68 protein-coding genes, 2 pseudogenes and 1 riboswitch (1 of these 71 cut by a window edge) are annotated in these 83,376 nt (G+C 72.3%); of the genes and pseudogenes, 28 read left to right on the top strand and 42 right to left on the bottom strand.

Features of this window, described 5'->3' with window-relative positions; translation table 11 throughout:
* Positions 1 to 57: 57 nt before the first annotated feature.
* The 22 genes and pseudogenes from ACFVYI_RS07440 to ACFVYI_RS07335 all read right to left on the bottom strand — a co-directional run bounded on the left by ACFVYI_RS07440 (position 58) and on the right by ACFVYI_RS07335 (position 30,866).
* A complete protein-coding gene (locus ACFVYI_RS07440) occupies positions 58 to 3,423 on the bottom strand; it encodes a S8 family serine peptidase (protein ID WP_387882182.1) in 3,366 nt (1,121 codons plus the stop codon).
* 257 nt (positions 3,424 to 3,680) lie between these two features.
* Entirely contained in the window at positions 3,681 to 3,842 is a 162-nt protein-coding gene (locus ACFVYI_RS07435) for a hypothetical protein (protein ID WP_387882181.1), read from the bottom strand.
* A gap of 382 nt (positions 3,843 to 4,224) precedes the next feature.
* On the bottom strand, positions 4,225 to 5,811 hold the full coding sequence (gene serA / locus ACFVYI_RS07430) for a phosphoglycerate dehydrogenase (protein WP_387882192.1): 1,587 nt from the start codon (positions 5,809 to 5,811) through the stop codon (positions 4,225 to 4,227).
* Positions 5,812 to 6,061: 250 nt separating this feature from the next.
* Positions 6,062 to 7,060, bottom strand: coding sequence for a ketol-acid reductoisomerase (gene ilvC / locus ACFVYI_RS07425; RefSeq protein ID WP_387882180.1), 999 nt, complete (start codon positions 7,058 to 7,060; stop codon positions 6,062 to 6,064).
* Positions 7,061 to 7,162: 102 nt separating this feature from the next.
* Complete coding sequence (ilvN, locus tag ACFVYI_RS07420; RefSeq protein ID WP_360642284.1) at positions 7,163 to 7,687, bottom strand: acetolactate synthase small subunit; 525 nt, start codon at positions 7,685 to 7,687, stop codon at positions 7,163 to 7,165.
* 39 nt (positions 7,688 to 7,726) lie between these two features.
* Complete coding sequence (locus ACFVYI_RS07415) at positions 7,727 to 9,580, bottom strand: acetolactate synthase large subunit (RefSeq protein ID WP_387882179.1); 1,854 nt, start codon at positions 9,578 to 9,580, stop codon at positions 7,727 to 7,729.
* A gap of 330 nt (positions 9,581 to 9,910) precedes the next feature.
* Positions 9,911 to 12,838: a putative bifunctional diguanylate cyclase/phosphodiesterase gene (locus tag ACFVYI_RS07410; RefSeq protein ID WP_387882191.1), complete on the bottom strand. Its 2,928-nt coding sequence runs from the start codon at positions 12,836 to 12,838 to the stop codon at positions 9,911 to 9,913.
* A 471-nt stretch (positions 12,839 to 13,309) separates the two neighbouring features.
* A complete protein-coding gene (locus tag ACFVYI_RS07405; RefSeq protein WP_387882178.1) occupies positions 13,310 to 16,348 on the bottom strand; it encodes an AAA family ATPase in 3,039 nt (1,012 codons plus the stop codon).
* 131 nt (positions 16,349 to 16,479) lie between these two features.
* A complete protein-coding gene (locus tag ACFVYI_RS07400; protein ID WP_387882177.1) occupies positions 16,480 to 16,638 on the bottom strand; it encodes a hypothetical protein in 159 nt (52 codons plus the stop codon).
* Between the two features lie 256 nt (positions 16,639 to 16,894).
* A complete protein-coding gene (gene gatB / locus ACFVYI_RS07395; RefSeq protein ID WP_387882176.1) occupies positions 16,895 to 18,406 on the bottom strand; it encodes an Asp-tRNA(Asn)/Glu-tRNA(Gln) amidotransferase subunit GatB in 1,512 nt (503 codons plus the stop codon).
* Between the two features lie 78 nt (positions 18,407 to 18,484).
* The gene (locus tag ACFVYI_RS07390; protein ID WP_387882175.1) at positions 18,485 to 18,724 is read right to left on the bottom strand and encodes a hypothetical protein; all 240 of its coding nucleotides are present in this window, start codon (positions 18,722 to 18,724) and stop codon (positions 18,485 to 18,487) included.
* A complete protein-coding gene (gene gatA, locus ACFVYI_RS07385) occupies positions 18,721 to 20,214 on the bottom strand; it encodes an Asp-tRNA(Asn)/Glu-tRNA(Gln) amidotransferase subunit GatA (RefSeq protein ID WP_387882174.1) in 1,494 nt (497 codons plus the stop codon). Before gatA ends, ACFVYI_RS07390 begins: the two co-directional genes overlap by 4 nt.
* A 4-nt stretch (positions 20,215 to 20,218) precedes the next feature.
* A complete protein-coding gene (gene gatC, locus ACFVYI_RS07380; protein WP_035797834.1) occupies positions 20,219 to 20,515 on the bottom strand; it encodes an Asp-tRNA(Asn)/Glu-tRNA(Gln) amidotransferase subunit GatC in 297 nt (98 codons plus the stop codon).
* A gap of 434 nt (positions 20,516 to 20,949) precedes the next feature.
* Positions 20,950 to 22,434, bottom strand: a pseudogene (locus tag ACFVYI_RS07375) (putative bifunctional diguanylate cyclase/phosphodiesterase); the annotation flags it as partial.
* 372 nt (positions 22,435 to 22,806) lie between these two features.
* Positions 22,807 to 25,092 (bottom strand): NAD-dependent DNA ligase LigA, encoded by a 2,286-nt coding sequence (ligA, locus tag ACFVYI_RS07370; protein ID WP_387882190.1) that lies wholly within the window; start codon positions 25,090 to 25,092, stop codon positions 22,807 to 22,809.
* Positions 25,093 to 25,116: 24 nt separating this feature from the next.
* Complete coding sequence (locus ACFVYI_RS07365; protein WP_387882173.1) at positions 25,117 to 26,145, bottom strand: methionine synthase; 1,029 nt, start codon at positions 26,143 to 26,145, stop codon at positions 25,117 to 25,119.
* A 60-nt stretch (positions 26,146 to 26,205) separates the two neighbouring features.
* Complete coding sequence (locus ACFVYI_RS07360) at positions 26,206 to 26,895, bottom strand: SDR family oxidoreductase (protein WP_387882172.1); 690 nt, start codon at positions 26,893 to 26,895, stop codon at positions 26,206 to 26,208.
* 13 nt (positions 26,896 to 26,908) lie between these two features.
* A complete protein-coding gene (locus ACFVYI_RS07355) occupies positions 26,909 to 27,433 on the bottom strand; it encodes a TIGR00730 family Rossman fold protein (protein ID WP_387882171.1) in 525 nt (174 codons plus the stop codon).
* A gap of 16 nt (positions 27,434 to 27,449) precedes the next feature.
* Positions 27,450 to 27,956, bottom strand: a complete 507-nt coding sequence (locus ACFVYI_RS07350; protein WP_387882189.1) for an NUDIX hydrolase — start codon at positions 27,954 to 27,956, stop codon at positions 27,450 to 27,452.
* The gene (locus ACFVYI_RS07345; RefSeq protein ID WP_387882170.1) at positions 27,871 to 28,896 is read right to left on the bottom strand and encodes a hypothetical protein; all 1,026 of its coding nucleotides are present in this window, start codon (positions 28,894 to 28,896) and stop codon (positions 27,871 to 27,873) included. The genes ACFVYI_RS07350 and ACFVYI_RS07345 overlap by 86 nt, the downstream gene beginning before the upstream one ends.
* 243 nt (positions 28,897 to 29,139) lie before the next feature.
* Positions 29,140 to 29,679 (bottom strand): GNAT family N-acetyltransferase, encoded by a 540-nt coding sequence (locus tag ACFVYI_RS07340; RefSeq protein WP_387882169.1) that lies wholly within the window; start codon positions 29,677 to 29,679, stop codon positions 29,140 to 29,142.
* A complete protein-coding gene (locus tag ACFVYI_RS07335; RefSeq protein WP_387882168.1) occupies positions 29,676 to 30,866 on the bottom strand; it encodes a hypothetical protein in 1,191 nt (396 codons plus the stop codon). Before ACFVYI_RS07335 ends, ACFVYI_RS07340 begins: the two co-directional genes overlap by 4 nt.
* Before the next feature lie 266 nt (positions 30,867 to 31,132).
* Between ACFVYI_RS07335 and ACFVYI_RS07330 the strand changes: the two genes are divergently transcribed.
* The 4 genes from ACFVYI_RS07330 (at position 31,133) to ACFVYI_RS07315 (ending at position 33,421) form a co-directional block, all read left to right on the top strand.
* Positions 31,133 to 31,624, top strand: coding sequence for an ATP-binding protein (locus tag ACFVYI_RS07330; protein ID WP_387882167.1), 492 nt, complete (start codon positions 31,133 to 31,135; stop codon positions 31,622 to 31,624).
* Positions 31,621 to 31,755, top strand: coding sequence for a hypothetical protein (locus tag ACFVYI_RS07325; protein ID WP_387882166.1), 135 nt, complete (start codon positions 31,621 to 31,623; stop codon positions 31,753 to 31,755). Before ACFVYI_RS07330 ends, ACFVYI_RS07325 begins: the two co-directional genes overlap by 4 nt.
* 341 nt (positions 31,756 to 32,096) lie before the next feature.
* Positions 32,097 to 32,246, top strand: coding sequence for a hypothetical protein (locus ACFVYI_RS07320; protein ID WP_387882165.1), 150 nt, complete (start codon positions 32,097 to 32,099; stop codon positions 32,244 to 32,246).
* Entirely contained in the window at positions 32,243 to 33,421 is a 1,179-nt protein-coding gene (locus tag ACFVYI_RS07315) for a methyltransferase domain-containing protein (RefSeq protein WP_387882164.1), read from the top strand. Before ACFVYI_RS07320 ends, ACFVYI_RS07315 begins: the two co-directional genes overlap by 4 nt.
* A gap of 56 nt (positions 33,422 to 33,477) precedes the next feature.
* On the opposite strand, the gene mnmA is transcribed toward ACFVYI_RS07315, so the two are convergent.
* Together mnmA and ACFVYI_RS07305 are read right to left on the bottom strand one after the other, a co-directional pair.
* Entirely contained in the window at positions 33,478 to 34,614 is a 1,137-nt protein-coding gene (mnmA, locus tag ACFVYI_RS07310) for a tRNA 2-thiouridine(34) synthase MnmA (protein WP_387882163.1), read from the bottom strand.
* A 47-nt stretch (positions 34,615 to 34,661) separates the two neighbouring features.
* Complete coding sequence (locus ACFVYI_RS07305; RefSeq protein WP_387882162.1) at positions 34,662 to 35,846, bottom strand: cysteine desulfurase family protein; 1,185 nt, start codon at positions 35,844 to 35,846, stop codon at positions 34,662 to 34,664.
* A 271-nt stretch (positions 35,847 to 36,117) separates the two neighbouring features.
* Between ACFVYI_RS07305 and ACFVYI_RS07300 the strand changes: the two genes are divergently transcribed.
* Complete coding sequence (locus tag ACFVYI_RS07300) at positions 36,118 to 36,876, top strand: IclR family transcriptional regulator (RefSeq protein ID WP_387882161.1); 759 nt, start codon at positions 36,118 to 36,120, stop codon at positions 36,874 to 36,876.
* Here ACFVYI_RS07300 and ACFVYI_RS07295 read toward each other — a convergent pair.
* The 8 genes from ACFVYI_RS07295 to ACFVYI_RS07260 all read right to left on the bottom strand — a co-directional run bounded on the left by ACFVYI_RS07295 (position 36,812) and on the right by ACFVYI_RS07260 (position 46,285).
* Positions 36,812 to 37,471 (bottom strand): trimeric intracellular cation channel family protein, encoded by a 660-nt coding sequence (locus tag ACFVYI_RS07295; RefSeq protein WP_387882160.1) that lies wholly within the window; start codon positions 37,469 to 37,471, stop codon positions 36,812 to 36,814. The genes ACFVYI_RS07300 and ACFVYI_RS07295 overlap by 65 nt on opposite strands.
* Before the next feature lie 142 nt (positions 37,472 to 37,613).
* Positions 37,614 to 38,699: an ABC transporter ATP-binding protein gene (locus ACFVYI_RS07290; protein WP_387882159.1), complete on the bottom strand. Its 1,086-nt coding sequence runs from the start codon at positions 38,697 to 38,699 to the stop codon at positions 37,614 to 37,616.
* A 34-nt stretch (positions 38,700 to 38,733) separates the two neighbouring features.
* A complete protein-coding gene (locus ACFVYI_RS07285) occupies positions 38,734 to 39,801 on the bottom strand; it encodes an ABC transporter ATP-binding protein (RefSeq protein ID WP_387882158.1) in 1,068 nt (355 codons plus the stop codon).
* Positions 39,798 to 40,808: an ABC transporter permease gene (locus ACFVYI_RS07280; protein WP_387882157.1), complete on the bottom strand. Its 1,011-nt coding sequence runs from the start codon at positions 40,806 to 40,808 to the stop codon at positions 39,798 to 39,800. Before ACFVYI_RS07280 ends, ACFVYI_RS07285 begins: the two co-directional genes overlap by 4 nt.
* 98 nt (positions 40,809 to 40,906) lie before the next feature.
* Entirely contained in the window at positions 40,907 to 42,673 is a 1,767-nt protein-coding gene (locus tag ACFVYI_RS07275; protein ID WP_387882156.1) for an ABC transporter substrate-binding protein, read from the bottom strand.
* 55 nt (positions 42,674 to 42,728) lie between these two features.
* Positions 42,729 to 43,718, bottom strand: a complete 990-nt coding sequence (locus ACFVYI_RS07270) for an ABC transporter permease (protein WP_387882155.1) — start codon at positions 43,716 to 43,718, stop codon at positions 42,729 to 42,731.
* Between the two features lie 683 nt (positions 43,719 to 44,401).
* Complete coding sequence (locus ACFVYI_RS07265) at positions 44,402 to 45,343, bottom strand: enhanced serine sensitivity protein SseB C-terminal domain-containing protein (protein ID WP_360638299.1); 942 nt, start codon at positions 45,341 to 45,343, stop codon at positions 44,402 to 44,404.
* 147 nt (positions 45,344 to 45,490) lie between these two features.
* Entirely contained in the window at positions 45,491 to 46,285 is a 795-nt protein-coding gene (locus ACFVYI_RS07260; RefSeq protein WP_387882154.1) for an enhanced serine sensitivity protein SseB, read from the bottom strand.
* A gap of 285 nt (positions 46,286 to 46,570) precedes the next feature.
* Positions 46,571 to 46,677: riboswitch (glycine riboswitch) on the top strand.
* A 229-nt stretch (positions 46,678 to 46,906) separates the two neighbouring features.
* Between ACFVYI_RS07260 and gcvT the strand changes: the two genes are divergently transcribed.
* The 4 genes from gcvT to ACFVYI_RS07240 all read left to right on the top strand — a co-directional run bounded on the left by gcvT (position 46,907) and on the right by ACFVYI_RS07240 (position 51,416).
* The gene (gene gcvT, locus ACFVYI_RS07255; protein WP_387882153.1) at positions 46,907 to 48,028 is read left to right on the top strand and encodes a glycine cleavage system aminomethyltransferase GcvT; all 1,122 of its coding nucleotides are present in this window, start codon (positions 46,907 to 46,909) and stop codon (positions 48,026 to 48,028) included.
* A gap of 89 nt (positions 48,029 to 48,117) precedes the next feature.
* Positions 48,118 to 48,495, top strand: a complete 378-nt coding sequence (gcvH, locus tag ACFVYI_RS07250; protein WP_387882152.1) for a glycine cleavage system protein GcvH — start codon at positions 48,118 to 48,120, stop codon at positions 48,493 to 48,495.
* Between the two features lie 139 nt (positions 48,496 to 48,634).
* Positions 48,635 to 49,903, top strand: a complete 1,269-nt coding sequence (gene glyA / locus ACFVYI_RS07245; protein ID WP_387882151.1) for a serine hydroxymethyltransferase — start codon at positions 48,635 to 48,637, stop codon at positions 49,901 to 49,903.
* 145 nt (positions 49,904 to 50,048) lie between these two features.
* Positions 50,049 to 51,416 carry an L-serine ammonia-lyase gene (locus tag ACFVYI_RS07240; protein ID WP_387882150.1) on the top strand — a complete coding sequence of 456 codons (1,368 nt, stop codon included), beginning with the start codon at positions 50,049 to 50,051 and terminating at the stop codon, positions 51,414 to 51,416.
* Between the two features lie 66 nt (positions 51,417 to 51,482).
* Here the strand turns inward: ACFVYI_RS07240 and ACFVYI_RS07235 are convergent, their stop codons facing one another.
* The gene (locus tag ACFVYI_RS07235; protein WP_387882149.1) at positions 51,483 to 52,103 is read right to left on the bottom strand and encodes a MerR family transcriptional regulator; all 621 of its coding nucleotides are present in this window, start codon (positions 52,101 to 52,103) and stop codon (positions 51,483 to 51,485) included.
* Between the two features lie 85 nt (positions 52,104 to 52,188).
* Here ACFVYI_RS07235 and ACFVYI_RS07230 point away from each other — a divergent pair, with 85 nt between their 5' ends.
* Positions 52,189 to 52,611: a DUF3291 domain-containing protein gene (locus tag ACFVYI_RS07230; protein ID WP_387882148.1), complete on the top strand. Its 423-nt coding sequence runs from the start codon at positions 52,189 to 52,191 to the stop codon at positions 52,609 to 52,611.
* On the opposite strand, the gene ACFVYI_RS07225 is transcribed toward ACFVYI_RS07230, so the two are convergent.
* Positions 52,608 to 53,363: a S1 family peptidase gene (locus ACFVYI_RS07225; protein WP_387882147.1), complete on the bottom strand. Its 756-nt coding sequence runs from the start codon at positions 53,361 to 53,363 to the stop codon at positions 52,608 to 52,610. The genes ACFVYI_RS07230 and ACFVYI_RS07225 overlap by 4 nt on opposite strands.
* Positions 53,364 to 53,651: 288 nt before the next feature.
* On the opposite strand from ACFVYI_RS07225, the gene ACFVYI_RS07220 reads away from it, so the two are divergent.
* A complete protein-coding gene (locus tag ACFVYI_RS07220; RefSeq protein WP_387882146.1) occupies positions 53,652 to 53,924 on the top strand; it encodes a hypothetical protein in 273 nt (90 codons plus the stop codon).
* Positions 53,925 to 54,098: 174 nt separating this feature from the next.
* Positions 54,099 to 55,391, top strand: a complete 1,293-nt coding sequence (locus tag ACFVYI_RS07215; RefSeq protein ID WP_387882145.1) for a helix-turn-helix domain-containing protein — start codon at positions 54,099 to 54,101, stop codon at positions 55,389 to 55,391.
* 83 nt (positions 55,392 to 55,474) lie between these two features.
* Here ACFVYI_RS07215 and ACFVYI_RS07210 read toward each other — a convergent pair whose 3' ends face one another.
* Positions 55,475 to 56,974 (bottom strand): MFS transporter, encoded by a 1,500-nt coding sequence (locus tag ACFVYI_RS07210; protein WP_387882144.1) that lies wholly within the window; start codon positions 56,972 to 56,974, stop codon positions 55,475 to 55,477.
* A 138-nt stretch (positions 56,975 to 57,112) separates the two neighbouring features.
* On the opposite strand from ACFVYI_RS07210, the gene ACFVYI_RS07205 reads away from it, so the two are divergent.
* A complete protein-coding gene (locus tag ACFVYI_RS07205) occupies positions 57,113 to 57,847 on the top strand; it encodes a TetR/AcrR family transcriptional regulator (RefSeq protein ID WP_387882143.1) in 735 nt (244 codons plus the stop codon).
* Positions 57,848 to 57,893: 46 nt separating this feature from the next.
* Here the strand turns inward: ACFVYI_RS07205 and ACFVYI_RS07200 are convergent, their stop codons facing one another.
* Positions 57,894 to 58,127 (bottom strand): hypothetical protein, encoded by a 234-nt coding sequence (locus tag ACFVYI_RS07200; protein WP_387882142.1) that lies wholly within the window; start codon positions 58,125 to 58,127, stop codon positions 57,894 to 57,896.
* Positions 58,128 to 58,467: 340 nt separating this feature from the next.
* Between ACFVYI_RS07200 and rplL the strand changes: the two genes are divergently transcribed.
* The 3 genes from rplL (at position 58,468) to ACFVYI_RS07185 (ending at position 60,562) form a co-directional block, all read left to right on the top strand.
* A complete protein-coding gene (rplL, locus tag ACFVYI_RS07195; protein ID WP_387882141.1) occupies positions 58,468 to 59,592 on the top strand; it encodes a 50S ribosomal protein L7/L12 in 1,125 nt (374 codons plus the stop codon).
* Positions 59,593 to 59,844: 252 nt separating this feature from the next.
* Positions 59,845 to 60,114: a type II toxin-antitoxin system Phd/YefM family antitoxin gene (locus ACFVYI_RS07190; protein ID WP_387882140.1), complete on the top strand. Its 270-nt coding sequence runs from the start codon at positions 59,845 to 59,847 to the stop codon at positions 60,112 to 60,114.
* Positions 60,104 to 60,562, top strand: coding sequence for a type II toxin-antitoxin system VapC family toxin (locus ACFVYI_RS07185; RefSeq protein WP_387882139.1), 459 nt, complete (start codon positions 60,104 to 60,106; stop codon positions 60,560 to 60,562). Before ACFVYI_RS07190 ends, ACFVYI_RS07185 begins: the two co-directional genes overlap by 11 nt.
* A gap of 33 nt (positions 60,563 to 60,595) precedes the next feature.
* Here ACFVYI_RS07185 and ACFVYI_RS07180 read toward each other — a convergent pair whose 3' ends face one another.
* Positions 60,596 to 61,006 carry an ATP-binding protein gene (locus ACFVYI_RS07180; protein WP_387882138.1) on the bottom strand — a complete coding sequence of 137 codons (411 nt, stop codon included), beginning with the start codon at positions 61,004 to 61,006 and terminating at the stop codon, positions 60,596 to 60,598.
* A 162-nt stretch (positions 61,007 to 61,168) separates the two neighbouring features.
* Between ACFVYI_RS07180 and ACFVYI_RS07175 the strand changes: the two genes are divergently transcribed.
* The 6 genes from ACFVYI_RS07175 (at position 61,169) to ACFVYI_RS07150 (ending at position 64,610) form a co-directional block, all read left to right on the top strand.
* Positions 61,169 to 61,981 (top strand): Scr1 family TA system antitoxin-like transcriptional regulator, encoded by an 813-nt coding sequence (locus ACFVYI_RS07175; RefSeq protein WP_387882137.1) that lies wholly within the window; start codon positions 61,169 to 61,171, stop codon positions 61,979 to 61,981.
* Positions 61,978 to 62,178, top strand: a complete 201-nt coding sequence (locus tag ACFVYI_RS07170) for a DUF397 domain-containing protein (protein WP_387882136.1) — start codon at positions 61,978 to 61,980, stop codon at positions 62,176 to 62,178. Before ACFVYI_RS07175 ends, ACFVYI_RS07170 begins: the two co-directional genes overlap by 4 nt.
* 232 nt (positions 62,179 to 62,410) lie before the next feature.
* Positions 62,411 to 63,271, top strand: coding sequence for a hypothetical protein (locus tag ACFVYI_RS07165; protein WP_387882135.1), 861 nt, complete (start codon positions 62,411 to 62,413; stop codon positions 63,269 to 63,271).
* A 66-nt stretch (positions 63,272 to 63,337) separates the two neighbouring features.
* Positions 63,338 to 63,697, top strand: coding sequence for a type II toxin-antitoxin system RelE/ParE family toxin (locus tag ACFVYI_RS07160; protein WP_387882134.1), 360 nt, complete (start codon positions 63,338 to 63,340; stop codon positions 63,695 to 63,697).
* 62 nt (positions 63,698 to 63,759) lie between these two features.
* Positions 63,760 to 64,170, top strand: coding sequence for a helix-turn-helix domain-containing protein (locus ACFVYI_RS07155; RefSeq protein WP_387882133.1), 411 nt, complete (start codon positions 63,760 to 63,762; stop codon positions 64,168 to 64,170).
* The gene (locus ACFVYI_RS07150; RefSeq protein ID WP_387882132.1) at positions 64,170 to 64,610 is read left to right on the top strand and encodes a hypothetical protein; all 441 of its coding nucleotides are present in this window, start codon (positions 64,170 to 64,172) and stop codon (positions 64,608 to 64,610) included. Before ACFVYI_RS07155 ends, ACFVYI_RS07150 begins: the two co-directional genes overlap by 1 nt.
* 404 nt (positions 64,611 to 65,014) lie before the next feature.
* Here ACFVYI_RS07150 and ACFVYI_RS07145 read toward each other — a convergent pair whose 3' ends face one another.
* From ACFVYI_RS07145 to ACFVYI_RS07130, 4 genes are all read right to left on the bottom strand, one after another.
* Entirely contained in the window at positions 65,015 to 65,491 is a 477-nt protein-coding gene (locus ACFVYI_RS07145) for an ATP-binding protein (RefSeq protein WP_387882131.1), read from the bottom strand.
* A 198-nt stretch (positions 65,492 to 65,689) separates the two neighbouring features.
* Entirely contained in the window at positions 65,690 to 66,940 is a 1,251-nt protein-coding gene (locus tag ACFVYI_RS07140) for an Ig-like domain-containing protein (protein WP_387882130.1), read from the bottom strand.
* A 189-nt stretch (positions 66,941 to 67,129) separates the two neighbouring features.
* Positions 67,130 to 68,356, bottom strand: coding sequence for an Ig-like domain-containing protein (locus ACFVYI_RS07135; RefSeq protein WP_387882129.1), 1,227 nt, complete (start codon positions 68,354 to 68,356; stop codon positions 67,130 to 67,132).
* A 253-nt stretch (positions 68,357 to 68,609) separates the two neighbouring features.
* Complete coding sequence (locus ACFVYI_RS07130) at positions 68,610 to 69,842, bottom strand: Ig-like domain-containing protein (protein ID WP_387882128.1); 1,233 nt, start codon at positions 69,840 to 69,842, stop codon at positions 68,610 to 68,612.
* Positions 69,843 to 70,095: 253 nt separating this feature from the next.
* On the opposite strand from ACFVYI_RS07130, the pseudogene glgX reads away from it, so the two are divergent.
* The 4 genes and pseudogenes from glgX (at position 70,096) to ACFVYI_RS07110 (ending at position 76,927) form a co-directional block, all read left to right on the top strand.
* Positions 70,096 to 72,301: pseudogene (gene glgX / locus ACFVYI_RS07125) on the top strand (glycogen debranching protein GlgX).
* A gap of 100 nt (positions 72,302 to 72,401) precedes the next feature.
* A complete protein-coding gene (locus ACFVYI_RS07120) occupies positions 72,402 to 74,210 on the top strand; it encodes an ABC transporter ATP-binding protein (RefSeq protein WP_387882127.1) in 1,809 nt (602 codons plus the stop codon).
* Positions 74,207 to 76,066 (top strand): ABC transporter ATP-binding protein, encoded by a 1,860-nt coding sequence (locus ACFVYI_RS07115; RefSeq protein WP_387882126.1) that lies wholly within the window; start codon positions 74,207 to 74,209, stop codon positions 76,064 to 76,066. The genes ACFVYI_RS07120 and ACFVYI_RS07115 overlap by 4 nt, the downstream gene beginning before the upstream one ends.
* Positions 76,067 to 76,174: 108 nt before the next feature.
* The gene (locus ACFVYI_RS07110; RefSeq protein WP_387882125.1) at positions 76,175 to 76,927 is read left to right on the top strand and encodes a class I SAM-dependent methyltransferase; all 753 of its coding nucleotides are present in this window, start codon (positions 76,175 to 76,177) and stop codon (positions 76,925 to 76,927) included.
* Between the two features lie 81 nt (positions 76,928 to 77,008).
* Here the strand turns inward: ACFVYI_RS07110 and glgP are convergent, their stop codons facing one another.
* Entirely contained in the window at positions 77,009 to 79,765 is a 2,757-nt protein-coding gene (gene glgP / locus ACFVYI_RS07105) for an alpha-glucan family phosphorylase (RefSeq protein ID WP_387882124.1), read from the bottom strand.
* A 1,047-nt stretch (positions 79,766 to 80,812) separates the two neighbouring features.
* On the opposite strand from glgP, the gene ACFVYI_RS07100 reads away from it, so the two are divergent.
* Positions 80,813 to 82,768 carry an alpha-1,4-glucan--maltose-1-phosphate maltosyltransferase gene (locus tag ACFVYI_RS07100; protein WP_387882188.1) on the top strand — a complete coding sequence of 652 codons (1,956 nt, stop codon included), beginning with the start codon at positions 80,813 to 80,815 and terminating at the stop codon, positions 82,766 to 82,768.
* Positions 82,765 to 83,376, top strand: partial view of a maltose alpha-D-glucosyltransferase gene (treS, locus tag ACFVYI_RS07095; RefSeq protein ID WP_387882123.1) — the start only. The gene runs 1,113 nt beyond the window's last position; only the first 612 of its 1,725 coding nucleotides appear in the window; it begins with the start codon at positions 82,765 to 82,767; its stop codon lies off the right edge, out of view. Before ACFVYI_RS07100 ends, treS begins: the two co-directional genes overlap by 4 nt.

Raw genomic sequence — 83,376 nt, 5'->3', positions numbered from 1 at the left:
GTGAACGCCGCTGGGCCGTCGTCCCGCGCGGGACGACGGCCCTGCGGCGTTCACCGGTCAGGGGAGGGTGAGGACCTGCCCCCGGTGGCCGTCCCGGTTGAAGTGGTGGAGCAGGAGCAGCCCGGACGTGTCGCCGTCGGCGCGGCGGACGTCGAGGACGGTGCCCGGCGGGAGCGCGGCGGCCACCGCGGTGGGACCGCCGGGGCCGGTGCGGACGTCCACGGCCGGGTGCAGCACGTCGACGGCGAGGGTGGGCCGGGTGCCGCGCAGACCGACGGCGGAGAAGGCCTCGGCCGGGTCCGGCTTCCCGGTGGTGGCGACGCCGGTCCAGAGCCCGTAGCGGACGGTGCTGTGCCCGGCCCTCACCCCGGGCAGGGCGCTCAGCCGCACCGGCAGCACCAGGACGTCGCTGTCCAGCAGCGCGGTGTCGGTGTCGCCCCAGCGGGCGTTCAGCGGCTGGACGTCCAGCTCGGCGCCGCTGCGGGCGTCCACCGCCCGGGCCACCAGGACGTCGCTGCCGCGCTGGCGGTCCGCCTTGACGAACACGTCGGTGGCGCCGTCCCCGTCGGTGTCCAGCGAGGCCCGGACGGCGAACACGCCGACCGGGGTGGGGGCGGGCGCCCAGAGCTGGGCGGCGAGGTAGAGCACGCCCTCCCCGTCGCCGACGGCGGGCGCGTCGGAGGCCGCGCCGACCGCGCGCAGATTGGCCGCCCGATCGCCGGGGCGCTCCACGCAGACGTCCTGCGGGGCCTGCGGTTCGGTGCTCTCCTCCGGGACGATGCCCGACCCCGGTCCGACGGCCGCACCGCTGTCGGGCGGGCAGTCGGGCCAGCGGGCGCCCTCGCCGCCCAGGGCGAAGGCGCTGAGCAGTCCGGGCTGCTCGGCCGGCGCCCGGGTGCCGCCGAGGACGACCAGCGCACCGGCCCTGGTGCTGCGCACCGGCGCCGCCGCGCTCAGGTCCGAGGCCGGCCGGGGGGCGGCGAACAGCGGGACCCGCAGCTCGGGCAGGGCGGTGTCCGCGACGGGCGTCAGCAGCAGCCGGCCGGAGAGCTCGCCCCGGTAGGTGCGGGCCCGGCCGCCCTGCTCGGTGTCGATGGTCGGATCGGGCGTGCGCCCGAGCTGTCCCGGCACGGCCAGGGTGATCCTGACCCGGGCGGTGCCGCCGGCCGGCACCTCGACCCGTTCGGGGGTGATCTCGAAGCGGGCGCCGGGCAGTTCGGTGGCGGCCGCGTATCCGGTGCGGTACACCGCCGCCTCGTCGGAGAGGTTGCGGACCTCGACCTCGCGGACGGCGGCGAGCGGGCCGGCGACGGCCACCGGGCCGAAGGAGACGCCGACGCTGCCCTCCGCCGCGCCCTCGCCCGCCGCGTAGGCGACGACGGGGGTGCGGACGGCGCGGTCCACCCGGGCCCGCCCGGCACCGGTGCGCTCGGGGCCGTAGACCGGGCCGGTGCCCCCGTCGCCGAGCCAGGTGTCCCCGGCGGTGTTCATCAGCGCGGCCTTGAGCTGCTCGACCGTCCAGTCCGGGTGGGCGGCGCGGACCAGCGCGGCCAGGCCGGCGGCGTGCGGGGTGGCCATCGAGGTGCCGTCCTCGCGCTGGCCTCCGCCGCCGCTGCCGGCCTTGGCGGACCAGATGGTCTCCCCGGGGGCGGCCAGGTCGGGCTTGACCACGCCGGGTACGCCGATCCCGCGCGAGGTGAAGTCGGTGAGGGTGTCGGTGCGCTGCGGCTGGTCCTGGGAGACGACGCCGTGCAGCGGGTTGCCGGGGGCGGCCAGCCGGACCACGACCGGGCCGGCCGCCGCGCCCTCGCGCAGCCGTGCCCCGTCGGCCCGGGCGAGCAGCGCGAGCGGGACGCGGTCGTTGCCGGAGACCTCGGCGAGGTGGTCGTCGTCGGCGGCGAGCAGGGCGCCGATCGCGCCCGCGTCGGCGGCGTGGTCGGCCCGCGGGGCGGAGCCGCAGGCCCGCTCGGACTCCCGGGTGCGCCAGGCGAGGACGGCGATCTTCCCGGCCAGCCGCTGCCGATCGGCCTCGCCGAAGGCCGTGCAGCCGTCCGACTGGTCGACGGGCAGCGCGAGTTCACCGCTGACGTCGGAGCTGGACCAACCCTGGTAGCGGGCGCTCCAGTGGCCCGGGACGACCCCGGCGAGCGGCTCGGGGGCGAGCACGGTGAGGCCGTCTGCGTCGCTGTGCGGGTCGACCGAGGCGGCGACGGCGATGGCCCGGGCGGCGGTGCCGGGACTGCCGCCGATGCCGTTGACGTCGCCCTCGTTGCCGGCCGCCGCGACCACCGCGGCGCCCAGCTCGGAGAGGTGGTCGACGGCGATCGCGTCGGCGTCGTCGGTGGAGCCGAAGCGGCTGCCGAGGGAGAGGTTGACGACGTCGAGCCGGTCGCCGAGGTCGCCGTCACCGTCCGGGTCGGCGGCCAGGTCGAGCGCCTGGGCGAGCTGGTCGGTGGAGCCGTCGCAGCCGAACACCCGGATCGCGTACAGCTGGGCGCCGGGCGCGACGCCGGGGCCGACCGCGAAGCCGGCCGGGTCGAGGCCGGGCCGGTAGGGGCCGGTGTAGGTGTGGCCGTCGGTGGTGACACCGAGCCCGGCGGCAGTGCCGGCGACGTGCGTGCCGTGGCCGTTGAGCGCGCAGTCGATCGGGTTGTCGTCCGGGTGCGGGTCGGGCTGGTGGTGCGGGGAGGACGGGTCCGGGTTGTAGTCGTCGCCGACCAGGTCGCGGCCGCCGACCACCTTGGCGTTGGGGAAGAGCCCGGCGGGCGCCGGCCGGGCGCCGTCCACGGCCTTGAACGCCTCTTCGGTGCCGGGGCCGCCGAAGTCCGCGTGGGTGTAGTCGATGCCGCTGTCGATGATGCCGATCCGCACGCCCTGGCCGGTGTTGCCGGTCGCGGCGTCACCGGCCGCCGCGGCCCAGACCTGCGGTGCACCGGTCAGCGGCACGGAGTGCGCGTTGTCCCGCTGCTTGCGCACGATCGGGTGGACGGCCCGCACGCCCGGCAGCACGCGCAGGGCGGGCAGCCGGTCGGCGGGCACGGTGACGGCGAGGCCGGTGAGCAGGGTGCGGGTGCGGTAGAGCTCCCTGGCGGTGGGAGCGGCTTCGTGGACGGCCTCGGCCAGCCGGTCGAGGGCGCCGGACGCCCGGGCCCGCTGGCCGGCTCCGGCCCGCGCGGCCTCGCGGCGGACGGCCTCCGGGGAGCGCCGGGCCCGTCGGGCCTCGGCGGCCGCCTGCCGCCAGGCGGGGCCGGCGGCCTCGGTACCGAGTTCCAGCAGGACGGAGGCCGGGCGGGCGGCGCCGGGCGGCGCGGCCGTCGGTGGGCTGCCGGCCGCCGGGGCGGCGGTGAGCAGCACCGGCCCCGCCAACAGGGCCAGGGTAAGGCCGATCCGGGCGATCGGACGACGGACGGGTGGCTGACGCACTGGGCCCTCTCCCCCGGCAAGGGGAACTGATCCGCACGCCGTGCCGCTGACGCCCGCCCGCGCGGACGCCGATCACCCTTCCGGGGCCCCAAATTAGGATGATCGCGCCGGGCAGTGCGAGCAACTTCCCTCCAACGGGCGCCACGTGCACTCGCCGGAGTGACACGGCGTCAGGCCGTGTGGCCCATTCGGCGGATGAACGCCGGTACCCGACGGGGGGCCGGTCGGCTCAGTGACAGCCGGCCCGGCGGTGGCGCTCAGAGGTGGCCGGTCACGCCGCCGTTGTCACGGCGGTCCAGTGCGCGCTGCAGGGCGGCGGCGGCGAACGGGGGCCGCTCGGCCGCACGGCGGCGGCGCGGCGTGCGGGCGGTGGTGGCCGCGGGGGCGGGAGTGGCGTGGCGGTCTGCGGTGGGGGGCATACCGGGCTCCTTGTGTCGAATGCGCCGGGGAGGGCACAGAGGGTGGGGAGAGGGGGGTGCCGCGCGAAGCGGGTCGCCAGAAGGGTCACGGCGGAGCGGGGAGCACGCCGGGCGGGGATCGCCTGCCCTCGGCGTACGGGCGCACACGGGCCGAACTCCCTGGCTACAGGGGCGGCGCACCGTATGGCTCTTCCACGGTACGACCCGGGCCCAGCCCTGTCTGCACGAATACTTGGATTTCCTAGTATCTGAGACGGGAGTCACCCGGAGCGCCGATCCGGCCCCGGACGCGACAGGGCCCGGACCACCGCCGTGCGGTGGTCCGGGCCCTGTCGGAACGGCTGTCGGGGTCAGTGACTCCGGCGCTCGGGGAGGGAGGCTCCTAGGCGCCCAGGTCGACCGAGCGGGCGAAGCGGGCGCCGATCTCGGCCGCGATCGCCGAGAGCACCTCCTGCGGGATCTGGGTGTCCACGGTGAGGGAGGCGAGCGCGCCGCTGCCGTCGCGGGCCACCTGCATGCCGGCGATGTTGATGCCGGCGTCGCCGAGGTGGCGGCCGAGGACGCCGACCACGCCCGGGCGGTCCTCGTACTTGAAGAACGCCATGTGGTCGGTGAGCGCCACGTCCACGTCGAAGGCGTCCACGCCGACGATCTTCTGGGTCTGCTTCGGGCCGGCCAGGGTGCCGGAGATGGCGATCTCGCCGCCGTCCGCCAGGGTGCCGCGAACGGTGATCACGTTGCGGTGCTCGGGGCTCTCGCTGGAGGTGGTCAGGCGTACCTCGACACCGCGCTCCTGGGCGAACAGCGGGGCGTTGACGTAGGACACCGTCTCCGCCACCACGTCCTCGAACACGCCCTTGAGGGCGGACAGTTCGAGCACCTTCACGTCGTGCTGGGTGATCTCGCCGCGGACCTCGACGTCGAGCCGGACGGCCACCTCGCCGGCCAGCGCGGTGAAGATCCGGCCGAGCCGCTCGGCCAGCGGCAGGCCCGGGCGAACGTCCTCGGCGATCACGCCGCCCTGGACGTTGACGGCGTCCGGGACGAGCTCGCCGGCCAGCGCCAGGCGCACGGACTTGGCGACCGCGATGCCGGCCTTCTCCTGCGCCTCGTCGGTGGAGGCGCCCAGGTGCGGGGTGGCGACCACGTTGTCGAAGCCGAACAGCGGGGAGTCGGTGCACGGCTCCTTGGCGTAGACGTCCAGGCCGGCGCCGGCCACCCGGCCGTCGCGCAGGGCGCTCGCCAGCGCGGCCTCGTCCACGATGCCGCCGCGGGCGGCGTTGACGATGCGCACGGTCGGCTTGACCTTGTGCAGGGCCTCGTCGCCGATCAGGCCGATGGTCTCCGGGGTCTTCGGGAGGTGGACGGTGATGAAGTCCGAGATCTCCAGCAGCTCTTCCAGCGAGACCAGCTTGACGCCCATCTGCGCGGCGCGGGCGGCCTGGATGTAGGGGTCGTACGCGACGATCTGCATGCCGAACGCGGACATCCGCTGGGCGACCAGCACACCGATCCGGCCGAGGCCGACGACGCCGAGGACCTTCTCGCTCAGCTCGACACCGGTGTACTTGTTGCGCTTCCACTCGCCCTGCTTCAGCGCGGCGTTGGCCGGCGCGATGTTGCGGGCGACCGAGATCAGCAGGCCGCAGGCCAGCTCGGCGGCGGTGACGATGTTGGAGGTCGGCGCGTTGACGACCATCACGCCGGCCTTGGTGGCCGCCGAGACGTCCACGTTGTCCAGGCCGACACCGGCCCGGGCGACCACCTTGAGCTTGCGGGCGGCGGCCAGCGCCTCGGCGTCCACCTTGGTGGCGGAGCGGATCAGGATGGCGTCCACGTCGGCGATCGCGGTCAGCAGCTCGGTGCGGTCCGCGCCGTTGCAGTGGCGGATCTCGAAGTCGGGGCCGAGGGCGTCGACGGTGGCGGGGGACAGCTCTTCGGCGATCAGTACAACGGCGCTCTTGGTCACAGTGCTCACGACAGTGGTCCTTAACTGTCCGGTTCTCCCCGGCACGTAGGTGGCGTGGAAGGCGGGGGGAAGGTGGCATGCCGCGTAGGTAGACGCACGACGCTGTGGGCCTGACGCGCACTCGGAAGTGTATCGACGGGCTGGGTGCCAGGCTGCTCCCGTCCGGCGAAATCACCCGGACGGGAGCAGCCTAGTTGTACAAGGGCCCTTCAGAATTGGACGGCGCCAAAACGGGGGCGGGCCCGGAGGATCAGGCCTCTTCCTTGACCCAGCTCATCAGCTTGCGGAGCTTCTTGCCGGTGGTCTCCAGCAGGTGGTCCTCGTCGGCCTTCTTGTACTCGTTGTACTTGGGCAGACCGGCCTTGTACTCGGCGATCCAGGTGTTGGCGAAGGTGCCGTCCTGGATCTCGGCGAGGACCTTCTTCATCTCGGCCTTGGTGGCGTCGGTGATGATGCGGGGGCCGGTGACGTAGTCGCCCCACTCGGCGGTCTCGGAGACCGACCAGCGCATCTTCTCCAGGCCGCCCTCGTACATCAGGTCGACGATGAGCTTCAGCTCGTGCAGGCACTCGAAGTAGGCGATCTCCGGCTGGTAGCCGGCCTCGACCAGGGTCTCGAACCCGGCCTTCACCAGGGCGGCGGTGCCACCGCAGAGGACGGCCTGCTCACCGAACAGGTCGGTCTCGGTCTCCTCGGTGAAGGTGGTCTTGATGACGCCGGCCTTGGTGGCGCCGATGCCCTTGGCGTAGGACAGCGCCAGTTCGAGGGCCTTGCCGGAGGCGTCCTGCTCGACGGCGACGATCGCGGGGACGCCGCGACCCTCCTCGTACTGGCGGCGGACCAGGTGGCCCGGGCCCTTCGGGGCGACCATGCAGACGTCGACGTCGGTCGGCGGCTTGATGAAGCCGAAGCGGATGTTCAGGCCGTGGCCGAAGAACAGGGCGTCGCCCGCCTTCAGGTGCGGCGCGATGGACTCCTCGTAGACGTCGGCCTGGATCGGGTCCGGCACCAGGATCATGATGACGTCGGCCTCGGCCGCCGCCTCGGCCGGGGTGACGACGCGCAGGCCGGCCTCCTCCGCCTTGGCGCGGGACTTCGAGTCGGCCTTCAGGCCGACCCGGACGTCGGCACCCGAGTCGCGCAGGGACAGCGCGTGGGCGTGGCCCTGGCTGCCGTAGCCGATGACCGCGACCTTGCGGCCCTGGATGATGGACAGGTCGGCGTCGTCTTCGTAGAACAGCTCGGCCACGGGGGCACATCTCCTTGCGTGATGGTCTTGCCGGGTACGTTCCCACGGTACGTGGACCCGGCCGGGGTGTGGGGCAGTGCTTCAGGGGGTGAGACGACCGCGCTACGCGCTGCGGTCGAGGGCGCGCAGCGAGCGGTCGGTGATCGAACGGGCGCCGCGCCCGATGGCGACCAGGCCGGACTGGACCAGCTCCTTGACGCCGTACGGCTCCAGCATCCGGAGCATGGCCTCCAGCTTGTCCGAGCTGCCGGTGGCCTCGATGGTCACCGCGTCGGGGGACACGTCGACCGTCTTGGCGCGGAACAGCTGGACGATCTCGACGATCTGCGACCGCGTCTCGTTGTCGGCGCGGACCTTCACCAGAACCAGTTCCCGCTGGATCGCAGCGGCCTGGTCGAGTTCGACGATCTTTATCACGTTCACGAGCTTGTTGAGCTGCTTGGTGACCTGTTCCAGCGGGAGGTCCTCGACGTTGACCACGATCGTCATCCGGGAGATGTCCGGGTGCTCCGTCGGGCCGACGGCGAGGGAGTCGATGTTGAAGCCCCGACGGGAGAACAGCGAGGCGATGCGGGCGAGCACGCCGGGCTTGTTCTCGACCAGGACGGAGAGGGTGTGCTTGGACATGGGGTCTCTGTTCCCTTGGTCGTTCTGGAGTGTGGGGCTTCAGTCGAGGTCGTCGCCGAAGTCGGGCCGGACGCCCTTGGCGAACTGGATCTCGTCGTTGCTGGTCCCGGCCGCGACCATCGGCCAGACCATGGCGTCCTGGTGGACGATGAAGTCGATGACGACCGGACGGTCGTTGATCTCCATCGCCTGCTTGATCACCGCGTCCAGGTCCTCCGGGCGCTCGCAGCGCAGGCCGACGCAGCCCATCGCCTCGGCGAGCAGCACGAAGTCGGGGATCCGGGTGCCCTGGGCCGGCGGCTCGATGCCGTCGTGGCCCGGGCCGGCGTGCAGCACGGTGTTCGAGTAGCGCTGGTTGTAGAAGAGGGTCTGCCACTGGCGGACCATGCCCAGCGAACCGTTGTTGATGACCGCGACCTTGATCGGGATGTCGTTCAGCGCGCAGGTGACCAGTTCCTGGTTGGTCATCTGGAAGCAGCCGTCGCCGTCGATCGCCCAGACCGCGGTCTCCGGGCGGCCCGCCTTGGCCCCCATCGCGGCCGGCACGGCGTAGCCCATGGTGCCCGCGCCGCCCGAGTTGAGCCAGGTGGCCGGCTTCTCGAACTGGATGAACTGCGAGCTCCACATCTGGTGCTGGCCGACGCCCGCGGCGTAGATCGCCTCCGGGCCGACCAGCCGGCCGATCCGCTCGATGACCTGCTGCGGGGAGAGCTGACCGGCGGGGGCCGGCTCGTAGCCCAGCGGGTAGGTCTTCTTCCACTCGTCGAGCTTGACCCACCAGTCCGCGTAGTCGCCGCGGTGGCCGGCGTCGAACTCGGCCTGGACGGCGACGATCAGGTCGGCGAGCACCTCGCGGGCGTCACCGACGATCGGCACGTCGGCCGGGCGGTTCTTGCCGATCTCGGCCGGGTCGATGTCGGCGTGGACGACCTTGGCGTAGGGGGCGAAGCTGTCCAGCTTGCCGGTGACGCGGTCGTCGAAGCGGGCGCCCAGGGTGAACAGCAGGTCCGACTTCTGCAGCGCGGTGACGGCCGGGACGGTGCCGTGCATGCCGGGCATGCCCAGGTGCTGCGGGTGGCTGTCGGGGAAGGCCCCGAGCGCCATCAGCGTGGTGACCACGGGGGCGCCGGTCAGCTCGGCGAGGATCCGCAGTTCGGCCGTGGCGTGCGCCTTGAGCACCCCGCCGCCGACGTACAGCACCGGGCGCTTGGCGCTCACCAGCAGCTTCGCGGCCTCGCGGATCTGCTTGGCGTGCGGCTTGGTGACCGGGCGGTAGCCGGGCAGCGAGGTCTCGGCCGGCCAGCGGAAGGTGGTGGTGGCCTGCAGCGCGTCCTTGGCGATGTCGACCAGCACCGGGCCGGGGCGGCCGGTGGCGGCGATGTGGAACGCCTCGGAGATCACCCGGGGGATCTCGGCCGGGTCGGTGACCAGGAAGTTGTGCTTGGTGATCGGCATCGTGATGCCGCAGATGTCCGCCTCCTGGAAGGCGTCGGTGCCGATCGCCTTGGAAGCGACCTGCCCGGTGATCGCCACCATCGGGACCGAGTCCATGTAGGCGTCGGCGATCGGGGTCACCAGGTTGGTCGCGCCCGGGCCCGAGGTGGCCATGCAGACCCCGACCTTGCCGGTGGCCTGGGCGTAACCGGTGGCGGCGTGACCGGCGCCCTGCTCGTGACGGACCAGGATGTGGCGCACCTTGGTCGAGTCCATCAGCGGGTCGTACGCGGGAAGGATGGCCCCGCCCGGGATACCGAAGACGGTGTCCGCGCCCACGGCCTCCAGCGAGCGGATGAGCGACTGGGCGCCGGTCATGGTCTCGACGACGTGCTGGGGAGCGGGAGCGTGGGCGGCCGGGGTGTCCCCACGGCGGGGGGATGCGGCGTGCTCAGTCATCTGCCTGTCTCTTCTCGGGTTTTGCCGACCCGGGTGGTTGCGGGCCCGGGTGCCAGAGGGTGGGGTCCCACGTGTCGGGCCGATCGCCGGCTCTGCCCCAATCGTCCCTCTTCTCCCTCCGGAATCGGGGGGAATCGGGCGGCCGGGGCCAGTGGTCTTGCGGAGTGGAACAGCGTCAGTGCAACAAAAAACCCCTCGTGCCAAGGGCATGCGAGGGGTGGCGCGTCGGTCTGTCACAAGCGGGGCATGGCCCGCTCAGCCGACGCGCCCGCCAAGTACGAGAATTCGGGTGCGCATGGCAACGACCTTCCTCCCGTGCGGGGTCGACTGTCAAGCAGGTGGGACGACAGTCTCGCCATGCGGACCGTGCCCCGGACCGGCCACCGCCCGGTGTTCGGGCAGGTCGGAGGGGCTGTGGTGCGGTCCGACACGCCCTCCCCCGGGCTCGCCGCGGCCACCCGTCCGGGTGTCCGCGGCCAGATACGCGCGCCGCGCGGAGAGCGAGCCGAGCGGCCGCGGCAGCGGGTACGCCCGGCGGGCCAGCGCCCGCCGCAACCGGGTCTCGTCCAGCGGCGGGGCGAAGGCCGAACCCTGGCCCTGACGGCAGCCCAGCTCCTGCAGGACGGCGACCTGGCGCGGCAGGTCCACCCCCTCGGCGGCGGTGACCAGACCGAGGTCCCGACCGAGCCGCAGCGCGTGCCCGGCCAGCGTCCGGCCGAGCGCCGACTCGCCGAGGTCCTGGACCAGCGTGCGGTCCAGTTTGAGGCTGTCGAACGGCATCCGGGCCAGCGCGCCCAGCGAGCCGCTGCCGGCCCCGAACCCGGCCAGCGCGGTCGAGACGCCGAGCCGGCGCAGCGCGGCCAGCCGGCGGCCGAGCTCGTCGGCCAGCGCGTCCGGGCCCATCCGGGCCACCTCGACCACCAGGTGGCCGGCCGGCAGCCCGGTGTCGCGCAGCGCCGCGACCACCGCCTCGTACATGCCCGGCGAGCAGAGGCGCTGCGCCGAGAGCCGCACCGACACCGGGACGGGGGCCGGCGCCGACCGGGTTCTGGCCGGCAGCCCGCGCCGCAGCGCGGCGGCCGTCACCGCCTCGTGGATCAGCCAGCGGGTGAAGCGGGTGGCCGCGTCGCCGTGCTCGGCCGAGCGCAGGAACTCCGCGGGGGTGAGCAGCAGACCCTGCGCCGAGCGCCAGCGGGCCTGGGCCTCGACGCAGGTGACGGTGCCGGTGCCGAGGTCCACCACCGGCTGGTGCAGCAGCGTGAAGCCGCCCTCGCGGACGGCCACCCGCAGCCGCTCCTCCAGTTCGGTGCGGCGCTCCAGGTCGGCCCGCATGGCCGGGGTGTAGAGCACCACCCGGCCCTTGCCCTCGGACTTGGCCCGGTACATCGCGAGGTCGGCGTTGCGCATCAGCTCGTCGGTGGCGGCCCTGGGGTCGGCGGCCGGGCCGCGCTCGGGGGTGCCGAAGGCGATGCCGATGCTGGCCGCGACGCTGAGTTCGGCGGCGCCGATCCAGTACGGCTCGGAGAGGGCGATCCGCAGCCGCTCGGCGAGCTCCTGGACCTGCAGCCGGCCGAGCGGGCCGCAGACCAGCGCCGCGAACTCGTCCCCGCCGAAGCGGGCGACGGTGTCCCCGCAGCGCACCGCGCCCTGCAGCCGCCGGGCGGCCTGCACCAGCAGTTCGTCGCCGACCTGGTGGCCGGCGCTGTCGTTGACCGCCTTGAAGCCGTCCAGGTCGAGGAAGAGCACGGCGACCCCGGCGCCCGCCCCGCCCTGCTGGCCGCGGGCGGCCAGGGCGGCTCTCAGCCGCTGGGCGAACAGCGCCCGGTTGGGCAGGTCGGTGAGCGGGTCGTGGAAGGCGTTGTGCTGCAACTGGGCCTGCAGTATCACGCGTTCGGTGACGTCCCGGCTGTTCAGGATCAGGCCGTCGCGGTACCGGTTGACGGTCGACTCGACGTGCAACCACTCACCGGTGCCGGAGCTGATCCGGCACTCCACCCGGGCCGCGGACGGTTCGGCGGCGGCGGGCGAGCGGTGCGCGGCGAGCCGGCCCCGGGCGAGGAAGCGGCGGACCTCCGCCAGCACCCGGTCCACGTCCTCGGGGTGCACGAGGTCCAACAGGTTGCCGCCGACCAGCTCCTCCGGATCCCGCCCGTAGACGCCGAGCGCGGCCGGGGAGACGTAGGAGAGCACGCCGTTGGCGCCGGCGATCATGATGACGTCGCTGGAGCCCTGCACCAGGGAGCGGAAGTGCGCCTCCTTGTGGGCCAGCTCCTGCGCCAGCGAGAGGTTGTCCAGCAGCATCACGCCCTGCCGCAGGATCAACGCCAGGCCGACGGTACAGGCCGCCGACGCCACCACCCGGTCCAACGTCCGCCCGCCGAGGGCGTTGTAGAGGATGCCGGCGGTGCAGACGGCGGCCGCCGCGTACGGGGTGAGCGCGCTGAACGTGGTGGCCACCCGGCGGCGCGGCAGGCCGCCGACCGAGGGGTGCTCGCGCAGCGGCCGGCGCCAGCGCGGCGACCACGGCGCCCAGGCCAGCAGCAGACTGCCGGCGAACCAGCCGGCGTCCAGCAACTCCCCCGAGTGGTAGCTGCTGCGCAGGTCCGGCGAGGTGAAGAGGGCGTCGCAGAGCACCGTCACGGCGAGGCCGATCATCGCGGTGTGCACCGCGGCCCGGTTGCCGTCGCGGCCGCCGAAGCGCAGCCCGACCACCAGGCTGACCAGCAGGATGTCCAGCACCGGGTAGGCCAGGTTGAGCGCCAGGCGCAGCGGGGAGCCGACTTCGCCGGCGGTGATGCGGCCGAGCGCCAGGCTCCAGCTGAGGGTGAACAGCGAACCGGCCACCAGCCAGCCGTCCAGCAGCAGGCAGAGCCAGCCGGCGGCGCTGCGCGGGCGCTGGGCGAGCACCAGCACCCCGGTGATGGCCAGCGGGGCGAACAGCAGGAAGACGTACTCGGCGAGCGAGTCCTGCGGCAGCGGGGTGCGCTCGACCAGCTCGTACCAGCCCCAGGTGCCGTTGCCGAACGCGACCACGAGCGAGGAGAGGCCGAACAGCAGCCAGGCCGGGCGGGCGTGGCCGCCGACCGTACAGCCGTACGCGAGGCAGGACAGCGCGGCGGCGAGGGCGGCCGCCGCCAGGCCGAAGTCCCCCATGAAAACGGCGAGTTGGCGCGACCCCCAGCCGAGGGACGCGCCCAGCGCATAGGCCAGGCAGAGGGCGCCGAGGACGGTGCCGGGCAGGCTTCGGCTGTACAGCAGCCGGCGGACCGGACCGCGCCGGGCGGACCGGGACAGGTCGGCGTCCGGTACGCCCGACCGTCCGGCTCCGGGCAGCACCGCATCGGTGGAGCTCACTCGGCCTCTCCCCCTCCGGCCCGGGGCCTGGCGCCCCGGCCACGGGCCACCGGCCGCGCACCTGGTGGCCGTACGCGGTGACCTGGCGCCCCGTCAGGGCGGTGGCCCAGGGGGTGGGCGGCCTGCCGGCCGACGCACCGCACCGATGTTCCCACTCGGGACCCTACACCACTTCGGTCACTCAATGACACGCACACTCAACTTAGAGTAATGGTGCGGGAGTGGGGAAATGCACCCGATTCCGCCGGATCGGGCCGGTTGGCGGGGGCGCGCGGACAGGGGCTCACGCGGCGCGCACGGGAGCACGCGGTGGCGTCCGGCGACCACCGGCCGGTCCGGGCCGGTCCGGGCGGTGGTCGCGGGCGGCGGTGCGGGTCAGCGGCCGGCCGGTGCCAGGTCGTCCGGGAAGAGGCGCAGCCGGTGTGCCAGCGCGCCCGCCTCGCCGCGGCCGGTCACCGCCAGCTTGCCGAGGATGTTGGAGACGTGCACGCTCGCGGTCTTCGGCGAGATGTACAACTCCTCCGCGATCTGCCGGTTGGTACGGCCCCGCGCGAGCAATCGGAGCACGTCCCGCTCACGGGGGGTGAGGCCGAAGGAGTCGCCGACCGCGGCCCGACCGGCGGGTGCCGCGACGCGGGCGGTGAGGGTCAGACCGGCCCGCTCGGCCAGGCCGGTGATCTCGGCCAGCAGCGCGGTGTCCGACCGCACCCGGGCCAGCGCCCGGGCCTCGCGGAGCAGCGCGGCCCCCGCCTCCCGGTCACCGGCCAGCACCTGCGCCTCGCCGGCCCGCAGCAGCGCCGCCGCCAGCGGGCCCGGCAGCCCGGCCGGCCGCAGCGCCTCGACGGCGGCGGTCCACTGCGCCGGGGTGTCCAGGCCCTCGGCGCGGGCCAGTTCGGCCTCCAGCCGGCGGGCCCAGCCGTGGTGCAGCGGCGCCTTGGGGTTCAGCCGGGCGGCCACCTCGGCGATTCGGGCCAGTACTTCGGCCCGGCCCGGGGCGGCCTCCGGCAGGCCCCGGCTGTCGGCCTCGGCCGCGGCGCCGTCCACCAGCAGCGGGTAGAGCGCGGCCTCGTTCCCCGGGGGCACCGGGCCCTCGATCACGGCGAGCAGTTCGGCCCGGGCCTCCAGCGGGCGACCGCTGGAGGCGGCGACCCTCACCGCGAGCCGGGAGATCGGCACCGAGTGCTGCAACTGGGAGACCCGGTCGGAGGCCCGCGCCTGGGCCAGCATGCCGGCCGCCGAGGCGACGTCCCCGCGCAGCAGGGCCAGCTCGCCCCGCAGCCGGTCGAGGAACTCGGCGTGGCTGCCCGGGTGCTGGGTCCGCTCGGCGCCGGCCAGCAGCTCGGCCGCCTCCTCGGTCCGGCCGAGGTCGAGCAACGCCTCGGCGAGGTTGCCGAGCAGCAGGGTGCCGATGTTGCGCAGCAGGCCGGTGCCGTCCGCCGTCTCCAGCCCCTCGCGGGCGAGCGTCACGGCCTCCTCCGCGCGGCCCAGCGTCTGCAGCAGGCTGGCCAGGTTGTTGAGGCCGCGGAGCATGAGGTCCGGGACACCGAGTTCGCGGGTGGCGGCGAGCGCCGCGGTCAGCTCGGCGATGGCGGCCTCGGGGTCGTTCTCCAGGTCGTTGCGCAGGGTGCCGAGCGTCATCCGGGCGTGCTGCTCGACGGCGTGCGCCCCGACCTGGCGGGCGATCGCCGCGGCCCGCTCGGCGAGTTCGACGCTCTCCTCGGTGGGGCTGTTGAGCATGGAGATGCCGGCGCTCAGCGCGAACACCTCGGCCTGGACCGCGGACGGCGGCAGGTGCTCGACCAGCCGCCGGGCGTAGGCCGCCTCGTCCTGGTCCTTGGAGCGGTTGAGGTGGCCGAACATCCGGGCCCGGTTCATCCGGAACCAGGCGGCCCGGGCCGGGTCCCTGGACTCGTCGACCAGCTTCAGCGCCCGCCGGGAGAGGCTCAGCCCCCGCTCGCGGTCACCGCTGCGCCGGGCCGCGACCACCGCCTCGGCGAGGACGTCGACCAGTTGCAGCCGCTCGCAGTCCGTGTCGTGCGTCGCCACGTCGCACGAGCAGGGCGGATAGGTCTCGGCCCAGTCGTAGGGGCGCAGGGTGTGCGCCAGGACGTCCTCGGAGACCTCGTCCCAGAGCTCCAGGGCCCGCTCCAGCATCCGCAGCTGCTCGGCGAAGGCGTTGCGCCGGCGGGCGGCCCGGGCGGCGTCCAGGGCCGTCGGCAGGGCCCGGGCCGGATCGTGCGCGTGGTACCAGTAGTTGGCCAGCCGGGCCGGCCGGACGTCGCAGCCGACCAGGTGCGGCTGCCGCTCCAGGGCGGTGGCGAAGCGGCGGTTGATCCGGTGCCGCTCGCCGGGCAGCAGGTCGTCCGAGACCGCCTCCCGGACCAGGGCGTGCCGGAACCGGTAGCCGTCGCCGTCGGTGTCCGGGCGCAGGATGTTGGCGCCGACGGCCGTGCGCAGCGACTCGATCAGCTGCTCCTCGTCGTCCAGCACCGCGGCCAGCAGCGCGTGTTCGACGTAGGAGCCGCCCTCCGCCGCGATCCGCAGCACCCGCTGGGTCTCCTCGTCCAGCGCCTCGACCCGGACCAGCAGGATGTCCCGCAGCGAGTCGGTGAGCCCGGCCGAGCAGCCGGACTGGAAGGCCGTGGCGAGCTCCTCGACGAAGAACGGGTTGCCCTCGGAGCGGCGGTGGATCCGGTCGACCAGCTGGTGGTCGGGGTCGGCGGTGCCGAGGATGCCGGCCAGCTGCTCGGCCACCTCGCCCGGGCCGAACCGCGCCAGCTCCATCCGCTGGACGGTGCGCAGCCGCTCCAGTTCGGCGAGGAAGGGCCGCAGCGGGTGACGGCGGTGCAGGTCGTCGGTGCGGTAGGTGGCGACCAGCAGCACGCGGGCCCGGTGCAGGGTGCGGACCAGGTAGGTGAGGAGTTCCCGGGTCGAGCGGTCGGACCAGTGCAGGTCCTCGACGGCGAGCACGAGGGTACGGTCCGTGCCGAGTCGCTCGAACAGCCTCGCGGTGTGCTCGAACAGCCGGGCCCGGCCGTACTCGTCGTTGGGTTCGCCGTCGGCCTCGCCGAAGTCGGGCAGCAGCCGGGCGAGATGGCCCTCGCTGCCGGCGGCGGCGGCCTCCAGTTCGGCGCCCAGCCCCCGGTGCAGCCGGCGCAGCGCGGTGGCCAGCGGCGCGTACGGCAGCCCCTCGGCGCCGACCTCCAGACAGCCGCCGACGGTGGTGACCACGCCCGCGTCCGCGCAGGACTGGCCGAGGAACTCCTCCAGCAGCCGGGTCTTGCCGACGCCCGCCTCGCCGCCGACCAGGACGGTCTGCGGCTTCCCCTCCCCGGCCCGGCGCAGCGCCGCTGTCAGTTCGGTGATCTCGGTGCCACGGCCGACGAAGACGGGACTCACCGATATCTGCTGCATGGAGGCGAGCATGCCATAACCGGCCGGGCCGAGCCGATCGGTTATCCCAGCCCCCGGACGCCCGGAAGGGGAGGCGCTGGATCGCGCCTCCCCTTCCGTCTCCGCCCCGGCCCCGGCCGGGTGTCGGCCCGTCAGCACTCGTTCAGACGCGCGGCGCGCCGCTCGACACGGAAGGCGGGCAGCCGGCGCACGATGCGGCGGCCGGCCTTGGCCTCGCGCACCAGGCGCTCGTGATCGGCCTGGGCGTGGAGTTCCCGTACCTGCTGCTGGATGAGCTCGTACTCGAACACGGTGTTTCCCCTCGTGGTGGTCTCTCGTTCTGAGGTAAAGACTCCTCTCCCAGGGGGGTGCGCCACATCGGCACCTTGCCCGATGTTCCGGGCGGCCGGCGCCTTAGGAACGGCCGCCGGACACGGCAAAGGCCCGGATCCACCCCGCTTAGGGGGCGAATCCGGGCCTTGACCGAACTAAGGCACCTTAGAAAGCCTTAGACGCCTTGGAATCCCTTGCCTTATCCGGCCGGCGCCGAGCTTCTCCAGGTAGCGGCTACTGTCCCTCCACGCCGAGGCGCTCAAGGATGAGGTCCTTCACCCGGGCCGCGTCGGCCTGACCGCGGGTGGCCTTCATGACCGCCCCGACCAGCGCGCCCACCGCGGCGACCTTGCCGTCGCGGATCTTGGCGGCGATCGCCTCGTTGCCGGCGATGGCCTCGTCGACGGCGGCACCGAGCGCGGAGTCGTCCGAGACGACGGCCAGGCCGCGCTTCTCGACGACCTCGTCCGGCTCGCCCTCGCCGGCCAGCACGGCCTCGATGACCTGACGGGCCAGCTTGTCGTTCAGCTTGCCCTCGGCGACCAGCGCGGTGACCCGGGCGACCTGCGCCGGGGTGATCGGCTGCTCGCTCAGCTCGGTGCCGGTCTCGTTGGCCCGGCGGGCCAGCTCGCCCATCCACCACTTGCGGGCCTGGTCGGCCGGCGCGCCCGCGGCGATGGTCTCCAGGATCGGCTCGACCGCGCCGGCGTTCAGCACCGACTGCATGTCCTTGTCGCTCAGGCCCCACTCGGCCTGCAGCCGGGCCCGGCGCACCCGCGGCAGCTCGGGCAGCCCGGCACGCAACTCCTCCACCCAGGCGCGGGCGGGTGCGATCGGCACCAGGTCCGGCTCGGGGAAGTAGCGGTAGTCCTCGGCGTTGTCCTTGATCCGGCCGGCGGTGGTGCTGCCGTCCTCCTCGTGGAAGTGCCGGGTCTCCTGGACGATCGTGCCGCCGTCGCCCAGCACCGTGGCGTGCCGCTGGATCTCGAACCGGGCGGCCCGCTCGACGCTGCGCAGCGAGTTGACGTTCTTGGTCTCGGAGCGGGTGCCGAACTTCTCGGTGCCGTTGGGGCGCAGCGACAGGTTGACGTCGCAGCGCATCTGGCCCTTGTCCATCCGGGCCTCGGAGACGCCCAGCGCCTTGATCAGCTCGCGCAGCTCGGCGACGTACGCCTTGGCCACCTCGGGGGCGCGCTCGCCGGCGCCCTCGATCGGCTTGGTGACGATCTCGATCAGCGGGATGCCGGCCCGGTTGTAGTCGAGCAGCGAGTGCGTGGCGCCGTGGATCCGGCCGGTCGCGCCGCCGACGTGGCTGGACTTGCCGGTGTCCTCCTCCATGTGGGCGCGCTCGATCTCCACGCGGAAGGTCGAGCCGTCCTCCAGCTGCACGTCGAGGTAGCCGTTGAAGGCGATCGGCTCGTCGTACTGCGAGGTCTGGAAGTTCTTCGGCATGTCCGGGTAGAAGTAGTTCTTCCGGGCGAACCGGCACCACTCGGCGATCTCGCAGTTCAGCGCCAGGCCGATCTTGATCGCCGACTCCACGCCGATGGCGTTGACCACCGGCAGCGAGCCCGGGAGGCCGAGACAGGTCGGGCAGACCTGGCTGTTCGGCTCGGCACCCAGCTCGGTCGAGCAACCGCAGAACATCTTGGTCTTGGTGCCCAGCTCGACGTGGACCTCAAGGCCCATCACCGGGTCGTACGACGCGAGAGCGTCCTCGTAGGAGACCAGGTTCATGACGCTCACAGCGTCCCCTTCGCTAAAAGTCTGTGGAGGTACGGGCCCGGCCGCGCACGGTGGTGCGCGGCCGGGCCGAGGGCTTTCTCAGCCCAGCAGCACGTCGTCGTCGCCCAGCCGGCGCAGCTCGCGCACCAGCAGGGCGGTGCCGGTGACCAGGGCCGCGGCACCGACCAGGGCGTTGATCAGCTTGAGCGTGTCGTTATCGCCGCGGGCCTTCTTCACGTCCTTGGCGATCGAGATCGCACCGAACGCGCTGGTACCGATGGACAGCCACAGGCCGGGCTTGCTGTGCTTGAAGCCCTTGGCCTTCTCGATCTTGCTCACAGTGCCGGTGCCTCCTCCAGCAGGGTGTGCCCCCACTTGTCGTTGAGTGCGGCCTCGACGGCGCCGCCCACGCGGTACAGGCGGTCGTCCGCCATCGCGGGTGCGATGATCTGCAGGCCGACCGGGAGATTGTCCTCCGGCGCCAGCCCGCAGGGCAGCGACATGGCCGCGTTGCCCGCGAGGTTCGACGGAATCGTGCAGAGGTCGGCCAGGTACATCGCCATCGGGTCGTCGGCGCGCTCGCCGATCGGGAAGGCGGTGGTCGGGGTGGTCGGGGAGACCAGCACGTCCACGCCGGCGAAGGCGGCGTCGAAGTCGCGCGAGATGAGCGTGCGGACCTTCTGGGCCGAGCCGTAGTAGGCGTCGTAGTAGCCCGAGGAGAGGGCGTAGGTGCCGAGGATGATCCGGCGCTTCACCTCGGGGCCGAAGCCGGCCTCGCGGGTGAGGGCGGTGACGTCCTCGGCCGAGCGGGTGCCGTCGTCGCCGACCCGCAGGCCGTAGCGCATCGCGTCGAAGCGGGCCAGGTTGGACGAGGCCTCGCTGGGCGCGATCAGGTAGTACGCGGGCAGCGCCAGCGTGAACGACGGGCAGGAGACCTCGACGACCTCGGCGCCCAGCTCGCGCAGCAGCTCGACGGACTCGTTGAACCGCTGCATGACGCCGGCCTGGTAGCCCTCGCCGGCGAACTCCTTGACCACGCCGATCCGCATGCCGCGCACGTCGCGCAGCTTGGCGGCCTCGACCACGGCCGGGACGGGCGCGTCGATCGAGGTGGAGTCCAGCGGGTCGTGGCCGGCGATCGCCTCGTGCAGCAGCGCCGCGTCGAGCACGGTGCGGGCGCACGGGCCGCCCTGGTCCAGCGAGGAGGAGAACGCGACCAGGCCGTAGCGGGAGACCGACCCGTAGGTGGGCTTCACGCCGACGGTGCCGGTGACGGCGCCGGGCTGGCGGATCGAGCCGCCGGTGTCGGTGCCGATCGCCAGCGGGGCCTCGAAGGCGGCCAGCGCGGCGGCCGAGCCACCGCCGGAGCCGCCGGGGATGCGGCTGAGGTCCCACGGGTTGCCGGTGGCGCCGTAGGCGGAGTTCTCGGTGGAGGAGCCCATCGCGAACTCGTCCATGTTGGTCTTGCCGAGGATCACCACGCCGGCGTCCTTGAGACGCGTGGTCAGGGTGGCGTCGTACGGCGGGATCCAGCCTTCGAGGATCTTGGAGCCGCAGGTGGTCGGCACGCCCTTGGTGGTGAAGACGTCCTTCAGCGCGAGCGGGACGCCGGCCAGCGGGCCGAGCTCCTCGCCCTTGGCGCGCTTGTCGTCCACGGCCTTGGCGGCGCTCAGCGCGCCCTCGGTGTCGACGTGCAGGAAGGCGTTGACCTTCTTGTCGACGGCGCCGATGCGGTCCAGGTGCGCCTGGGCGACCTCGACGGCGGAGACCTCGCCCTTGGCGATGGCACTCGCGGTCTCGGCCGCGGTGTAACGGATCAGGTCGGTCATTGGGTCAGTCCTCCCCGAGGATCTGCGGCACACGGAAACGCTGCTCCTCGGCGGCGGGGGCGCCGGACAGCGCCTGCTCCGGGGTGAGCGACGGTCGCACCTCGTCCGCCCGCATGACGTTGGTCAGCGGGAGCGGGTGGGAGGTCGGCGGGACGTCCTGTCCGGCGACCTCGGAAACGCGGGCGACCGCGCCGATGATCACGTCGAGCTGCTCGGCGAAGTGGTCCAGCTCTTCGGCCTGCAACTCAAGACGCGACAGCCGAGCGAGGTGGGCGACCTCCTCGCGCGTGATGCCAGGCATGCAGCGATCCTCAAGGGTGAGTTCTGGTGAGACCCGGCGCTGCGGTCAGGCGGTGCCGGGCCCGGGCAGGAGCAGCCGGCTCGGCGCTCCCGTCCTCTTGGTCTGTGGGCCCCATCCTATGGGGCCCGGCCCGGCCACCGGCCAACGAGTAACCCCGGGGGCCGGTCACGGCGGTCGGCCCCCGCCACGGGACGGGGCCGGAGACGGCCCCGGCCCCCCTACTGCGGCCTCGTCGGAGCCCACCTCGGCGTGCCCGGGGCCTGGATCTCCATCTGGGCCGCCTGCACCGCCTGGACCACCGGCGGCAGCACCGGCGGGATGGCCGACGGCAGCACCGGCTGGATGCCCGGCTTGATCACCGGCTGGATCGCCGGCGGCAGTTGTTGCGCGGCCGCGGTGAGCCGCTCGACCGGCGGGACGCCGGTGCGGTGCACCCGCAGCCAGGCGGTGGCCTGCTCGGCCGGCAGCGCCGCGGAGACCAGCCAGCCCTGGACGGCGTCCACGCCCATCCGGTGCAGCCGCTCCCAGGTCTCGTCGTCCTCCACGCCCTCGGCCACCACGGTCAGGCCCAGCGAGTGGGCCAGCTCCACCGAGCAGCGGACCACGGCCGCGTCGTGGTCGTCGGCGACCATCCGGGAGACGAAGGACCGGTCGATCTTCAGCTCGCCGACCGGCAGGCTGCGCAGCCGCACCAGCGAGGAGTGGCCGGTCCCGAAGTCGTCCAGGGACATCCCGACGCCGTAGCCGCGCAGCTCGGCCAGGGTGTCGGCGGCCCGCCGGGAGTCGTCCAGCAGCAGCCGCTCGGTGATCTCCAGCTGCAGCGCGTGGGCCGGCACCTGGTGGCGGACCAGGTGCCCGGCGACCCGCTGGGCGAAGCCGGGGTTCAGCACGTCACGCGGTGAGACGTTCACCGCGACCTGCACCTGGAGGCCCTGCTCGCGCCAGGAGGCGAGCTGGCCGACGGCCGCCTCCAGCACGTAGTCGGTCAGCCGGGGCATCAGGCCGCTGGACTCGGCGAGCCCGACGAACTCGTCCGGCGAGACCTTGCCCTGGCCGGGCCGCTCCCAGCGCAGCAGCGCCTCCAGCCCGACCACCCGGCCGTCGAAGGCCACCTTGGGCTGGTAGTGCAGCTGCACCTCGCCGGTCTCCAGCGCCCGCCGCAGATCGCCGAGCAGCCCGATCCGGTACGGCGTGTCGGCGTCCTGGGCCTCGTCGTACTGCTCGACCGAGGTGCAGCCGCGCTGGGCGTGGCCCATCGCCACGTCGGCGCGGCGCAGCAGCGACTCGGCGTCCTGGGCGTGCTGCGGGTAGACGCAGACGCCGGCGCTGGCCTCCAGGACGAGCAGCAGCCCGTCGAGGCGGATCGGTGCGGCCAGCTCGGCGATCAGCGCCTTGGCGATCCGCTCCAGGGTGTTGGGGCAGCCGACGCCGGGCAGCAGGACGGCGAACTCGTCGCCGCCCATCCGGGCCACCATCGGGCGGCCGCGCCGGTAGTCCCGGGGCATCCCGGCGAAGACGTCGTCGATCGTCTCCCGGCCGGCGCCGCCGGACGCGCCGGAGCGCAGGGCCCGGTGCAGCCGGCGGGCGATGTGCACCAGCAGCCGGTCGCCGGCGGTGTGGCCGAGCGTGTCGTTGAGCGACCGGAACCGGTCGAGGTCGAGCAGGATGAGGCCGACGCTGTACCCCTGCTCGTGCTCGGCGATGGCCTCCTGGGCGGCCAGTAAAAGGGCCTGACGGTTGGGCAGGTCCGTCAGCGGGTCGGTGAGCTGGTCGCGGGCCCGGTCCCGGGCGATCCGCCAGGCCGCGACCAGGACGGCCAGCGGCACCGCGAACAGCGGCAGCAGCTCGGGCTCGTAGCGGTAGACCAGGACGGCCAGCGGGATGAGCGGTGCGGCGCCGGCCAGCAGGACACCGAGCAGCAGGACCGCACCCGCCACCCCCTGCGGCGGGCGTGTGGGCGCACCGCCGGTCGTACGATCCATAAGCCCTGTCCTCCGTCGGGCCCGCCCCGTCAGGCCGCCTTACGGTGAGGCACCGTACCGGTGCCGGCAGCTGCCGGGCATGAGCGACCCCGCGGAGACCGGCTCAGCCGGTGCCCCCACCCCTGCTGACATTCTGTTGCGCTCCAGGGTATTCCGGGGTCCACCCGGCGGGCAGACTTTCGGACAACCGGGAGCGCGCCACCGCGTTCGGGTGCCGCACAGTGACACAATGCCCGCTTTCACCGCGCGGCACCCGGTGACGTTGCATCAGGACGATAACAAGACGGACTCAATGGCTCCGCGTGCGGGTCACCCTTCGGCCGGCGCCTGCTCGGCGGCCTCGGCGACGGCCTCCGGTTCGGGCAGGCCCAGGTGCCTGCGCGCCGCCTCCGGCCCCTGCTCCAGCAGCACCGTGAAGCCCGCGTCGTCCAGGACCGGCAGCCCGAGCTGAACGGCCTTGTCGTATTTGGAACCGGGATTGTCACCGGCGACCACGAAATCGGTCTTCTTCGACACCGATCCGGTCACCTTCGCTCCGCGCGAGGTCAGCGCCTCCTTGGCGCCGTCCCGGGTGTGCCCGGCCAACGTGCCGGTGACCACGACGGTCAGCCCCTCCAGCGGACGCTCGCCCTCCTCCTCGGCGGCCTCCTCGGTGAAGCGGACGCCGGCCGCGCGCCACTTCTCCACGATCTCCCGGTGCCAGTCCACCTGGTACCACTCGATGATCGACCGCGCGGTGCCCGTGCCCACGCCGTCGGTCGCGGCCAGCCGCTCCTCGCTCGCCGCGAAGATCGCGTCCAGGTCGCGGAACTCCCTGGCCAGGTCCTGGGCCGCGACCGGGCCCACGTGCCGGATCGAGAGACCGTTGAGGAAGCGCCAGAGCGGGCGGTCCTTGGCCTTCTCGATGTTGTCGAGCAGCAGCCCGGTGTTCTTCTTCGGCGCCCCGGTGGTGGTGGCGAAGAAGAACACCTCCTTCTCCTCGCCGGTCTCGTCGTCGAGCTTGGGCATGCCGGTCTTCTGGTCGCGCACCAGCACCTTGATCGGCAGCAGCTGCTCCACCGTCAGGCCGAAGACGTCGCCCTCGTTCCCCACCGGCGCCTCGGCCGGCGCCAGCGGCTGGGTCAGCGCCGTAGCCGCGACGTAGCCCAGGCCCTCGATGTCCAGCGCCGAACGCCCGCCGAGGAAGGCGATCCGCTCGCGGATCTGGGCCGGGCAGAACTGCGCGTTGGGGCACCGCAGGTCGATGTCCCCCTCGGCCATCGGGCGCAGCTCCTCGCCGCACTCGGGGCAGTGCGAGGGCATCACGAACGGCACCTCGGTGCCGTCCCGCAGGTCGTAGACCGGGCCGAGGATCTCCGGGATGACGTCGCCGGCCTTGCGCAGCACCACGGTGTCGCCCAGCATGACGTCCTTGGCCTTCACGACGTCCTGGTTGTGCAGCGTCGCGTACTGGACCATCGAACCGGCCACCTTGACCGGCTCGGCCAGCACCGCGTACGGGGTGGCCCGACCGGTCCGCCCGATGCCGATCTTGATCTCGGCCAGCGTGCCGGTGACCTCCTCCGGCGGGTACTTCCAGGCGATCGCCCAGCGCGGGGACTTCGAGGTGGCCCCGAGCCGGCCCTGCAGGGCGATCTCGTCCACCTTGACGACCACGCCGTCGATCTCGTGCTCGACCGAGTGCCGCTGCTCGCCGAAGTGCTTGATGAAGGCGCGGACCTCGTCGAGGGTCCGCACCACCTTGTTGTGCCGGGCGGTGGGCAGGCCCCAGTCGTGCAGCAGCCGGTAGGCGTGCGACTGGTCGTCGATGTCGAAGCCGACCCGCGCGCCGATGCCGTGCACCACCATGTGCAACGGCCGGGAGGCGGTGACCAGCGGGTCCTTCTGGCGCAGCGAGCCGGCGGCGGCGTTGCGCGGGTTCATGAAGAGCCGGATCATCGCCCGGGGGCGCTTGCCCTCCTTGGCCCGCTCCTCGTTCTCCACCCGGCGGCGCTCGTTCTCCTCGGCGAAGGAGGCGTTGAGCGCCTCGAAGGCGTCGGTCGGGAAGTAGACCTCGCCCCGGATCTCCACCAGCTCGGGGATGTCCTCGCCCTTGAGCCGGTGCGGGATCTCCTTGATGGTGCGGACGTTGGCGGTGATGTCCTCGCCGACCCGGCCGTCGCCGCGGGTCGCCGCCTGCACCAACTGACCGTTCTCGTAGGTGAGGTTGACGGCCAGGCCGTCCACCTTGAGCTCGCAGAGGTAGTGGTAGTCGATGCCGGCCAGCTCGGCGGCGACGCGCTCGGCCCAGGCGGCCAGCTCGTCGTCGTCCATCGCGTTGTCCAGGCTGAGCAGCCGCTCCCGGTGCTCGACCGGGGCGAACAGCTCGGTGGGCGCGCCACCGACCCGCTGGGTGGGCGACTCCGGCGTGACCAGCGCCGGGTGCTCGGCCTCCAGCCCCTCCAGCTCGCGCATCAGGGTGTCGAACTCGGCGTCGCTGACGACCGGCGCGTCCTGTCCGTAGTAGCGGGCCCGGTGGTCCTCGATCTCGGCCGACAGCTCGGCGTGCCGCCTGCGCACCTCCGCCGGAACGTCCTCCCAGCCCTCGACAGCCACCACCGCAAGCCCTCCGTCAACTTCTCATTCCGGGTTGTCCACCAGGCTCTGGCCCGCCCTCACGCTGTGTGACAGAGCCGTGCGCGCATAGGACGGGGAGGCCCCGGCCAGCCCGCAGGTGGGCGTCACCAGCACACGGCGGCCCAGCAGCTCCGGGGCGAACCCGAGCCTGCGCCACAACGTCCTGACACCCTGGACACTACCGGCCGGGTCGGACAGTGCCGTTGATTGAGCGAGGGCTTGGTCAGTGGACGGGACGACACCGGCGAGGATCACCGTGCCCGCCTCGATCGCCTCGCCGAACTCCTCGTCCTCACGTTCCGTCAACAGCGAGAAGTCCAGGGACACTCCGGCCACCCCGGCCCGGCGCAGCAGCGGCAGCGGCACGGCCGGCGCGCAGCAGTGCACCACCACCGGCACGTCGACGCTGCGGATCACCTCGCGCAGCGCCTCCTCGGCGACCTGGCGGTCGACCGAGCGCAGCCGCTGGAAGCCGCTGGCGGTCTTCACCCCGCCGGTCAGCACCGCGGGCAGCGAGGGCTCGTCGAGCTGGAGCACGATCTGCGCGCCGGGAATCCGGCGGCGGACCTCGTCGAGGTGGCGGCGCAGCCCCTCGGTGAGCGAGCCGGCGATGTCCCGGCAGGCGCCGCGGTCGGCGAGCGCCTTCTCGCCGTACTTCAGCTCGATCGAGGCGGCCAGCGTCCAGGGCCCGACGGCCTGCACCTTGAGCGCACCCCGGTAGCCCTGGGTGAACTCCTCCAGCGCGTCGAGGTCCTCGCCGAGCCAGGCGCGGGCCCGCCGGGTGTCGCGGCCCGGGCGGTCGGCGAAGCGCCAGCCGCTGGGCTCGGTCTGCGCGAACAGCTCGACCAGCAGGCCGGCGCTGCGCCCGATCATGTCGGCGCCCGGCCCGCGGGCCGGCAGTTCGGGCAGGAACGGCAGCTGCTCCAGTGCCCCGGTGGACGTCCTGGCGGCCTCCCGCGCGTCGGTACCGGGCAGCGATCCGACACCGGTGGCAGCGCCACGCAGGTCGGGGAAAGAGTGTCCGTTGCTCACCCGACCGAGCCTAGTGCGCGCGGCGTGGGAAGTCGGACCGGCCGACTTCCCACGCGGGGCTCACCGGCCCGGGCGGACGGTGATCTCGGTGATCTCAGCGTCGCGCGGAAGGTCGAGCGCGGTGAGCAGGGCCTTCACGACCGACTCCGGGTCGATCCAGCGCTCGGCGTCGTACGCCTTGCCCTCCTGCTGGTGCACCTTCACCTGCATCGCGGTGGCGGTTCGCCCCGGGTAGACGGACGTGACCCGGACGCCGTTGGCGTGCTCCTCCAGCCGCAGCGAGTCCGCGAGCGCCTTCAGACCGTGCTTGCTCGCCGCGTACGCCGACCAGTCGGCGTGGGCGTTGAGGCCCGCGCCGGAGTTCACGAAGACGACGTGGCCCTTGACCAGCCGCAACGAGGGCAGCAGCAGGCGGGTCAGCTCGGCGGGCGCGACCAGGTTGACGTTCAGGGTGTCCTGCCAGGCCTTGACCGGCAGTTCGCCGACCTGGCCGAGCTCGACGACGCCCGCCACGTGCAGCAGCGAGTCGAGTTCGATCGGCGGCGCCTGGTGGCCGAGGGCCCAGGAGAGCTTGGCCGGGGCGCCCAGGTCGCCGACCAGGGTCTGCGCCCCGGGGAAGCGCTCGCGCAGTTCGGCGGCCCGGCGGGCGTCGCGGGCCAGCAGCCAGAGGTCGTCCCCGCGTTCGGCGAGACGCTCGGCGAGGACGGCGCCGATGCCGGAGCCCGCGCCGGTGATCAGATGTGCAGCCATGCCCGTGATCCTCTCAGGCCTTCAGCTGTGCGAAGACCTGGGCCGGAGCGTCGGCGAAGGTGATCAGCTCGCCCAGCGGGCGCGGCAGGAACCCCTCGGCGTCCATCCGCTCCAGCTGGGTGCGCAGGCCCGCGTAGAAGCCCTCGGTGTCCAGGACGATCACCGGCTTGTCGTGCAGCGCGTGCTTCTTCAGCTCCAGCACCTCGGTGACCTCGTCCAGCGTGCCGAGGCCGCCGACCAGCACGACGACCGCGTCCGCGCGCATCAGCAGCTGCGCCTTGCGCTCGGCGAGGTCGGCGGTGGTGATCAGCTCGTCGGCGCCCTCGTACGCCTTGTGCCGGAGCAGCTCGACGGAGACCCCGACCAGCCGGCCCCCGGCCGCCTTCACCCCGTCGGCGAGCAGCCCCATCAGCCCGGCGTGGGAGCCGCCCCACACCAGGGTGTGCCCACCCTCCCCGAGCAGCCGGGCGAACTCGGCGGCGGGGGCGGTGTAGCGGTCGTCGAGCGAGTACGCGGAGCAGAAAACGGTGATGTTCATAGTGCTCCCCGGTCTATCACGCCCCGGGGACCCTTCTCACCGGCATTACCCGCCGCCGGACGAGCAGACGGATCCCGTCGTGGGCACGGACCGCCGGAGCGGCACCGCCCTCGCGGAGCGCATCCAGCACACGCACCGCGTACACCTCGGCCATCCGGTCGGACACCTCGGCCGGCGTGAGCCAGGCGACGGCGGTCGACTCCTCCGAGAGCTGCTCCGCCCCGCTCTCGGGGTGGCACCGGAAGACCAGGGCGACGACGCCCCGGGGCACGTTCTTGTAGACACCGGTCAGCCGCTCCACGCCGACCTTGATCCCGGTCTCCTCGAAGACCTCGCGCCGCACCCCGTCCTCGACGGACTCGGACAGCTCCAGCACCCCGCCGGGCGGCTCCCACGTCCCGTTGTCGGCCCGGCGGATCGCCAGCACCCGGCCGTCCTCACGGACGACCGCTCCCGCAACGGACACCGAGTGGAGCGGCGTCGACCGGGGCTTCCCGGTGCGGTGACTCATGCACAGGAGGATACGAGCCCCGGCCCACCTGGGCATGTCGGTCCGAGAGGACACCCAGGACGGCGACCAGACCTGCGGCGAGACGGTCCGCAGCGGCGGCACCGGGGGCGTTCGCCGGCCGGTGGGACGCCAGGCGGGCGGCAAGCCAACCCGGGGAGGCCCAGCCGGCCTCGATGGCCATGGCGGTGACCCGGCGCAGCAGGTCGTCCGCCGGCACGGCGCGAGCGGCCCGCTGGAGGTCGGGCGGCAGGTGCTCGGCCATCCGCCCCCAGTGCGTGGCATCGGGCAGGGCCGGCTGTTCGCTCGCGCGCGGAGTGGTACCTGTCACCACAACAGTAACCATCTCCTCTACCTGGTAAGGGACTTCCTGGTTCAATCCGCACGTGCGGAGCGTCGAGCCCGTACGTGCGGACCTGTCCGACTCCGCACCTGCGGACTTCCGCTCACCGCAGTGCGGCCTTGGCAACACCGCACGTGCGGAGCTCATCGACTCCGCACGTGCGGGCTTGTCGGCGGCGCAGCGAAGCAGCTCCTGCTTGACACGCCGGGCGTCGGCGCGCAGGACGGCGAGGGCGGCGTCCCAGTCGGGGACGCCGCCCAGGGGCATGGTGACGGCGTAGCCGCGCACCCGGACACCGGAGGGGCCGTGGACCAGGGCCATGACTCCGGCCGCCTCGGCGGCGCGGTAGAAGCCGGGGACGGAGTCCTTGGAGACCCGGCAGGCGCGGGAGAACCAGAGATTGGACGGCGGGCAGTGGAGGTTGGTCCCGTCCGCATCGGCCTTCTGCGCGGCGTGCAGGAGGAAGAGGACGAAGGACGGCCCGAGGGACTTCCAGGGCCCACCGGTCGGGACGCTCTGCATCCACTGCCCGACCCGGATCCGGAACTCGTTCGCGGGTGGGGTGCCGGTGGGACGGGAGAGGGCTAGAGCCTCGGTCGTGACGACGTGCACGTTCAGCCTTTCGTGGCCGATATGCGAGCCGGAAGACAGCACGGCTGGCATACTGGCCGAGGTTGGTAGACGCGTGCGCCGGAACCGCCAAGTTGTAGGCGTACGCGTGGAAATGGCCACCGCCCGACTGGGCGGTGGCCATTGCAGTTTATGCCAACAGAGCAGCAGATTTGACGGACAGTCATAGATTCGCTGCGGTGAGTACTTGCGAGTTCGAGCGGGAACCCCAGGCTCTCCTGAGGATCAGACGAGGTCGAGAACCATCACATCGTGCCGGGCCGCCCCCTCCCAGGGGATCGCCGAGCCGACCCTCCGGTAGCCCCACGCTCGGTAGGACGCCTGAGCCGCCGCAGCCTGCGGTCGGCTGTTCAGCATCACCCGGGCATTGTCGAGGCCCTCAACAAGGGTGCGGTGCATCCGGGTGGCGACGCCTTTGCGGCGCCACCCGGGCCGAACCGCCAACTCGAAGAGCCCGAACGTGCGCTTCCCGTCCTCCCGCCTGAGATCGTCGGGCACGGGGTCAGTCAGGGTGTCCCACCATCCGGTGCTCGCCGATAGCGGGTAGCCGTAGGCCATGCCCACTGCAGTGTCGCCGTCGAAGGCGACGGCAGCGCGGAAACCGCGTCTCCGCACCTGCGAGCGGAACCGCCGGAAGGCCCGCTCCACGTCGGCCGGCCCCTCCCCGTAAGGGGGCTCCGCGAACGCCTCCGCGAACACCTCCTTCAACTGCGGCTCAAGACCTGCCGTTTCCTCACCATGAAGAAGCCGAACAGTCACCGTCACACCGTCCTCCGCTTTCGCACCGTCACACCGAGCACCCTGAGCTCCTCGACACAGTCCCGTGCCACCGCTGTGTCCACACCCGCGGCCGAGGCTGCCACCGTACGCAGCCGGTCAGCGAGCCGAGCCGAAGCCATCCCTTGTGCGGCATTGGCGCTGGCAACCACCTCTGCACAGGCTTCCTCGACCTCGCCCACCTTCATCAGCACCTCGGCCAACCGCGCCCGGTACAGTGCCGCGTTTCGGCTGTACGTCGGGCCGAGCCGGTCGACGGCGGCCCGAAGGAACGGGACCGCGTACGCCGGGTGCCCGGTCTCCACATGCCACGCGGCCGTCGCGTAGTCCACCTCGACCTGACCGGCAAACGCCGTCCACGGTGGTGCATTGGTGTCCCTGTCGGACCTGTCTTGCCACGTCAGAGCCTGTGACAGAGCCCGCCGGGCCCCCGGATGGTCACCTGCCGATGAAAGCGCCCGAGCCTGCCGCAGCGCGACCACTGATTTCACTCTCGGCCCGCCGTGCACCTGGGCGATCGCCCCGGCGGCGGTCACCGCCGCGACCGCTTCCCAAGGCCGTTTCTGCTCAACCGCGAGCAGAGAGAGGCTGTCAAGCGCCCGAACCTCCAGCACCGGATCGTCCACCAAACGGGCCGAGGCCAACGCCTCGACGCACGCTACACGGGCCGCCGCCGTCCTCCCCGCGTCGAACTCGATCCATCCGAGGTGAGAGTGCAACGTTCCTGCCAGGCCGTGAAGTTCACGCCCGACTGGTGCAAGGTACACCCCATCGGTCATGACCTTCTCTATGCTCCTCAGCACGCGCGTGGCAGCCTGCCGAGCGACCCGGCCGCCGCGCGAATGATCAATGGCATACAGCCCGGAAATGTCCGACTGGAAGGCCCGCACGTCGATCGAACCGATGCGCCGGCCGGTCCGCGAGGTTGGGAGGGCGGAGACACCGAGGAGGGCTCCGACATCTACGACGAACTGTCGACGGTGCAACACGCCTTCCTGTTGCCCGCACTTCGGTGTGCTGTGAACCCGCTCCAACGGGACGGTGAAACCGAGTTCGGCAAGCGGGACACCCAAGAGTGCTTCCAGTACAGCCTGTTGCCCGGGGTGCGGCAGGGGCGGATCGGGCGACTCCCACCGACGGAGTTGGCGCACGCTCACTGCTGCGTCAACGCCCATGCGCCGCGCCATGTCCGAGAACGCCGTAACAAACGCCTCTTGGGTGTATCCGGCGACTCTTCGTTGATCGGCTAATGGCAGCACTGACACAGACCCCCCTCAGCAAACGTACGACCAGGACACCCTCCCACCGAGTAACGCCCCGCATGCGCCAAACGTCCGGTGGAACGTCCGGTCCCGATCGACCCACGGGCCCTCCCGGAACGGTGAACTAGGAGTACCTCGCCAGCGCATCGACCAACAGCGAGAGATCCACCAAACCACCCGTGGGGGTGACCTTGCCTCGACCCACCACGTTGTCGGCTCACACGGGCTGCGGACGCAAGCAACTGCTCCGCCCTCCGGTGACTGCCATCGCCGAGCCGACCATCGGCGAGCTGACCGAGTCGGCGGCCTTGTACCTGCCCTACCAGCCCGAATCGGTGGGCCGGGCTCGGCGGCTGGTCCGCGAGGTGCTGACGGAGTGGGGTCTGCTCCACCTGATCGACACTGCTGCGTTGGTCACCAGCGAGCTGGTGACCAACGCAACGAAGACCGGATGTCATCGGCGAATGACGGTCAGCGTCACACTCGTCACCGACGCGACCGTGCGGATCTCGGTGCGGGACGGCTCGCGATGCCTGCCCGTCCTCCTCCCCGCCTCCGACGACGACGAGTGCCACCGTGGGCTCGCGCTCGTCCATCAGCTCACCGGCGGCCGGTGGGGAGTCACGGTCGAGCCGTTCGGCAAGGTCGTCCATGCCGATGTCGCTCGGTGACCGACCTGTCCACGAGGCGACACTCCGACGATCTCGAAGCCCTCGAACCCCTCCGGGTCTGGACCGCCTGCGCCGTATCAGCGGCGGCCCTGTTCCACCTCGTCGCCGCCGCGCTCGTACTGACCCGCTGACCTCCTGCTCGTGTCGCCGCCGGGCCGGCGGCGACACGAGCAGGACACCACCGCGCCACCGATCGAGAGGAGCACCGCCATGCCCCCCAACACCCGCCCCCTTCGCCCCGGCCGCCGGACCGTCAACCGAGCAGGTCAAGCGGGCAACGAGCGGTAACCCCACCGGCTCCCGCTGCCCGGACGAGGCAATCCCCGGTGACAGCGGAGGCATCCGCGCGGGCGGTCACGCGCCCACACGGAGCTGCCGCCCCGCATACCTCCTGGAGGATGCGAGAGGCGGCCAGGCGACACCCCGGCGGGCGGCAATCGCCCGCCGGCCCGACCAGCACGGAGGTACGGACATGGGCAAGCGCGGCGGCGGAACCGGCGACGGCAAGGGCGGCGGCCAGCAGGACGACAGCAACAAGGGCGCCGGGCACGGCGGCGGCGGTTGGGACGAGGGCGGGAACACCTCGGACGGTTCGGCCCCGGCGGGCGGCGGCAGCAAGTGACCGGCGAGACGCACAAGGAGGCGGGCCCCCTGGGGCTCGCCTCCGCGCTGGTGGCCGGCGGCGCGCTCTCCTCCGACTGGCTCCCCTCCTTCAAGGCGGTGCCCCGCGAGCTGTTCGTCCCGGACCGCATCTGGCCGGGCATCGCGGACGGCACCGAACAGAATCCGGTGGTGTACCGGTCGCAGGACCCCGAGGCGTGGCGGCGGGCGGTGTACTCGGACATCCCGCTGACCACGCAGTGGGACGACGGGAGCCACGAGGGGGACGGGCTCGGCACGACGCCGACTTCGTCCAACTCCATGCCGACCATGGTGTTCTCGATGCTCCAGGACCTGGACGTGCGACCGGGCGACCGGGTGTTGGAGATCGGCGCCGGCACCGGGTGGAACGCCGGCCTGCTGGCTCACCGCCTGGGCGATCCCCACGTGGTGACCGTCGAGTACGACCCGGACGTTGCTCGCGGCGCCCGGGAGAACCTGGCGCGGGCCGGACTCGGACCGACCGTGGTCGAGGGCGACGGGCGGGCGGGGTGGGCGGACGGTGCTCCGTACGACCGGGTCATCGCCACCTGCTCCCTGCTGGAGATCCCTCCGGCGTGGCTGGAGCAGACGGCCCCCGGCGGGATCGTCGTCGCCCCGTTCGGCACCGAGTACGGCGGCGAGCAGATCGTCCGGCTGACCGTGAACGACGACGGGACCGGCGCGAGCGGCAGGTTCACCCGGAGTTCGGCGTTCATGCGGCTGCGCCAGCAGCGCACGGACCGGCCGCCCTTCGAGGACTACCTGCACGGGCAGGAGTGGCCGGCCGACGGGGTGAGGAGCACGACCGCCCTCGCCCCTCCGGACACGGGCGGGTGGTTCGAGCAGTTCCTCGTCGGGTCCGGTGTGCCCGGTGCGTTCTGGCGGGCGGAGCGCTACGAGGACGGCGCGTACACGCTGTGGCTCTACAGCCGGGACACCCTGTCGTGGGCCTCCGCCGACTACGAGCGGGACCGCACGGAGTACGAGGTGTACCAGTCCGGCCCCCGCAGGCTGTGGGACGAGGTGGCCGCCACCTACCGGTGGTGGGCCGACCAGGGCCGCCCCGGGTACGAGCGGTTCGGCCTGACCGTCGCCCCGGACGGGCAGCGCGTCTGGTTGGACTCCCCGGACCGTCCCGTTCCGCGGCACGCGTGACACGCACCGGGGCCCGGCCGTCCGGCGCGGACGGCCGGGCCCCGAAAACCGTAGGACTACGCGGTGACCGCCCGGCGCTCCGTCGTCGCGATGGTGGCGGAGCCGACGACGCGGGTGCCGTCGTACAGCACCACGGCCTGGCCGGGGGCGATGCCGCGCACCGCGGTGTCCAGGGCGACGCGCAGTTCGCCGTCGACGACCGAGGCGGCCACCGGGACCTCCTCGCCGTGGGCGCGGAGCTGGGCGGTGTAGCGGCCGTCGGCGAGCGCCTCGGTGCCGCACCAGCGCGGGCGGATCGCGGTCAGGGCCGTCACGTCCAGGCCCTCGACCGGGCCGACGGTGACCGTGTTGTTCACCGGGGAGATGTCGAGGACGTAGCGCGGCTTGCCGTCGGCGGCCGGGCGGCCGATCCGCAGACCCTTGCGCTGGCCGATGGTGAAGCCGTAGGCGCCGTCGTGCTCGCCGAGCTTGGTGCCGTCCGCGTCGACGATGTCGCCGGTGGCGGTGCCGAGGTGCTTGGCCAGGAAGCCCTGGGTGTCGCCGTCCGCGATGAAGCAGATGTCGTGGCTGTCCGGCTTCTTGGCGACGGCCAGGCCGCGGCGCTCGGCCTCCTCGCGGATGACGTCCTTGGTGGTGTCGCCGAGCGGGAAGAGCGAGTGGGCGAGCTGGTCGGCGTCGAGCACGCCGAGCACGTAGGACTGGTCCTTGGCGGCGTCGACGGCGCGGTGCAGCTGGCGCTCACCGGAGGGCAGGTCGATGATCCGGGCGTAGTGGCCGGTGCAGACGGCGTCGAAGCCGAGCGCGATCGCCTTGTCCAGCAGCGCCGCGAACTTGATCTTCTCGTTGCAGCGCAGGCAGGGGTTGGGCGTGCGGCCGGCCGCGTACTCGGCGACGAAGTCGTCGATGACGTCCTCGCGGAACCGCTCGGCGAGGTCCCAGACGTAGAACGGGATGCCGATCACGTCGGCCGCCCGGCGGGCGTCGCGGGAGTCCTCGATGGTGCAGCAGCCGCGGGCGCCGGTGCGGAAGGACTGCGGATTGGCCGAGAGCGCCAGGTGCACGCCCGTCACCTCGTGGCCCGCTTCGGCGGCACGGGCGGCGGCGACGGCGGAGTCCACCCCGCCGGACATCGCCGCGAGCACGCGCAGGCGGCCAGTGGACGGGGCGGTCGGGGCACCGGGGAAGTCAGTCATGATGCCAACAAGAGTACGTGGTCACGGCTGACTCACGACCGGGATATTCAGCGCCTCGCGGCCGCCGCCAGTCCCGCGTTGCGGGCGCGCTGGACCACCGGTGCGATGGCCCCGGCGAGCGCGGTGACGTCCTCCCTGGTGGAGGTGTGGCCGAGCGAGAACCGCAGCGAGGCGCGGGCCAGCAGCGGGTCGACGCCCATCGCCAGCAGGACGTGGCTGGGCTGCGGCACCCCCGCCGAGCAGGCCGAGCCGGTCGAGCACTCGATGCCCTGGGCGTCGAGCAGCATCAGCAGCGCGTCGCCCTCGCAGCCGGGGAAGGAGAAGTGCGCGTTGGCGGGCAGCCGCCCCTGCGCCGTCGGGTCGCCGTTGAGCACCGCGTCCGGGACGCCGGCCAGCACCGAGGCGACCAGTTCGTCCCGCAGCGCGCCGAGCACGGCCGCGTGCTCGTCCCGCCGCTCGACCGCGAGCGCCGCGGCGGCCGCGAAGCCCGCGGTGGCCGGTGCGTCCAGCGTGCCGGAGCGGACGTCGCGCTCCTGGCCGCCGCCGTGCAACAGCGGCACGGGCGTGGCGCCGCGCGACAGCAGCAGTGCGCCGATGCCGTACGGGCCGCCGACCTTGTGGCCGGTGACGGTGAGCGCGGTGAGCCCGGACTCCGCGAAGGAGACCGGTACCTGACCGAGCGCCTGGACCGCGTCGGCATGCATCGGGATACCGAACTCAGCTGCCACCGCGGCGAGTTCGGTGACCGGCTGGACGGTGCCGACCTCGTTGTTGGCCCACATCACGGTGACCAGCGCGACGGAGGCGGGGTCGCGTTCGATCGCCTCGCGCAGCGCCGCCGGGTGGACCCGGCCGTAGCCGTCCACCGGCAGGTAGTCGACCTGGGCGCCCTCGTGCTCGGAGAGCCAGTGCACCGCGTCCAGCACCGCGTGGTGCTCGACCGGGCTGCACAGCACCCTCGTCCGGGCCGGGTCGGCCCCCCGTCGGGCCCAGTACAGGCCCTTGACGGCCAGGTTGTCGGACTCGGTGCCGCCGCCGGTGAGGACGATCTCGCTGGGGCGGGCACCCAGCGACTCGGCCAGCGACTCGCGGGACTCCTCGACCACGCGGCGGGCCCGGCGGCCCGACGCGTGCAGGGAGGAGGCGTTGCCGACGACCCCCAGGTGCGCGCTCATCGCGGCGATCGCCTCGGGCAGCATCGGCGTGGTCGCCGCATGGTCCAGGTATGGCATAACCATCCGATTGTAGAGGGCCACCGCACGGCGCTCGGGCCACCGGAGCGATCCGGGCACCGCGCAGCGTCCGCAAACGCCCCGATCCGGCCAACCGTCCGCCACCTGCCTGCCACCGGACGGCAGCGCGCCCGCCACCCACCGGCCGCGCGCCGCCCGCCGGGCGACCCCCAAGCCCGGACAACCGGGGGCTCGTTGGTCCGGCGCGGTGGCGAACGGTTAGCCTGTCGGCCACTGCAATCGGCCGGACCGGACCACGACTGGGGGCGCAATGTCGCAGTCGGTCGACCGTGCCCTCACCCTCCTCGGCTCCCTCGGCGACGGCCCGGTCACCCTCGACCAGGCCGCGACCAGCATCGGCGTGCACAAGTCCACCGCGCTGCGCCTGCTGCGCACGCTGGAGGAGCACGGCTTCGTCCACCGCCAGTCGGACCGGCGCTACCGGCTCGGCGGCCGTGTCCTCTCGCTCGCCCACCGGGCGCTGGAGGAGATCGACGTCCGCCAGATCGCCGCGCCCTACCTGGCCGCCCTCAACCGGCGCTGCGGGCTGACCGTCCAGCTCGCCGTCCTGCAGGACGGCGAGGTCCTCTACCTGGACGAGCTGGCCGGCCGCTGGCCGGGGAACGACGCCGCCCGGCCGACCCGGATCGGGCGGCGCGCCCCGGCGGCCGGCACCGCGATCGGCCGGGTGCTGCTGGCCGGCCTGCCCGAGGACGGCGTCGGCGAGGAGGAGCTGCCCGCCGAGCTGGCCGCCGTCCGCCGCCAGGGCTGGGCGGCCGAGTCGGCCGAGCACCGGGAGGCGGTGGCCTGCGTGGCCGCCCCGGTGGCCGGCAGCGCCGGGCGGCCGATCGCGGCCTGCGCGGTCAGCGCCCCGATCGACCGGGTGCCGCCGGTCGAGCTGGTCCGGCTGCTGCCCGAGCTGCTCTGCACCGCCGAGGCGATCTCGCTGGCGTACGGGGGCTCGCCTACTCCTCGCTGGTGCGAGAACCGTTGCGGTGCCAGGCCCGCGGCGCGCGCCAGCCGTACTTGAGGGCGAGCATCCGCAGCACGAAGGCGGTCAGCGCGGCCGCCGTCCCGGTGAGCGCGGTCAGCCGGTCGAGGCCGATCAGCACCACCACCAGCGCGGAGCCGACCAGGGCCGGGACGGCGTAGATCTCCCGGTCCCAGCGCAGCAGCGAGGGGATCTCCCCGGCGAGCATGTCGCGCATCACGCCGCCGCCGGCCGCCGTCACCATGCCGAGCGCCATCGCGGCCACCGCGCCGAGGCCGTAGTCGTGCGCCTTGGCCGTCCCGGTGACGCAGAACAGCCCGAGGCCGAGCGCGTCCAGGGTCTGCACCGCGCGGTTGATCCGCTCGACCTCGGGGTGCAGGAAGAACACCACCAGGCCGGCCACCAGCGGCGTGCTGAAGTACCCGAGGTTGGAGAAGGCCGCCACCGGGGTGGCTCCGATGACGAGGTCCCGCATGACCCCGCCACCCAGCGCGGTCACCTCCGCCAGCACACAGATCCCGAAGATGTCCATGTTCTTGCGCACGGCCAGCAGCCCTCCGGAGAGGGCGAAGACGAAGATGCCGACCAGGTCCAGACTCTGCTGCACGTGGGAGGGGAAGATCTGCGATGTCACCGGACAACTATGGACCCACCGGGCACCGCACCCCGTCGAATGTCACGCGCACGACATCCGCCGACACGCCGCGCAACAGTCCACCGCCACGCGAAGGGGCGCCGGCCGCAGCCCGAAGGCAGTGGCCGGCGCCCCCCGGTCGTCATGCGGTGGCGAGCACCTTGTCGCCACCGGCGGGGCTGTTCTCCGGGAAGTGGCAGGCCACCTGGTGGCCGGACTTCAGCGCGACGAGCGGCGGCTCCTGGGCCGCGCAGACGTCCTGCGCCTTCCAGCAGCGGGTGCGGAACCGGCAGCCGGACGGCGGGTTGATCGGGGAGGGCACGTCGCCCTTGAGCAGGATCCGCTCGCGCCCGCCCTGCTGCCGGCGGCGCGGGTCGGGCACCGGCACCGCGGACATCAGCGCGGTGGTGTACGGGTGCATCGGGGCGGCGTAGAGCGAGTCCCGGTCGGCGATCTCGACGACCTTGCCGAGGTACATCACCGCGACCCGGTCCGAGACGTGCCGGACCACCGAGAGGTCGTGCGCGATGATCAGGTAGGTCAGGCCGAGCTCGCGCTGGAGGTCGTCCAGCAGGTTGACCACCTGCGCCTGGATGGAGACGTCGAGCGCGGAGACCGGCTCGTCGGCGACGACCATCTTGGGCCGCAGCGCGAGGGCCCGGGCGATGCCGATGCGCTGGCGCTGGCCGCCGGAGAACTCGTGCGGGTAGCGGTTGTAGTGCTCGGGGCTGAGCCCGCACAGCTCCAGCAGCTCCTGGACGGCCTTCTTGACCCCGCCCTCGGTCTGCACCTTCTGCAGCCGGAACGGCGCGCCGACGATGGTGCCGACGGTGTGCCGCGGGTTCAGCGAGGAGTACGGGTCCTGGAAGATCATCTGGATGTCGCGGCGGAGCGGCCGCATCGCGCCCGCGCCGAGGTGGGTGATGTCGGTGCCCTCGAACTCGATCTTCCCGGCGGTGGGTTCGTCGAGGCGGGTGACCAGTCGGCCCATCGTCGACTTGCCGCAGCCGGACTCACCGACGACGCCCAGGGTCTCCCCCGCGTTGACCGTGAAGTCGATGCCGTCGACGGCCCGCACCGCCCCGGTGTTGCGGCGCAGCAGACCGCCCTTGATCGGGAAGTGCCGGGTGAGACCGGTCACCCGGAGCAGCGGCTCGCGGTCGGGGGCGGGCGCGGGTGCGGGCACCTTCTTCATGGGCTCGGGGGCCGCCGCCTGAGTGTCCGTCATCGGTTCTCTCCAGAATGGTGGTACGAAACCGGGCTCACAGCCGGGGCGCGATCTCTTCGGTGAAGATGCGGTGCCGGTCGGCGGCGGCGAGGTGGCAGGCCGCGTGGTGCCCGGGCGCCGCCTCGACCAGGACGGGGGTCTCGTCGACCGAGCGCCCGCCGGTCAGCTCCGCGTACGGGCAGCGCGGGTGGAAGGCGCAGCCGGACGGCACGTTGATCAGGCTGGGCGGGGTGCCCTTCACCGGGACGAGCCGCTCCTGGAGCTCGCGGTCGAGACGCGGCATCGAGCCCAGCAGACCCCAGGTGTAGGGGTGTTGGGGCGCGTCGAAGAGGGTGTCGGCGGGGCCGCGCTCGATGCACTTGCCGCCGTACATGACCAGGATGTCGTCGGCGAGTTCGGCGACCACCCCGAGGTCGTGGGTGATGACGATGACGGCCGAGCCGAACTCCTGCTGGAGGTCGCGGATGAGGTCCAGGATCTGCGCCTGGACGGTGACGTCCAGCGCGGTGGTGGGCTCGTCGGCGATCAGCAGCGAGGGGTCGTTGACCAGGGCCATCGCGATCATCGCGCGCTGGCGCATGCCGCCCGAGAACTGGTGCGGGTAGTCGTCCACCCGGCGGTCGGGCTGCGGGATGCCGACCCGGTCGAGCATCTCGACCGCGCGGGCGCGGGCCTGCTTCTTGCTGGCCCGCGGGTGGTGCACCCGGTAGGCCTCGACGATCTGCGCCCCGACGCTGTAGTAGGGGTGCATCGCGGTGAGCGGGTCCTGGAAGATCATCGCCATCTGGCGGCCGCGCAGCTCGCGGACCCGCTCGGGGCCGGCCGCGATCAGCTCCTCGCCGTCCAGGTGGATCTCGCCGCTGATCCGGGCCCGCTTGGAGCGGTGCAGGCCCATGATGCCGAGCGAGGTGACGGACTTCCCGGAGCCGGACTCGCCGACGATCCCGAGGGTCTTCCCCTTGTGCAGGTCGAAGCTGACCCCGTCGACCGAGCGGACCAGGCCGTCGTCGGTGTCGAAGTGGATCCGCAGGTCCCGCACCGAGAGGAACGGGTCCCCGGTCGCGGAGGCCACCGGCGCCGGGGTCTTCTGGAGCTCGGTCACGACAGCCTCACTCGGGGGTCGACAGCGGCGTACAGGAGGTCAACCACGAGGTTGCAGAGGACGATGAAGAAGGCGGCGAGCAGCGTGACGCCGAGGATCTTCGGCAGGTCGTTGTCGGCGATCGCCGAGACCGCGAAGGCGCCGACGCCCTGGAGCGAGAACACCTGTTCGGTGATCAGCGCACCGCCGAGCAGCAGGCCGAGGTCCATGCCGAAGATGGTGACGACCGGGGTGAGCGCGGAGCGCAGCCCGTGCTTCACGACCACCTTGCGCTCGACCAGGCCCTTGGCCCGGGCGGTGCGGATGTAGTCCTCGCTCATCGTCTCCAGCATCCCGGCGCGGGTGAGCCGGGCGTAGAGCGCGGAGTAGAGGAAGGCCAGCGAGATCCACGGGAGGATCAGGTTGCGGGCCCACATCAGCGGGTCGTCGGTGAAGTTGACGTACTGGAGGTTGTCCAGGATCGGCCACTCGTAGCTGAAGAGCGTGAGCAGCAGCGCACCGGTGAAGAAGACCGGCAGCGAGACGCCGGCCAGGGCGACGCCCATCGAGAGCCGGTCGAAGATCGACTTCGGCTTGAGCGCGGAGATGACACCGGTGGTGACGCCGGAGACCAGCCAGAGCACGGCGGCACCGATGGCCAGTGACAGCGTGATCGGGATGCGCTTGGTCAGCTCGGGCCAGACCTCCAGGTGGTTCTTGAAGGAGTAGCCGAAGCAGGGCACGTGGCAGGTGGCCGCGTCCGGGCCGAACTTGTACTCGGCACCGGTGACCAGCGCCTTCAGGAAGCGCCCGTACTGGACGTAGATCGGCTGGTCGAAGCCGAGGTTCTTCTTGACCGCCGCGACCGCCTCGGGGGACGGGTTCTTCCCGATGTACTGCGTGGCCAGCTGATCGGTCGTCTCGCCGGCCAGGCGCGGCAGCAGGAAGAAGATCGCGAAGGTGACCGCGCTGACCACGAGCAGCAGCACCACGGCCGCGAGCGTCCTGCGGAGGATGTAGGCAAACACAGTTGGTCGGCTCCGGCGGCCCGCCGCCGTCCGGGATCTTCCGGACGGCGGCGGGCGCCGCTGCCTTCACCTGCCTTCAGGGATGCGGAGCCAGGCTCTTACTTGGTCGTACCGATGTTCAGGTAGTCGTACTCACCCGAGAAGGCCGAGGTGGAGACGACGTTGGTGGCGGTGTCCGAGCGGTACAGGAACACCTTGAAGTAGGTCAGCGGGACGTAGACCGCCTGCTCCATGACCTTCTTGTCGATCTCCGCGTAGATCTTCTCGCGGGCCGCCTTGTCGGTGTTGACCGCGGCGTCGTCGATCAGCTTGTTGATCGCCGGGTCGTTCAGCGAGGCCAGGTTGCTGTTACCCGCCTCCTTGATGGCGCGGCCGTCGACGATCTGCTGCAGGAAGCCGTAGCCGGTCGGCCAGTCGGCGCCCCACTGCATCATCATCAGGCCGATGTTCTTCTCCTTGTTCTTCGCCGGCACGCCGACGTTGTCGGAGAGGTACTTGCCCTGCGGGAACTGCTGGATCTCGGCGTTGATGCCGACCTTCTTCAGCGCGGCCTGGATCGAGGTCGCGGCGGCGATCTCGGTGGCGCGCTCGGTCCGGGCGCTCAGGACGGTCGAGAAGCCGCCCTCCTTGCCGCAGGCCTTGAGGGCTTCCTTGGCCTTGGCCTCGTCGCCCTTGTTGTCCTTGGTCTCGTACAGGTTGATGTCCTGGTGACCGGGGATGTCGGCCGGGAGGACCGAGTTGGCGATCTGGCCGCGGATCGGGCCGCCGACCGCGGTCTGCACCGAGACCTTGTCGATCGCGTACTGGACGGCCTTGCGGCACTCGATGTTGTCGAACGGCGCGACGTGGGTGTCGATCGCGGTGTAGACCAGGCGGCCGCCGTACGCGTTGTCGGTCTTCGCCTTGAGCTTCGGGTTCTGCAGGATCTGCGCCTGGGTCTGCGGGTCGACGCCGCCGCCGACGAGGTCCACCTGGGCGTTGCCGGCCAGCAGGTCCTTGTCGATGGTGGACTGCTCGATGTTCATCTTGAGCAGGATCTTGTCCGCGAGCTGCTTGCGGATCGGGTCGCTCGCCTTGTCCCAGTTGGTGTTCGGCACCAGGGTGAGCTGCTTGCCGTCCTCGTAGGACTCGAACTTGTACGAGCCCGAGGCGAGCGGGTGCTTGACGTAGTCGGCGCCCTTGTCCTTGTCCTTCGGGACCGGCACGGTCTGCGGGGCGGAGACCAGGTAGTCGAAGTCCGCGAAGGCGTGCTTCAGGTGGAAGACCACGGTCAGGTCGTCCGGCGTCTCGATGGACTTCAGGTCGCCGGAGGTGTCCTTGTACGGGCCCTCGTACGGGGTCGGGTTGTCGACCAGCAGGTCCTTGAAGTACGTCGGACCGTTGGAGAACACGTCCGGGGCGAAGTTGGAGCGCTCCACCGCGTACTTCACGTCCTTGGACGTGATCGCGCTGCCGTCCTCGTACTTGAGGCCCGCCCGCAGCTTGTACGTCCAGGTCAGGCCGTCCGCACTGGGCTGGCCCATGGACTCGGCGAGGTCCGGGACCAGCTTGTTGCCCTCGTCGCCGGGGCCCGGCGCGAAGGTGGTCAGCGGACGCCCGTACAGGCGCGAGAAGTTGTAGATGTACGCGTAGTACGTGTTGCCCGGGTCCAGCGAGTCCGGCGTGCCCTTCATCTCGTAGGTGACCGTCCCGCCCTTCTTGTCCGAGGCGTTGACGATGCCCTTGGTGGCCGCGTCGGCGCCGCCGCCGGGCGCGGCGGAGGAGGCCGAGCTGTCCCCGCTCTTGGAACCGGAGGAACACCCGGTGACGACCAGGACCGCGGCAGCGGCCGCTGCGGTCAGCGCGACGGTACGGGACCTACGCATGGTGAGATCAACCCCTTGAGGAAGTGATGGCGGATCGGAGGGTCCTGACGGAATGTCAGTTGCTCTTGGGATCGAGGGCGTCACGCAGCCCGTCGCCGAGCAGGTTGAAGGCGAGCACCGTGAGGAAGATCGCCATACCGGGGACCACCATGTACTGGGGATCCACCTGGTAGTACTTGATCGCGTCGTTGAGCATCCCGCCCCAGGAGGCCTGCGGGGCCTGGATGCCGACGCCGAGGAAGCTGAGGCCCGCCTCGAAGAGGATGTTGGTCGGGATCAGCAGGGTCGAGTAGACCAGGATCGGACCGACCAGGTTGGGCAGCAGTTCCTTGAACAGGATGAACGGCCCCCGGGCGCCCAGGCTGCGGGCGGCGTAGACGAACTCGCGCTCGCGCAGCGAGAGGGTCTGGCCGCGCACGATCCGGCCCATGTAGGGCCAGTTGAAGAAGCCGATCACGAAGATCAGCACGCCGATGTGCAGCGGGAGGCCGTGCAGGCCGAACGCGCCGCCCTGGAGCGAGGCGGAGATCGCGATGGCGAAGAGCAGCAGCGGGAAGGCCAGGAAGACGTCCATCACCCGGCTGATCAGGGCGTCCACCCAGCCGCCGTAGTAGCCGGCCATCACGCCGAGCACGGTGCCGAGGGTGTTGGAGAGCAGGGTCGCCCCGAAGGCGACGAGCAGCGAGACCCAGGAGCCCTCGATGACGCGGGAGAGCAGGTCACGGCCCTGCAGCGGGTCCACGCCGAGCGGGTGGTCGGCACTCATGCCGCCCCAGTCCCCGAGCGGCAGGCCGCCGAGGTTGGCGTCCAGGAGGTCCTGGTTGAGCGCGTCGGGATCCAGGCCGAACACCGACTCGATCGGCTTGGCCAGCACGGCGAGCAGGATGAGCAGGATCACCACGACGCCGCCGGCGACGGCGGCCTTGTCCCGCTTGAAGCGGGTCCAGGCGATCTGGCCGAGCGAGCGGCCCTCGATCTTCTTGGCCGGGCTCGCGGGGGCGGCTGCCTCCGGTGTGTCCCCGGCGGTCTTGATGGGTGCGGTCATGGTCAGTTCGGTCCCCTCGCCGACGGTGGCCGGCCCACGGGTGCCGGTCGCCGGTTCGGCGGTACGGCTGGTGCGGACGTGCGGAAGTACGGGTGCGAGTGTTCAGCGGTGCGACGTGCTCGGGTACTGCGGCCGCGCGGGATGGGCATCACGAGGCTCAAGCGGTCCGCCTGCGCGTTCACCCTCGTGGGGCTCCGAGTACGCGCGGTGCGTTGCGCAGAACTCTCTGCCATCCGAACTGGCTTACGCCAGCCCTGACAACCGAGAGATGCCCAACTGTGATCTGTTGGCATGCACCCCCTGATCTTCGGCATATCCCTCTTCACACAGCTGTTACATGCATGTCAAGAGGCTGCACCGAATCAACCGGGAATCCGTCCGGAAAACACCAGGACCGACTTGACTGATCGTCAAGTCGGTCCTGGTGGAGGGCTTTGGGTGCATGCACCCGAACTACCCGCTACTGCACCACAAACACCCGAAGCGCCGGTGATTGCGACAGGCGTCCGAAGTGCCCGTAGTCGTCACACGAACATCCGAGTTGCCGTGATTGTGACGCCGGCAACCGAACTGCCCGCGATCGCGCCGCACGCCCGACCTGCCCGGGCTTACGGCGCACGCCCGACCTGCCCGCGATCGCGGCAGACGTCCGAACCGTCCGCCGCTTCGGCGCCCCGGCGGCGTCAGCGCCCGGGGTAGCCGGGCCACGGCTGCTGCGGCGGCGGCTGCTGCCCCGGCCACCCCGGGCCGGGCGGCTGGGTCCCGTAGCCGTACGCCGGCCCCGTCTGGGAGGCGTAGGGCGGCGGCGGGACCGGCGGGTACGGCGCCGCCTGCGAACGGCCGTGGCCGCCCGCCTCGCGGTCGTAGAACGGCCGCGCGTTGGCCCGCATCCAGAGCGCCACCGGGTCGTACTCGTCCCCCATGGCCACCGTGGAGACGGCCAACCCCTCCGGGGCGACCGCGATCGCGCGCTGCATCAGCGCCCGGACGGCCTCCACCGTGGGCGGCGAACTCTCGTACAGCTCAAGACCGATCGCCAGGTACGGCTCGCCCACGGAGGGCTGCACCCAGGCCCGGCGCAACGCCTTGACCGCCCGCACCTCGACCGCCTGCCGCTCCAGCAGCGCGAAGAACTGCTGGGCCGGCAGCTGCGGTTCGCTCAGCTTCAGCGGCCCGGCCGGCAGCCGGTCCAGACCGGCCGCGATCCGCCGCAGGTCCGCCCAGGGCACCCCGACGCCGCCGCCGGGGGCGTGCGGATTCAGCCAGAGGCCCCAGCGGGTGCGATAGAGCGAGGCGGCGATCTCGCGCCCCGAGATCACCTCGTGCGCCCGCGCCCAGCCGGACGCCGCCAGCTGCTCGGGCGAGGTGACGGCCGGCGCGTAGCCGTGGCCGCTGATCTCCATGTTCCCGTACTGGGCGTCCGCACTGCCCGGCGTACCGTGCCAGAGCAGCATCCAGACCTGCCCCGCGGCCAGGGCGTGCAGCAGCGCCTCGTACGCCTCCCAGCGTTCCGGCGCGACCTCGCGCAGGGCGTGCTCCAGCGCTCTCGGATCCGCGCCGGGGCGCCCGGCGGGTGCCTGGCCCCAGGGCCCCGGTGCACCGCCCGCTACCGCTCCCGCACTCATGCGCCCACCTCGCTGCGCCTCTTCTTCTCTCACCTGCCCGCCGGCCCGGCGGTCATCTGCAGGCACCCTATGGGGCGCCGCCGACCATCGCCACGCCGACGTGCCTGCCTGGGCCCTCCGACCCGGTGCCGGGCGAGGAGGAACGCGTCACATCCGTGTGTAGAACGGCTGGACCCGGTTGAGCAACCACTCGACCACGGGATCGTCCGCGAGGTCGAGCAGTACGAGGTGGACGCCGCCGGGCAGCGGCGCGGTTCCCAGCGCGCGGCCCAGTGCCTCGTTCACCGCGGCCGGCTCGGCCGGGCCCGCCGGGTCGAGCTGGACGCCGACGAACATCACCGTCGGCTCGCCCTCGACGCTGGCCAGCGCCCGCCTGGCGGTCAGTACGCCGGGCAGGGCCGACAGTTCGTACCGGCAGGCGGCCAGGAAGGCCTCCGGGTCCTCGCCCGGCACCGGCTCGCGCAGCGCCACCCGGCCGCCGGTCGGCGCCTGCGGGGCGTCCCAGCGGTCCTCGCGCGGCCCGCGCCGCAGCTCGGCGACACCCTGCGGCGGCACCGGGATGCCCACCGGCGCGTCCGGGTTCACCGCGATGCCCACGCCCAGCGGCAGCCCGCGGGCGAACTCCCAGACCGGCGCGATCGCGAACGCCGTGCCGGGCACCTGCTGCAGGAACACCTCCTGCGAGGAGAAGACCGGAACGTAGGGGTCGCCGGCCAGCTCGATGGTCGGCAGGTCCAGCGCCTGGCCCTGCGGGTCGCCCCCGGCCGGCAGCGGGATCCACACCTGGCTGCGGGCCAGTACCTCGAACACCCGGGGGGTCGCGCCCGGATCGCCGAGCGCGGCGGTGAGCACCTGCTCCAGCTCGTTCGCCGGCCATCCGCCGCCCGGCGGCGCCGCCTCCGGGCCGCTCCACCCCTGCTGCTGCTCCACCGGGTACCCCATGCGCCGCTGTACCGTCCTCTGCTCGCCGACGCCGAGCAGCCTAGCGGGCCCGCCCCCGGGGCCGCGGGGCGCGCCGCTGCCGGGCGGTCGGGACGGACGGAGGACGGCGGTCGGGACGGACGGGGGAGGGCAGCCGGGACGGACCGGGGAAGCCGGCCGGGACGGACGGGGGACGGCGGTCGAAGGCCTGGCCCGGGGCCCCTCTCCCGTCTTCCGCCGGGACGTGCCATGATGTCCGCGTCTCCGCGTATTCCCGCCGAGGCCCCTAACTCCATACCGGCCGCTCGAACCCGTGCGGGAGAGTCCGGAGTGCCCCCGAGAGGCGGTACAGCCGGCGCCGAAGGAGCAAGTCCTCCCCGGAATCTCTCAGGCCCCCCTACCGCACGGGCTAGGCACATCTGGAAAGCGGCGCACGGCCCTGTCGCGCGCCCACCCACGGTGCAAGCCGCCATGCTGTCCTGTTAGCTGTAAAGCGCTGCGGGCCCGCGTGCGGTGAAGCTCTCAGGTACGACGACAGATGGGGAGACCCAGCCGCCGCATGCCCGCGCGCAGGCTCGGTCCCCGAGCGGGACCGGTCCGGCGTGCGCACACCTGAGTGCCCAGACCGAGGAGTTCCAGGCCATGTCGTCCCTCCGCCTCACCGCGCTCGACGCGCTGCACCGCGCCCTCGGCGCGACCATGACCGACTTCGCCGGCTGGGACATGCCGCTGCGCTACGGCAGCGAGCGCGAGGAGCACCTCGCCGTCCGCACCAAGGCGGGTCTCTTCGACCTCTCCCACATGGGTGAGATCACCGTGACCGGCCCGCAGGCCGGCGAGATGCTGGACCACGCGCTGGTCGGCTTCGTCTCCGCGCTCGGCGAGCTGCGCGCCCGCTACACCATGATCTGCGCCGAGAACGGCGGCATCCTGGACGACCTGATCGTCTACCGCCTGCGCGAGGACGCCTTCCTGGTCGTCGCCAACGCCTCCAACGCCCAGCTGGTGCTGGACGAGCTGATCGCCCGCGCCAAGGGCTACAACGCCGTCGTCTCCGACGACCGCGACACCTACTCGCTGATCGCCGTCCAGGGCCCGGAGTCCACCGCGATCCTGGCCGACACCACCGAGGCCGACCTGCCCGGCCTGAAGTACTACGCGATCCTCCCGGCCCAGGTGGCCGGCCGCGACGTGCTGCTCGCCCGCACCGGTTACACCGGCGAGGACGGCTTCGAGATCTTCTGCAACCCGGGCGACGCCGCGCACGTCTGGACCGCGCTGACCGAGGCCGGCACCGGGCGCGGGCTCGTGCCGTGCGGCCTGTCCTGCCGCGACACGCTGCGCCTGGAGGCCGGCATGCCGCTCTACGGGCACGAGCTCTCCACCGAGCTGACGCCGTTCGACGCCGGTCTCGGCCGGGTGGTCCGCTTCGACAAGACCACCAACGAGGGCGCGTTCGTCGGCCGCCGGGCCCTGGAGCAGGCCGCCGCCGCGGCCGAGGCCAACCCGCCGCGGGTGCTGGTCGGCCTGGTCTCCGAGGGCAAGCGCGTCCCGCGCGCCGAGTACACCGTGGTGACCACCGACGGCGAGCCGATCGGCCGGATCACCTCCGGCGCGCCCTCCCCCACCCTGGGCAAGCCGATCGCCATCGCCTACGTGGACGCGGCGCACGCCGCCCCGGGCACCACCGTCGCGGTGGACGTGCGCGGCAAGCACGAGCCGGTGCAGGTCGTGGCGCTGCCGTTCTACAAGCGCGCCCGCTGAGGCCCCGCTCTTCCCGAAGATCCACGTCGAAGCCGTCCGTCCGGCGGCCCGCTTCGTCGTACCCGCTTCCCATCCTGGAGAATGACGTCATGAGCAACCCCCAGCACCTGCAGTACACCAAGGAGCACGAGTGGCTGACCGCCGCCGAGGACGGTGTCTCCACGATCGGGATCACCGCCCACGCGGCCGACGCCCTCGGTGACATCGTCTACGTGCAGCTGCCCGAGGTGGGCGACACCGTGACCGCGGGTGAGACCTGTGGCGAGCTCGAGTCCACCAAGTCGGTCAGCGACCTGTACTCGCCGGTCACCGGTGAGGTCACCGAGGTCAACCAGGACGTCCTGGACGACAACTCGCTGGTCAACAGCGCCCCCTTCGAGGGTGGCTGGCTGTTCAAGGTGCGCGTCGAGGCCACCGACGAGCTGCTGAGCGCTGCCGACTACGACGCCCTCACCAACCCGGCCTGAGTCAGCCGTTCGGGGTGGCCGCAGCGCGGCGGCCACCCCGGCCACCGGGCCTCCACCGCCCTCCCGTCGCCCACCGCCACCCTTTCCGAGGGCGCGCCACGCGCGGCACCTCCTTCTCTCCTCCCGGGAAGACCACACCATGACGGTTCTCAACCAGTCCCTGCACTCGCTCGACCCGGAGATCGCCGCCGCGGTCGACGCCGAGCTGCACCGCCAGCAGACCACCCTGGAAATGATCGCCTCCGAGAACTTCGCCCCGGTGGCGGTCATGGAGGCCCAGGGTTCGGTGCTGACCAACAAGTACGCCGAGGGTTACCCCGGCCGCCGCTACTACGGCGGCTGCGAGCACGTCGACGTGGTCGAGCAGATCGCGATCGACCGGATCAAGGCCCTGTTCGGCGCCGAGCACGCCAACGTCCAGCCGCACTCCGGCGCGCAGGCCAACGCCGCCGCGATGTTCGCGCTGATCCAGCCGGGCGACACCATCCTGGGCCTGAGCCTGGCCCACGGCGGTCACCTGACCCACGGCATGAAGATCAACTTCTCCGGCAAGCTCTACAACGTGGCCGCGTACCACGTGGACGACAAGACCGGTCAGGTCGACATGGCCGAGGTCGAGCGCCTCGCCAAGGAGCACCAGCCGAAGCTGATCATCGCCGGCTGGTCCGCCTACCCGCGCCAGCTGGACTTCGCCGCGTTCCGCCGGATCGCCGACGAGGTCGGCGCCCTGCTGATGGTCGACATGGCGCACTTCGCCGGCCTGGTCGCCGCGGGCCTGCACCCCAACCCGGTGCCGTACGCGGACGTGGTCACCACCACCACCCACAAGACCCTGGGCGGCCCGCGCGGCGGCGTCATCCTCTCCAAGGCCGAGTGGGCGAAGAAGATCAACTCCGCGGTCTTCCCCGGCCAGCAGGGCGGCCCGCTGGAGCACGTGATCGCCGGCAAGGCCGTCGCCTTCAAGGTCGCCGCCACCGAGGAGTTCAAGGAGCGCCAGCAGCGCACCCTGGACGGCGCCCGGATCCTCGCCGAGCGCCTGCTCCAGGCCGACGTGGCCGAGGCCGGCGCCTCGGTGCTGTCCGGCGGCACCGACGTGCACCTGGTCCTGGTCGACCTGCGCAACAGCCAGCTCGACGGCCAGCAGGCCGAGGACCGTCTGCACGAGGTCGGCATCACGGTCAACCGCAACGCCATCCCGAACGACCCGCGGCCGCCGATGGTCACCTCCGGCCTGCGGATCGGCACCCCTGCCCTGGCCACCCGCGGCTTCCAGGCCGAGGACTTCCGCGAGGTCGCCGACATCATCGCCGAGGCGCTCAAGCCCGCCTTCGACGAGACCGTCGCCGCCGCGCTGAAGGCCCGGGTCACCGCCCTCGCCGAGAAGTACCCGCTCTACCCGAACCTGTGATTCGGCTGTAGGTGACCGGCCTCACCCTGCCTGGTCACCTGGGATTCCGGGGCACCGCGCACACTGGACAGTGCGCGCGGTGCCCCGTTCCGTGTCAGCACCCCGCCTGCAAGTCCTTCCACGAGACCAGACAAGGACGTCCTCCGTGGCCATCAGCGTCTTCGACCTCTTCTCCATCGGCATCGGCCCGTCGAGTTCCCACACCGTCGGCCCGATGCGCGCCGCCCGGATGTTCGCCCGCCGCCTGAAGTCCGAGGACCTGCTGACCGGGGTGGCGGGCGTCCGCGCCGAGCTCTTCGGCTCGCTGGGCGCCACCGGCCACGGCCACGGCACCCCGAAGGCCGTCCTGCTGGGCCTGGAGGGCCACTCGCCCCGCACGGTCGACGTCGACCAGGCCGACCGGGACGTCGAGCGGATCACCGCCGAGAAGCGGATCCGCCTGCTCGGCACCCACCCGATCGACTTCGACCCGGGCAACCAGCTGATCCTGCACCGCCGCCGCTCGCTGCCCTACCACGCCAACGGCATGACCCTCTGGGCCTTCGCCGCCGACGGCAGCACGCTGCTGGAGAAGACGTACTACTCGGTCGGCGGCGGCTTCGTCGTCGACGAGGACGCACTCGGCGCGGACCGCGTGAAGCCCGACGACACCGTGCTGAAGTACCCCTTCCGCACCGGCGACGAACTGCTCCGCCTCAGCCGCGAGACCGGCCTGTCCATCTCCGGCCTGATGCTGGAGAACGAGAAGGCCTGGCGGACCGAGGAGGAGATCCGGGCCGGCCTGCTGGAGATCTGGCGCGTCATGCAGGAGTGCGTCCGGGCCGGGATGTCCCGCGAGGGCATCCTCCCCGGCGGTCTCAAGGTCCGCCGCCGCGCCGCCTCGGGCGCCCGTGCGCTGCGCGCCGAGGGCATCGGCCCGGCCAACGCCATGGAGTGGGTGACCCTCTACGCGATGGCCGTCAACGAGGAGAACGCCTCCGGCCAGCGCGTCGTCACCGCCCCCACCAACGGCGCGGCCGGGATCATCCCCGCCGTCCTGCACTACTACCTGAACTTCATCCCCGGCGCGGACGAGGACGGCATCGTCCGCTTCCTGCTCGCCGCCGGCGCGATCGGCATGCTCTTCAAGGAGAACGCCTCCATCTCCGGCGCCGAGGTCGGCTGCCAGGGCGAGGTCGGCTCCGCCTGCTCGATGGCGGCCGGCGGCCTCGCCGAGGTCCTCGGCGGCTCCCCCGAGCAGGTCGAGAACGCCGCCGAGATCGGCATCGAGCACAACCTCGGCCTCACCTGCGACCCGGTCGGCGGCCTGGTCCAGATCCCCTGCATCGAGCGCAACGGCATGGCCTCGGTCAAGGCCGTCACGGCCGCCCGGATGGCCCTGCGCGGCGACGGCCGCCACCACGTCTCCCTCGACAAGGCGATCAAGACCATGAAGGAGACCGGCGCCGACATGAAGATCAAGTACAAGGAGACCAGCCGCGGCGGCCTCGCCGTCAACGTCATCGAGTGCTGACCGCGCCACCCCCGCCATCCGCCGCCTGAGCCCCACCCGGGGCCGGGCGGCGGAGTGCTGCCGCCCTCAGCCGTTGCGGCGGGCGGACTCGTTCTCCTGGGCCAGGCGGCGCAGGGCGAGCAGGGCGGGCTCCAGGAGGACGGTCAGGAGCAGGGCGCGTTCGGCCTGTTCCAGTGGGTCCTCGGTGTCGGCGATCCGGTCGAGGTCGAGGACGGCGGTGCGCTCGGCGAGTTCGGCGTACGGGAGCAGGGTGCGCCGGTCGATCGGCTCGCCGAGCGAGCGGAGGGTCTCCAGCGTCTCCCCCAGCACGGCCCGGGCGGGTGCGTGCGGCGAGACCTCCCAGCCCAGTTCGCCGATCAGCGCGTCGACCTCCGCCGCGCCGGGGGCGGGGGCCGGTTCGGCCGCGTCGTCGTCCGTCGGCCGGGCGCCGACCGCCAGCCCGAGCACCTGGTGCTGCTCGCCGCCGTGCGCGCCGATCGCGCCCAGTACCTCCTTGGTGGCGCTCACGCTGAGCCCCCGGACCGCGATCAGCGCCCGGACCAGCCGGAGCCGCCGCAGATGGGTCTCGTCGTACTCGGCCTGGGTCGCGGAGGTGGAGCGGCCGGGCGGCAGCAGGCCCTCCCGCAGGTAGTACTTGATCGTCGCGATCGGGACCTCGCTGCGACGGCTCAACTCCGAGATGCGCACGGCACTCCGCTTTCCCCTAGCCATTGGATACCTTCACTGTCTAACATAGATAGTGACACTACCCAATAGCGAAGGCGGATCAGCCATGCCCACGCTCCCCTGGATCACCCCGCATCCGGCCGCCCCGGGCACGCAGGCCGTCGTGATGGCCTCCCGGTTCGAGCTCCGCTCGCTCGCCGACGTCCCGCGCTTCTTCCTGAAGTCGCTCGTCGTCTGGCGGCAGCTCCGGACCGCGCCCGGCGCCCTCGGCGCCTCGCTGATCGCCCGGCCGACGAAGCGGACCTTCTACACCCTGTCGGCCTGGGAGAGCCAGGACGCCCTGCAGCAGTTCGCCCGCTCCGAGCCCCACCGCTCGGTCATGACCGGCCTGCGCTCCACCATGCGGGAGTCCGTCTTCACCTTCTGGCAGGCCCCGGTCGAGGCCCTTCCCGTCCCCTGGCCCGAGGCCCACCGCCGGCTGGCCGAGCAGCAGGCCAAGCAACAGGCCGCGGGGCCGGCCGGCTCCTAGCCGAGGATCTCCCGCGGCACGTCGGTGGCCCGGGTGAAGACCGAGACCGGGTGCTGGTCGTCGCAGTACTTGTTGCCGGTCGAGACGACGCCGATCACCACTCCGTCGACGACGAGCGGCCCGCCGGAGTCGCCCTTGCAGATGCTGTCGGTCGTCCCGGGCGCGGGGCGCCCGCAGACCTTCAGCCGCGGGGAGTCGCCGGGCCCGGCGAAGGGCGCGCAGCCGGCCGGCGGCGCGAGCGTGAGCACGGCCTTCCTGAGGTGCGTCCCCGGGCCGCCGTCGCCCGTGCGGCCGAAGCCGTACACGGTCGCCGTGCGGCCGTACCGGTACAGCTTCTCGTCCCGCTCCGTCGCGACCCGGACGGTCCGCCGGTTCAGCGGCCGGTCCAGGGTGACGACGGCCGCGTCGTGGTCCAGGCCGGCGGTGTACCGGGGGTCGACCTCGACGCTCTTCACCCGCCGCACCTGCCCGGCCGAGCCGGTCAGGTCGGTCCGGCCGGCGATCACCCGCAGCGTGGTGGGGTCGTCGGCCTCGGCGACGCAGTGGCCGGCGGTGAGCACCTTGGTGGGCGCGATCAGGGCGCCCGTGCACCACTGCTCGCCACCGGCCGTCTCCAGCGCCACGACGAAGGGGTTGGCCGCGGTGGTGGTGTCGCTGCCGCCGTGGACGGCGGCGGCCGGGGTGGCGGCGACCCCCACCAGAGCGGCGGCGGCCAGCAGGACGGTCAGCGAACGTCGGTTGGGCTTGCGCATGCGGATGCTCGCAATCTCTCTCGGTCGGATCTCTTCGTCGGGAGCCCCGGCACCCCGGTCCCCCGATGATCGGGGCGGGCGCCGTACCGCCGGGGCAGCGGGCCGGGCGGTACGGGGCGGGTGGGCGGGCGAAACCCTTGGTGCGGGCGGCCCCGTCCCCGATCGCGGCCGTGGGCGTCGACGTGTTGACGCCCACGGCCGGGCACAGCGCTCGGCCCGTCAGTGCCCCACGGCGGGGCCCGGCCCGGCGCGGTGGCAGCGACGGCGGGGCACGGTACGGCCCCGGCCGTGGACGCTCCCTCGGCAGGCGCCGCCGGGGCGGCCTTCCCCGACCGGGCCGCGCAGCTCCACGGGCCTGGCCCGGTCGGTGCAGGTCCGGGCGGCGCGACCACGGCCGCCGGCCCGCCCCGGGCGCTCGGCCGCCGGTTGGCGGTCGTCGGCGCCGGTCAGACGCAGGCCCAGCTGCCGGAGCAGCCCCAGGAGAGCGGCCGGACCGAGTACGAGCAGGGCGCAGTTGATCAGGATTCGCTGGACGGGCACGTGGCTGCTCTTCTCCGCTGAGGCTCGGTCGGTCCGGGCGGCCCCTCGGTCGAAGGGCGGGTCACCACTGCACCGCGGGAGCCGTCCCGGCCACCAGCCCTACCGGGGAGTACGGGACGCTGGAACGGCGACGGGTACCGTGATCTGCGGATTCGGTGCCGCCTGGAACGCCGGACCGGAACGAGGGGGCGCCGGATGAGCGTGGAGACCGACGAATTCGCGGCGATGCTGCGTGAGCTGAAGGACCGTTCGGGCCGTAGTTACGGCACGCTCGCCGCCCGGCTGCACGTCAGTACGTCCACGCTGCACCGCTACTGCAACGGCGCCGCCGTCCCCAACGAGTACGCGCCGGTGGAGCGGCTCGCCCGGATCTGCGGGGCGAGCGCCGACGAACTCGTCGCGCTGCACCGCCACTGGATCCTGGCGGACGCGGCCCGGCGCCGGGAGCCGGGCCGGGCGACGCCCCCGGCCGAACCGGCGGCCGCACCGCAGCCGGCCCCGACACCTCCGACTGACGCAACGCCCCCGGCGGGCACGCCGGAGACGTCGGACCCCGTCGACGTGCTGAACGCCGTGAACCGCCCCGCCGACGAGCCCCGACGCCGCAGGCTCCCGTACCCCCGGATCCTGCTGAGCGCACTGGCCGTGGCCGTCGTCGCCGCCGCGATCCCGCTGCTCGTCCCGACCGGGGGCCACGGCGACACCCCGCGCACGGCCCAGCAGCCCCCGTCCGGTCCGGCCGCGCCGGCCTCCGCCACCACTCCCGCCGCCGCTCCCCCGACCACCCCGGCCGCCCCCACCACCCCGGCGCCGACCGCGGCGCCCACCCCCACCCCCACCTCGGGGGCCTCCGACGACCCGGCGCCGTTCCACGTCAACGTCCTGACGGACAACTGGGGCAGCCCCTGCGACCAGTGGTTCCTGAGCGCCAAGCCCCCGCGCTCGGTGCCCGCGCCCCCCACCAGCAAGCGGACGGACAGCTGGGCCGCCGCCCAGGAGGCCGTCCCCGCCGGGCATCTGCGACTGCAGCTGACCGCGCAGGGCGAGAGCGCCACGCCGGTCGTCCTGCACGCCCTCTACGTGCAGGTGGTCAGCACCCGCCCGGCCCCGAAGTGGAACGCCTACATGATGGGATCCGGCTGCGGTGGCAGCATCACCCCGGCGGCCTTCTCGGTCGACCTCGACGCGGCGGGCCCCCGGCCGGTGCCGGTGCCGGCCCAGGAGGGCGAGGTCAAGGCCCGGACCACCTCGAACTTCCCCTACACCGTCTCGGCGACCGACCCCCAGGTGCTGAACATCGACGCCGGCACCGCCGCACAGGACGTCGGCTGGACGCTGGAGCTGGTGTGGAGCAGCGGCGACCGCCAGGGCGTCCTGCCCGTCAACGACCACGGCAGGCCCTTCCGGACCGTGGGCATGAAGGGCGCGCCGGGCTACTTCTACAAGGACGAGCGCGCGGGCTGGGCACCCGACCCGTCCTTCGGCTGACCCCGCCCCCGGCCCCCGCGTGAGACGACGAACGCCGACGCCCCCGATCGGGGGCGTCGGCGTTCGTCGTCGTCGAGCGGGAGTCAGGCGGCCAGCTCGGCCTGGTCCGCCGGGGCCTCGGCCGGGTCGGCCTTCTTGTCCCGCATGACCAGGGTGGCGACGACGGCCGCGGCGAGGACGCCGACCGCGCTGATGGTGAAGGTGGTCGACATCGAGGAGGTGAAGGCCTCCCGGGCGGCGTGGACCAGGGTGGCGTCCCCGTTGGAGGCGGCCAGGGCGTCGCCGATCGAGCGCTTGGCCTGCTCGGAGCTGCCGGCGGGCATCTCGTGGGCGAACCGGCTGGAGAGCAGGGAGCCGAGGATGGCGATGCCGAGCGCGGTGCCGGCCTGCTGGATGGTGTCGTTCAGGGCGGACCCGACGCCCGCCTTGTCGGTGGGGATGGTGCCCATCAGGGCGCCGACGGCGGCCGGCATCGCCAGGCCGGCGCCGAGGCCGAGCAGGCCGAGGGCGACGGCCGGGACGGTGAAGCCGCTGTCGGCGGAGACGGTGGTCAGCAGGCCGAAGGCGCTGGCCATGATCAGCATGCCGACGAGGACGAGGGGGCGGTTGCCGATCTTCGCGACGAGCCCGGCGCCGGCGCCGTTGCCGATCAGCGCGGCGACGGCCAGCGGCAGGAAGGCGAGGCCCGCCTTGATCGGGGAGTAGCCGAGGACGAACTGCAGGTACTGGGTGAGGACGAGCAGCAGACCGCCGTTGCCGATCTGGACGAGGGTCAGCGAGAGCGAGCCGCCGCTGAAGTTGCGGTGCTTGAACAGGACGAGCGGGACCATCGGCGCGGAGGTGACGTTCTCCCAGACCACGAACCCGCCGAGGGCGAGGACGGCGACGATCAGGGTGACGAGGGAGCGACCGCCGAAGGCGCCGTGCTGCGGGATCTCGATGATCCACCAGATCAGGGCGGTCATGCCGGCGGCGGACAGCACCGCGCCCAGCGGGTCGGCCTTCTGCCAGGGGCCCTTCGACTCCGGCATGAGGGTCAGGCCGGCGATGACGGCGAGGACGACGACCGGGACGTTGAGGAAGAAGATCGAGTGCCAGGAGAAGTGGTCGATCAGGACGCCGCCGAGCACCGGACTGCCGACCAGGCCGAGCATCGACACCGAGCCCCAGGCCGCCATCGCCTTGCCGCGCTCGTCCTCCTCGAAGACGGTGATCAGGATCGAGAGGGTGGACGGCATGATCAGCGCACCGCCGACACCCATCGTGATGCGGGCCGCGATGACCTCACCGGGGTTGGTGCAGTAGGTCGCGGCCAATGAGGCGGCGCCGAACAGCAACAGACCGATGATCATCACCTTGCGGCGCCCGAACCGGTCGCCGAGGCTGCCCGAGGTGAGCAGGAGTCCGGCGAAGACCAGGACGTAGGAGTCCAGGATCCACTGGATGTCCTGGGTGCTGGCGCCGATGTCCTCCGTCATGGACGGGACGGCGACGGTGAGCGCCATGCTGTCGATGACCAGGACCAGCGTGCTGAGGCAGAGCACGACGAGGATCCACCAACGACGTGGGTTGCGGGTTTCCATGGGTTGTCCCCTCCGAGATGCGCACGCTGTTCGTTCGCTGCGCACACTGTACGCAGCATGGAACAGTGTGCGCAACCCTGTACACCTGTACGCTGGATGCGCACGGCGTACGCAGGAGAATGCGAAGAGGAGGACCTCATGGCCGCCAAGGCGAACCCGATCCCGTCCGTATGGGCGCGACAGCAGCGCGAGGTCGAGCAGCCGGCGCTCAGCCGGACGGCGATCGTCCGCGAGGCGGTCGCGATGCTGGACGCCGACGGCGTCGAGGCGCTCAGCATGCGCAAGCTCGGCGCCCGCCTGAATGCCGGTGCGACCTCCCTCTACCGGCACGTGGCCACCAAGGACGAGCTGATGGAGCTCGCGGTGGACGAGGCCTTCGGCGAGATGACCGTGCCGCCCGCCGACAGCCCCGACTGGCGGGTGGCCGTCACCGCCGCCGCCGAATCCTTCCGTGCGACGACACTGCGGCACCGCTGGCTGGCCACCGTGCTCGGCCAGGCCGGCCTCGCCTACCTGGGCCCCAATCTGATGGCCTACTCGGAGCGGATGGCCGCCCTGTTCACCACCGCCGGCCTCCCCGAACCGGCGCGCGCGATCGAGACCGTGCTCTCGTACGTGATCGGCATGAGTACGACGGAGGCGGCCTGGCTGACCACCATCGCCCGCTCCGGCGTGAGCGAGGCCGAGTTCATCGCCCGCCTACTGCCCGCCGCCCAGCAGGCCGTCGCCGGCACCGAACACCTCGCCACCGCGTACGACGCCGTCCAGGGCCTCGACCCGGCGGAGCTGCGCGACTCCAAGTTCCACTACGGCCTGGAGGTCGTCCTGGACGGCCTGGCCCTGCGCCTGCCGGGGGCCCGACCGGGCGCCTGATCGGGGGCCGTCGGGCCGCTCCGGGCCGGCCCGCGCTCCCCCGGGTTCAGCCGCCCAGCAGGAAGCGCGGGCTCCGCACGGCGAGCGAGGCGGCGATGGTCTTCAGATCGCCCTCCGCGACCAGCGGGCCGTCCGTGGCGAGCAGCGCCACGGCACCCTCCCGCTGCACGAAGTACCAGGTGGCGCCGTACGGCGAGGCCGCCCGCCAGGTCGGCACGGCCGCTCGCCGCCCCCGCGCACCCGAACCCCGATCATCGAGGGTCGCCCCCAGGACGCTCACGTCGACCCGCTCCCCCACGGTCCGGGCCACGCACCTGCCGGCGGTGATCAACGTCAGCGGTCCATTGTGGACGGCGGGGGCCGACGCGTCATGAGTACACGTACTCATCCGAGGCGCTGCGCGGGAAGTCGGACGGGCCGACTTCCCGCGCAGGCACGGGTTCAGACGTCGAAGGCCTGGAGCTTGACGCGGGCCGGGGCGTCGTCGACGTAGACGGCATTCGCCGGTCGGGGGTGGCACGCCGGAGCTAGTCTTGATCCGCGTGGTCGTGTTCCAAGGTTGTTCTGGGCGGGGAGGCTCGGCAGTGCGAGATCAGCTTCTCGGAGGTCGGTACCGGCTGATGCGGCAGCTCGGCCAGGGCGGCATGGGGCAGGTGTGGGAAGCGCGCGACGAGATGCTGGAGCGGCTCGTCGCACTCAAGTTGATCGTCCTGCTGACCGGGGACGGAAGCAGGGGCGACGAGGCTCGTGCCAGGTTCCTGCGGGAGGCACGGATCACCGCTGCGCTCCAGCACCCCAACATCGTGACCGTCTATGACCTTGGTGAGACCGGCGTCAACGGCAGCAGAGCGCCGTTCCTGGTCATGGAGTTGCTCCGGGGCGAGGCGCTGGACTCGGTACTGCGCCGCGGCCCCGTCGCTCTGGCCGAGGCAGCCCGATGGGGTGCACAGATATGTGACGCGCTGGCTGACGCGCACAATTCCAGAGTCCTGCACCGGGACATCAAGCCCTCCAACGTCTTGGTCACCGTCTCCGGCACCGTGAAGGTCCTTGACTTCGGTATCGCGCGGGCGGCCGACCCGTACGCAACGGCAGATCGCCTCACCCAGACGGGTTTCGTCGTGGGCACGCCCCCGTACATGGCCCCCGAACAGGCGCGCGGCTACCCCGAGACGCGCAGTGACCTGTACGCGCTCGGCTGCCTCCTCTTCGAGCTGATCACCGGCCGACTGCCCTTCCAGGCGGCCGACACCATGGGCTACCTCACCGCCCACCTCATCGAGCAGCCGCCGGCCCCCAGCTCGGTCTCCGCCGGAATCCCGCGCGCGTGGGACGAGCTCGTACTGACGCTGCTGCGAAAGGACCCGGACCAGCGGTACTCCTCCGCAGGCGAACTCGCCCACGCACTAAGGCGGCTCGAACACGCCCCCGACCGTGCGACGGGGATGGCGGTCCGCGCCGAGGCCGTGGTCCGGCGGGACTCGCGGGGCGGTGGTTCCGGTGTCGTTGCCGGCCCGGACGAGTTCGACGTCATCCTCCGAGCGCCGGGGAAAGCCAAGATCGCAGTCATCAAGATCGTCCGCGAGTTCACATCGCTCGGCCTGAAGGAAGCCAAGGACCTCGTCGAGAGCGCGCCGCAACCGGTGCTCCACAACGTCACCCGGGAAGCCGCGGGCACGGCCAAGGCCCGCCTCCAACAAGCCGGCGCCACAGTCGAAGTACGCAAGGCATCACGAGCTTCCTGACCAGCGGGCCTCCAGGCCGAACGCGAACGGGCCCGGTGAATTCCAGCGAGGAAGCCTCCACGGCCTGCCGGGACGTGGGCTGCTCCGGCTTGAGTTCGAACCAGACGATCTTGCCGATGCGGCCCGGGCCACGGGGGTGGGCGCCCCAGGAGGTGGCCAGGGCCGCGACCAGTTCCAGGGCGCGGACCGGATGACTTCGCGCCCTGTGCCACACGGTGGCACAGGGTGGCGCACCGCGACTACGCTGGATTCATGACAGTGCAGCCGGAGATCACTCAACGAGATCTGCGAAGCAGGTCGAAGGAGATCATGGACGCCGTTCAGGCGGGCCACTCCTTCACCGTCACCCGCGACGGACACCGGATCGGCGAGCTGATCCCGCTGCGCAGACGGCGGCGGTTCGTCCCCCGCAGCGAGTTCGCGGCCATGTCGCGAAGCGCCCCGGACATCTCCCTCGATGCCTTCCGTACCGACCAGGACGCCCTGGCCGACCAGCAGACGGATGACCCCTATGGCCGGTGACTTCCAGCAGGGGATCCTCGACACCAACATCATGATCCTGCGCAAATGGGTGGACCCGGACCAGCTGCCGGCCGAGATGGCCATCACGGCGATCACGCTGGCCGAGCTCTCCTCAGGGCCGCACGAGGTCCGGCGGAACGAGGAGCAGGACGACTACGACGAGCACGCCGAGCGGGCGCGGCGACTCGATGTGCTCCAACGCGCGGAGAACGAGTTCGACCCCATCCCCTTCGACGTGGAGGCGGCACGCATTTACGGGCGCGTCTGTGCTGCCGTGATCAGCAGCGGCCGCAAGCCTCGGCGGCGGGTAGCCGACCTGATGATCGCAGCCATCGCCATCGCCGAAGACCTTCCGCTGTTCACCACGAATCCCGACGACTTCAAGGGCCTCGACAAACTTCTGACCGTCGTGCCGGTTACCAGGCCCCAGGTGCTCCACGATCGCTAGCAATGAAGCCGCCGCAGCCTGCCGGGACGCGGGCTACTCCGGCTTGAGTTCGAACCAGACGATCTTGCCGATGCGGCCCGGGCCACGGGGGTGGGCACCCCAGGCGGTGGCCAGGGCCGCGACCAGTTCCAGGCCGCGGCCGCTCTCGTCCTCGGGGCCGGCCCGGCGGGGTTCGGGGAGGTCCGGGTTGGCGTCGGCGACCTCGACCCGGAGCAGACCGCAGCCGGTGACGGCGAACCGGACGCCGATGAGGCGGTCGCGCGGGGCACGGGCGTGGCGGCAGGCGTTGGTGACCAGCTCGCTGAGGAGGAGCAGGGCGGTCTCGACGGTGTCGTCGGGAACGCGCCAGGCGTAGGCCTGCCGCAGGAGTTGCTGACGGGCGCGGCCGACGCTGCGGGGGTGGCGGGGGAACATCCACTCGATGTCAACGGGCTGAGTGATCATCAGTGTCCTTGGCATGGGGGAGCCTTGGCGTCACCCACAGGAGCGGAGATCGGCCATTTCACGTTCCGAGAATCGGCGTCCCGGCTTAGCCTCGGGAGTGACGACGGCGGTTCAGTGACGGAATGACCCGCTGGTCGACCGCATGAGGATGGGGGTCCGGTGATGAGCGCGCCCGCACAGCCGCCGATGGCTTGGAAGTACTGCGGAGACCAGATCAAGCGCTGGCGCGAGCAAGCGGGCGTGACTCGGGAGCAGTTGAGCCAGGCGGCGAACTACGACATCGAGAGCGTGCGATCGATGGAGGCGGGGAGGCGGAAGCCGTCGCTCAAGCTGCTGGCGACCGCAGACGAGCTGTGCAACGCACGGGGCATGCTGCTCGGCGCCCAGGACTTCCTCAAGCCGGAGAAGTTCCCGTCCTATTCGCAGGGATACACACAGGCAGAGCGCGAGGCCATCGCGATCCACTGGTACGAGGGACTGCTCATCCCAGGACTCCTTCAAACGGAGGCCTACGCAAGGGAGCTGATCAGCCACAGTTGCCCACCACTGGACGACGAAACAGTCGAGGCGCGTGTCGCAGCACGGATCCAGCGCCAAGAGAAGCTGAAGAACTCTCCGACCGTTCTGTTCAGCTTCGTCATCTACGAAGCAGCCCTCCGCGCCATCGTGGGCGACGCCGGTCTCATGCGGAGGCAGCTTCATCACATCTTGGAAGTCGACGGTCTGCGCAACGTCTCCATCCAGGTCCTGCCGATCGATCGGGCCGCATACGCAGGACTCAGCGGCCCACTGGTTCTACTGGAAGGACCCGACCACGACCAACTCGCCTACGTAGAAGCACAGGACACGGGCGCTCTTTACAGCGACGCGAACAAGATCAGCACGCTCACCCAGCGCTATGGAATGATCCGCATGCAGGCCCTCGGAGCCGATGAGTCTGTTGCGTTCATTCGAAGAATGGCGGGAGAGCTATGAGCGCCCAACTCGCATGGTTCAAGTCCAGCTACAGCAACGATCAGGGCGGGGCCTGCATCGAGGTAGCCGCCTCTCACCTCGCGATCCACGTCCGCGACTCCAAGGACAAGGCCGGCCCGCAGCTCGCCTTCTCCCCCTCCGCCTGGGCCGACTTCGTCGCCTTCGCGGCCGAAGCTCAGGTCTCGGCGTCCGAGTGACCCCCTAGAGGAATGGGTGGGCAACCACCTCCCACCCACCCTCCCAAGTACCGCCACACCCAGCATGTATGACTAATCGTCACCAGCTCGCCACCATCCGCATCCGCCGTGTAGCGTGCGCACAAACGAATCAACCCCCGCCGGTGCACCAACACCAACGGGGGTTTGACCAGCACGATCGAAAGCAGTCGATCCTGTGGCTACCCACGACTTTAGCGTTTCCACGCCCCCCATGGCCTCTCCTGGCTACGGAAAGCAGTCCGCGCCGGGCCAAGGGCCCCGCCGCGCCGAGGACTTCGCACACCTGCCCGCTCGCGAGGCGTACCTCGCCAGTCTGATCGACCGGCTGCCCGACGGTGCCGCGATGGACACCAAGACCCTCGCCCGCGAGCAGCCCCACTACGGCCAGCAGGCCGTCCGCACCGCCCTCAACAGCCTCTCCGTCGCCGGCCATCTGCGCCGGATCCGCGAGCGCGTCGACGGCGACCGCACCCAGTGGGTGTTCCGGACGTACTTCTCCCGCACGCCCCGGGACGACGCCTGGTGGTCCCGGTTCCTGACCACCGGCGAGTCAACGGATGTCCGCCCTGCTCCCCCGGAAGAGCGTCCCGACCCCAAGCCGCCCCGCTCCCCCGCGTACGACGCCCTGGCGGGCCTCGGCTTCGCCGATCCCCGCCTCGCGCTCTCCGCCACCGACTGCGCCGCGCTCGAACCGCTCGCCGCCCGGTGGCTGGCGCGCGGGATCACCCCGGAGCTTTTCACGGCCACCCTCACCGCGGGCCTCCCGCCCGCCGTCCACAGTCCGGCGGCCCTGACCCGCCGCCGCCTGGTCGACAAGATGCCCCCGGAACGCCCCGCCGGTCCGCCGGCCCCCGCCACCACCCGCGTCCTGGAGTGCACCGACTGCCGCACCCCGAGCCGCCCGCAGGCACTCCTCGGCGGCCTCTGCCGGGCCTGCCGCACGGGCGCCACCACGGCCGCCCCGCCGGCCGCCCGGCTCTCCCCCCAGGCGGTGCACCGGCACGCCACCCGGGTGCGCGGGGCGGTCCGCACGGCAACCCGCCCCAACCGCTCTGCGCTGCAGCAGCATTGATTCCCCCCTCACCTCCACCCGCCTAGACTGCCGATCAGCGCACGATCGGAGCGGGGGTGGGCGGCGTTGAACACACGGGAGTGGTCCTTCTACGAGGGCGTGGACGGTTCGACGCCCCTGGTCAAGGACCTGCAGAAGGCCCGGCTCGCCACCCACGAGCGGGCCAGGCTGTTCGTCCTGATGAACCGGGTCAAGCAGCGGCAGACCCTGCCGGGCGACGTCAAGGACCTCGGCAACGACCTCCTGGAGGTGCGCCTCACCGGCGATCACCGCACCTTCCGCCTGCTCTACGCGGAGGAGTCCGAGGGGCTGGTCCTGCTCGCCCTGTCCTTCTTCCAGAAGAAGTCCCAGAAGACCCCGCCGAACGAGCGCGGCGCCGCCGAGCGGCGGCTCAAGGAGTGGCGGAACCGAACGACGGACGGGTGAGTTCCCGGTTCTCGGTATCGGTTTCGGGCGATAATGTTGGAGCACTCTGAGGGGAGGCGGCCATGGCAACCACACTGCACGATCTGCTCGACCTCGACCCGGACGATCCCCGCGTCGCCGCGAGCCTGGACGACGCCCAGGCCTACGCCGAACTCGTGGAGACGCTGGTCGTGGCCCGCAAGAAGCGCGGCCTGACCCAGCGCGACGTGGCGGAGCTGATGGGGACGTCGCAGTCGACGATCTCCGAGTTCGAGCGGGCGGGCGGCGATGCCCGCTACTCGACCCTCCAGCGCTACGCCCGCGCGGTCGACGCCCGGCTGCTCAGCATGGTCGACCACACGGCCGCCGCCCTGACCCCCGCCTGGACGCCCGCACCGGTGAAGGTGCAGGTCCGGGTGGCCGTCCGCGAGCGGGCGCCGCAGGCGCGCCCGACGGCCTGGGGCGACGACGCCCAGCGGTCGGTGACCGTCTGATGGCCGGCACGGCAGCCCGCCGGGCGGTCCGGCGGTTCAGCACCCTCGACGAGCTCACCGCCGCCACCGAGCTGGAGGACGTCACCTTCCTGGAGGTGTCCGGCCGTCGGCTCTTCGACCAGCAGGAGCCGCGCACCGAGGCCGACACCCGGACGACGCTCGCGGTGTGGCTCCGCCAGGGCGACGACGGGACCACCCTGGAGGTGCGCTGCCGGCTCGAACTGGGGAGCGTCCAGGCGGACTTCGTGGTGGACGCGGCGGCCGCGTTCGTGCTCGGCACGCCGTTCGAGCTGCCGGCCGAGTTGCAGCAGCAGTTCGTCGACCGGATCGGCGTGACGGTGCTCTACCCGTTCCTGCGGGAGGCCCTCCAGGGCAGCGCCGCCAAGCTCGGCGTCGACACCCCGATGCTCTCGCTGCGCGGCCCGGGCCAGAGCGTCTGACAACCGCCCGAGGGGCCGTCGCCCGGGCCGCCATCACAGGGCCCACACCGCTCGTGCATGAATAATCTCAGGCAGCGGCGTTAACCTATGCAAAATCCAAAGGTGAACTAGGTTACAAACCTTGAAATCAAAGCCACCCGGTTTGCCCACATGCTGAGATCCGTGCGATAGTCGAGATGTCCGACGGCGGACGTCGACGACTCGCCGCGGGCACCCGAGACTACGGCTGGCCCGACCTGGCACGGCCGTCGCCCATCGTGCGGCACGCACCCCCTTGGCCGGCGCGATGACTTGCAGGGGCCCCCACGCACCGGACCACGGTGGATCGGGGGCCCTGCGTGTTTTCCGGGCCGGCCGCGCTGCGCGTACGACCCGACGGCCGCAGAGGCGCGCAGGACCCCGCCTCAGTGCCGCTCGCGCACCTTCAGCTCGAACCAGACGCCCTTGCCGCGCGGCATCAGATCGGCGCCCCAGCGGTCGGCGAGATCGTCGACGACCTTGAGCCCGCGCCCGTACTCGTTGATCGGCAGCGGCTCGGCCAGGATCAGGCAGGGCAGCGCCCGCGAGGAGTCCCGCACCTCGACCCGCAGCCAGCCGGGTTTGCGCGAGACCTGGAGACCGATGGTCCGCCCGGCCGCGTGCCGCAGCGCATTGGCCACCAGCTCGCTGGTGAGCAGCTCGCCGACCTCCAACTGCTGGTGCAACTCCCAGGACTCCAGCACCGAGAGCACCAGCCGACGGGCCACCGGCCCGGACTCCGGTCGCGACGGCAACCGCATCTCGCCCGGCGTCGACTGGTCGCACAGCCTGCCGTAGTACATCCGCTCCAGCTCCTCGGAGCTGAGCCGCTCCAAGGCCGCCAGCGCGTCCTGGAAGCACATCCACGATGCGTCAGCGACCAAGCTGGACCCAGGAAGTGATGACTGATCTGTTTCGCCCCAACCCGCCATGCGGTCCATCATTGCGGAACGCAAGCGGCCGCGTACGGACAATGAGCAAACGATCACTACCCGTTCGGCATATGCCGCGTGCAACCCGGGCCGGGTCCGCGTCAAGCCCGGGTTGCCGCAAACAGGCTCCTACCAGGCGTTCCAGTCCAGGTTCCAGCCGCTGAGGCCGTTGTCCGGAGCCACCTTGCCGCGCGAGGAATTCTGCACGGTCACGATGTCGCCGATCAGCGAGCCGTCGTAGAAGGTGCCCGCCGAGGTGCCGCCGCCACCGCCCTTGACGTCCTTCAGGCCGACGCAGCCGTGGCTGACGTTGTCCTCACCGAAGGCGTTGCTCCAGTAGTTGCCGTGCACGTACGTGCCGGACGTGGTCAGCCGCATCGAGTGCGGCACCTGCAGGTCGTACGGCGCCCCGGTCATCCCTGGCATGCTGCTGGACTGCATCCGCACCACGCCCTCCTTGGACATCACGACCATGGTGCCGTTCCAGGTCGGGTGCTCCGGCGAGCCGGAGGTGATCTCGATGACGGAGCTCTTGCCGTCGTTGACCACCGTCATCAGGTGGGTCTTGGCGTCAACCGACGAGACCTGCGATCGCCCGATCGTGAAGGGCTCGTCCCGGTCCACGCCGCCGTAGACACCGGGGGCGATCTCCACGTTCTTCAGCCGGTAGTGGACGGTGACCTTGGTGCCCGGCTTCCAGTACGCCTCGGGGCGGAAGTCCAGCCGGCGGTCGCCGAACCAGTGGCCCTTCACCACGGTGCCGTTGTCGGACTCGAAGGTGATGCCCTTGGCGACGGCCTCCTTGTTCTTCACGTCCTTGTCGAAGTCGACCGAGACGATCATGCCGACCCCGTAGGTGGCGCCGTCCTCGACGTTGTCGCTCGCCTTCGCCTCGCGCTCGGGCGTCAGCGTGGTGAAGCCGCTGTCCGCCGAGGCGACCACCCCGTCGGCGTCCGCCGCCATCGCGCTCACCTGGTAGGCGGTGCCGACCGCGAGGCCGGCCGACGGCGCCCAGCTGCCGCCGTCCGCGGCGATCGTCCCGGGGACCTCCTTGCCGCTCCGGTCGCTCACCTTGACCGTGGTGAGCTTGCCGCCCGCCACCGCGACCTTCAGCGCGCCGCTCGGGGCCACGTCCACCGCGCCGTTCTTCGGCTGGATGTCCAGCACGGCCGCCGACGCCTTGGGCGTCGCGGCGGCCGGGGTGGTGGCGGGCGCCGCCCCGGAGGCCGGCGCCGAGGCGGTCGACGCGGCCCCCGCGGCCGCGCCGCCCAGCTCGGCCTTGGCCGCGCTCCCGCCGCCCGTGCCCCCGCCACACGCGCTGGTCAGCACCAGCGCGCCGCCGATCAGACCGGCGGCCACCACCGTACGTATCGACCTCATGTCGACTCCCCTCCCGTTGATCCCGCTCGATCACGACGGGACTCGACAGATACACGCGGCAATCACCGGAAAGGTTGCGCCATTCGAGCGGTATTTGCCCGGGAACGACGACCGGCCCGACCCCAACGAGTGAGGGATCGGGCCGGTCGTGGTCGAGCCGGGAGTACGGGGGCTACCGCGGGGTAGGGCCTACCAGTTGGTCCAGTCGATGTTCCAGCCGCTGAGCCCGTTGTCGGGCGCGACCGTCTTCTCCTTGGAGTTCACGACCTTGACCACGTCGCCGATCATCGAGTCGTTGAAGAACTTGCCCGCGACCGAGGCGTCGCTGCCGTCCTTGGTGTCCTGCATCGAGATGCAGCCGTGGCTGGCGTTGCTCTTGCCGAACGGGTTCGCCCAGTAGTTGCCGTGCACGAAGGTGCCGGAGTTGGTCAGGCGCATGGCGTGCGGCACGTCCGGGATGTCGTACTCGCCGCCGAGACCGACGGTCTGCGAGTTCATCCGGGTGACCTTCTCCTTGCTGGAGATCACCATCGCGCCGTTCCAGGACGGGTTCTTCTCGTCGCCGAGGGTCACCGGCACGGTGTGCGGCTGGCCGTCCCGGACCACCGTCATCTGGTGGGTCGCGGAGTCGGCCGTGGAGACCTGGGAGCGTCCGATGACGAACGGCTCGTCCTTGTCCACGTCGCCGTAGACGCCGGGGGCGACCTCGACGTTCTTCAGCCGGTACTTGATGGTGACCTTGGTGCCCGGCTTCCAGTACTCGGCCGGGCGGAAGTCCAGCCGCCGGGTGCCGAACCAGTGGCCCTTCACCTCGGTGGCGCCGTCGCTGGTCTCGAAGGTGATCCCCTTGACGACGGCTTCCTTGTTCTTCACGTCCTTGTTGAAGACCACCGAGACGATCATGCCGACGCCGTAGGTGGCGTTGTCGGTGATGTTGTCGTTGGTGGAGATCTTCTTCTCGGGCGTCAGCGTGGTGAACGAGGTGGTGGACGCGGCCACCAGGCCCTCGGCGTCCTTGGCCTGCGCGCTCACCTTGTAGACCATGCCCACGGCGAGCGCCGCGCTGGGCTTCCAGCCGGTGCCGTCCGGCGTGATCGCCCCGGCGACCGGCTTGCCCTCCTTGTCGGTCACCTCGACCGTGGTCAGCTTGCCGCCCGCGACCGAGACGTTGAGCGCGTTGGTCGGCGAGACGTCCTGCGCACCGTCCTTCGGCTCGACGCTCAGCACCGCGGCCGAGACCTTCGGCGCCGCCGAACTCTGGCCGGGCGCGGGGGTGCCGCTGCCGTTGGCACCCGCCGTCGCGGCCGCGTCACCGCCGCCGCCCCCGTTCCCGCCGTCGCTGCCCTTGTCGTCCCCACATGCCGCAGTGAGCAGCAGTACCCCGCCCATCGCGAGCGCCACCGCACTGCGGCGCATCCGACGGCTGGTGGTACGTATCGCGGCATCGGCCGCCCTAACCGGCTTCACGGTTTCTCCCCTCCCGGTGTCCATCCACATGGACGCGCGTCTGCCCGGACGGGTTGCACCGGACCGGCGATCTTTCGCACCGAGATGCGGCGCGGCAAGCAGGATAGCTGGGCCGAATGAGTGAATCCCGGGAGGAGTGCGGTGGATCACAGGTGGAACAGTGGTGAAGATCGGCGGGAGATCGCGGCCGGATGCCGACGGGTCAGCGCTCGGCCGCGCCGCCGTCGACCCACTGGGCCCAGGGCAGGTTCCAGCCGTTGAGCCCGTTGCTCGGCGGGACGTAGTCCCCCGTGGACGCCTTCACCTCGATCACGTCCCCGGGGATGGTGTGCTCGAACAGCCAGCCCGCCGGTGTCTCCTTGCCCGCCCCGCCCTTGGCGTCGGCCAGGCCGATGCAGCCGTGACTGGTGTTGGCCGTGCCGAACACCGCCGGGTCGGCCCAGTAGTTGCCGTGGATGAAGGTGCCCGAGGTGGTCAGCCGCATCGCGTGCGGGACGTCCTTGATGTCGTACTCGTCGCCCATCCCGACGGTCTGCGAGTTCATCCTGGTCGCCCGGTACTTCTCGGAGACCACCAGCACGCCCCGGTAGGTGCTGTGCTTCGGGTCCCCGCCGGACACCTTGAGCGTGCGCACCACCTTGCCGCCCTGACCGGCCCGGACGGTGAGGGTGTGGGCGTCCAGGTCCACCGTGGAGACCTGGGCCCGGCCGATCGTGAACCGGACGTCCTTGGACTGGGTGCCGAACTCGCCCGGCGCGCCCTGCACGTCCTTGAGCCGCAGCGCCACCGCGACCTTGGTGCCCGCCGCCCAGTACGTCTTCGGCCGGACGTCCAGCCGCTGGTTGCCGAACCAGTGCGCGGCCACCTCGACGGGCGGGTCGGCCGTCACCAGCACCGCCTTCTCGACCGCCGCCCGGTCGGTGATCGGCCGGCTGAAGCGCAGCGAGACCGGCATGCCGACGCCGACCGTGGAGCCGTCCTCCGGGGTGAAGAAGGCCACGAAGGTGTGCGCCCGGGCCACCGTCGAGAACGCCGTGTGCTGGTTCGCCCGCTGGCCCTGGTCGTCCTCGGCCACCGAGTCCAGGGTGTACGCGGTGCCGAGCGGCAGCGGACCGTTCGGCGTCCAGGCCGCACCGTCCTCGGAGACCGTCCCGGCCACCTCGGCGCCCTTGGCGTCGGCCAGCCGGACGGAGAGCAGCCGGCCCTGGGCCACCGCGACCCGGACCGGGCCGTCCGGCGGGACGTCCTGGGCGCCGTCGGCGGGCAGCGCGGTGATCGCCGCCCGTGAGGGGGGCGGCTGTGCCTGCCCCGGGGCGACCGCGTCGCCGGCCGTGGCCGGCCCGGTGCCGCCACCGCCGGTGCAACCCGTCAGCACGGCCAGGCACCAGCCCAGCGCCGCCGCACGCCGTGCCCAAAACCGTACTCGGGGCCGCATTCCGGGGCCTCCCGCCGTTTCCGTCCGATACCCCGGACAACGAGGGCAATCCCGGCAGGACACGCGGACGCCCGGGTGAATCCCACCCCGGCGGCCCACCGCGGCCGGTCGGCGCCCCCCGCGCGCGCCCGCGGAGCCCGTCCCCCGGCCGCCATCCGCCGGTAAGCCACCGTTCAGCGGCTTCCGATCAGCAGGATCAGGGAAAGAGAAGGTGAACGGGGTCCGGGACACCCCGCCCAGGGAGGGTACGGCCATGGCGTCAGGGCAGGAGCTGGAAGCCGGAGTGCGGCAGCGCGGCGGTGCCGGCACCGAGCCACCGTGGCCCGGCAGCTGGCAGCCGCTGGGCGCCCGCTTCCGCACCGACGCCCAGGGCCGCCAGGGCACCAACTTCGCGCTCTGGGCGGCCGGCGCCGAGGCCGTCGACCTCTGCCTCTTCGACGAGGGCGGCCTGGAGAGCAGACACCGGCTGACCGAGCAGAACTTCCAGACCTGGCACGGCTTCCTGCCCGGCGTCCGCCCCGGCACCCGGTACGGCTTCCGCGTCCACGGCCGCTGGGACCCGTGGACCGGCGCCCGGTGGAACCCGGCCAAACTGCTGCTCGACCCGTACGCCCGGGCCGTCGACGGCTGTTACACCTCCCACGATTCCGTCTGCTCCGCCGTCCGCAACCGGCCCCGAGGCCGTTGTCGCCGACACCGTCCGGGACACCCGCGACTCGGCCCGCTACGGCCCCCGGTCCGTCGTCGTCCACGACGCCGACGACTGGTACGACGACCACCGCCCCAAGACCCCCTGGGCCGAGACCGTGCTGTACGAGCTGCACGTCCGCGGCTTCACCATGCGCCACCCCGAGGTGCCGCCGCAGCTGCGCGGCACCTACGCTGGCCTCGCCCACCCCGCCGCGATCGCCCACCTCACCGGGCTCGGCGTCACCGCCGTCGAGCTGCTGCCGGTGCACCAGCACGCCGGCGAGGACCACCTCCAGGCCCGCGGCCTGGGCAACTACTGGGGGTACAACACCGTCGGCTACTTCGCCCCGCACGCCGGCTACTCCGCCTCGGGCGGACGCGGCGGCCAGGTCGGCGAGTTCAAGCGGATGGTGCGCGCGCTGCACGCCGCCGGGATCGAGGTCGTCCTCGACGTGGTCTACAACCACACCGCCGAGGCCGCCGAGTTGGGCCCCACCCTGTCACTGCGGGGCATCGACAACGCCGGGTACTACCGCCTCCCGCTGAACCGCCCGCGCGGCTACGCCGACTACACCGGCTGCGGCAACACCCTGGACACCCGCCGCCCGCAGGTGATCCGGCTGATCACCGACTCGCTGCGGTACTGGGTGACGGAGATGGGCGTGGACGGCTTCCGCTTCGACCTCGCCGCCGCGCTCGCCCGCGGCAGCGACGGCGTCGAGATGGACCACCCCTTCCTCGCCGCCGTCTCGCAGGACCCGGTCCTGAGCCGGGTCAAGCTGATCGCCGAACCCTGGGACGTCGGCGCGGGCGGCTACCAGGTCGGCGGCTTCCCCCCGCTGTGGGCCGAGTGGAACGACAAGTACCGCGACACCGTGCGGGACTTCTGGCGCGGCGCGCGCCCGGACGTCCGCGAACTCGGCTACCGGCTCTCCGGCTCCTCCGACCTCTACCAGCGCGGCGGCCGGCGCCCCTACGCCTCGGTCAACTTCGTCACCGCGCACGACGGCTTCACCCTGCGCGACCTGGTCTCCTACAACCGCAAGCACAACGAGGCCAACGGCGAGTCCAACCGGGACGGCACCGACGACAACCGGTCCTGGAACCACGGCGCCGAGGGGGAGACCACCGATCCGGCGGTCAACGCCCTGCGCCTGCGCCAACTGCGCAACCTGATGGCCACGCTGCTGCTCTCCACCGGCGTCCCGATGATCACCGCCGGGGACGAGTTCGGCCGCACCCAGCTCGGCAACAACAACGCCTACTGCCAGGACAACGAGATCAGTTGGCTGGACTGGTCGCTGCTGGACGATCCGGGCTGGTCCGGGCTGCGCGACCTCACCGCGCGCCTCGTCCGGCTGCGCCGCGACCACCCGGTGCTGCGGCAGCGGGCGTTCTTCTCCGGCCGGGCCGCCGCACCCGGCGCCCAGCCCGACCTGGCCTGGTTCACTCCGCGCGGCAAGGAGATGACCGAGGCCGACTGGTTCGCCCCGACGGCCTGCCTCGGCATGCTGCTCTCCGGCGCCGCGATGTCCGAACGCGACCAGTACGGGAGCCCGCTGCGCGACGACAGCTTCCTGCTGCTGCTCAACGCCGGCCCCGATCCGGTGGCCTTCACCCTGCCCGGCGAACCCTGGGCCGCACCGGACGCGGCGTACGAGACGGTGCTGGACACCGCCGCCGAGCCGACCGCTCCGCACCCCTCGCCGGACACCGCCCTGCTGGGCGGCCGCTCGCTGCGCCTGCTGCGCGCACCCGCCCCTCGCTGACCCCGCACCCCACCGACCCCGCGCACGGGTGGCCGGTTCTCGTCGACAGGTGCGAAAAACCGGATGAGAAATGACGGGTACCCGACCTACGCTCACGGCGATGGCCGAGAACCAAGCCCCCGCCCCCACGCCCGCCCGCCGGTCGACAGTCCGCTCCCTGCTGCGCCTGTGGCCGTACGCCCGCGCGATCCGCTGGCGGCTGACCGCCTCGGTCGGCGCCGCACTGCTCGCCGCGCTCAGCGTGCTGCTCGTCCCGATCGTTCTCGGCCGTATCGTCGACGGACCGATCACCGATCACGACCTCGGAGCGCTCTGGCCGCTGATCGGCCTGCTGCTGGCGCTCGGCCTCTTCGAGGCGGCCCTGTTCTACGCCCGCCGGGTCATCCTGGCCAAGCCCCTGGCCGGGGTGGAGACGGCGATGCGCGGCGACCTCTTCGCCCGGCTGCAGCGGCTGCCGATCTCCTTCCACGACCGCTGGGGCTCCGGCCAGCTGCTCTCCCGGGCCACCGCCGACATGTACACCATGCGGCTGTTCCTGGCCTTCCCGCTGGTCTTCCTGATCGTCAACACCGCGACCTTCCTGGCCGGCACCGCGCTGATGTTCACCCAGGACTGGCGCCTCGCCCTGATCGTGCTGCTGCCCGCCGCCCCGCTGATGGTGCTGACCCGGCGCTTCGAGGCCGGCTACTCCGGCGCCGCCCGCCGCGCCCAGGACCAGAACGGCGACCTCGCCACCGTGATCGAGGAGTCGATCCTCGGCATCCGCATCCTCAAGGCCTTCGGCCGCCACCGGTCGATGGCCGAGCGCTTCCGCGCCCGGACGCACGACCTGCGCCGCACCGAGCTGCGCAAGGCCGGCCTGCTGGCCAACCTCTGGGCGGTCATCGTCGGCCTGCCCGAGCTGGCCCTCGGCTGCGCGCTCGCGGTCGGCTGCTACCTGGTCGCGCACGACGAGCTGAGCACCGGCACCCTGGTCGCCTTCCTCTCCACCGCGCTCGCGCTGCGCTGGCCGGTCGAGTCGCTGGGGTGGCTGCTCGCCTACGCCAACGAGGCCGCCACCGCCACCGACCGCTTCTTCGAGGTGCTGGACGAACCCGAGCCGGCCGACACCCCGCACCCGGTCACCGCACCTTCGCCCGGCACCGCCCCCGACGGCATCCGGCTCACCGGCGTCCGCTTCCGCTACCCGGACGCCCCGCCCGACAGCCCCGACCTGCTCCAGGGCATCGACCTGCACATCCGCAGCGGCGAGACGATGGCCCTGGTCGGCGCCACCGGCAGCGGCAAGACCACCCTCACCGCACTGCTCCCCCGGCTGTACGAGGCCACCGCCGGCACCATCACGCTGGACGGCCGGTCCGTCCGCGAGCTCTCCCGGGAGCGGCTGCGCGAGCTGGTCTCGGTCGCCTTCGAGGAGCCCACCCTGTTCTCGGCCACCGTCCGGGAGAACGTGCTGATGGGCGCGCCCGGCGCCGGCTCCGACCAGCTCGGCGCCGCGCTCGCCACCGCCCAGGCCGACTTCGTCGGGAAGCTGCCCGACGGGGTCGAGACCGAGGTCGGCGAGCAGGGCCTGAGCCTGTCCGGCGGCCAGCGCCAACGGCTCGCGCTGGCCCGCGCGGTGGTCGGCGCCCCGGCCTTCCTCGTCCTGGACGACCCGCTCTCCGCACTGGACGTGCACACCGAGGCGCTCGTCGAGCGGGCCCTTCGCCAGGTGCTCGGCTCCACCACCGCGCTGGTGGTGGCCCACCGCCCGAGCACCGTCCTGCTCGCCGACCGGGTCGCGGTGCTCGCGGACGGCCGGATCGAGGCCGTCGGCACCCACCAGGAGCTGCTGCGCACCTCGGCGCGCTACCGCGAACTGATGTCGGGCGAGGCCGCCCTGGTACCGGAGAGGGGCCCCGCCCGATGACCACCACGATCGAACCCGCCGAGCAGGCCACGAAGGCCGCGCCGGAGGAGGAGCTGCCCCCGCCGCCGGCCGACGAGGAGGACATCCCCGTCCCGCCGGGCGCGCCCCGGGCGCTGCTGCGCTCGCTGCTCGGCCCGCACCGGGCCCGGATCACCGTCGCGATGGCGGTGATCCTGCTCCAGCAGGCGGCGCTGCAGTCCGGCCCGCTGCTGGTGGCGATCGCGATGGACCGGGGCATCCCGGCCCTGCGCGACCACGACGCCGGCCCGCTGGTCGCGGTGATCACCGCCTACCTCTCCTTCGCGCTGCTGAGCACCGTGCTGCAGTGGGCGTTCATCAAGATCAGCGCCCGGATCAACCAGGACATCCTGGTGGAGCTGCGCGGCCGGATCTTCCGGCACGCCCAGCGACTCAGCCTGGACTTCCACGAGCGCTACACCTCGGGCCGGATCATCTCCCGCGCCACCTCCGACGTGGACGCGCTGCGCGAGCTGCTCTCCGAGGGCCTGCAGGAACTGCTCACCGTCTTCCTCTCGGTCTTCTACATCTCGGTGCTGCTGCTGGTGATGGACTGGCGGCTCGGCCTGGTCTCGCTGGCCTCCTTCGTCCCCCTCTTCCTGATCGCCCGTTCGTTCCGGAGCCGCTCGCGCCGGGTCTACCGCCGCTCGCGCACCTCGGCCGCGTCGCTGATCGTGCGCTTCACCGAGACCATGAACGGCATCCGCCCCGTCCAGGCCTTCCGCCGCGAGCGGGCCAACGACGCCGCGTTCGGCGTGGTCAACCGGCAGTCGGCCGCCGCCACGGCGGACGGCCTGCTGGAGATCGCCCGCTACGTCGGCCTCTCCCGCGCCACCGCGAACGTCTGGAGCGCCGGGGTGGTGCTGTTCGGTGCCTACCTGGTCACCGACGGCGCCGTGGAGCTCGGTGTGCTCACCGGCTTCGTGCTCTACCTGCGCCGGCTGTTCGACCCGATCGACCAGCTGGCGATGTTCCTGAACAGCTACCAGTCGGCCGCCGCCGCCCTGGAGAAGATCGCCGGCCTGCTCGCCCACGAGCCGACCGTCGCCGAACCCGCCGAGCCGAAGGAGCTCCCGAGCCCGCCGGCGAAGTCCCTGGCGAAGGGGCGCGGGGTGCACTTCGACAAGACGAGCTTCGGCTACCGCTCCGGCAAGGAGGTGCTGCCCGCCTTCGACCTGGTGCTGCCGGCCGGCCAGACCGTGGCCGTGGTCGGGGCGACCGGTGCGGGCAAGTCGACCGTCGCCAAGCTGCTGGCCCGCTTCTACGACCCGACCGGCGGCCGGATCACCCTCGACGGGGTGGACCTGCGCGACCTCGCCACGCCCGAACTGCGCCGCGGAGTGGTCATGGTGACGCAGGAGTCCTTCCTGTTCTCCGGCACCGTCGCCGAGAACATCGCGATCGGCCGCCCCGGCGCCTCCCGCGAGGAGGTCGAGCAGGCCGCCCGGGACATCGGCGCCCACGAGTTCGTCGCCGCGCTGCCGGACGGCTTCGACACCGACGTGCGCAAGCGCGGCGGCCGGATCTCGGCCGGCCAGCGCCAGCTGGTCGCCTTCGCCCGCGCGCTGCTGGCCGACCCGGCGGTGCTGATCCTGGACGAGGCGACCAGTTCGCTGGACGTCCCGGGTGAGCAGGCCGTCCAGCGGGCGATGCGCACGGTGCTGGCCGGGCGGACGGCCGTGATCATCGCCCACCGGCTCTCCACCGTCGAGATCGCCGACCGCGTCCTGGTGATGGACCAGGGCCGGATCGTCGAGGACGGCACCCCGCAGGAGCTGATCGAGGGCTCCGGCCGCTTCGCCGAGCTGCACCAGGCCTGGCGGGACAGCCTGGTCTGACCACCCCTCCGTCAGTAATAGCCTCTAGGCCCTTTCGTCCATTACCGAAAGGGCCTAGATTGGGTTCCGGGCTCACCGGCTCCGCGCCGACGACCGAGGGAGCGGAACGTGACCGACCGGACGCACTGGCAGGACTGGCAGCGCAGCTGGGACCGCCAGCAGGAGTGGTACCTGCCCGACCGCGAGGAGCGGTTCCGCGCCATGCTCGACGTCGTCGAGGCCGCCACCGGCCCCGAACCGCGCGTCCTCGACCTGGCCTGCGGCACCGGCAGCATCACCGAGCGGCTGCTCGCCCGGCTGCCCGGCGCGGTCAGCGTCGGCGTGGACCAGGACCCGGCACTGATGGCCATCGCCCGCGGCCTCTTCGCCGACGACCCCCGGTTCACCCTGGTGACCGCCGACCTGACCGATCCGGACTGGGCCGCCCGGCTCCCGCCCGGCCCGTTCGACGCCGTGGTGACCGCCACCGCCCTGCACTGGCTGCGCACCGACGACCTCGTCCGGCTCTACGGGGACCTCGCCGAGCTGGTCCGCCCCGGCGGAGTCCTCCTCAACGCCGACCACACCCCCGAGCCGTCGATCCCGCTGCTCACCGCCGCGGCGGAGGCCTTCCAGCAGCGGCGCCAGGAGCGCGAGAAGGCCGAGGGCGTCCTCGACTGGGCCCAGTGGTGGGCGTCGGCCGCGGCCGACCCGCTGCTCGCCGAGCAGGTCGCCGCCCGCAACGCGCTCTACGGCTCGCACGCCGACGGCGCGTCGCACCCCGCCGACTGGCACACCGCGCGGCTCGTCGAGGCCGGGTTCCGCGAGGCCGGGGTGGCCTGGCGCTCCGTCACCGACGCCCTGGTCGCCGCCGTCCGCTAGGGCCTGTCCGGCCGATGCTCCGGGCCCGCGGGGCGGCCGGGAGGTGGGGAGAGCCGGACCGACCGGCCCTCCCCACCGCTCTCAACGCAGCAGCCCCGCGTCCATCCCCGCCGACTCGGCCGGCAGGGCCACCAGGCCCAGCTCGGCCGGCGAGGCCAGCCGCGGATGGGCCGGCAGCACCCGGACGGTGTAGCCGAACGGGCCGGTCCGGCACAGCTCCAGCGAGCCCTCGTACCGGGTGCGCCCGTCGAGGTCCGGCCCGCCGACCGGCTTGAGGGCCAGCAGGCAGGCGTCCGAGATGCCGTCCGACTCGTCCACCCGCCCGGAGACCACCTGCACCTCGACGTCGCCGGGCTCCAGCGCACCGAGCGCGACCTGCACCCGCAGCGCCAGCGAGCTGCCCAGCTCCTGCGCCTCGTCCGGGCACTCCGCCTCGACGTGCTCGACCCGGACGGCCGGCCAGGCCTCCCGCACCCGGGCCTTCCAGGCGGCCAGCTCACGCGCCCCCGCGTACGGGACTGACACTCGCCCGCTCGCCTCCGGTCGCTCGGACCCGGCGCCGACGCTCGCCGCACCCGCCGGGCCCGCCGCCGCCAGCTCCCGCTGAGCCAGCGCCGCCGGGGTGTACAGCCGCTCGACGTACTCGCGGACCATCCGCCCGGCCAGCACCTTGGGCCCGAGGGTGACCAGGGTGTGCCGGACCATGGCGATCCAGCGGTGCGGCAGCCCGTCCGCGCCCCGGTCGTAGAACCGGGCGGCCACCTGGTGCTCGATCAGGTCGTACAGCGCGGCGGCCTCGATGTCGTCCCGCCGCTCGGCCTCGCCGCTCTCCGGGTCGAGGGCGCCGCCGCTCTCGTCGGCGGTGGGGATCGCCCAGCCGTTCTGGCCGTCGTACCACTCGTCCCACCAGCCGTCCAGGACGGACAGGTTGAGGCAGCCGTTCAGCGCGGCCTTCATGCCCGAGGTGCCGCAGGCCTCCAGCGGGCGCAGCGGGTTGTTCAGCCAGACGTCGCAGCCCGGGTAGAGGTGGCGGGCCATCGCCATGTCGTAGTCCGGCAGGAAGACGATCCGGTGCCGGACGGCCGGGTCGTCGGCGAACGCGACCATCTGCTGGATCAGCCGCTTGCCACCGTCGTCGGCCGGGTGGGCCTTGCCGGCGACCACGATCTGCACCGGTCGGGTGGGGTTCAGCAGCAGGCCGCGCAGCCGCTCCTGGTCGCGCAGCATCAGGGTGAGCCGCTTGTAGGAGGGCACCCGACGGGCGAACCCGATGGTGAGCACGTCCGGGTCGAGCACCGAGGAGACCCAGCCGAGCTCGGCCTCGCCGGCGCCGCGCTGGCGCCAGGAGGCGCGCAGCCGGTGGCGGGCCTCGTCCACGAGCTGGGCGCGCAGGCTGCGGCGCAGCTCCCAGATCTCGGTGTTGCCGATCCGCTCCAGACCGGTCCAGCGTTTGGCGTCGCCGGTGGTCATGGCGTCCTCGGCGCGGTCGGCGCCGATCTCGGCGGCACCGAGCCGGACGACCGCCGGGTCGATCCAGGTCGCCGCGTGGACGCCGTTGGTGACCGAGGTGATCGGGACCTCGGCGGCGTCGAAGCCCGGCCAGAGCCCGTTGAACATGGACCGGCTGACCTCGCCGTGCAGGGTGGAGACGCCGTTGGCGCGCTGGGCGAGCCGCAGGCCCATCGCGGCCATGTTGAACAGTTTCGGGTCCCCGCCGCGCCAGGTCTCGGCGCCGAGTGCGAGCACCTGGTCGGCCGGGACCCCGGGGAGTGCGGCGTCGCCGCCGAAGTGGCGGGCGACGAGCTCCCGGTCGAAGCGGTCGATGCCGGCCGGGACGGGCGTGTGGGTGGTGAACAGGGTGCCGGACCGGACGGCCTCCAGGGCGGCGGCGAAGTCCAGGCCGGGCTCGGCCGGACCGTCGGCGATCAGCTCGCGGATCCGCTCGACGCCGAGGAAGCCGGCGTGGCCCTCGTTGGTGTGGAAGACCTCGGGGGCGGGGTGCCCGGTGAGCCGGCAGTAGGCGCGGACCGCGCGGACGCCGCCGATGCCGAGCAGCATCTCCTGGAGCAGCCGGTGCTCGCTGCCGCCGCCGTACAGGCGGTCGGTGACGTCGCGCTCGGCGGGCGAGTTGGCCTCGATGTCGGAGTCGAGCAGCAGCAGCGGGACGCGCCCGACCTGGGCGCGCCAGACGTGCGCGGCCAGGGTGCGGCCGCCGGGCAGCGCGAGGTCGATCCGGCAGGGGGCGCCGTCACCCTCCCGGAGCAGCGTGACGGCGAGTTCGTCCGGGTCGAGGAGCGGATAGCGCTCCTGCTGCCAGCCGTCCCGGTTGAGGGACTGCCGGAAGTAGCCGTGCCGGTAGAACAGCCCCACGCCGATGAGCGGGACGCCGAGGTCGCTGGCCGCCTTGAGGTGGTCGCCCGCCAGGATGCCGAGCCCGCCGGAGTACTGGGGCAGCGCCGCGGCGATGCCGTACTCGGGTGAGAAGTAGGCGATGGCGGCGGGTTGCGCGGCGCCGCCGGCCGGTTGGTCGAGGCCGTGCTGGGCGGCCTGGTACCAGCGCGGGCCGGCCAGGTACTCCCGCAGGTCGTCGGCGAGGTCGCCGAGTCTGCGCAGGAACCGGCGGTCGGTGGCGAGCGCGGCGAGCCGGGCGGCCGGGACCTCGCCCAGCAGGCGCACCGGATCCTCCCCGGTCGCCGCCCAGACCTCCGGGTCCACGGACCGGAAGAGGTCCCTGGTCTCGGGGTGCCAGGACCAGCGCAGGTTGAGGGCCAGCTCGTGCAACGGCTGGAGTTGTTCGGGCAGGACGGTGCGGACGGTGAATCTGCGGATTGCCTTCACGGCGTGAAGCGTAGCCCCGGCCCCCGTCATGAGGGTGCGTCAAGTGGGCTATTGGGCCTCCGTTCGGCCTATTGATGAGATCGCATTCGGCGCATTGGGCTGCACAGGGGGCGCGCGCGGCGCGCGTTCCGGCGGATCGCGCTACCAAAGCGTGAACACTGCGGAACAGATCCATTTCCACCGGCGGAGCCGCCCCGGACAAAGCCCGAAACTACTGTCGTACCGCTGCAAAAGTCTTGTCGGCGGTGCGACTATGAACCAAGGTCGTGGAAGCTGCGGGGAGTGCGGCGACGGGTGGCGCCCTCCTTGAAGCAGCACGTCCGAATCCTTTTCGCGTTGATCGATTCCCAACCTCCTTAGCCCATTCGGCGCTCACCTCGCACCGATGCGTGTCCTCGATCTCGGCCTGCTCGTTCACGGGTGGGTTGGGTCACCCAGGGGCGCGCCCCGAGAGGCGTGCGCCGGGACGCGCGCGGGCTCTCGGGCGCCCCGCCACGGGCTCGGCGGGAGCTGGGCAGGTTGCCGGGGACGGCGGCGCGGGCAGGCTTCCGGTCGCACGTCCTCCCCACCCAGCAGTCCTCCCGGTACTCCCCCGGCCCGCCCCCCCGGCCCGCGGGAGCTGCCGCCGATCTCGGGCAGGAGTTTGGCATGCACGGCGACACGCGGGACCAGTCCACACCGGTGGCCGACAGCCACGACGCAGCGGTCGCGGAATCCGCCGGACGGATGGATTCTGACACTCGGACAGACGCGGCGATGCCGGGACCCCGGGAGGCCGGGGCTATCCGTACGGAGCAGACCGAACCGGCCCGACAACCCGGGGCCGAGGAGAACCGGCCGGCGGCACCCCGCAGGCGCACCACCACGCGCCGCACCGCCGCCACCGGCGCCGAGGTCACCGCCACCGGCGCCGCCGCCACCGCGAAGGCCGCCCCGGCGACCCGCCGGGCGCCCGCCCGCACCGCGGCCCGCGCGTCCGCCGAGCCCGCCGCCCGCAAACCCGCCGCCCGCAAGCCCGCCGCCCGCAAGACGACAGAGAGCGACACCGTGATCGGCCGCATCCCCGTCCTGGACGTCAGCCCCCTCGTCGACGCCGGCCGTCGCCCGGCCAAGGCGGTGGTCGGCGAGACCTTCGCGGTCACCGCGACGGTGTTCCGCGAGGGCCACGACGCGGTGAACGCCAACGTCGTCCTGCGCGACCCGCGCGGCCGCAGCGGCCCGTGGACGCCGATGCGCGAACTCGCCGAGGGCACCGACCGCTGGGGCGCGCACGTCACCCCGACCGCGCCCGGCCGCTGGTCCTACCTGGTGGAGGCGTGGAGCGACCCGCTCGCCACCTGGCGCAAGGTGGCCGCGGTGAAGCTGCCCGCCGGGATCGACACCGCGCTGGTGCTGGAGGAGGGCGCGCTGCTGCTGGAGCGGGCCGCGGGCGGCGTGCCGAAGAAGGAGGGCCGGGCGCACATCCTGGCCGCGGTGGACGCGCTGCGCGACACCGGCCTGCCGCCGCTGTCCCGGCTGGCCGCCGCGCTCGCCCCCGAGGTGCTCGACCTGCTGGCCCGCTACCCGCTGCGCGAACTGGTGAGCGCCTCCCGCCCGCTGCCCCTCCAGGTGGACCGCGAGCGCGCGCTGTACGGCTCCTGGTACGAGTTCTTCCCCCGCTCGGAGGGCGCGGTGGTCGACCCGTCCGGCGTCGAGCCGCCGCGCTCGGGCACCCTGCGCACCGCCGCCGAGCGGCTGCCCGCCGTCGCCGCGATGGGCTTCGACGTGGTCTACCTGCCGCCGGTCCACCCGATCGGGCGAGCCTTCCGCAAGGGCCCGGACAACACCCTGACGGCCGGTCCGCACGACGTCGGCTCGCCCTGGGCGATCGGCTCGCCGGAGGGCGGCCACGACGCCGTCCACCCGGACCTCGGCACCATCGAGGACTTCGACCACTTCGTCGCCGAGGCCGAGGCGCTGCACCTGGAGGTGGCCCTGGACTTCGCGCTGCAGTGTTCGCCGGACCACCCCTGGGTGAACAAGCACCCGGAATGGTTCAGCCACCGCGCCGACGGCACCATCGCCTATGCCGAGAACCCGCCGAAGAAGTACCAGGATATTTATCCGATCAACTTCGACCAGGACATGGACGGAATCGTCAAGGAAACGCTCCGCGTCCTGCGCTTCTGGATGACCCACGGCGTGCGGATCTTCCGGGTCGACAACCCGCACACCAAGCCGGTGCTGTTCTGGGAGAAGGTGCTGGCCGACATCGCCCGGACCGACCCGGATGTCGTGTTCCTGGCAGAGGCCTTCACCCGGCCCGCGATGATGCAGACGCTCGGGAAGATCGGCTTCCACCAGTCGTACACGTACTTCACCTGGCGCACCACCAAACAGGAGCTCACCGATTACCTCACCGAGCTCTCCGGTGACGCCGCCGCCTACATGCGGCCGAACTTCTTCGCCAACACCCCGGACATCCTGCACGCCTACCTGCAGACCGGCGGCCGGGCCGCGTTCGCGATCCGCGCCGTGCTGGCCGCCACCCTCTCCCCCAGCTACGGCGTCTACGCCGGCTACGAGCTGTACGAGAACGAGCCGGCCCACCCGGGCTCGGAGGAGTACCTGCACTCCGAGAAGTACGAGCTCCGGCCCCGCGACTGGACCCGCGCCGACAGCCTCGCCCCGCTGCTCACCGTGCTCAACCGGCTGCGCCGCCGGCACCCCTCGCTCCAGCAGCTGCGCGGCCTGCGCTTCCACCCCACCGACAACGACCAGGTGCTCGCCTTCTCCAAGACGGCCACCACGGCCGACGGCCTGACCGACCACGTCGTCACGGTCGTCAACCTCGACCCGCACCACGTCCAGGAGGCCACCGTCACCCTCGACGGGGACGGCCCGTTCGCGGTGCACGACGAGCTCACCGGCGCCGCCTACACCTGGGGCCGGCACAACTACGTCCGGCTCGATCCCTCAGCCGAGCCGGCTCACCTCCTCACGGTTCGGAGGAACCCAGCGTGACAGTGAACGAGCCCGTTCCCGACACCTTCCCCGAGACCTCGAAGAAGAACCTGGACCCGGAGTGGTTCAAGCGTGCGGTCTTCTACGAGGTACTGGTGCGGTCCTTCCAGGACAGCAACGGCGACGGGATCGGGGATCTCAGGGGGCTCACGTCCAAGCTCGACTACCTCCAGTGGCTCGGGGTCGACTGCCTCTGGCTGCCGCCGTTCTTCGCCTCGCCGCTGCGCGACGGCGGGTACGACGTCGCGGACTACAAGTCGGTCCTGCCGGAGTTCGGCGACCTCGCCGACTTCATGGAGTTCGTGGACGCCGCGCACGCCCGCGGCATGCGCGTGGTCATCGACTTCGTCATGAACCACACCAGTGACCAGCACCCCTGGTTCCAGGCCTCCCGGGAGGACCCGGACGGCCCGTACGGCGACTTCTACATGTGGGCCGACGACGACAAGCAGTACCCGGACGCCCGGATCATCTTCGTCGACACCGAGACCTCCAACTGGACCTACGACCCGGTGCGCAAGCAGTACTTCTGGCACCGCTTCTTCTCCCACCAGCCGGACCTCAACTACGACAACCCCCGGGTCCAGGACGAGATGATCGCCGGGCTG

It is taken from the genome of Kitasatospora sp. NPDC058218, assembly GCF_042882445.1.
Classification (GTDB): Bacteria; Actinomycetota; Actinomycetes; order Streptomycetales; family Streptomycetaceae; genus Kitasatospora.
The sequence above is the reverse complement of the archived record's forward strand: the minus strand, read 5'-3'. Positions and strand labels throughout refer to the sequence as shown.

Bases quoted from the DNA above. Each gene is read 5' to 3' on its own strand.
- ACFVYI_RS07115 (WP_387882126.1), top strand. From the start codon at position 74,207: ATGACCACCACGATCGAACCCGCCGAGCAGGCCACGAAGGCCGCGCCG.
- ACFVYI_RS07135 (WP_387882129.1), bottom strand. From the start codon at position 68,356: ATGCGCCGCAGTGCGGTGGCGCTCGCGATGGGCGGGGTACTGCTGCTC.
- ACFVYI_RS07215 (WP_387882145.1), top strand. From the start codon at position 54,099: ATGAGCGTGGAGACCGACGAATTCGCGGCGATGCTGCGTGAGCTGAAG.
- ACFVYI_RS07180 (WP_387882138.1), bottom strand. From the start codon at position 61,006: ATGATCACTCAGCCCGTTGACATCGAGTGGATGTTCCCCCGCCACCCC.
- ACFVYI_RS07435 (WP_387882181.1), bottom strand. From the start codon at position 3,842: ATGCCCCCCACCGCAGACCGCCACGCCACTCCCGCCCCCGCGGCCACC.
- ACFVYI_RS07415 (WP_387882179.1), bottom strand. From the start codon at position 9,580: ATGACTGAGCACGCCGCATCCCCCCGCCGTGGGGACACCCCGGCCGCC.
- ACFVYI_RS07145 (WP_387882131.1), bottom strand. From the start codon at position 65,491: ATGTGCTTCCAGGACGCGCTGGCGGCCTTGGAGCGGCTCAGCTCCGAG.
- ACFVYI_RS07165 (WP_387882135.1), top strand. From the start codon at position 62,411: ATGGCCTCTCCTGGCTACGGAAAGCAGTCCGCGCCGGGCCAAGGGCCC.
- ACFVYI_RS07275 (WP_387882156.1), bottom strand. From the start codon at position 42,673: ATGCGTAGGTCCCGTACCGTCGCGCTGACCGCAGCGGCCGCTGCCGCG.
- ACFVYI_RS07290 (WP_387882159.1), bottom strand. From the start codon at position 38,699: ATGACGGACACTCAGGCGGCGGCCCCCGAGCCCATGAAGAAGGTGCCC.
- ACFVYI_RS07355 (WP_387882171.1), bottom strand. From the start codon at position 27,433: ATGAACATCACCGTTTTCTGCTCCGCGTACTCGCTCGACGACCGCTAC.
- gcvH (WP_387882152.1), top strand. From the start codon at position 48,118: ATGAGCAACCCCCAGCACCTGCAGTACACCAAGGAGCACGAGTGGCTG.
- ACFVYI_RS07305 (WP_387882162.1), bottom strand. From the start codon at position 35,846: ATGCCATACCTGGACCATGCGGCGACCACGCCGATGCTGCCCGAGGCG.
- ACFVYI_RS07320 (WP_387882165.1), top strand. From the start codon at position 32,097: ATGGGCAAGCGCGGCGGCGGAACCGGCGACGGCAAGGGCGGCGGCCAG.
- ACFVYI_RS07170 (WP_387882136.1), top strand. From the start codon at position 61,978: ATGAGCGCCCAACTCGCATGGTTCAAGTCCAGCTACAGCAACGATCAG.
- gatC (WP_035797834.1), bottom strand. From the start codon at position 20,515: ATGCCTGGCATCACGCGCGAGGAGGTCGCCCACCTCGCTCGGCTGTCG.
- ACFVYI_RS07185 (WP_387882139.1), top strand. From the start codon at position 60,104: ATGGCCGGTGACTTCCAGCAGGGGATCCTCGACACCAACATCATGATC.
- ACFVYI_RS07175 (WP_387882137.1), top strand. From the start codon at position 61,169: ATGAGCGCGCCCGCACAGCCGCCGATGGCTTGGAAGTACTGCGGAGAC.
- ACFVYI_RS07205 (WP_387882143.1), top strand. From the start codon at position 57,113: ATGGCCGCCAAGGCGAACCCGATCCCGTCCGTATGGGCGCGACAGCAG.
- ACFVYI_RS07150 (WP_387882132.1), top strand. From the start codon at position 64,170: ATGGCCGGCACGGCAGCCCGCCGGGCGGTCCGGCGGTTCAGCACCCTC.
- ACFVYI_RS07130 (WP_387882128.1), bottom strand. From the start codon at position 69,842: ATGCGGCCCCGAGTACGGTTTTGGGCACGGCGTGCGGCGGCGCTGGGC.
- glyA (WP_387882151.1), top strand. From the start codon at position 48,635: ATGACGGTTCTCAACCAGTCCCTGCACTCGCTCGACCCGGAGATCGCC.
- ACFVYI_RS07120 (WP_387882127.1), top strand. From the start codon at position 72,402: ATGGCCGAGAACCAAGCCCCCGCCCCCACGCCCGCCCGCCGGTCGACA.
- ACFVYI_RS07155 (WP_387882133.1), top strand. From the start codon at position 63,760: ATGGCAACCACACTGCACGATCTGCTCGACCTCGACCCGGACGATCCC.
- ACFVYI_RS07260 (WP_387882154.1), bottom strand. From the start codon at position 46,285: ATGGGGTACCCGGTGGAGCAGCAGCAGGGGTGGAGCGGCCCGGAGGCG.
- ACFVYI_RS07300 (WP_387882161.1), top strand. From the start codon at position 36,118: ATGTCGCAGTCGGTCGACCGTGCCCTCACCCTCCTCGGCTCCCTCGGC.
- gcvT (WP_387882153.1), top strand. From the start codon at position 46,907: ATGTCGTCCCTCCGCCTCACCGCGCTCGACGCGCTGCACCGCGCCCTC.
- gatA (WP_387882174.1), bottom strand. From the start codon at position 20,214: ATGACCGACCTGATCCGTTACACCGCGGCCGAGACCGCGAGTGCCATC.
- ilvN (WP_360642284.1), bottom strand. From the start codon at position 7,687: ATGTCCAAGCACACCCTCTCCGTCCTGGTCGAGAACAAGCCCGGCGTG.
- ACFVYI_RS07335 (WP_387882168.1), bottom strand. From the start codon at position 30,866: ATGGGCGTTGACGCAGCAGTGAGCGTGCGCCAACTCCGTCGGTGGGAG.
- ACFVYI_RS07210 (WP_387882144.1), bottom strand. From the start codon at position 56,974: ATGGAAACCCGCAACCCACGTCGTTGGTGGATCCTCGTCGTGCTCTGC.
- ACFVYI_RS07265 (WP_360638299.1), bottom strand. From the start codon at position 45,343: ATGAGTGCGGGAGCGGTAGCGGGCGGTGCACCGGGGCCCTGGGGCCAG.
- ACFVYI_RS07225 (WP_387882147.1), bottom strand. From the start codon at position 53,363: ATGCGCAAGCCCAACCGACGTTCGCTGACCGTCCTGCTGGCCGCCGCC.
- rplL (WP_387882141.1), top strand. From the start codon at position 58,468: ATGCGGCAGCTCGGCCAGGGCGGCATGGGGCAGGTGTGGGAAGCGCGC.
- ACFVYI_RS07230 (WP_387882148.1), top strand. From the start codon at position 52,189: ATGCCCACGCTCCCCTGGATCACCCCGCATCCGGCCGCCCCGGGCACG.
- ACFVYI_RS07405 (WP_387882178.1), bottom strand. From the start codon at position 16,348: ATGCAGCAGATATCGGTGAGTCCCGTCTTCGTCGGCCGTGGCACCGAG.
- ACFVYI_RS07190 (WP_387882140.1), top strand. From the start codon at position 59,845: ATGACAGTGCAGCCGGAGATCACTCAACGAGATCTGCGAAGCAGGTCG.
- ACFVYI_RS07270 (WP_387882155.1), bottom strand. From the start codon at position 43,718: ATGACCGCACCCATCAAGACCGCCGGGGACACACCGGAGGCAGCCGCC.
- ACFVYI_RS07360 (WP_387882172.1), bottom strand. From the start codon at position 26,895: ATGGCTGCACATCTGATCACCGGCGCGGGCTCCGGCATCGGCGCCGTC.
- mnmA (WP_387882163.1), bottom strand. From the start codon at position 34,614: ATGACTGACTTCCCCGGTGCCCCGACCGCCCCGTCCACTGGCCGCCTG.
- ACFVYI_RS07140 (WP_387882130.1), bottom strand. From the start codon at position 66,940: ATGAGGTCGATACGTACGGTGGTGGCCGCCGGTCTGATCGGCGGCGCG.